Origin of the sequence: Gelatiniphilus marinus, assembly GCF_042684345.1 — a bacterium.
Taxonomy (GTDB): Bacteria; Bacteroidota; Bacteroidia; order Flavobacteriales; family Flavobacteriaceae; genus Gelatiniphilus; species Gelatiniphilus marinus.
Genome location: NZ_JBHULK010000007.1, coordinates 115,343 through 199,083 on the forward strand (window position 1 = coordinate 115,343; position 83,741 = coordinate 199,083).

The window sequence follows — 83,741 nt, forward strand, 5'->3', positions numbered from 1 at the left end:
ACAAACAATAAAACCGAAATGCTTGTAACCATACCCAATATTAATGGTACAGACAACAAGGCCAGAAGCATGGCAATTGGTAATAATAAAGAAATTTACATAAGCACCTCAAAAGGCAAAATATATGTTTATTCTAAAACCACGAAAATACTTAGCGAGCTTGTTGGCCCCTACACAGATTACCCTGGACTTATCGCTTTGCAAATAGACCAAAACAACAAACTTTGGATTGGCACCGAAGCCTTTGGCCTGCTTATATACGATATAGAGGAGGCTGCATTTGTTCAAGACCGCTTTTTTAAAGAACGAATAAACCTAGTTAACAAAGAGTTTTTTATAATGCTTTTTATTGACAGCAACAACAACATCTGGGGCGGTACAGATGGAGACGGCCTTTATAAAATAAACAATAAAACAGGAGACATAAGCATATATAAAAAAGATAACGCCAACAAGTTCTCTTTAAATAGCAATACCATACTGCACATTAACGAAGATAACCACCAAAACATATGGATTGTAACTAACCATGGCACCGTAGATGTTGCTCCTAAACCCAATACCATTATAAAACACCACAATGGCTCTAACAGCAACATTCCTTTGCGTACCCTTAGCGTATTTAAAAGTAATACAGGAATCTTATGGATAGGTACAGATGGCACGGGCTTAACTAAAGTTGAAAAAGGAACCAACAAAACAACAAGTTATTTTAACGACAATAAAAATGGTTTCTATGTACAATCTATAACAGAAGATGATAAAAACAACATTTGGTTTGGCACCTATAAAAATGGTTTGTGGTTTCACGATACTAAACTAAATAGCTTTAAAAAAATACCCGTAATTAATTCCAAAAACCAGAAAGCTACAGATATTCGTACTGTTTTTAAAGATTCTAAAGGCCGTATATGGGTTGGCTCGAACATAGCCCTTAACTTATATAACGACAAACTAAACCTTATTGCAAGTTTTAGCATTAAGGACAAAAAGGGCTTAAACGGGATTATTTTAGAAAGCATTTTAGAAGATGCCAAAAACAACATTTGGTTAGGTATGCAAGGCGGCGGCCTGTTTAAGTTTAACGAAAACAGCAATACCATTAAAAACTCTACGTTTACAAACTATAACGGAGATTATGACCAAGTTGCCAATGGTGTAAAATCTATGTGCATTGGAAAAGAAAACAACCTATGGCTAGTTACCTATACCGGTAAATTATTTACTTTTAACACTAGCACAAAAACCTATACCGATTTAAGCCACATTAAGTCTTTAAACCCCAATTTAAATGCCATAATTTCAGAAGACCCAAACAATATCTGGATAAGCTCATCAAAAGGGATACAGCATTTCAACACCAAAACAAATAGCATAACCACGTTTTATACTTCAGATGGTTTTCAAAACAATTATTACATGCCCAGAAGCGCCTTTAAAGAAAAAAATGGCATTCTGTATTTTGGATCTAAGGAAGGTGTTAACTTCTTCGACCCAAAAAAATTAACCAAAGAAAAGCCCAAGCCCAAATTATTTATAAACAACATTCAGGTTTTAAACAAGCCCGCCGAAGTTCTGTTAGAAAACCAAATAACATCAGATGTTTACAAACTTAACAGCCTGTATCTAGAAAGCAACCAATCTTCGTTTACCGTAAAGTTCGCTGCCATAGACAATATTTTAAACCCCAACTTTAGTTACTCATACAAACTTGATGGTTTCGACAAAGATTGGAAAACAACCCATACAGAAGGGCTAGCAACATATACCAATATTCCGCCCGGGCAATATGTTCTGGATATCAAGGCCTCTGAAATGAATCAAACCAATGTTATTTCTAGAAAAAAACTAGCCATAACCATAAAACCCTCGTTTTGGAACACGCCCCTTGCCTACGCACTCTACTTGGTTTTATTCATCTTATTGATGTATGGCATCTCAAAATGGTATTATTTAAGAAAAAAATTACTTATCAATAAGATTAGCAGGCGAAAAGAAAACCAGTTACATGATGATAAAATGAATTTTTTTACAAAAATGTCGCACGAAATACAAACCCCAATTACCTTAATACTAGGCCCTATAGACGATATGTATAAACGCGCAGAAACAGAAGGCAACATGCTTTTAAAAGAACGCCTGAGCATAATTAAAACCAACGCCATCAGACTTTCAAGAATTGCAAGGGAATTAACTTTAATAAAAAACAAAGAACTCGACAGGCTAAAACTATCGGTTACCAAAAACAACCTTTACACAGACCTCATACACATTTGCTCTTCTTTTAAAGAATTGGCCAGAAACAAAAACATAGATTTCTCATTAAATTGCCCAAAAAACATAGAAAACACCTGGTACGATAAAGATAAACTAGAACACATTTTATACAACCTACTATCAAACGCCTTTAAGTTTACCCCTAAAGAAGGCAATATACAACTATCTGTAGCGCCCTTAAACAAAAAAAGCTATGTTAAAATAACGGTTTCAGATTCTGGCCCGGGCATAAACAAAGACGAGCTAAATAAAATTTTCGAGATTTTCTACAGATCTGAAAGCAATAACGAAGCTAACGGCACAGGTGTGGGTCTGGCCTTAACCAAAGAGCTTGTTAATTTACACAAAGGCAAGATTAAAGCAGAAAGCAACATAGGCCACGGCTGTACATTTACAGTTAAGCTACCAATTTCAGAAAAACACTATAGCGATACCGAAAGAATTACCCACAGCAACAGCAACGAACCTTTATTAAACACTACAGAAAATATAGATTTAAAACCATCTGAAGTTTTAGATAAAACTAAAAAAACCATACTTATTGTTGAAGATAATTTTGAACTGCAAAATTTTTTAAAAGACCTATTTAATAAGCAATTCAATATTCTTTTGGCTGAAAATGGTCAAGAAGGCTTTTATTATGCCAAAAACAACATTCCAGACCTAATAATCAGCGACGTAATGATGCCCATAATGGATGGCATAGAAATGTGCAAAAACATTAAAAAAAACAACTTAACCAAGCACATTCCCATAATATTGCTTACGGCCAAAAACTCTACCAAAGCCAAAATAGAAGGCTTAAAAACCGGAGCTATAGAGTACATAAACAAACCGTTTAATACCAACGAACTGTTGCTAAAAGTTAATAATATATTCGCTTCAAAAGAAGACATTATCTCTAAATTCCGAAAAGAACTAATAAACAAACCAGAAATAAAAATTAACAAATCGCAAGACGAAATCTTCTTGGAAAAACTGGTTGCCGTTGTAAACGAAAGGTTAAAAGACCCTAGCTTTAAAGTTGAAGAACTTACAACAGCCCTTAACATGAGCTACTCGAGCCTGTACAGAAAATGCCTAACCTTAACCGGGTTAAAACTTATCGATTTTGTAAAAACCCTGCGCCTAAAAAAAGCCGCAATTTTACTACTTAAATATGGCTATACCATTTCAGAGGTTGCTTATATGGTGGGCTATAACAACCCAAAATATTTTTCTAAAAATTTTAAAAGCCAATTTAGCATAACGCCCAAAGAGTTTTTAAACAAGGCTGTTTCCTCTCAAAACATGGCCCAATACCTTAAGTCCTTCGATATCGATATGGACTCCGTTGATTTAAAAAACTTGGCAAGCCCGCAATAAGCAGAACACACAGCATTGCTCGGGGCATCAAAGAAAACTTTAAGCTGGCCAACCAACCTGCTACAGGTTTTTCCATTCGGTTGCAAGTCGATTAAAATTCCTATTTTTAAATCCTGAAAAAAACAGCAAACCAATTAACAAAGTAAAAACAAATAAATGCCCCAAAACACCAACAATACTTTTGACGCCATAGTAATAGGCACGGGAATTTCTGGAGGTTGGGCAGCAAAAGAGCTTTGCGAAGGCGGATTAAAAACCCTTGTTTTAGAAAAAGGCCGCCACGTTGAGCACATTACAGATTACCCTACCGCCAACAAAGAAACATGGGAATTAGACTTTAGAGGAACCCCCAGTTTAGAAGACCAAAAAAATCAAGCCAAACAAGCCAGAGCAGGATATGTTACAAATCAAGCCACTAAGCATTGGTTTGTTAACGACTTAAAGCACCCGTATAACGAAACCAAAAGATTCGATTGGATTAGAGGTTATCATGTGGGTGGCCGCTCCTTAACTTGGGGGCGACAAGCCCTAAGATTGAGCGATCTCGATTTTAATGCCAATAAATTAGACGGTTTTGGTGTCGATTGGCCCATCCGTTATAAAGACATTGAGTCTTGGTACACTTACGTTGAAAAGTACATTGGCGTTTGCGGCGAAAAATTAGGTTTACCGCAATTACCAGACGGTTACTTTTCCCCACCCATGGCACTTAATGTAGTTGAAAAAGAATTCAAATCGCAAATTCACAAACATTATACCAATAGGACTTTAACGATAGGGCGGTTTGCAAATATTACAGGAGATGAAACCTACGAAGGCAGATACAAGTGTGCGTATAGAAACCGATGCATGAGAGGCTGCCCTTTAGGGGGCTATTTTAGCAGCAACGCTTCAACCTTACCGGCAGCGGAAAGAACCGGAAACATGACTTTGAGACCATATTCCAATGCCTATGAAATTATATACGATGAGCGCTCTAAAAAAGCCATTGGAGTTAAAATTATAGATACCCAAACCAAAGAAAAATTAACGTTTTATGCGAAGGTTGTTTTTTGTTGTGCCTCTACGGTGGCGTCAACGAGTATTCTGCTTCAATCGAAATCCAAAAGATTTCCAAATGGGTTAGGCAACGATAGCGGCGAACTGGGGCACAATTTAATGGATCATCATTTTAGAGTGGGCGCTACCGCAGATTACGATGGTTTTAAAGATGTAACTTTTGTTGATAATAGACCGGCAAGTTTCCATATTCCTCGATTTCAAAATCTGGGAGATAAAGCGACTAAAAAGGATTATTTGCGAGGTTATTTTTTTCAAGGAACAGCAACTAGAGGCGATTGGCGTCGCGCTATAATGGAACTCAGTTATGGGCTTGATTTAAAAGAAACGCTTAAAAAACAAGGCCCATGGCAAGTTGGTATGACGGGGTTTGGCGAATGTTTGCCGTATCATGAGAACAAATTAACGCTCGACTATAACAAAACAGACGCATGGGGATTGCCCACTGTAACCTTTGACTGCGAGTTTAAGGAAAACGAAAAATTAATGCGGGCACACATGCAGTCCGAAGCCGTAGAAATGCTAACCAAAGCTGGGTTTAAAAATGTAAAAGGATACGATGGAGCTTTTGCGCCCGGGCATGCCATTCACGAAATGGGAACCGCCAGAATGGGTAAAGATGCAAAAACATCGGTATTAAATAAATACAATCAAATTCATGCCGTACCTAATGTTTATGTAACCGATGGTTCTTGCATGACCTCTTCCGCAAGTCAAAACCCGTCATTAACCTATATGGCATTAACCGCTAGGGCAGCGCATCACGCCATAGCCGAATTTAAAAGCGGTAAATTTTAAGGATATGGATAGAAGAAAAGCAATAAAAAATATAGCACTGGCTTTTGGCTGTACCGTGGCAACGCCAACTTTACTGAATGTTGTAACTGCCTGTACCGATAACTCGGTCACCACAAATTATTTGTTTTTATCTAAAAGTGAAGCGGAATTGGTTAAGCGTTTAACGGAAACCATTATGCCTAAAATGCATTTTCCATTAGTTGAAACAATGAATCTCACGGTATTTTTAGACCAGATGTTTTACCACACCGAAAACGATAAGAGCAAAGAAAACTTCCGAAAAGGCAGTAAAGCATTCGAAAATGAACTATCGCTTAATCACAACAAAAAAGTAAATAAAATGAGTGACGAAGACTTTATAGCATCGTTTAAAACATATTTTAATCCTGAAAAAGAAGATGCTGTTTTCAATTTATTAAACGATGATATTAATGAGCTAAGTCCCGGTAAAAAAACAGAATATACTATGTACACCTTTCTAACAAAAGTGCGTAATTATTGCCTGTTTGGATATGCTACTTCTGAAGCTTTTTCAAGTGAAACTAATTTTTACACCACATAGATCATTTAAAATGAAAAAACCTATTATTCTATTAATAATCCTTGCTACATTAACGTTTTATGGATGTCCAAAAAACATCCAAAACGCAAAGGATACCACTTCAGGAGTCAATTTAAAAAACACTACAAGAACGGATAACGAATGGAGGAATCAAGCCAACAAATTAAATGTTATTTATTGGGTACCAAAAGGCGTAGATACCGTTCCTGGGTATTCTAAAAGAATAAGCGACATTCTACTTGATTTCCAAGAATATTGCGCCAATTATATGGAAAAGGAAGGCTTTGGGAGGAAGTCTTTTGGATTGGATTTAAAAGAGAATAACCAAGTTAATATCATAACCATATATTCTAAAAATGGTAAAGAAACCTATCCATATAGAGGCGGAGGTTCTGTTATAAACAAAGAGCTACAGGCGTATTTTATAGAAAACCCAGATAAAAAACACAGCGATCACTCTTTAGTCATTTTACCTTCAATATCCGGAGACCCATTAAACCCCGGCGGCGTTCCTTTTTATGGATTGGGCACCTTTTGCTATGCGCTTGATTATCCAGAAATGAAATTGGAGCACTTGGGAACATCCGGTAAATATGGCGCATTGGCAACCAAATGGATTGGTGGCTTGTACCACGAATTGGGCCATGGTTTAAATGCGCCGCATAATAGTGAAAAAAAGAGTGAAAGAGACTCTAAAGGTACGGCATTAATGGGTGCCGGTAATTACACTTATGGTAAATCGCCCACATTTATTACAGGAGCTACTGCGGCAACATTTTCTAATAGTCAAGCGTTTAGTAACCAAGTTCGATCAGACTGGTATGGCCCTACCAAAAATAAACTCACGCAGTTAAAAGGTAAAGTTGAAGGTGAAAAAATTATTGTTTCCGGTAATTTTGAAAGTGATGTGTCCGTTACAGACATTGTGGTTTGGCACGACCCTTACCCAGCAGGAGGCAATAAAGATTATGATGCAATTGCGTGGAACACAAAACCCATTGGTACCGATAGTTTGTATATAGAAAATTCACTATCAGAATTTTTTAAATTGGAAGACGAATACCAGCTCAGAATCCGTTTTTACCACGAAAACGGAACGCAGAACACCTACAGTTATGAGTATGAATTTAAAAATGGTGTTCCTAATATAGAAGTCATCGATAGCAAAAAAACAATCCATCCAACAAACTGGAAAATTATTGAAGTCAACAGTCAAGAAGAAGATGAGCCAGCAAGTAATATATTAGATGGTTACCAAGATACCTTTTGGCATACCGAATATAGAAATAGCCTACCTAATTATCCGCATTATTTTGTTTTAGACAGAAATGAAACCACTGCCATAAATGGTTTTGCTTTTGGCAATCGGGACAATTTAAACGGCGTTATAAAAGACTTCGAAATTTGGGGTAGCAACACCAACAACAATTGGGAGAAAATAGGCGATTATAGCTTGAAAAGACAACAAAACCACCAATTTATTGATTTACCGGATAACACTACTTATAGGTATTTTAAAATAAAAATTATAAACGGCCATGGCGATTTTAAATACACGCATTTGGCAGTTTTAGCTACTTATTAATCAAGTCATGTAATACTTAAACACATTTAATAAGCTGATTGAAAAAACTATTGAATTTAATTTGTCAGGTTGAGCCTGTCGAAACCGATCTCGATTACCAATACGTTAAAATATTTCGACAAAGCCTGTGTTGAGTTTAGTTAAAGTACTCAATACGATATAGAATTAGACTTTTCAGACAGCTTCTTTTATATGCCTATTAACATTAAGAATCTATGCAACTTACCACACTTGTTTTGCAGTTTGCCCGAAACTGGTTTTTTAAACCCAATCGTTACCGTTCTTTTGTGGTGTAAACAAGTGAATTTATCATTATGAAAAGAATAATAGCATTAGTACTTCTAATAATTATCCCGATTGGATTAGTCATTTCAGAAACCAATAAAAAGTCAATACTCCATAGAGTTGAAAAAGAAGGATATAGTAAACAAGCAAAAGATTCTTTATGGGAATATGTGAAGTTGGAAGTAGCAGAAAAAAGGATTGATTTGAATGCTAATTATAATAAAAAATACCAAGACCCTATTTTATTGAATTTAAAAAATGCAACGGCTAAAGATAGCATGGCGATTGAGGGTGTGATAAAGGAATTACAAGCTATATTTCCATTAAAAGAAGTTGCTATTTTCGATAATTTTATTGGTGAGGATTACGAAACATACTGTAAGGATAAAGAAAAGCCATTTAGTCACAATAACGAAACACAAACACTTTTTGATAAAAATTATGATGATATAATATCCTACACGACCCATATAAAATTTCCTAAGACGCCTTATTCTGAATTAGTTAGTATTTATGAAAAAGATATGCACGTTTTAAAAATCCCGAGAGGCAACTTGAATAAATCTTTTAATAAAACAGATATGTTTGTTGGTTTTAAAGAAGATGCAACAGTTGAAGAAAGAAAAAAAGTCTTAACAAATCTGTTTTTAGATAAAATGTATTGGAATACGCATAACAGAACCTATGATATTATGGCTGATGTTATGTGTAAGAAGTTTATACTCAAAAAAATATTTTCACCTGATTTTAAAACCCAATTTGAAAATTACATGAACAACACCTACCCTTGGCGTTATACAAATATTTTTATGAATAAAGAGGAAGCAAAGCAAAATGCAAATGTTTTAGTGGCTTTTCTGGGTTTGCTAATTCTAATTTTAAGTTGTAGCCTTTTTTGGAATAAAAAAAAAGAATACACTTTCTCGAATTATTTTTTCCCTGTTTTAATTTATACAACTGGTATTTCAAGTTTAAACAAACTTTACGCCTATCTAATTTATATAGATCAATCTACTAATAGCATTGGTGGTATTTTATACTCCTTTTTGTTTGATGTTCTAATTGCCTTAATCGCATCATTTCTTTTATGGCAAATTGAAAAAAGAATTTCTAGAAATAATGCGGAATTCGGTTATCAACTTATTATAAAGCTTGGTTTAACATTTCTCTTTTTATATCTTCCATACCTTGTGTTTTACATGATTGGCGATAATTTGAACAATGGAGAAATCCATCGAACTATGAATAACTTACAATTCTTATTTTTAGCAATTAGCTTAACACTTGCCAGAGGTTTCTTAATTTACCTCAACCATTTTTCAGAAAACCTTATCAAACAAAAAGACGTCGAATTAAGCCGATTAAAAGAAGCAAACACCCAATCGGAATTAAAGTTATTACACTCACACATCAATCCGCATTTTTTGTATAATGCTTTAAATTCCATTGCAGGTTTGGCGTATAAAAGTCCGGAGAAAACAGAAAAAATGGCCTTGTCTTTATCTAATTTATTTCGCTATTCCATCAATAAAAAAGGGCAACAAATGAGCACCGTGAAAGAAGAAGTACTCATGGTGCAAAACTATTTAGAGATTGAAAAAATCCGTTTTGGCGAGCGATTAACATTTATTTTAGAGGTTGATAAAACGCTGGAAAATGAAGCAATACCCATGTATATTTTACAACCTTTGGTTGAAAATGCTATAAAACACGGTGTGTCTCAAATTAGAGACGAAGGCCTTATTGTATTGGAGATTAAACAGGAAGACGGCAATTTATTAATTCGAGTTATCGATAATGGTCCTGATTTTGAAAATGGATTGGTAAGTGGCCACGGCTTGCAAACGGTTTACGATTTATTGCGTTTAAGTTATGGCGACAAAGCATCTTTACATTGGGAAAACGCTCCTGTAAAACATATTTCAATTTCATTACCAAAATAGTATCAAAATGCAAAAAATTTACAAAACCATTATTATTGATGATGAGCCACCAGCAAGAGAACGTTTACTAAAATTACTGAAAAATTTCCCAGACACCTTTCAAGTCATCGCCCTTGCGGAAGATGCCATAGACGCCCAAGAAAAAATTGAAGCACTAAAACCAGACCTTATTTTCTTGGATATTGAAATGCCGGAAGTATCGGGGTTTGATTTATTGAAGCGTTTAAAAACCATTCCAATAGTGATTTTTTGTACGGCTTACGACCAGTATTCCTTAAAAGCATTCGACACCAATAGCATCGATTATTTATTAAAACCCGTAAGTTTGGAGCGATTGCAACAATCGGTCAACAAATTAAAACTGTTTAGCGACCATACAACCTCGCAAAATGTTTTGGCTTTATTAGAAGAATTAACGTCTAAAAAAGAAGTTAAAAAAATGACTTCCATTACCGTAAAAAAGGCGATACGCTCATTATTATAAAACTGGAACATATCAGCTATTTTAAAGCCGATGACCGTTATGTGGCTTTACATACTAAAGACGAGAAATATTTAATAGAGGAACCCTTATCGCAACTAGAGCAAAAATTACCCGACTATTTTTTAAGAGTGCATAAAGGCGTTATTATAAATACGGAGTTTGTAAAAAACGTTCAAAAATATTTTAATAGCAGATTCATCATTACCTTAAATGATTCAACAGCCATAACCACGGGCAGAAGTTATAATGATGCTGTAAAACGTTGGATGAATTTATAATATGAGATAAACAAACCCTTGTTATGACGAAACTTTACACCACAAAGCAAGATTATTATCTTATTTTTATGTAGAATTATCGTAATAACTAAGAAAAATTTATACGCTTATAATAATCGCTTAACATATTAAAGGTATTTGGTAAAAATGCAGTTTGCACACCATATATGCAGTTCGCCCGAAAAGGCTTTTTATTTTGCTTCTAAAGATTTTATTTTAAGCATTCAATTTTTTCGATTAAATAAAACGTCACCTTCTAATTAAATAACATTCAAATCAGCATGAACAAATCAATTAAAACCCCAACACGTATCGGCATTTACCTTTTTATGTTTTTTATGGGCATCAGTTACGCCCAAGAATCAAAAAGCAACAATATAGCACTTCCGGAAAGTGTATTTGGCGAATGGTACAACGACTCCGGAAACAACGAATATAATGGCTTATTGATACATCGCGGTTTTATAGAATATAATTACAGGGCGCTAATGTACCAAGATATTCGTAAAGATAATAATGGCATTATTAATTTTGATGCCAAAGATATGCAAGGCCATACCGTAAGCCATCAGTTGGAGGTTTTAACGAAAGATTCCATAAAACTAAAGGCCGGCGATTATCCTTTTATAACCTATGTTAAGCATAAAGACCCATTACAGGCTAAACGCGTTACAATTTCAGACGTACCCAACGCCATCAAAAAAAGGTGGTTTACAACAGATGGAAAAAACAATCTGGAATTTACCGTAGAAAACGAAAACATAACCTTTAGAAATAAAACCTATGGCATTGAAGAAATCGTTCATTTTAGGCCCAACCAAACTGGCGAATACCGTTTTATTGTAAAAAATGAAAACGACTATTGGATGTTCTATTTTAAAAACTGGGACAAACATTATTTGCAAGTGGGCTTTAATGGTAAGTTTGGCGATTTGTACAAAGCCGATAAAGACTACCCAGACTATAGAATAGATAATATGTCGGCGTATTTAAATTCTAAAATGCCAAAAGCGTTAAGAGGGAATTGGCTAAAAGCAGATGGCAGTAACGCTTGGGCATTTAGCTTTTATTACGATAACGCCATATTGGATAAAGCCATTTGGAACTACAAATCTGTTACCAAAAAAGGAAAATTATATACCATTACTTTACAGCAAAACGGTACAGAAAAAACAATGTATGCCAAACTAAATAAAGATAAAACAGCAAGTTTTGGCACTCATAAAAAAGCGCTTGTTACCTACTCAACCAGTTTATTAAACAACCCAAACCTTAAACTGGCCAACGACGAAATCTATAAAGAAGAAACGCTTTTTAAAGCAGATTCGGCTACCTATTCTGGAATTATTCGGGGTTTTACTGCGCAAAGCAAAGAAAAAACGGGCATGGTGCATGTGGGCAATGTGTTTACAGGAAAACAAGAATCGCATCTTGTAAAAATACAGGATGATGGTCGTTTTTCGGTAACATTTCCCATGTATTATCCACAGCAAGTTTATGTGAGGTTTCCCAATTATAACGCTTCCGTATTTGTTGAACCCGGAAAAGAAACATGGCAATTCCTAAATCCCAATACCCCTTCGCAAGGCTTGTTTGCTGGCGATAATGCGCAGTTAAATACCGATTTTTATAGTTTGTTATTTATTGTAAGAGACCGTTCTTTTTATACCGATGTGGCAAGACATGTGGATGAATTATCATTGGAAACCTATAAAGAGAAATGCTTCGCTTTCTACAACCGCCAGATAAAAAAGCGGGACAGCGTTATTAACACACGTTTTTTAAGTAATAAAACACGTCAAGTATTTGATCTAGAGTTGGGTTACAATCTTTATCAGAATATTTTAAGTTACGACATCTATTCAAAAGATAGAAATTCTTCTAAAATAGATCGCGATTACATCAGCTTTATCACCCCAGAAATATACAACAATAAGTTGGCTGTGGTTTCTAGCGGGTATTCCAGTTTTATAAACCGGTTGAAGTTTTTAGACTTTACAAGAAAAGGCATAAGCGTAACCCACCCCAATACAATAGAGTTGGCAGAGCTACTTAAATCGGAAAACATAGCACTAACCGATGAAGAAAAAGAATGGGTTGCTTTTTACAAAAAATATAATGAAGAGAATGCAACAGCGTTGAAAAAGCTAAAGGACTTTAGTGAAAAAAATCAAGACGTTTTAAATGGCATTGGAAGAAAAATAGGAAGTGTTTATCAAAAGATGACGGAAGCCGAAAGAAAAGAGGTTTTTGTTGGAAGCAATTTTAAATTTGAAAATTTAAATACTTTTATAAAATCCAAAAATTTAGATATTACATTTTCAGATGAAGAAATAGCGGTACAAAACGCTAATAAAAATGTATTAACTCAAGAAGAAAAAGACCGTGTTGCGATAATACATTCCCCAGAAAATAACAAAAGAAATAGGGCATTTTTAAAAAAGTATAAAACTCAAGTGGATGCTTATGTTAGTAATGAATTTATTAGAATACAAAAAGAACAAATAAAGGAAATTTTTGGAACCAACTTTAGTTCAGAGCTTATGATTGCCCAAGACATATTAGGCAGTATATCACGGAATTTTATTCCATTAACAGATGCAGAGCTTAAAGCCTCACAAAAACAAGTTGAGCATCCATTTATTGCAAATGTAATCAAAATTGAAAATGACGCGATGAAAGCCAAAATTGAAGCCAACAAATCTAAAACCGATTTTGTATTAAACGAAACCCCAAAAACAGAAGCCGATAATATATTTGATGTCATCGTTTCAAAATACAAAGGCAAAGTGGTGTTTATAGATTTTTGGGCAACCTGGTGCGGGCCTTGTCGCTCTGGAATAAAAAAAATGAAACCTTTAAAAGAAGAGTTGAAAGATAAAGATCTTGTGTTTGTGTACATCACAAACCCATCATCACCCGAAAAAACTTACAAAAATATGATTCCGGATATAAAAGGAGAGCATTACAGAGTGTCTCAAGACGAATGGAATTATTTAGCAAGTAAATTCAAAATCACAGGCATACCGCACTACACCCTTGTAAATAAAAAAGGCGAAGTGGTTAAGGATAAAATATATTTTGCTTCAGCTATGGATAGTTTTAAAAAACTGTTTGAAGAAGAGCTGGAAAAATAAATTGAGTTTGCTACCAACACAAAAATTAAAACAAAATACTTTTCAGTTCCTGAAAAACTAAAATCGACACCAAATATTCAATTTCATTTCTACAAATATTAAAATTTATAAATGCATAAAGTATCAAAAAGAAATACAGACTAATAGATATATCATTGTAATTCATCGTACAATTTAAACACTACATCTGCTCGAGCATAAACACATGCAATAATTAACCCCGTAAATGACAAAAGTTTACCCCTTAAAAATAAGGATATAATAGTAAATTTGAATTCTACATTATGCATTAAATACTTCCAATTAATACACAATGATTAAAAATTTAACTAAAACAATGAGAAATGATGAAAAACTACTTTAAAACACTTTGTGCAATGGTTACTTTACTTTTTGCAAGTGTATCCTATGCACAGTATTGTACCCCTACGGTACCGCAAACCGCTTCAAGCTTTATCAACAATTTCCAACTTGATAGCGGAACCGTATTAGATCGTGCTTCTACAAACATAGGCTACGAAAACATTACGGATTCTAATGTTACATTAATCTCCAATACGGCTTACAGGTTTGACATAGGAGTAGGCGACCCAGGCTTAACTACTCACAAAAGTATTCATGTATGGATCGATATAAATAGAGATGGCGATTTTGATGATACCAACGAACTCATATTTAGCTGGACTGGAGCTAACACTGGAGCTAATCTAGGATTTTCCAATAAAAACATAGGCTCTGTACTGTCTGAAGGAGAGACAAGAATGCGCGTAGCCATGCGTGCTGCAAATGGTGCTATCGATATTAGTAGTATAAATGCTTGTGATGATTTTACAGGTGGCGAAGTTCAAGATTATAAGATAGATATTTTCTTATCGCCACCACCAACCTATTGTGAGCCTACAGTACCAATGACGGCATCTAGCTATTTAAACAACCTTACACTCGATAATGGCGCTTTATTAAATCGTAACTCTACAAATATGGGCTATGAAAACATTACAGATACTAATTTCACTTTAATGTCTGATACGGCCTACAGATTTGATTTTGGCGTAGGAGACCCAGGTTTAACTACGCATAAAAGCATCCACGTATGGATTGACCTGAATAAAGATGGAGATTTTGATGATGCCCAAGAACTAACTTTTAGCTGGACAGGAGCTAATACTGGAGCTAATCTTGGGTTTTCAAATAAAAACATTGGTACTGTAATAGCAGGTGGACTAACCAGAATGCGTGTAGCCATGCGTGCTGCAAATGGTGCTATAGATATAAGCGGTATAACAGCTTGCGATAATTTTACAGGCGGCGAAGTAGAAGACTATAGAGTAAACCTTGAGCTACCTCCAGCATCAGCGTATTGCGAACCCGTAGTACCAATGACGGCATCTAGCTATTTAAACAATCTTACTCTTGATAGTGGAGCTTTATTAGATCGCAACTCTACAAACATGGGGTATGAAAACATAACAGATACAAATATTAATTTAATCTCGAATACGGCTTACAGATTCGATTTTGGCGTAGGCGACCCTGGTTTAACTACACACAAAAGCATTCATGTATGGATTGACATGAATGGTGATTTAGATTTTGATGATGCTGGCGAACTCACTTTTAGCTGGACAGGAGCTAATACTGGTGCTAGTCTCGGATTTTCTAATAAAAACATTGGCCCTGTAATAGTAGAAGGAGAAACAAGAATGCGTGTAGCTATGCGTGCTGCTAACGGCCCTATAACCATGACCGGCATAACACCTTGCGATGACTTTACAGGTGGAGAAGTAGAAGATTATAAAGTAATTTTAAGCAATACTGCATTGAGTGTTGAAGACAATAAACTTAAAAATAACTTTAAAGCTTATCCTAACCCTGCTGCCGACGGTCTTTTCAATTTAAGCATTGAGAGCAAATGGGATGTGTATTCATTATTAGGAACTAAAGTTCTTGAAGGTAAAGGCAAAAAAGTTGATTTATCGGCATTTGCTAAAGGCACATACATCTTAAGAACTCCGTTTACCAGCAAATTGTTAATTTCTAAATAACAAAGTATAAATACTTACAGTAAGTATCATTTTTCAAACAAAAGACCATTTAATCAAAGTTAAATGGTCTTTTGTTTTTTGCTAGAATTTAAAATTACAAATCACCACAAACCATTATTACCAGCCTAAACTATAAGTAAATACCCTTGTAAATCAAAACTTACTATCTTTATAAAAAGCTTATGGTAGAATATTTACATTCATCAAACTATTTACAGCCGAATTGCAAATAAAAAAATAGCCATTCATCGTATAATTTAAACACTACATCCGCCCAAGCATAAACACATGCAATAATTAACCCCGTAATTGACAAAAGTTTACCCCCTAAAAATAAGGATATAATATTAAATTTGAATTCTGCATTATGTATTACATATTCTTAATGAATACGCAATGATTAAAAATTTAACTAAAACACTAAACAAATGATGAAAAACTACATTAAAACATTTTGTGTAATAGCCACTTTACTTTTTGCAAGTGTATCCTATGCACAATATTGTACCCCTACGGTACCGCAAACCGCTTCAAGCTTTATTAATAATTTGCAGCTTAATAGCGGTGCTGTACTAAATCGGGCCTCTACAAACATAGGCTACGAATATATTACCGATACCGAGATTAATTTAATTTCTGATACTTCGTATCGATTTGATATTGGTGTTGGCAACCCAGGCTTAACCACCCACAAAAGAGTTCATGTATGGATTGACATGAATAGAGATGGTGATTTTGACGATGCCGGCGAACTAACCTTTAGTTGGAGCGGACCTAATACAGGTTCTAATCTCGGATTTTCAAACAAAAACATAGGTCCGGTTATTGCAGAAGGAGAAACCAGAATGCGAGTGGCTATGGTTGCCGCAAATGGAACAATAGACCCTATAGAACCTTGTGATAGTTTTACCGGTGGCGAAGTGCAAGATTATAAAATAAGCATTTTTTTAACGCCACCACCTGCGTATTGTGAACCTACAATACCCGTATCTGCAACAAGTTATATCAATAATTTCAAAATCTCTACTGCAGGCACAGGTGATGGTGCTTTTATAAATCATGCCTCTACAAATGTAGGTTATCAAAATATTACGAGTACTGATGCAACATTAATGACCGATACCTCATTTGCCTTTAATATAGGTATAGGAAACCCAACTGCCACTACGCATAAAAGACTACATGTATGGATTGATATGAATAGAGATGGTGATTTTGACGACACAGGCGAATTAACTTTTAGCTGGTCGGGGGCAAATACAGGCACAGACCTTGGCTTTTCGAGTAAAAATATAGGGACAGTAATAGATGCAGGACTCACTAGAATGCGGGTAGCATTGGTTGCTGCTGACGGCAATATAGATCCTATAGCACCGTGCGATAATTTTACAGGAGGTGAAGTTAAAGACTATAGGGTAATTCTAGAACTTCCTCCTGCCGGTCCTTGTTATCCAACTTCAATGACAGCATCAACCACAAGTTTTTTAGATTATTTTAAAATTACCAAAGTAGCTGATGGAGACTTATTAAATCACGTTTCTACAAATATAGGTTATGAAAACGTTACAGGTAGCAACGTAGCTTTAAATGCTGAATCTGTATATCGATTTAATTTTGGTGTTGGAACCCCAAGTGCAGGAGCCAACAAGCGTGTACATATATGGATTGATAAAAATCAAGATGGCGATTTTTCTGATGCAGGAGAAGGTATCTTTAGCTGGACAGGCGCTAACACTACCGAGGACCTTCAGTTTTCAGGCAGATCAATTGGTGAATTTACGCTATTAGGGAATACTACCATGCGAATTGCTATGCGGTCTTCAAATAGCACTATACCTGCAATAGATCCTTGTGATACGTTTACCGATGGAGAAATTATAGATTTTTCAATAGTAGTGAGTGCTGCAATACCACCATTAACGGCATTAACCCCTGAGGTTGATATTGATTTGTTTGTAGGCGATGGCGTGCCAGCCTCATCAAATGGAACACCACACACGTATAGGATTCCCTCATTGGTAACCTCGACTGCTGGTACATTATTAGCCATTTCAGATGCGCGTTATGAAAACGCCTCAGATGTTCCCGGTGATATTGATATGGTGGTTAGAAGAAGTACCGATAATGGTACAACATGGGGCAGCCCAATAACCATTTCTACCGACCATGGTGGGGATGCCTGTACAGTTGTTGATAGAGATACAGGTAGGATCTTTGTTTTTTATGCCTATTCTACAAATAGTACTATATGGAATTCAGATGGAGACCATACTAGCCCAAATTGTTTAAGATCTCGATACGTGTATAGTGATGATGACGGTTTAACGTGGTCTGCACCTGTAGATTTAACAGAAGCGCTTTATCAAGCAGGCGACAGGTCATACTGGGCATCGGCAGGTACAGGTATTCAGTTAAGAAATGGCACTTTGGTAATCCCAATAGGCGTTGTAAGAGGCAGTAATGCGAATTTTATATATGGCGCATTACTTTACAGTACAGACCATGGTGCAACATGGAATAGATCGGCGACCAATAGTTTTGATAAATTTGATGAAAACACTTTGGTGGAGTTAAATGATGGACGCATCATGGTAAATTCAAGAAACCACTATGGAACAGGTACCCGTCTTGTTACTTACACCTCCGATTTAGGAACTACATGGGAACCATATACGTTTGATTCTACATTAATAGACCCTACCTGCCAAGGAAATATTTTACGATATACCTCTACTTTAGATGGGTATGATAAAAACCGTATATTATTTAGTAATCCTGCAAGTGCATCAGGAAGACAAGATGGTGTGCTAAGAATAAGTTATGATGAAGGGCAAACATGGGCATATTCAAAATTATACCAAACAGGATTTTCAGCCTATTCATCTCTTGCAATTACTGCTGATGGAAAAATAGGTGTCTTATATGAATCAGATGGTTACACTAAAATTAAATTTAAAAGATTTAGTTTAGACGATTTAACAGATAACAGCGATTCTTTTGTTGCTTTGGATGTAGAGGAAATATCAGCATCAAATAATGGAACTAAGTTATTCCCTAACCCTGTAGAATCGATATTAAACATATCTGCTTCGCGAAAATCAGAAGTTAAAATTTACAATGTAGTTGGCAAACTCGTTTTTGATGCTGAGGTAAGTGTAGAACGTAAAGAAATAGATGTATCTAATTTAAGAAATGGTCTTTATTTTGTAAAAATCAAAAATGAATTGGGCACTAGTAATTTTAAAATCGTTAAAAAGTAAAATCAGTTTTTTTATTAGAAATTCTAAATAGAATATAATAATTCAAACTGAAATCAATAATGATAAAATGCCCTTAATACAAAAGTATTGAGGGCGTTTTTTTTAAAAAAACATCTCTTTTTAATCAGTTTTCAGGTTTAACCCTTCAATGCAAAATGCCGAATTAAAAAGGAATTTCAATTATGTATATCATCCATTTAAGAAGCGCTAATTCATCCAATTAAAATTAAAAACTAAATAAAACATGAAAAACTACATTAAAACATTTTGTGTAATAGCCACTTTACTTTTTGCAAGTGTATCCTATGCACAATATTGTACCCCTACGGTACCGCAAACCGCTTCAAGCTTTATTAATAATTTGCAGCTTAATAGCGGTGCTGTACTAAATCGGGCCTCTACAAACATAGGCTACGAATATATTACCGATACCGAGATTAATTTAATTTCTGATACTTCGTATCGATTTGATATTGGTGTTGGCAACCCAGGCTTAACCACCCACAAAAGAGTTCATGTATGGATTGACATGAATAGAGATGGTGATTTTGACGATGCCGGCGAACTAACCTTTAGTTGGAGCGGACCTAATACAGGTTCTAATCTCGGATTTTCAAACAAAAACATAGGTCCGGTTATTGCAGAAGGAGAAACCAGAATGCGAGTGGCTATGGTTGCCGCAAATGGAACAATAGACCCTATAGAACCTTGTGATAGTTTTACCGGTGGCGAAGTGCAAGATTATAAAATAAGCATTTTTTTAATGCCACCACCTGCGTATTGTGAACCTACAATACCCGTATCTGCAACAAGCTTTATAAATTATTTCAAGGTCTCTAACGAACTTACAACAGATGGCGCTTTTATTAATCACACCTCTACAAATACTGGCTATCAAAACATTACAAGTACAGATGCTAGTTTAATGTCTGACACGTTTTATGGTTTTAATATAGGCGTTGGCAACCCAGGTTTAACAACACATAAAAGCGTTCATGTATGGATTGATTTGAACAAAGATGGAGATTTTGACGACGCAGGCGAATTAACAGTTAACTGGACAGGACCTAATACTACTGCCGACCTTGGCTTTGCAAGACAATCTATTAATAGTGTAATAGTAGGAGGACTAACTAGAATGCGGGTAGCCATGCGAGCAGCAAATGGTGCTATAGATATTAGTAGTATAAATGCTTGTGACGATTTTACGGGTGGCGAAGTTAAAGATTACAGAGTAAACCTTCAAGTTCCTCCTGCCGGTCCTTGTTATCCAACAACAATGACAGCATCTACAACCAGTTTTTTAGATTATTTTAAAATTACCAATATAACTGATGGCGATGTACTAAATCACACCTCTGGGAATATAGGTTATGAAAACATTACGGATAGCAATGTGCCTTTAAACGCTGAAAAAAGTTATAGATTTAATTTTGGAATTGGCAACCCAAGTGCTGGTTCTTTTAAACGTGTACATATTTGGATTGACAAAAACCAAGATGGAGACTTTACCGATCCTGAAGAAAATGTATATACCTGGACTGGTGCAAATACAACCGATGACCTTCAATTTTCAAACGTATCAATTGGTGAATTCACCCTATTAGGGAACACGACCATGCGAATTGCTATGCGTTCTTCCAATAGCACTATTCCAGCGATTGGACCATGCGATACATTTACAGATGGAGAATTTGAAGATTATTCTGTGGTTATAGGAGAAGCCATCCCTCCATTAGAGGAGTTGACTGCTGAGGTAGATATAAATTTATATGAAGGCGATAAAATACCTTTTTCAACCAACGGCACCCCATATACTTATAGAATTCCGTCATTGGTAACTTCAAAAGCTGGAACATTATTGGCCATTACAGATGCTCGCATGGAAAGCATCGCGGATGTTCCTGCCAGGATTGACATGTATGTTAGAAGAAGTACTGATAATGGCACTACTTGGGGCAATCCAATAGTTATCAATACACAATATGGAGGTGATGCATGTACTGTTGTTGACAAAACTACTGGGCGGATTTTTATTTTTTATGCCTATTCAACAAACCAAGGTATATTTGGTTCAAATGGAGACCCAAACAGTCCAGATACTTTAAGATCTCGCTATGTGTATAGTGATGATGACGGTTTAACGTGGTCTGCGCCTGTAGATTTAACGGCAGCGCTTTATAAAGCGGGCGACAAATCATATTGGGCATCGGCAGGTACAGGCATACAATTAAGAAACGGTACTTTGGTAATCCCAATAGGCGTAGTAAGAGCAGGTAATCAAATCTATGGCGCATTACTTTACAGTACAGACCATGGTGCAACATGGAATAGATCTGCAACGAATAGTTTCAGTGGTTTTGATGAAAACACTTTGGTAGAGCTAAATGATGGACGCATCATGGTAAATTCAAGAAACCACTATGGTACAGGTACGCGTTTGGTTACTTACACCTCCGATTTAGGAACTACATGGGAACCATATACGTTTGATTCTACATTAATAGACCCTATTTGCCAAGGAAATATTTTACGATACACATCAACCTTAGATGGGTATAATCAAAACAGAATATTATTTAGTAATCCTGCAAGCGCATCTGGAAGAAAGGATGGTGCCCTTAGAATAAGTTATGATGAAGGGCAAACATGGGCATATTCAAAATTATACCAACCAGGATCTTCAGCCTATTCATCTTTGGCTATTTTACCTAATGGGAAAATAGGTATCTTATATGAAACTGATGATTACGCAACAATTAAATTTAAAAGATTTAGTTTAGACGATTTAACAGACAACAACGATTCTTTTGTGGCTTTAAGCATAGATGAAAAATCTGCCACAAACAATAAAACAAAATTATTCCCTAACCCTGTAGAATCTATATTAAACATAAAGACTACAACCCTATCTGAAGTTAAAATTTACAATGTAGTTGGTAAACTTGTATTTCATACAGAGATAGGTGCTAAACATAAAGAAATAGACGTCTCTAACCTAAAAAACGGCCTTTATTTTGTAAAAGTTAAGAACGAATTGGGAACTAATAATTTTAAAATTGTAAAAAAATAAAAATTAAGGTTTTATTTTTTTAAAAAGAATTAAAGTTAAACTATTAATAGCAATAACAAAAAGCCCTCAACACAAAGGTGTTGAGGGCTTTTTTACTAAAGAGGGAAAATTGCAAACACACATCAATCCAGTAATTTTTCAAAAAAACCATCTTTAAAATAAAACATTCAAACTATAAAAGAATTAATTTTTCAATAATACTTTTGTGCACAACCTTAATTTATTCATAAGAAATAGGGAATACAATTTAGAAAAAAGCGCTTTTGAAGATTAAGATATAAAATATGAGATTGACCATAAAATTCAGCCCTGGTTTAAAGGTATAAAAGATGGTTCCGATTATTTTGAAATCCAACGACTATGGCACCACATGGACCAATTTAACCAAAGCAAACCAACCAGCTCGCAAATTATAAAAATTCTTTTCCAGAAGAAGACATAACGGCGTAGTGCAGACAGGCAACAAAAGAGATGTGTACTAAAGGAACAATACCATGCCAAACTAGGAACTCCTGGACAATGGCAGAAATGCGCTTTATGTTATAATTAACTTTGCAGAAAGCCTAAAAACTCAATACACGTACTATGCCCAAGTTGACATGGGATGGAGTTTGGCAACAAAAATATCATGATCCATTTTATAATAATAACCTGTAAATCTAAACTTAGAATGAGATCTTTTCTTAAAACAAGACAATATAAAATCGACAACTAATTTTTAATAACGAACAAAATGTTGTACCTGAATAAAAAAAGCCTTTACAGGAAATCTTGTAAAGGCTTAGTACTGAAGACGGGACTTGAACCCGTACGTCCTAATGGACATTGGATTTTAAGTCCAATCATATTTAGCTCAAATAACACTAAATTAACTCATATTCAATTGATTAACAGTTATTTAATTTTTTATGATATCATTTAAAATCAAGTAAAATCAATATTTGTTGTACCTATGTTGTACCTAAAATGATTATCTTTAAAGTCTAAAGTATCAAAAAAATGTCTTCAAATGCAAAAATTGTTCTTCGAAAGAAGCCAAATAAAAACGGCTTATATCCATTAGCGATTAGAATTTCGAAAAACAGACGTTCCAACTATCATTACATCGGTCATTATATAGAATTAGAATATTGGGATGAGAAAAATATTCGTGTTAGAAAATCACATCCAAATGCAGCGAATCTTAATAATCTGTTGGTAAAAAAATTATCTGAAGCGAATAAGATGCTTATGGACTTACAAGCTGAAAAACAAGATTTATCAGCAAACCGAATTAAAGACAAATTGTACAAAGACTCAAAGGGGTCTAGCTTTTCTGAAATTGCAAAAGCTTTTTTAGATGAACTTGAAGCCAATAAAAAATTGGCTCGATATTACACAGATAAAGTAAGAGTAAATCATGTGTTGAATTTTTCAAAATCGAATCAGCTTTCTTTTCAAGAAATTGATGAACAGTTTTTAAGGAATTTTAAAACTCATTTAAAAACCAAACTTGGCTTATCTGAAAGGTCTATAGTCAACAATCTTATTGTCATAAGAACTATATATAACAGAGCAATCAAATTAGGAATTGTAGATAGAAAATTATACCCTTTCGGGTCGGGTGGAATTCAAATTAAATTTCCTGAAAGTCAAAAAACTGGATTAAATAAAGAAGAGCTTATTGCTTTAGAGAGTGTCAATGGTTTAACTGAAAACGAAATACATGCAAGAAATATTTGGCTTTTCAGTTTCTATTTTGCTGGCATACGAGTTGCTGATGTACTTAAAATTAGGTGGTCTGATATTTCGGACAATAGACTTAACTATCGTATGGATAAAAATTCAAAATTATTGTCATTGAAGATTCCTGAGAAAGCTTTTGCAATTTTAGAACAGTACTCGAGTAATAAACAGGATGATAACGATTTTATTTTCCCAGAGATGAAAATGGTTAACGTGAAAGCGTCAAAGGATGTCTTTAGAAAGATAAACGCTGCTACATCAATGTTAAATAAGTATTTAGCAAGGGTTGCAAAAAAGGCTAAAATAAATAAGAAAGTTACCATGCACATCGCTCGTCATAGTTTCGGTACCATATCTGAGGATAAAATCCCAATAAAGATGCTTCAAAAGTTATATCGTCATTCCTCAATTACCACCACTATTAACTATCAAACTAACTTTATGCATAAAGATGCTGATGATGCTTTAGACAGCGTAATAAACTTTTGATATCTAATTATAATGAAATATCATAATCTTAAATGTTATTATTCTTCAAGTTATCCACATAGCCAGAAATTGGACTTGTAGTTTTAGGTTCTTTCAACTTAAAATCATTTTTTGCAAAAATCTTCGCTATTGTTTGCCAATTATCTGTTTTCCATTTTTTTGATTTAATGTACGCATGAAATTTTAACGCTTCTATCTCTGGCCAATTATTTTTCTTAAAAAATAAAGCGACTTCACTTTCATTAAAAATAACATTAGGCTGTTTATTTAAGTTTTCTTTTGTTTTATGTTTTATAGAAGTTACCAATTTTTGGCTAGGTTTTGGAACGCAGTTAGCCAATTTTTGACTATCTGAATTAAAAAAAATGGTCATCTGGACCTTTGACCCTCTTGCAGGATGGTACGATGGAAAATATTTTAAATAGCCCCAATTATTAAGATCTTTCAGATAATTATGATAGGTCGTTTTTGACCTGAATTTTGCTTTTTCCATAATCAACTCCCTATTTACGGTAATTGTTTTTTTGAAAAATTCTCGATTCCATTTTTGAAAAAACGCCAGATACAGAGTTATATGCCCCTGCTTAATTCGAGCGTCCTTATTGAAGCATTCAAAAATTGCGTTCAGCTGAATAATATAGTTTACTCTTTCCATTAGTCATACTTATCAATGAATTTCTTTGCTCTATATTTAACTTCTTTCTTTTCCTTAAAATACTTTTTTTCTAAAATCAATTTTTCTTTGGGTGGCTCTGCCGCTTTAAAAAGCGCTTGCATCATTGCAACGGTCGGTTTGGTCTGTGACTTTTCAATATCCTTCATTATAGCAATCATTCCGTTCATTCGTTTTTTGATTAACATCGATATTCTGTTTTCCAAAATTTCCATTCGAGGTCCTAAATTCTCGATTGGGGAAATTCCGTTTTCATTGAAAAAGTCCATCATTACCAGCAATGTCATTGATTGCGATTTCGAGAGCATTTTACTAAATTTTCTAAATTCGATAGCCACAGATCTCTTGATCTTTAGCGTCTCAAATTCTTCTTTTTCAAATCCTCTATCCATAGTTTTTAGTAAAAAAATTACCTGTTTACGGTGGTTACAAAGTGTTTTTAGTAAAAAGTAGCGTTTATAACAAAATCTCAAAAAGCCTAAAAACTATGCTAAACCCTATAAACGCCATGTTTATAGCAAAAATCGTATAATCGTAACATCGCGAAGCGTGTTACCCTCTTGCTATACGATTCCTTCATTTCATTTTCAGGATCTTAATACTTTTCAATCAATATTGAAAAGCTATTTAAGGTACTTTAAACATCATTATTTTTTTAGTAATAAAGTGAAGTTAATTATTTACAAACAACTGACAATCATTTAAATAAACTAATTTTCATATTCATTTTAGATGGTTTTATTTGATGTGTTTTGATATACTTTCCCTTTTAAAATCATATACTTATTATATCTTGAGCGTTTTCCTTTTCATTTCGTATGAAATGCTATATTGCCTTATAATTACCATTTTCATTTGTAGCAAAATGATACAGATTAAGCTTCAATTCAATTTCATATACTTACTTCCCATAGCGCCATCGCCGTTACCTTTTCGGTAACCGACGCTAAAATTGTGAACGAGTAAGAACTTATAAAAGTGAAGCCTGCCCTGAGCGCAGTCGAATGGTTGAGCGAACGGTTATGCAGTTCGTCTCGGGCAAAATTTTAAACTTTGTGAATGAAGAGGTTGTGGTAATCTTTTTGAAAGGCGAACGCTGTCGCTTTTTTTGCGACTGGGTTCAAGATTCTGTAGTGAACCTCTTTTCTCGGAATGAAGCTTTTCGCAAAATGCAGAGGAATGGGGTGGAACGGGTTATAATAACCAAATAAATTGTGCTTATTAGCTAATTAGAGATGTTATTCTAATAATGATTTAAAACATTTCAGGCGGATATGTCCATTTGATGTTTCACATTTTATTTTATAAATTTTTAAATATCTACCTTTCGTCTCTAATCTATTATTCCTTTAATAATTTTTCAAGTATATTTTCTACCCCCTCATCATCATTACTTTTTGTTTCAAACCGAGCAATTTTTTTTACATCAGGGTGAGCATTTTCCATAGCAAAACTAAAATAACACAATTCTAGCATTTCCAAATCATTATTATAATCACCAAATACCATAGTTTCATTTTTCGATATGTTTAATTCCTTTTGAATTAATCTCAACGCATATCCTTTATTAGATTTATTATGAGTAATATCCAACCAATTTTTACCAGGAACAGTTACTTTCAATTTATCTTTTAAATCGTTCACACGAGGAAGTAAATTAGTCTCTGAAGAATTAAAATGATAAACAGATATTTTTAAAAATTGATCGTTTTGAACCATTGTAAGATCTTCAACTATTTCATAAGAAGTATAATATATTTTTAGTTTTGAAATAAACTTAGAATCATTAGTTTCAATATAGGCTGATTTCATACCACATAAAACTATGTAAGAACCTTCGATTTCTCTTAGAAGTTTTACCGATTTCAGAATATCCTGATTTGATAATTTTAAAAGAACTTGGGTTTGATTATTATGTTGTAAAACACCTCCATTTTCAGCTATTATTGAAATCTCACTTTTAATAGAATTCAACTTATATAAAATACTATGGTATTGACGACCACTAGCCGCTACAAAATGAATATTTCTTTTTTTAAGTTCTATAAACTGATTTAAAAACCTTTTGCTAACTTCATTCTTATTATTTAGTAGAGTGCCATCCATATCTGATACCACAAGTTTTACTCCTGAAAAATCCATAATACATTTTTTAAACAAAAAAAAAGTCCTTATTGTTATTACACGTTAATAAAATAAAAATTTACAATTTTTGACATATTAATTAATCTATAAGGAATTAGTTTCTTTACTTTCTTTTTGAGTACCTTATATGGATAGATCTTAAAACCTAAGAGCATAATTTTTTTTCAAATTATTAATTACTCAGGATTGACAAATGTATTAATTTCAGAAAGTGTTATCAATGGATTTGCACCTTCACTTTGAGCAACTAAAGCCCCAACGGCACAAGCGAAATCAATGGCTTTCTGGGGCTGGGTTTTAATTAGCAATTTACTTATGAGTGAACCCAGAAAAGAATCTCCAGCTCCTACCGTATCAATTACTTTTATAAGGAAGCCACTATTATAATAAAGCTTGTCATCATGCAATAAAACAGCTCCATGCGGACCTTTGGTAACGCAAATATCTTTTGTTTTTGTCTTTTTGGCTATGAATTCTAAATTTTGCTCTAAAGAATTAAATTTTGAGCCTAAATACTTACTTACCTCATAAAGCTCATCGTCATTAAACTTAATGAAATCTGCTTTTTCCATAAGGTGAAATAATACTTCTTTAGTGTAATAAGGTGGTCTTAAATTAAGGTCGAAAATTTTATACTTAGCAAGTTCTATTAATTGGTATAGTGTTTTTCTAGAAGCTTCATCTCTAGCAACTAAACTTCCAAAAACGAAGGCATCTGCATTTTTAACTGCCTTCTTTGTGGCTTCTGTTAAACTAATTTTGTCCCATGCCCTTGGATATTTAATATCATATGATGCAGAACCTTTATCATTTAACATAACCTTTACCTTGCCTGTTTTATATTCCTGAAGTATCTGAACACAATCTGTATTTATTTTATTTTCCTTTAAGTATTCCATTAAATTTTCACCATCTTTATCTTGCCCAATAGCACTAATCATCGTAACATCGTTATCAAATGAACTCAATCTACTAGCCACATTTAAAGGAGCTCCACCAATTTTTTTATGAGTAGGAAATACATCCCATAATACTTCTCCAAAACAAACTACATTTTTCATATTTTAAATTTAAAATAAATCCAGAAGAAATTATATGATTTCTTCTGGATTTTAAAAACTAACTCAAAAAAACTAAACAAATATTTTTAAATTCTAATATCCAGGATTTTGTTCATATAAACCACCAGTAAAGTCAATTTCTCTTTGTGGGATAGGATAATATTCATCTCTACCTGCTGTAAATTCAGCATTTGCAAGAAAATCTTTTCTAGTTCTCTCAACAGCTAAATAGTCATTAAGAACAGGTTCTGCAATTCCCCAACGAACTAAGTCAAAAAACCTAGGTCCTTCCATACCAAACTCTAAACGTCTTTCAAACATTAAAGCTTTAAGGGCATCTGGTTGAGACAATCCCATAGGATATAAACCTACGTTATAAACATCTGTAGCCCCTGCATCCATTTGTCTTTGCGTACTTGCTGCAGCACGCGTTCTTATTTGATTAATAATGGTTACCCCTTCATCAACCTGACCCATTTGAATTAAAGCTTCTGCTTTAAATAGAAGTACATCAGCATATCTAATAAATTCTATGTTCTTAGATGTCCCAACAAACGGTCCTTCTTTTACATAACATGAACAATCTGGAGCTTGTTGCTCTTTCATGTTTCCGAAATAGCCATAAACTCCTGGATCTCTTGCCCAACTAAAATTATAAATCATATCGCCAGCTGTATTAACTGTGTTACGATATTTAAATGGACGTCCAGGAATTCCAACAGTGTGGTCAATTCTTGGGTCGAGAGTTATTCCTGGCTCTAATGGTGTTTCTCCATTACCGTCAACTGTTGCAAAAATATTACTGTCATTGAAGGTGTCAAGTAATGGTAATCCTGCTGCATCAGTTTTAAATGCATTTACCATATTATGACTGGCTAAATGAAAACCACAGCATCCATACAAACCTGTACCATGAGGTGAATTCAATCCTGTTACAAAACTTACTCTACCAACAGTTGTCCCATCATTTATAGAAAATTGTGCTGCCCAAATAGATTCTGGACCATTATCAAACCCATCAAGGAAATTATTTCCATAATCTGATTCTAATGCGCCTGTTACATCGTCCGCAAAATCAACAACTTCCTGTAAACGTGACATATTGATATTCGTTACTTGGTGTGTATCGTTTTGCTCATATGCCTGATACAAGCGTAGTTTAGCTAAATAAGCAGCAGCTGCATTTTTATCTGCCCGACCTACTTGATCTTGTGATTGAGGTAAACTATTGTATGCAAAAAGGAAATCGTCTGCTATTTTATTCCATAGCTCATCATTATCAATAACATTTGAAATCTGTAAAATTTCTTCCTGAGTTAAACCTTCGGTTATATAAGGAATCTTTTTGAATAATAATTTTAAAACAAAATGAGAATGCGCTCTTAAAAATCTAAGCTCTGCTTGTCTTATTGTTTTATCTGCATACTCTGCATCTGGAATTTGGTTAATTACATCCAAAGCAAAATTTGCTCTTGAAATTGCCGCATAATAGTTTGTCCAAGTTCTTGGCGCCATCCAATCTAATGGATCATCAGCAATGGTTAAATTGTATTGCTCATATCTATCTACTACATCAACATCACCACGTCCACCGCCGCCTTTATAGGCGTCATCAGAACGCACACTACCATACACCCACATGCTTGTTAAAGGTCCTACCATATCATCATTAGCAATTCCAGCATAAGCTGCAACTACTAGGGCTTCAGCATTTTCGGCTGTTGCCACATTTTCGTTTGATAACACGCCTTCTGGTTCGTATTCTAAAAAATCTTCGGAACAAGCAAACACTACAAATGCCGCCATAATTCCTGTTACTATTGTTCTTATATTTTTCATGTTTGACATTTTTAAAAGTTAATGTTAAGTCCTAAAGACAATGTTGTAGGGACTGGAATTCTATTCACATCTGTACGCTCTGGGTCTGCACCTATGTAATCGCTTGGAGTAAACCAGAATAAATTTTCTCCTTGGAAATAAATTCTACAGCTAGACATTCCAGCTAATTTATTAGTAAGTTCTTCCGGAAGCGAATATCCAAATTGAAGGTTTCTTAATTTGAAATAAGAGTTGTTTCTGAATAAATAATCAGAAGTTCTTGTATCATTAAATGCAAGTGATGCCGATGGAATATTAGAGCTAGTATTACTTGGTGTCCATGCATTTAACACACCTAAACCGGCATTTTCTCTACCTTGTACAAAATTATTCCAGAAAATATAAGGATCTTGTCCTATTCTTCCAGCTACACCCGAACCAAATAATGATAAGTCAAAGTTTTTATAAGCTAAATCAATTCTAATACCGTACTCTAGATCTGGCAAAGTTGTTCCAATAAAATCTCTGTCCTCAGCACCTATACTTCCATTACCACTCAAATCTTGAAACTTCAATCCTCCTGGTCTTGCTCCTACTTGTGTAGGGCTAGAGTCTATGTCTGCCTGACTTTGAAATAAGCCAGCAGTTTTATATCCAAAAATTGAAAACTGTGAATGACCAATGATAGAATTATCAACAGTTCCAGGAAAAGCAGAAACTACTTCAGCTGGTAATTCAGTTATCTCATCTTTAAAAGCACCAAAGTTTGTGGCTACTGTAAATGATAAACCGTTATCAAATGTTTTGGAATAACCTAAAGATAATTCCCAACCTTTCACCTCTGTAGTTGCTCCATTTAATGTTCTTAATTGACCTTCACCAATTACCGAAGCAATTGGAGGTATTGTTAAGATATCTGAAGTTTCTCTTGTAAAATAATCAAACGATCCAACCAAAGAATTGTTAAACATCGTAAAATCTATACCAAGGTTAATTTCTTTTGTTGTTTCCCATTTTAATCCAGAATTTGCAGCTTGAATAGATACAAAACCTGAAGGTAAATTACCTGTATTATTTCCATTTAAATCGTAAGCAGTACCAACATTATAAAAAGTATTAAAGAAGAATGTATCTCCAGTTGCCTGCAACTGATTAGCTCCATATCTAGATTCAAACAACCCAAAACGTGCTACATCACCAATAGTTTGATTACCTACTTCTCCATAACCAGCTCTAAATTTTAATGAATTTACAATATCATTTTCCTTCCAAAATTTTTCATTGTTAATTCTCCAACCTACAGTTGCAGCAGGAAAAACACCATATCTGTTATCTGGACCAAACCTTGAAGACCCATCACGACGTAACGTAAAGGACGCTAAGTATCTGTCGTCAAAACTATAATTGATTTTACCAAACTGAGATAATAAACGGCTTCCTGTTGAAGAACCTGTATTAGTTCTAGCTCCAGTTGCAGCATCTAGCTGAAAGAAAGATTCTGTTTCAACTGCGAACCCATCTGCCTGCGCAGTAACACTTTGAAAATCATCTTTAATAGATTCTGTTCCTAGTAAGACACCAATTTTATGCTTTTCGTTAAGCTCTAATTGATAGTTTAATGTATTTGAAAAAACCAAACTGGTAAACTTACTAGTGCCATGTATAAGTCTATTATTACTTCTTGTAATAAATCCATTATTAACGGTAGTCTCAATATCTCTTCTATGAAAGTCGCTATAATCTAAACCTAAACTTGTTCTAAAAGTTAGGTTCTCAATAATATCAAATTCACCCCAAACATTACCAAATATTGTTGTTCTATCAGTATTATCCCAACGGTTTATGTACTGCATTAAAACAGGGTTGTTTCTATCAGAATAACCCGCACCTAAAGGGCCTGCAAAATCTCCATTTGCATCAAAAACAGGTAAGGTTGGCGCTAAAGAAATTGCTAAACCAGGCGTAGGCGCGCTACCAACATCTGGTGAAGCCAATGTTTCATCAGATGTGAACATTTGTGTATTAACTCCTACCCTTAATCTATTGTTAAATAAATTAAAATTAGAATTTAATTTTGCAGAAATTCTTTCGTAACCTGTGTGTTTTAGAATACCTGTATTTCTTAAATGCCCAATATTGAACAAATGAAAAGAATTATCAGTACCCCCAGAAACAGATACTTCATTGTTATATACATAACCTGTTTCATAAGATTCTTCCTGCCAATCGGTATCACCCGCTGGAACATTAGTATCACCTCCAACAAATGGTTGCACTGTAACACTATTTAAAATAGGGTTATTGAAATCTCCATTCCAATCAAAGTTATATATCTCTCCATACCCTCCATTTGGATCTGCACCATCATTGACCGATGCTTGCCATAATGCTTCACCTCTTTGCTGCGCATTAAGCATATCATAACGTTGTTGCTTCTCAGAAAGCACAGATATATTTGAATTTATACTAACTTTAAATTTTTCACCACCAGCAGCTTTTGCACTATTTTTAGTAGTAACAATAATAACTCCATTACCTGCACGAGCTCCATAAAGTGAAGATGCTGATGCATCTTTAAGTACCTGTACAGACTCTACAGTACTTGGGTTTATACTAGCAAAAACCTCTTGTCTTACTGTTGGAACACCATCAATAACAAACAACGGATCGTTGTTCCCTAATGTGGTAGCACCACGTATTAAGATATTATTAGCAGACCCAGTTGGATCTCCAGATTTCTCAATAAAAACTCCAGGAACTCTACCTTGCAATCCTTGAATAGCACTACCAGAACTCATACTTACACCTTCAGTTGGACCTAACTCAACGACGGTAATTGCTCCTGTAACATCTACTTTTCTTTGTCTAGAATATCCAGTAACCACAATTTCATCAAGTGCAGCTGCATCTGCTGCAAGAGCAACATCAATTACAGAGCGATTATTTACTTGTACTTCTTGGGTTTTATAACCAATGTAGCTAAAAACCAAGGTAGCATCTCCACTAACGTTTTCTAATGTGTAATTACCATCAAAATCTGTAGCGGTTCCTTGTGTAGTACCTGTCACGACTATTGAAACACCTGGAAGCGGCATCCCATCTGCTTGATCAGTAACAGTACCTGTTATTTGTCCTTGAGCTAATATGCTAAAAAGGGCAAATATTGGTAAAAATAACAGTTGTTTACATTTCATAATTAATTGTTTTAGTTAAAATTTAGTTTATGTACTTCGATATTATCAAGAATAAATTCTTGATTTTTAGATTCAATACTTAGTTTACTATATGGTGCATTAGGGAAAAATATTTCAGTCATTACTGTTTCACCATTATCATAAAATAATTCTATAGAAGTTTTATCTAGTAATATGGTTGCCGACAAATTATCATTAGTTGACGTCCTAGAGGCGGTAGTTACTTTGTTAGCAAATTTTTCAGAAAAGTTTGTTTTTCCAGAATTTTTTCGATCTATAAAAAACTCTTTCTTTATATTATTATAGCCAAACAATAATTTGTCTCCTAACTTGTTTGATAATTTAAAGGTGTAAGTGGTTTCTTTTAAGTTTGAAATATTAAATTGAATTTCCGCACTAGCCAGATCAACTGCTTCTGAGCCTATAATTTTTGTTTCACCTTTTATGGTAATATTTTCTTTTTTATGTTTTTTGCTTCTGTAGTTATTAAGTTCTTCTACAGGGTTAAATAATAATCGATAACCATTATCATTCTTTTGAAGCTGTACTTTTCGCGCAACAGTCATAGCACTTCTCCAAGTTTCAGTTGGTACTTTTTGTGCATAATCCCAATTAGACATCCAACCTAACATGAGTTTACTACCGTCCTTTCTAGTAGCATTAGACCATGATACACCCGCATAATTATCTCTTCCAAAATCTATCCAATAATTATGTTCTTTACTCAGACTTTTTTCAAATTCTTTATCCATGGTAAACGTAGTTCCATCAAAATCTCCTATGAAATATTGCGTAGCACTACCTCCATTTGGTCCGCCAGGGTTAATGCTTACAAAAAGCACCCATTTAGATTCATCTGTTCCAAGAACTGGTAGTTTAAATAAATCTGGACATTCCCAAACACCGCCATGACCGCCAATTCCTTGTCCGAAATCCGAAAGGAAATTCCATTCTTTCAAATTTGTCGATTCATAAAATGAAATTTTATCACCAACAGCCAATGACATAACCCATTTATTTCTATCGTCATCCCAAGTTACTTTAGGGTCTCTAAAATCTTTTATTTTATTGTTATCTATTACTGGATTATTTTCATATTTAGTAAACGTTTTACCTTCATCATTACTGTAAGCAATGCTTTGTGTTTGCCTCCAGTTATCATTCCCTTCTAATTTTTTAGAGTTGGTATATATTGCAACAATAGGTATTGACTTACTTACTTCACCAAATCCAGAGCTGTTACTAATATCAACTACAGCGCTTCCAGAAAAAATTGTTCCTAATTCATCTGGATAGATAGCTATAGGTTGCTCAGTCCAGGTAATCATATCTGTACTAGTAGCATGCCCCCAATGCATAGGACCCCAAACATTACCTTCTGGGTGATACTGAAAGTATAGATGATAATAGCCATTATAATAGAACATTCCATTAGGGTCGTTCATCCAATTAGCTTTAGGTGTAAAATGAAAATTAGGACGATATAACTCTTCTTCTGAATAAGATACATTTACTCCTGCATCTAAACTCTGGTCTCTTTGGGTTTTATCCTTACATCCTACAAGGCATGATAACACCAAAAGCATTGAAATTAGATTTGTTTTTCTAAAGCTTTTCATTTTGTATAATTTATTTAGTTAGTTTTTTGCTTAACTCTTCTAGAGGCACACCTTTAGTTTCTGGCATCATAAAGGCAACAAACAGTAACTGAAATACCATCATTACTGCAAAAATGAGAAATACCATACCCGCCCCAATTGATGAAAATAACACAGGTACTAGCGAAGGGACTATAGCGGCTAACACCCAATGCACCGAACTACCAAATGATTGTCCAGAACCTCTTAAGTGATTTGGGAATATTTCTGAAATAAATACCCAGATTACAGTCCCTTGTCCAATAGCATGTGCAGCTATAAACAGAAATAAAAAGAATGGCATAAAACTACCTTCCCAATTCAAAAAGAATGCCGCTGAAACCAAAGACAATGATATAATATATCCGAAAGAGCATATGTACATGAGTTGTTTTCTACCCAACCTATCAATTAGAAAAATACCTAAAAGTGTAAAAATCAAGTTTGTAACTCCCACTCCAATACTACTCAACAGTGCAGAACTTTCCTCAAGCCCTGCCTCAGCTAAAATTCTAGGAGCGTAATAAAGCAATGCATTGATACCAGATAATTGGTTAAAAAATGCAATAAGAAATGCTAGTATTAATGGATATCTATACTTTTTTAAAAATATATTTTCATTAGGAACTGTATTTTCCATTTCGGATTTAATCTCCTTCATCAATTTCTCTGGATCTTGATCTGGATTAATGGTTTTTAGGACACTTACCGCTTCACTATTTCTAAACTTTGTTAATAACCACCTTGGACTTTTTGGGACTGTTAGCACAAAAAGAGTATATATAGCTGCTGGAATTGCTTCAATACCCACCATCCATCTCCAGGCATTTTCTCCTATATTGTTAAGTAAGTAGTTAGATAAAAAAGCGACAAGAATACCAAATACAATATTGAATTGATAAAGACCTACTAATTTTCCTCTATCTTTTGCTGGAGCTATTTCAGAAATGTATGCTGGTGCCGCAATAGTTGAGGCCCCAACTCCCAAGCCTCCAATTAATCTAAAAACAGCAAAAGTAATAGGGTCATTAGCAAGGGCAGAACCAACAGCTGAAACCGTATATAAGATACCAATCCAAACTAAAGTTGTTTTACGTCCTAATTTATTAGTTGGAATACCACCAAAAAACGCACCTATAACAGTCCCCCACAATGCCATTCCTATAACTACTGTGCCATGGAACATATCTGACGAGCCCCACAACAATTGTAGCTTCTTTTCTGCGCCCGAAATAACTACTGTGTCAAAGCCAAAAAGGAAACCAGCCAAAGCTGCTGTAATAGACCAAATTAATATCTTCTTATTCATGTGGTGTGTTTAGTTGGTAATTAATTGAGTGCAAATTATACAGAAAGGCTCTTTGACCTTTTTATATTTGTATCAATAGGTTATGAAATTGTTCATCCATTCTTTAAAAAATTATAATATACTGATTATCAATTTATTACAATAATTATTTATTTTGAATTAAATTCAGAGTTCTAAAAATGTTACGTCTTTATTTCAAAAATGTTACATGCTTTTGTAATTTAAAATGTCAATTTGATAAAAAAAATGTGTAATTTTTATTATTTTCATTTATTTGAAGCTGATAATTATTGAGAAACCAAAAAACAGACCTGTTTTTTTAAGAAAATCATAATTAAATAACATAGTGGTAAGTAAGATTAAGAACCTCTATACTCCTTAGGTGAATTGCCAAATTTATTTTTAAAGCTAGTTGAGAAATAATTTGGAGAAGAAAAACCTGTTGCATATGCAATCTCCGAAATCGTTAATTGTGTTTCTTGCAGAAGTGTTTTTGCTTTATCTAAGCGTATATTTTGAATATAATCACTTATAGAAACGCCTAAAATGGCTTTGGTTTTTCGGTATAGCTGTACTCTAGATATGTTTAGAGCACTAGCCAAGTTTTCAACTGAAAATTTAGAATTATCTAAATTATCGCTTATTATTTGATTTATTTTAGACAAAAAGTCCTGTTCAATAGAACCAAAACTTTGATCCGTATTTATTTTGTGAATGTTATTTATAAAATAATATCGAAGTTTTTCTCGATTATAAATTAATGTCTTGACAGACTGATTAAGAACGGCAAAGCTAAATGGTTTAGTAAGGTATAAATCCGCACCAGATTCTAAACCCTTTATGTAAGACTCTTTATTGTTTAATGCCGTAAGCATTATTACAGGAATATGTGATGCTCTTAAATCTTTCTTTAAAATTTCACATATTTCAAAACCTGTTTTGTCAGATAAATTAATATCACAAATAATAATATCTGGTACTATTTCAAAAGCTTTTTCAATACCGTCAGATCCATCTGATAAATGAACATCATATTCACCGATTAATTTATTTCTTAAATATTTTATTAAATCTGAGTTGTCTTCGATTATAAGAATTGAATAACGCTCCTTATCGTCTTCAACGCCCACCTCAACAAACTCATTTTCTTCAAAATCTGAATTAAAGTTTAATACTGAATTATCCACCAAATCGGGTTCATAAATAATCTCATCCAAACTTAAATGCGCATTCCCTTTGTAAAGCGTTAAAATAAATTCTGTACCATGCTTACTTGAGACATCAATAGTTCCTTTATGCATCTCTACAAATTCCTTTGATAAATGTAAACCAATACCTGAACTTGCCTTATTATTATTTGAAGCCTGAAAAAATGCCTGAAAAATATTTTGTAAATCTTTTTTAGGAATACCTATTCCGCTGTCTTTAAAATGAATTTTCACAAAGTTACTATTAGCCTCATTTACAATATTAATATGTATACTTCCATTATCAGGTGTAAATTTAAAAGCGTTGGATAATAAATTAAAATAGACCTTATCCATTAAATTTCTGTCAATAAAAATTTTTAAATTTTCGTCGTTAGTTTTAATTGAGAAATCTAAATTTCGCTTTTGTGCTTCACGTTTAAAATCTTCAAAAATTCTAGTTGAAAACTCATATAGATTAGTTTCTGAAGCTTTTAAAACAAATTTTCGGTCTTCAATTTTTCTAAAATCTAAAAGCTGATTTATCAGTCTTAACAAGCGTTTAGAGTTATTATAAATCAAACCAACTTCTCTTATAAGCTTATTATCTTTAATACTATTATTCTCACTTAACGATTCAATTGATGATAAGATGAGTGTTATTGGTGTTTTAAATTCATGTGAAAGCCCAGTAAAGAAATTCACTTTGGCATCGTTACTTATTTTAACTTCCTCTGCAAATTTCTCGATTTGGTTACGCTGAATAGTTATTTTATTATTACGTATTTCTAACTCACGTTTTTTCTTTCTTATGCTATTTGCAGAGTATATACTATAAGCGGCTAACAACAAACTTGTAATTAACAATCCTAATAGGATTTTTAATCTGTTGTTTTGGGTGAAATATATTTTTTCTTGTAATTGAATTTTATCTTGTTGTTTCTCAATATCGTTTTGTTGTTGGGTGATTTTATCGAATTGGTTCTTTAATATATCTGCATTTCTAGAATCTATTACAGTAGTTTCTAAAATATTTCTTTTAGCCACTTTTTCACCATTTAGTATTTTTACAGCTAGTTTAATGGCTTCCTCACCTCCAGTAGGGTATAAAATAGTAGCCATAAACACTTGGTCTTGAACATGTTTAATACCACCGTTTGGACCATTTAAACCATCTACACCAACTATTTTTATAGATTTTTCAAGCCCTTTTTCTTTTAAAACTTCCCATGCGCCTAATGCCATTCTATCATTATGGGCAAAGATGTAATCAATATTCTTATTGGTATCTAAAACTCTAGATAAGCTATCTTTTATTGAGTAGCTTTCCCAATTCCCTTGAATTCTTTTTACTATATTTAAGTTTGGTGTATTTGTAATAATATTATTAAACCCAGAGCTACGTTCTGATGCGGGGGAGGAGCCAAGTAGCCCTTTAATTTCTATAATTCTTTTAGATTCTGTCGATAAGGATGCCAAATAGTTTGCAGCATTTGTACCAACCTGATAATTATCTGCACCTAAATAAGCCGTATAGTTTTCACCATTAATTTTTCTATCAACTATTAAAACCTGAATCCCTTTTTTAAAAGCTCTTTCAACAATAGGAGTTATTGGAGCTGCTTGTACAGGTGAAACAATTAAAATATCTACATTCTCTGCTATTAACGCTTCAATATCTTTAATTTGATCATCAATATCATCTTGTCCCTCTAAAATCTTTAATTCAATCTCTGGGTAAAAAGCTGCTTGAATTTTCATGGCTTGATTCATGGACTTTCGCCATTCATCATTAATACCTGTTTGAGAAAAACCTATTTTATATGTCTTCTCCTGCTTGTTAGAACACGAAAAAAAGAATACAAAAACGATACAAAACAAATATCTTTTAACGTTGATCATGAAATTTTCACCCAATTAGATTAAAAACTTTATTATAGTATTAAAAAAATAAATTTAATATGTAAGATTATATAATAGAGGAAATATAATCAAATTTTTGTTGATTCTTAAATATGCTCTCTAATACTCATTGTATTTAGAACCACACAACTAAATATAAAATTCAACACTCACAAAATGTTTGCTATAATGCTTTGTTACAAAACATCAAATTGAATGAGATAAACTTGAAACACAAAACAAAATTCAAACTACATAATTAAAAATTTAGATAAGGAGAAAAAAAGTATGAAAGGTCTTCATCAAATCTCGAAAACACCTTTAAAATTTTATAAAACAAAAGTTTAGGTTATTTACTTTTTCTCGAAATCCATATAAATTAAAACAAATAATGTCATTTTAAACTAAAATATTGAAAATGATAAAAATGTTGTACCTATGTTGTACCTAAATAAAAAAAGCCTTTACAAGAAATCTTGTAAAGGCTTTGTACTGAAGACGGGACTTGAACCCGTACGTCCTAATGGACATTGGATTTTAAGTCCAACGTGTCTACCAATTCCACCACTTCAGCATGCTTCGACTGTGCTCAGCACGTCGACATTGGTATTTTAAATAAAGTTTTCAGAGCGAAAGACGGGATTTGAACCCGCGACCCCCACCTTGGCAAGGTGATGCTCTACCCCTGAGCTACTTTCGCAGTAATTATATGAACCTACAATATTACTATTGCGGTTGCAAATTTAAAATATTTCTAGGAATTCCAAAGCCTTTTTAGAGAAATTATAAAATTATTTTTACGCACGTTTTTTCTTAACCAACATTCGTTTAATTTCATTTAATTTCATAAGAGCTTCAACAGGTGTAAGGGTATTAATATCAATGTGTAAAATCTCGTCTTTTATGTTTTCAAGCAACGGGTCGTCTAGATTAAAAAAGCTTAACTGCATCTCGTCTTTTATAGATTTTACTTTATCAGTTAGTTCTTCACTAGAGTGTGATTGCTCTAATTTCTTTAGCATTTTGTTCGCTCGATGCAAAACTTGCTGTGGCATACCCGCCATTTTAGCTACGTGAATACCAAAACTATGTGCACTTCCACCTTCAACCAATTTTCTTAAAAAAAGTACATTATCTTTTAATTCTTTTACCGAAACATTAAAGTTTTTTATGCGCTTAAACGTTTCGCTCATTTCATTCAACTCGTGGTAATGCGTTGCAAATAGCGTCTTTGGCTTTGCAGGATGTTCGTGCAAATACTCGCTAATGGCCCAAGCAATCGAAATACCATCGTACGTGCTTGTACCTCTTCCTATCTCATCTAAAAGCACTAAACTTCTATTTGAAATATTATTTAAAATAGAAGCCGTTTCATTCATTTCTACCATAAAGGTAGATTCGCCCATCGAGATATTATCGCTAGCGCCAACTCGTGTAAAAATCTTGTCCACTAAACCAATTTTAGCCGTTTTTGCTGGTACAAAACTGCCTATTTGAGCCAACAAAACAATGAGTGCGGTTTGACGTAAAATTGCCGATTTACCAGACATATTTGGCCCCGTAATCATAATAATTTGCTGTGTTTCTGTATCTAAAAACACATTGTTAGCAATATAGTTTTCACCTATGGGCAATTGCTTTTCGATTACAGGATGCCTGCCATCTTTTATATCTAAATCTAATGAATCATCAATTGTGGGATAAACATAGTTATTATCTTTGGCAAGTTGTGCAAACCCACATAAACAATCTAATTTGCCAATTAAATACGCGTTTTGTTGCACGGGTTTTATATACTGATTTAACCAAAGAATCAACTCAGAAAACAACTGCTGCTCAATAGCTAAAATGCGCTCTTCTGCGCCTAAAATTTTCGCTTCGTATTCCTTTAATTCTTCGGTAATATAGCGTTCGGCACTAACTAAAGTTTGCTTTCTTACCCAATCTTCGGGTACTTTATCTTTGTGTGTATTGCGAACTTCAATATAATACCCAAACACGTTATTCGACGCGATTTTAAGCGATGTGATGCCTGTGCGTTCGCTTTCACGCTTCAGCATATTATCCAAATAATCTTTTCCAGATTTTGATAGATTTCTGAGGTTGTCCAATTCTGAAGAAAACCCAGCGGCAATACTGTTTCCTTTCAGCACATTTACCGGGGCATCTTCGTTTATAGTGTCTTTAATTTTATTACGAAGCACATCGCAATTCTGCAGTTTATCGCCAATAATTTTAAGCGATTCGTTATTGCAATTTGAAGCCAAAGACTTAATGGGCACAATTGCTTCCAATGAATTTTTAAGCTGAATTACCTCGCGCGGGTTTACCTTTCCGGTGGCAACTTTAGAAATTAAGCGCTCTAAATCGCCAATATGCTTAATATGATTTTGAATTTTTTGAAGCGTTGTTTTATGCTTTGTCAAAAAATCAACCACTTCATGGCGTTGTTTTATTTTTTCGACATGTTTTAAAGGCAATGCTAACCAACGTTTTAACAACCTGCCGCCCATGGGCGAAATGGTTTTGTCAATTACATTTAAAAGCGTTACCGCATTGTTATTTGTAGAATTGTAAAGTTCTAAATTCCTGATGGTGAATTTATCCATCCATACATAATCATCTTCGGCAATTCTAGAAATCGAAGTAATATGCTGCAATTTATCATGCTGTGTTTCAGCTAAATAATGCAAAATGGAACCCGATGCAATAATGCCTTCGTACAAATCTTCAATACCAAAGCCTTTAAGTGTTTTAGTTTTGAAATGTTTAATTAATGTTTCGTAAGCATAATCGGTTTGATAGACCCAATCTTCTAAATAAAAGGTATGAAAATCGTCGCCAAAGGTATTGTTAAAAAGTGTTCGTTTATGTTTAGAGATCAAGACTTCACTCGGACTAAAATTTTGCAACAATTTATCGATATATTCAGCATTACCTTGCGAGGTTAAAAACTCGCCCGTTGAAATATCTAAAAACGAAATACCAATATATTTTTTATCAAAATAAACCGAACACAAAAAGTTGTTGGATTTAGAGGTTAAAACCTCATCATTTAAAGCCACCCCTGGAGTAACCAACTCCGTAACGCCACGCTTTACAATGGTTTTGGTTTGTTTAGGGTCTTCTAATTGGTCGCAAATAGCAACACGTTCGCCAGCTTTAACCAACTTTGGCAAATACGTATTTAACGAATGGTGCGGAAACCCTGCCAACGCGGTTTCGCTCTCGCTTCCGGCACCGCGCTTGGTTAAAACAATACCCAAAATACCTGCTGTTTTTATAGCATCGCTACCAAAGGTTTCGTAAAAATCGCCCACGCGAAACAACAACAAAGCATCAGGGTACTTTGCTTTAATGGCGTTGTACTGCTTCATCAACGGGGTTTCTTTTTTTGCTTTTTTCATTCAACCTTTTTTATTTTCGTGAAGACGGAAATCTTTTAAATATAAGTAAATTATAAATCTTATTTTTACCAAAAATTGTAGCATGCAATGTACTATTAATTTAATGTTTTTTGGAGTTGATTTTCTAGAAGTTATCTACAATCAGATTGAGATTTTAACAATATTGCTTTGTGATGTTGAGCGCAACCTAAGCAGCTATTAAACAGAATGCCACGTCCTTCGTCCTCGAAATGACACAAACCAATTAGATTTCCGCCTTGGCGGAAATGAAAAAAAAAGACAATTCCAATGCGTAAACTAAAAAACAGCGAATTAGACCGATTGAGTGTTGATGCCTTTAAAACATCAAAGAAAACACCTTTAATCGTTATACTGGATAACATTAGAAGCCTAAACAATATCGGGTCGGTATTTAGAACCAGTGATGCCTTTTTAATTGAAAAAATTTATTTGTGTGGCATAACGGCAAAACCACCGCACAAAGACATCAATAAAACCGCTTTGGGAAGTACCGATACGGTAGATTGGACTTATGCAGAAAACACTTTGGATGTGGTTGAAAAGCTAAAAGCCGAAAACGTAAAAATATGCTCGATTGAACAAACTGAAAACGCTACTATGCTAAACGATTTCAAGGCTAAACCCAACACCAAATACGCACTGGTTTTTGGCAACGAGGTAAAAGGCGTCGCTCAAGATGTGGTTAATGCAAGCGATGTGGTTATTGAAATACCGCAATACGGCACCAAACACTCTTTAAACATATCGGTAAGTTGCGGCGTTGTGGTTTGGGATGTGTTTAATAAACTTAATACCGAAAACACAAGCAAAACAACATAAAAAAACCAAAACAGCTAGTAATAAAAACGCGATAAATTGCTTGCAATCAACATGGATGTGGTTTAACAACTCTATCAAACAAAAAAGCACTTAATTTTAATAAGTGCTTTTTAATAAAATTTTGTACTAGGTTTGTTTGCCTTAAACCTAATGCAATTTACTTTAGTTTCTTTTTAACCTCAACTTCGTGGAAGGCTTCAATAACGTCTCCTTCTTTAATATCGTTGTAATTTTTAATTTGCATACCACAATCGTAGCCTTTCGACACTTCTTTTGCGTCGTCTTTAAATCGTTTTAAGGAAGCCAATTCGCCTGTATATACAACAACACCATCGCGTATTAATCGAATGCTGGAGCTTCTAAGTATTTTACCGTTGGTAACCATACATCCTGCAATGGTTCCTATTTTAGATACTTTAAATATTTCTCTAATTTCTGCTGTACCTGTAATCTCTTCTTTTAGCTCTGGAGACAACATGCCTTCCATGGCATCTTTAAGATCGTTTATGGCATCGTAAATAATAGAGTATGTTCTTATATCTATTTCTTCTTTATCGGCAATCATTCTTGCATTTCCAACTGGGCGCACATTAAAACCGATGATAATGGCATCGGAGGCGGTTGCCAAGAGCACATCGCTTTCGGTTATGGCACCAACACCTTTATGGATAATGTTTACATGTATCTCTTCGGTTGATAGTTTTTGGAATGAATCTGTGAGAGCTTCCACTGATCCATCTACATCACCTTTAAGAATGATGTTCAATTCTTGGAAATCGCCAAGTGCTATACGGCGACCTATTTCATCCAATGTAATGTGGCGTTGGGTTCTAACAGATTGCTCGCGTTGTAACTGAGCGCGTTTGGATGCTATTTGTTTGGCTTCACGTTCGTCTTCAAACACATTAAATTTATCTCCTGCTTGCGGCGCACCATCTAATCCTAAAATAGATACCGGTGTTGATGGGCCTGCTTGGGCGACATCGTTTCCGCGTTCGTCTTGCATCGCTTTAACCTTACCGCTATGTTGCCCCGCTAGTACGTAATCTCCAATTTTTAGAGTTCCAGCTTGTACCAAAATGGTAGATACATAGCCCCGGCCTTTATCTAAAAAGGCTTCTACTACGGTGCCTTGTGCCGGTTTTTTGGGGTTTGCCTTGAGCTCTAATAATTCGGCTTCAAGCAATACTTTTTCCAATAGTTCCTTTACGCCCGTACCTTTTTTTGCTGAAATATCGTGAGACTGTACTTTGCCTCCCCAATCTTCAACCAATAAATTCATATTGGCAAGACCTTCTTTGATTTTTTCTGGATTGGCAGCTGGCAAATCAATTTTATTTATAGCAAAAACAATTGGCACTCCTGCTGCTTGCGCATGCGAAATGGCTTCTTTGGTTTGCGGCATAATTTCATCATCGGCAGCGGCAACAATAATGGCAATGTCTGTAACTTGGGCACCACGAGCACGCATGGCCGTAAAGGCTTCGTGACCCGGTGTATCTAAAAAGGCGATTTTCTGTCCGTTTTCAAGTTGTACGCCATAAGCCCCGATATGTTGGGTGATACCACCGGACTCTCCTGCGATTACGTTTTCTTGACGAATGTAGTCCAGTAAAGATGTTTTACCGTGATCGACATGTCCCATAACCGTTACAATTGGTGCACGCGGTTGTAAATCTTCGGGTTTGTCTTCAACCTCTTCAATAGATTCCTCGATATCTGCGGTTACAAATTCTACTTTATACCCAAATTCTTCGGCAACGATTGATAGGGTTTCGGCATCTAACCTTTGATTCATGGTAACCATCATGCCTAAGGACATACAGGCTGATATAATTTGAGTTACGCCTACGTCCATCATGGTTGCCACCTCGTTTGCTGTTACAAACTCGGTAACTTTAAGTATTTTGCTTTCTGCTGCTTCTATCTGCTCGTCAATCTCAGATTGTTCTCTGTGCTGGTCTCTTTTGTCTCTTCTGTATTTTGCCCCTTTACCTTTGTTGGATTTGCCTTGAAGTTTTTCGAGTGTTTCTCGCACTTGTTTTTTTACATCTTCTTCGCTTGGCTCTTCTTTAACTATGTTACGTCTGCCTTTTCCAGCAGCACCTGGTTTTCCTTTAAACCTATCGTTTCCTGCTCTTGTCGTGCTTTCGTTTCCAGATCCTGGCGCACCGGCTTTACTAATGCGGCGGCGTTTTCTTTTGTTTGCCGTTGGATCGCTTTTTTTGGCGTCGGGTTTCTTTTCTTCTTTCTTTTTCTTTGGTTTGTTAAACTGGGATAAATCTATTTTATCTCCGGCTATTTTTGGACCTGAGAGTTTTTTGTATTGGGTTTCTACTTTTTCTTCTGTTATAACTTGCTCATTGCTGGAAACAATTTCTTTTTTTGGTTTTTCTGGTTTGTCCTGTTTTTTTGAGGTTTGGACAACTGGTGTTTCTGCTTGTTTTGGAGCCGTTTTCTTGGTTTGGGTACTGGCTTGGGCTTTTTCTTTGGGAGTCTCTTTTACCGACTCTTCTTTTTCAGGAAGTGCTGCTTCTTTCTTTTTGGGCTCTAAATCTATTTTACCAACTGTTTTTGGGCCTGTAAGTGTTTTAGATGCCTTAACAACTACTTCTTTTTGGGCTGCTACCTTTTGTTTTTCTTCAAGTTCACGCTCGCGCTGTTCGCGCAACAAATCTTTTTCTTTTTGTTTTGCTTCGCTAACTTCTTGAGAGGCTACTTTTTTACTAGCGTCTGTTTCAAATTCGTCTGAAAGGATCTTGTAGGTTTCTTCAGAAATTTTTGTGGTGGGGCGTTTCTCTATTTCGATGCCTTTGGAATCTAAAAATTCAACCGCACGATCTAAAGAGATGTTAAGCTCGCGTAATACTTTATTTAATCTAATTGTTTCAGCCATAATTGCCTTTAAAATACTCAAATATATTTATACCTATTCAATCATAAAATTAAATTGGCATTTATTCTTCGAATTCTTCTCTTAAAATCCTTAGAACATCGTTGATTGTTTCTTCTTCTAAATCTGTTCTTTTAACTAAATCTAACACGTCTTGCTCTAAAATGCTTTTGGCGGTATCTAGTCCTGCTTTGCTAAATTCGTCTATAATCCAGCTTTCTATCTCATCAGAGAATTCTCTTAATTCTACATCTTCTTCGGCGCCTTCTCTAAACACATCGATTTCGTAACCGGTTAGTTGGCCTGCTAGACGTATGTTGTGCCCGCCGCGTCCTATGGCTTTGCTTACTTCTTCTGGTTTTAAAATAACCTCGGCACGTTTTGTGTCTTCGTTTAATTTAATTGAGGTTACTCTTGCCGGACTTAACGCTCTGGTTATGTAGAGCTGTAGGTTGTTTGTATAGTTTATTACGTCGATGTTTTCGTTGCCCAATTCGCGCACTATCCCGTGTATTCTTGAGCCTTTCATGCCTACGCAAGCGCCAACGGGATCTATTCTGTCATCATAAGAATCTACGGCTACCTTTGCTTTTTCGCCTGGGATTCTAACTACGTTTTTAATGGTAATTAGACCATCGAAAACTTCTGGGATTTCTTGTTCGAACAGTTTCTCTAAAAACTTTGGCGAGCTTCTGGACATGATAATGGTTGGTTTGGCGCCTTTAAGCTCTACGCTGTCGATTACACCGCGAACGTTATCTCCTTTTCTAAAGAAATCAGAGGGTATTTGCTTGTCTTTTGGCAGTACTATTTCGTTGCCTTCATCGTCTAACAAAATAACGGCTCTGTGGCGAATGTGGTGTACCTCGGCCGTGTAAATTTCGCCTATTAAATCTTTAAATTGTTTGTAGATAATGGTGTTATCGTGCTCATGGATTTTAGAAATTAGGTTTTGGCGCAATGCTAAAATGGCGCGTCTTCCTAGGTCTATAAGTTTTACTTCTTCAGATACATCTTCTCCAACTTCAAAATCTGGTTCTATTTTACGGGCTTCGGTTAAGGATATTTCTTGGTTTGGTTCTTCAACTTCGCCATCTGCAACCACTATTCTATTTCTCCAAATTTCTAAATCGCCTTTATCTGGATTTACAATGATATCGAAATTATCGTCATCGCCATATTTCTTTTTTAGAGCACTTCTAAAAACATCTTCTAAAATAGCCATTAACGTTACTCTGTCAATTAACTTATCGTCTTTGAATTCTGAAAATGATTCAATTAACGCTACATTTTCCATAAATCTGAATTAAAATTTAATCATCACTTTTGCTTCTACAATATCTTTGTAAGCAATATTTGCTTCTTTCTTTACCGTTACCTTGCCTTTTCCTACTGGTTTTGGTTCTCTTACTTTCCAGTGTAATGTAATGGTGCTTTCTGTCGCTTCAGCAAGAATGCCTTCAATTTTTTCTTGATTCGTTCTTACTTCCAGCGTTCTTTTTAAGTTCTTTTTGTATTGCCTGTTATGCACCAAGGGCGCCGTGGCTCCTGCCGACATGACTTCTAAAGAGAAATCTTCTTCTTCTCTATCTAAATTATGCTCGATGGCTCTACTTATAAACATACAGTCTTCTACCAAAACCCCGTTATCGCCGTCTATTACAATCTTGATGTGGTTGCTGCTATCTATAGAGCAATCAATTAGGAATAAATCTGGCCGTTCGCCCAAGGCTTTTTCCAGTAAATCTGTAACCGTTTTTTTAAACATTTTTAGTATAAAAAGAGGGGACTATCCGTCCCCTCATTATCTTAATTTCGCCTTTCAACGCTGCAAATATATAATATTTTAATTGATTTATAAAGTATTAATTTATAAATTTATATGCATCTGCAAATATTAAGAACCATGAAAAAAATACTTGTTCCTACCGATTTTTCTAAACAAGCAGAAAACGCCCTTAAAGTTGCCGCCCAATTAGCAAAGCAACATGGTGGCGAAATTTACCTACTCCACATTGTTGAAATACCCATGCACAAAGTAGATCCTTTAAGTAGTTATAACAATTTACCCGAAGCTATTTATTTTATGAAATTGGCCCACAAGCAATTTGAGGCCCTAAAGGCAAAACCGTATTTAAATGGCCTAACTATACACGAACATGTAGATTTGCACGAAATATTCAAGGGTATTTTCCAGAGCTGCAAAAAGCATGAAATAGATTTGGTTGTAATGGGCTCTAATGGTGTAAGCGGTTTACGCGAAATGCTAATTGGCAGCAATACCGAAAAAGTGGTGCGCACCTCGGAAACCCCAGTGCTTGTTATTAAAAACGAACATGAAAAATTTAGGGTAAAGAATTTTGTATTTGCATCTGATTTTAAAGACGAATGCAAAACGCCTTTTAAAAAAGCTATTGGTTTTGCCGAAGTTTTAGGTGCTAAAATACATTTGCTTATGGTAAATACGCCTAATAAATTTTTAACATCGGCTAAGGCCAATAAAAGAATGGATGCCTTTGTTAAAACTTTTAAATATGCTAATTACTCCACAAACATCTACAACGATTTAAATATTGAAAAAGGGGTAATGAATTTTTCGAAATCCATACATGCCGATTTAATAGGGATGAGCACCCATGGCAGACAAGGAATTTCGCATTTTTTTAATGGCAGCATTAGCGAAGATTTGGTAAACCATGCGAAACGGCCAGTAATTACTTTTAAGATTTAGATTTTTTGCAAAAAACTACCTGCCGGCAGGAGCGCCAATACGCAAAGCATTTGATTGTTTTGGCTTAAACTTGACTTTCTTTAAAAAAAAACCACACCTTCGTTTACTTGTGCTTAACTTGTTTGAGTAACGGAAAACAGAAGCTTTTAAAACGATTTCTTACCTGCAAAGCATTGGCGATAATTTAAACAAAAATTTTCGATGAAATTAATATTGTTTTTTATGGGGATGATTGCTGTTTCGTTACAATCTGTTGGACAGGAATCTAAATCACATAATGACAGTGGAAAGTTATATTTTGAACTCATTAAAGAAAAAATAATTATTCCAGTTCAAATAGATGGAAAATCATATAAGTTTCTTGTTGATACTGGCGGCATATTTGAAATTTCCGAAAACCTTCAAAATGAGTTCAATTTTAAACAAACAGAATCAACCACAATAGCTGGAATTAACAGAAAAGAGATTGAGATAAAAGCTGTAAACATACCAGAAATTAAAATTGGCAATTGGGCATTTAGAGACAGGAAAGCAATCGTTAGCAATTTGCACAGCAAATATCCTTATAGTTGTTGTGAACTTGATGGAATGATTGGAAGAGACTTTTTTGACAATGTAATAATACAATTCGACCTCGCTTCAAAATTCATTTCGCTTAACTGAAAATATTGATGATGTTAAATTAAAGAAAAATTATAAAACTAAACCCAAAATAAGCAAAAGAGGATTGCCTAATGTGAAATTGAGAATAAATGACAAAAATGAATATATAGAATTTGATTCTGGTCCAGGCGATTTTTATAGCCCGAAAACAAGTGATGTTGAAAAGAAGATTAGAATAAATGGTATCCTTTCATTTTATGGCGTATTCTCATTTGGTGTTACCATGGAAAATATAAAACGCACCAATCGCTACAGGGAAAAAACAAAGCGTTTTGATATAGCAAATACTACATTTACGAATTTCTATTCTCAATTCTCGAAAGTGAGCGCAGCAAGAATTGGCGCAGGGATTTTAAAATATGGAAAACTAACGCTTGATTATAAAAATGGCTGGTTTTATTACGAACCATATTCTGTAATTAATAATTTTGAGCCTTTTAAGACTTTAGGATTTGACATTACAATAGAAAATGGAACTTAGTTAGTAAAATATATTTTGAAAGATTCTAAAGCTGAAAAGCTTGGGTTACAAGCTGGAAATAAAATTTTAATGATTGATAATTTCTTAACCATAAATATTTCAGAAGATTGTGTTGGCTACTTAAATGGATATGAGTTTAAGCAAAAAGAAAAAATTAAAATCAAGTATTTAAACACTCAAGAAAACGAAAAGAAGTAATAATAACATTTGTGGCACCAAACTTTGTTTCTACAATTTTCTCAGTATATTCAACATTCAGTTCATTTAACTTCTGATTGTAAAGGGTTATGATTTTTTCTTTTCCTTCTTTTGATTTGAAAAACATAGATTGTTCGTTTTTTGATTGATGTTTTATAAATTGAAATAGTATATATCACTGTTAAATAGTGATGACCACATTTCCTCTTTTATGCCCTTTTTCAACATATTCGTGAGCTTTTTCAATGTCATCAAGATTAAATGACTTGTCTATAAAAGGCTTCAACTTCCCTTCTTCAGCCATATTTTTTATTAATTTAAGATGTTCGATCTTCTCTTTTGTCAACATTTTAACTGAGACAAAATTCCCTCCAGTTTTAAGAACCTTTTTTGCTTTTGCTTTAGTCGTTTTTCCAACAGCATCAAAAACGATGTCGAACTTTTTATTTCTTTTGGAAAAATCTTCTTTTTTATAATCGATTAAATTTTCAGCACCTAACGATTTTACCATTTCAAAATTGGCAGTACTGCAAACGCCAGTTACTTTTGCTCTCTGTTGAGATGCTAATTGTACTGCATAACTACCAACACTTCCAGAGGCACCATAAATTAAAACGATTTGTCCATTAGTTAAATTGGCTTTTTCTAAAAGGTACATTGCAGTCATTGCTCCAACTGGTAATGCAGCAGATTCTTGGTAAGTTAAATTTTTTGGTTTTAAACCTACCACTCCATTTTTCCATTTTTGAGGTAGGCATATATATTCGGCATAAGAACCTGTATTTAGCATTGTTGTGGTTCCAAATACGCTGTCGCCAACCTTAAATTCAGTTACATTTTTTCCAACGTCTTCCACTACTCCTGCTAATTCGTGCCCTAGAATTTTTTTTTTGGGTTTAAAAAGTCCAAATATCAATCTTGCAGGAAGCCAAAATAAAGGAGGAAAATCAGAACTTCGTAATCTAACATCTCCCGAAGTTACTGTAGCTGAATAAATTTTTACTAATATTTCATCTTCCGTAGGTTTAGGTTTCTCTATGTCCTTTATTTTGAGAACCTTTGGTGAACCGTATTTTTCATAAACTACTGCTTTCATATTAATTTTAGGTTTTTGAAATAATTGATAAACTCCTGTTTATCAAATATGTTATTACAACTCTTTTACTGGTTCGAATTTTCGACTTCTAATAATAGATTATTTAATTTTTCTCGGTCTAACCATTCTCCTTTAATTACCACACCAACTATTGTCTTTGTATTTTTAATATTTTCTAATGGATTTTTATCTAATAAAACCAAATCGGCTAATTTTCCTTCACTAACAGTTCCGCTTTGCGATATGGTATTTAAATATCGAGCAGGCACTACTGTTGCAGTTTTAAGTGTTTCGTAGTTTGAAAGCCCTGAACTGCGTATTAACTCTAATTCACGATGCAAGGAAAAACCCGGTAGAAACAAACCATAGGTATCACTTCCGGCCATTAATGGTACGCCTTGTTTATGCAGTAGTAAAGTGAATTCTTTTTGCCACTCTAATTCTTTTTCTAGTCGAATTAGCGATTCCTCATCAGTAAACCAAGAATTTTTTCTGTAATTGATTTTCTCTGACATCCAATAGTCCGAATAATGTTTTGGAAGGTATTTATTGTTTTTGTCGTTATTCAATAGCTCTGATTTTTCCTTATCCGCATATTTACTTATCATTTCAAATATTCCAAGTGTAGGCGATACATAAACACCACTGGTCTTTATTTCTTTTGCTGCTTCATTAAGATAACTAATAGATGAACGCTCTTCTTTTGAGAAAATATTCATAAACTCTTCTATATGAGCAATAGATTTAATTCGTAAAGAAAATTCTAGAGGCAGTTCTCTTTGTCCGTGACCAACAATTTCAACATTTTCATTATGTGCTGTTTCTAAGAGTTTTAAATAAATATCTTTTGGCAAATTATCGGCAATTTTCAGGTAGTCATAACCTCTTTTTTTATGATAATTAACAATTACATCAACAGAATCAACATGACTAAAATCATGTCGCTTTAGATAAGGTCCAGTTGTGTAATAGTGAGGGGATAAAATAGCATTACTTTGAGCAAGTTCTCTTATTTTTATTTGATCCTGACCATTATACTCTGCCATATTTCTTGCAGAAGTGATTCCGTTAGCAATTAAAAGTTTGAACTCATTTTCAATATCATTTTGTAGATGATAATGCGTTTCTACTAAACCAGGAATTAGATATTTACCTGAAGCTTCTATTGTAACATCTACATGATTGGTTGCTATTTTAGTAGCTGATTCAATTTTCAATATTTTGCCATCTGCAATAATTACTCTTTGGTTGGTAATTAAAGTGTCAATATTCATAGGTATAACATTCACATTCTCAAACGACATTATTTTGGTTTGAGCTATGATAGTATAACACAAGAATAACATACATGGTAGCAGATATTTTTTAAGTGTTTTCATTTTAATTGAATTTATAACTGTTCGTTTTTTGATTGTTTCCGATTAATTCACTCTTTAATAGGTCTTATTCCAAAGATTAGCAAATAACCAATCATCCAAAATTCACCAATGGTTGCTGGCAGCATAAGAAATCTATTGAAGCTAAAATCAATTCCAGCATAACGTATAAAAGTAGAAATTATATAACCTATACCACCTAAAACAATAACTCTTCCTAACCAGACAGGCAACCTTTTAGATTTGATAACTATGTACCCCATTGGAAATAGCCATAACCCGAAAAATAGACCACCAATACCCCAAGCATTTGAAATTATATGTTGAAAGCCTTGAATTAGTAAAATTTTGTCTTCCGTAGCACTTATATTCGAATTTGCAATACCTATTGCTGAGGCGATTGAAATTGCACTTATCATAATGGCTAAAGCATTTACCATTCCCCATATACCTAAAGTCCAAGCTTCCCATTCATAATTATCTTTAAATAATTTAAAAAACCAGACTGCGGTAAGTGCTTGTGATATTACTATAGCAAACTCTAATAGCAGCCTAATTCTTGCTGTAGATTCTAATTCTACTAAATTGGTTAGCGTTTGTTCAGGATTACCAGATACAAATATTTGAGAATGAAAGACCATAAACCCTAGAATTCCTGTAATAGCCATCATTAAATACCATAAGCCAGTTATTCTGGCGGTATTAATTATTTTTTTCTGTTCTGTATTTACTATCATAGATTATTTAATTTTATTATTTTATATAAGTTCTGACTATGTAACAGTGTAATTGTTACAATTTTCGGTTTGACACGAACTTTAGCAATTCCAAGTGGATTCGGATGTAGTCGAATCCGTCGTAATTGCGGTTACACATTATTAGCACTTGTTTTATTCCTTTTCATAAATTTAATTCCAAGTATAATTAGCATTACTATCAAGACTATAAAAAAAACACTTGTCGAAATACTTTTTATTAGAGAAAAGAAACTAGTTGTTTTTACAGCAACCGCTGTTAATTCAGGATAGTTTTTTAACATTGCTATAATGCCGATATTTTCCAAATAATCTGCAATACCTGCAATTATCGGTATTAGGCATAGATAAATATATTGGGAGTTTAATTTATTCATTTTTTTCAAGAGATATCCCAAAAGCAAACAGTAAGAAAGTCCGAATAGTAGTGGGTAAATCATATCCACAGGTATTTGGTTGGTTAGATATGTCAAACGTCCATTTTCTCCAAGAAAACTAAATAATTCACTTACATAATCCAAATCATATCCTGTAGGCATCATATCCAGTAATTTCATTCCGTTAGAGAATTCCATTGTTTTGGGAATTGTAACAGTGAGCATAAAGGTGTAAACAGCATTTGTCAAGATAAAAAGACCTAAAACTTTTTTTCCTGAACTATTCTTTTCTATAAATTTGGTTAATCGTTTCATTTTTTTTTAAATAAGTGCTAAGAATAGAATATATGAAATGTTTTGACCCCTATTTGAATGTTCATTAATTGCTAATGCAATGAGGATTCCAACAACAACCAGAATAATTTATCCAGCGGCATAAGCTAAATAGGCTCCAAATTTATTTTTGGTAATCATTCTTAATCTATTTTTTCTAAATAATTTTATCATGATTTAATGATTTATCAAATTGAAATACAACGTGTTGAATTGGGCTCTAAATACGCTTTAATTTTTTCTGTGTTACGCCTTTAAATTTCCATTTCAATCCAAACAATGGTCTTAAAATATTAATGCGTCTGAGGATAAATTCATAAATAAGAAAACAGACTATAAACGTAAATAGAGTGATTCCTATAAATTCTAGCATAGGATGAAGATCTAAAGGCAGAATGAGTAATGCACCTGCATATAATACAAACATGTGAATAATATAAACAGGATAAACAGCTGCACTTAAATAGCTTAGTAATGCACTTGGTTTATTAAAGTAGCTATATCCTATTCCGAATAAACCCAATATCCAAACATTAGATTCTATGGTGGTTACATACATATTTGATAATGACTCAAATCCAGTGAAACGAATTAGGAAGAGGATTGTGGCCAAGCCGATATATAACCATTTCCATTTTGAAACGGTTTGCCAGAATGCTTTACCGCTATACACAAAAAGAAAACCAAAGAAGAAAGCCAAAAACCCGATAAAAAATCCATGCCAAGTTTTAGCGTACAGCTCAAATAGCTGTGGTTTAACAAAACCTACTTCTAACATAAAAAATACTGATATAGATAATGGTCCTATGGCATAGGTCATCACTTTTGAAATGGCTTTCCTAAATTTTCCATTTTCGTTATTCTTCAAATAGAATAAAACAGGTGACAACACTACAACATAGACAACAATGTTTCCTAAAAACCATAAGTGTCCCATGTGCGGAAAATAACTCAGTGGCATATTGTAGTAGTTCTGAAAAATTAAAAAATGTAATGGTGTGATAACCAAAATTCCGAACACAAAGGGCAAGAAAATTCGTTTAGCTCGCTCTAAGAACAATTGCTTCCAGTTTCTTTTTTTCATTGCAAAATACAAGCCCATTCCAGAGACAAAGAACAACAGAGGAATACGCCAAACGTTCAGAATTGTCATAGGTATCCATATACTTTCTAATGATTTTTCACTTTTTATAAAACCAATGAACAAGGCCCATGGTTGGAAAACTATAGCTATATGATATATAAGTAATAAACCAATAGCAATTACCCTCAACCAATCAATATCGTATCTTCTTTCTGTTGTCATTTTAAGTTTAGTTTATTGTTAAATTACTGTAACATCATTGCAACAACAGGTCGTGCTTTTTGCAATTCATTTAAATCAAGTTCAAAACCCATTGGTTTTAGTTGCTGTGTTAACATTTCATAAATAGGTTTCATTTGATCGAAATCTCCCATAACAATTCCCCTAGGTGTAGCACCAAAATTATTACGAATGGTTTTATCTGCTTTTGCATCAATAAGTAACTGTACAATTTCTATACGTCCAAAGAATGCTGCCGTATGTAAAACCGTTCCGCCATCATTATTTTTTACAGACATATCTGCATTTGCATTGATAAGTACTTTAGCGATTTCAGGTTTATTAAAAGTGGCTGCAGACATTAAAGGTGTAGATCCACTCATAGGTTCTTTTTGATTAATATCAGTACCTGCTTCAATATGTTGCTTAACGGCATCCAAATTTCCTGTAAGTACAGCTCCATGAATATCTATATTGGGCTTGTTTACTGTTATTTTTGTTTTAACATTACTATCTGAGCTTGTTTTCTTGTCAGATTGTGCGCATGAACTTGTTAATAAAAGGCTAAAGAATAACATCTGAACGGTCTTTCTAATTGATGTAATTTTAAGTGTTTTCATGATTTAAATTTTTAATGATTACTACCTTGATTTTTGTTTCTACAAAGATGCGACACTAAGCTAGCTGCCTGATAATCGGCATGAAGCCAATTGTATCAAGTTTAATGAGAGGTTGAAAATTATGACGCAGAAGTATAAATTATGACGCAAGCAACCATTTTTTAACAAGGCACTTTAAACTTATAGCGGCACGTTGATTAAATAAAAATTTCTACATTTGAAACAACATGGCTAACATCTCACATCAAGGAAAATTTATTGAGCAAGCTGAGGCACTTATTTTAGCGAATATCTCTAATGAGCAATTTGGGGTGTCAGAATTAGCTGGCCTCATGAATATGAGTAGATCAAACTTGTTGAGAAAGATTAAGAAACAAACTCAACTTAGTGCTAGTCAATTTATTCGTGAAGTTCGGCTTAAAAAAGGGATGACGCTGTTAGAAGAAACGGAACTTACTGTTTCTGAAATATCGTATCAGGTTGGATTTAGTAATAACTCTTATTTCATTAAGTGCTTTAGAGACTATTATGGGTATTCGCCAGGCGAAGCTAGAAAAAAAATAGGTGAACAAACAGAATTAATACAAGAAGATAACCAAACCGCAGAAGCTATTGAAGTTACTAAAAAAGGTTTTTTTCTACAGTACAGAGCTCAAATAATATTAGTATTTGCTTCGGTTTTAACCCTAGTAACATTCTTGTTTTTCCAAAAAGAAACGCCCAATTCCGGTATAGAAGATGTTTACTTTAGAAAATCTATAGCCGTATTGCCGTTTAAGAATATGAGTAGCGATTCGAATAATCTGTATTTTGTGAACGGACTTATGGAGTCGACACTAAACAATTTGCAAAAGATAGGAGATCTCCGAGTAATAAGTAGGACCTCTGTAGAAAAATATAGAAATACCGATAAGACCATCTCAGAAATAGCGGAAGAACTTAATGTCAATTACTTGATTGAAGGAAGCGGGCAACGCGTTGATAATCAGGTTTTATTGAATATTCAATTGATTGACGCATCAAATGATACACCAATATGGGCTGAACAGTACAATCATAAAACGGAAGACATTTTCTCCTTACAAAATGTCGTCGCCAAAAAGATTACAGAAGCGATAAAGGCAACAGTTACACCAGCAGAATTACAACAAATTGATAAAAAACCAACAGAAAACTTACTAGCCTATGATTATTACTTAAAAGGGCTTGATCGATTGCAAGAAGAAACTAAGGAGGGCTTGGAAGCTGCTATTATTTTATTTGAAAAAGCGATAGACCAAGACCCTGAATTTGCGCTCGCATATTCTGATATTGCGATTGCATACTATTATTTGGACTTAAACCAAGCCGAAAAAAAACACAATGATATTATCAACAATAATGCAGATAAGGCATTGCTTTATGATGCCAAATCTGCCAAAAGTTTAATTGCAAAAGCTCTTTACTACATTAATGTTAATGAATATCGATTGGCTGTACCACATTTAGAAAAAGCTTTAGAATATAATCCCAATTCGTCTTCTGTGGTTCAAATACTTGCCGATTTGTATTCGCGAGCAATTCCGGATACAGGTAAATATTTGCAGTACGCCTTAAAAGGTTTACAGCTTGATATTGAAACAAACGATTCAATAAGCAAAAGCTATATGTATTTGGCTTTAAGCAATGCCTTTGTTCAAAATGGTTTTACAAATGAAGCAAAGAAGTACATAGATTTATCTTTAGATAATAATCCAGAGAATAATTATGCACCATATTTAAAAGTATTTATACAATACGCTCAGCATCAAAATATAGAAAGGGCTACAAATGCATTAGAGAACGAATGGAAAAAAGATACAACACGTTTAGATATAATGCAGGAAGTGGCAAAGTTTTATTATTTCCAAGAAAAGTATGATCGTGCGTTTTATTACTATGATAAATTTGTAAAAATCAAGGAAAGTAATGGGTTAAGCATGTACCCACAAGAAAATCTAAAAATTGGATTGGTATACGATAAAATGGGCTTACATGAAAGTGCTGAAGATTTTTACAAAGCATATGCCGAATATTGTAAAAATGACCAATCTATATACCAGCCAGCTAGTTTGGCCATGAAATACTTACACGAAGAAAACCCAAATCTTGCTATTGAGCAATTAAAGCTATTTGCTACTAAAAATAATTATCAATATTGGGTTTTGTTGTTTATTGAAGAAGATCCCTTAATGAAAACTTTAAAAAGTCATCCAGAATATCATGAAGTTATTCAAAAAATTAGAGATAGATTCTGGGAAAATCATAATGAGCTGAAAAAATCATTAAAAGATAAAAACCTACTTTAATTCAATTGATTTAAAATAAATTTTTAGGTGCTTTTTGATAGGAAAAGCCTACAACAATGCAAAACCTGAACTAAAAATCAAAACCGAATTATTTTCGGAATTTATCAAGTGGCGGAATTTCTGACTCAATCGGAACTGAAAAAGTTAGCTGAATAAATAACTCGCTGAGTTCAATCAAACGCTGGAAAAACAGAATATGAAATTAATTCGAAAAATTTAAAATCTGAATAAAATCAACGAAATGGGAACAAAGGGCATAATAACCCGTCCTTAATTAAGGCTACATAATTTTTAAACGTCATTAAAAAAAACAACAATTTACATACAGTTTTAGTCTAACAATTCAGTTGATTAACTAAGCTAAAAAATAGCACAAGATGTAAAACTAAACAAGTAAAGGTTTAATGCAGGCTGTCTTTTTACTTTACAATCATTTTTTTACTGATTTGCCCAAACCAGCTAAAATCAAACCGTTAGCAGAAAGTGTGATACACTAGCGCCAAATTCATCGTATAATGCTTCGCTGGGATCAATTCTAAACTTCTAGCCCAACAAACCTACTTATTCAAACAAAAAACCCTAACTATTTTCATAATTAGGGTTAATTTACGTTGGCCTACTAGGGCTCGAACCTAGACTCTTCTGGACCAAAACCAGACGTGTTGCCAGTTACACCATAGGCCATTGTGCAATTGAGGATGCAAATTTAGCACAAAGTTTTATTTGCACAAGTATTTTTTTAAAATATTTATTTACGAGCATCGTTTTATTATAAAAAAATGCAATTTTTCGCACTAACTTAACGGTATTGCTGTTTTATGTTAAGACAAACCAAATAGTTATGCCTTGTTTCATATTTATTATTAAATTCGCCCAAGCAAATAAACATAGATTTTATGGCACATGTACACTTTAAAAAATGGAACACCATTTTAGCATGGTTCTCTTTTTTTATTGCATTGATAACCTACGGCTTAACGGTTGAACCCACAGTAAGCTACTGGGACGCAGGAGAATACATTTTAACCTCGGCAAAATTACAGGTTGGGCATCCACCTGGAGCGCCGTTGTTTCAAATGCTTGGTGCTTTCTTTTCTACATTTACTTTTGGCAACAACGAACTTATTGGCTGGATGATGAATATGATGAGTGCCGTTGCTAGCGCATTCACCATTTTATTTATGTTTTGGACCATTACATTGCTGTTAAAAAAACTTGTAAGTAAGGGCAAAGATTTAAGCCAACAACAAACCATGGCTATTTTAGGTAGCGGTTTAGTGGGCAGTTTAGCCTTTACGTTTACCGATTCGTTTTGGTTTAATGCCGTTGAAACCGAGGTTTACGCCATGGCAACTTTAATTATGTCGGTTTTATTTTGGTTAGGCTTACGCTGGGAACAAGACATGGATAAACCCCGCGGAAACCGTTGGCTAATTTTAATTGCTTTTATTATTGGGCTGTCGTTTGGGGTGCATTTTATGGGGCTGTTAACCATTCCAGCCATTGGTCTTATTTATTATTTTAAAAACTATAAAACGGTTACCATTCAAAATTTTATTATTGCTAATGTGGTTTCGGTTGGTATTTTACTGTTCGTTTTTAAACTTTTAGCACCTAATATCCTTAAGATTTTTAGTGTTTTCGAAATCTTTTTTGTGAATAGTGTCGGGCTCCCATTTAACTCAGGTTCTATTATTGCTGGCCTATTGCTAGTCGCTGTAATTTTTTACGCTTTAAAGTACACGCGACAAAAACAATACATCCATTTAAATACAGCTATTCTTTGCTTAACCTTTGTTATTATTGGCTTTTCAACCTGGTTAATGCTACCTATTCGAGCCAATGCCAATGTGGTAATTAACGAAAACAACCCATCGAGTGCCAGAGAATTATTGGCCTATTACAACTTAGAGCAATACCCAGAAACCCACTTGTTTTACGGCCCATTGTTTACCGATCAATACGCGTATTTAGACGAAAACAACCCCTACAAAGACGACAAGCCTAAATACGAAAAAGATAAAGAAAAAGGCAAATACATTATTGCTAACGATTATAAAAACGCCAAACAAAACTACAACTCAAAACACGCCGCTGTGCTTCCTAGAATGTGGAGCCCAGAACATGCCGAAAATTATATGATGTTTTCCGGGTATTTGGATTTTAAGCTGAAACCCGATTACCAAATGCAAAACGAGCTCCGCAAAGCGGTATCCGATTTTAAAAACGATGTCGCTCGTGGCAATGTCGATTACGAAGATTACAACAACTTTTTAAAACGATTTAAAAATTATATCGATATTGAAAAACCCTCATTGGCATCGAACATTCTTTATATGTTGGAATACCAACTTGGGTATATGTATTGGCGTTATTTTATGTGGAATTTTACAGGGCGACAAGACGATATTCAAGGGCGATACGATAACCATGGAAATTGGATAAGCGGTATAAAACCCATAGACGAATGGCATTTAGGCTACTCGCAAAATAACTTGCCCAGCGATGTAAAAAACAACAAAGCACGAAATACGTACTATTTCCTGCCTTTAATTTTAGGGCTTATTGGTATGTTCTTCCTGTTTAACAGAGACAAAAAAACGTTTTGGATAATGCTGGTGTTTTTCCTCTTTACAGGATTAGCCATTCAGTTTTACACCAATGTACGCCCGTTTGAGCCTCGCGAACGCGATTACTCCGTTGTGGGCTCGTTTTATGTATTTGCCATTTGGATTGGTTTTGGGGTTTACGCCCTTTACAATATGCTTAAAAAATATTTGCCATCAAAACTTGCAGTACCAGCAATTACCATAGCTTGCTTAATTTTAGTTCCTGGGATTTTAGCGGCGAATAATTGGGACGACCACGACAGATCTGGCAAATACACCGCAAGATCTATGGCTAAAAAATATTTAGATTCCTGCGCAGAAAACGCCATACTGTTTACCATTGGAGATAACGATACCTTCCCACTTTGGTATGCCCAAGAAATTGAAGGCTACCGAACCGATGTGCGCGTAGTAAATACCAGCTTATTTCAAACCGATTGGTACATCGATCAAATGAAACGTAAAGCTTACGAGAGCGACCCTATTCCGTCGCAATTAACACACGAGCATTATAAACATGGCACTAATGACTATGTTATTGTTGAAGATGCAATTAAAGATACTCTTAAAATAAAAGAAGCTCTAAACTTTATAACCAGTAACAATCCACGATCTAAATACAAATATATCCTGCAAAAACAAGGTGTTGATGTGTCGCAAATACGAAGTCAAGATTTAAACGCCAACTATTTGCCAACACCACATTTAAGACTTCCCGTTAATAAAGAAAACGCACTTAAAAATGGTATTGTAAAACCAAAAGATGCCGATAAAATAGTACCGCACATAGACATTAACATCACCGGTGGTGCCGTTTACAAAAACCGTCTTTTAATGTTAGATATTGTAGCCAATAACGAATGGAAACGCCCCATCTATTTTACCGGTGGTGCCTTTGGAGACGACGATTATATCTGGATGAAAGACTACCTGCAACTTAACGGTATGTGCTATAAATTAGTGCCTATTAAAACCCCTGTTGACAGAGCAAATCCTTTTGATATGGGTCGCGTTGACAGCGATTTTATGTACAATAAAGTTGTAAATTGGAGTTGGGGCAATAGCGGTAGCCCAGACATTTACCACGATGTTGAAACCCGCAAAAACTCGATTACCTACCGCGGGAATTTAGCTCGTTTAATAGAGCAGCTCATCAATGAAGATAAACTGGACAAAGCCGAGGAAATTGCAGACATAGCCATGACCAATATGCCTGTTGAACATTTTGGTTTTTACACCCTTTTAGAGCCTTACATTAGTGCCTATTACGAAGTTGGCAATAAAGAAAAAGCACAACAACTATTTAAAGAGGTAGCTAATAAATATCAAGAAAACCTAACCTATTACAGCGGTTTAAAAGTTGAAAACCAAGAGCGTTTGTTTGAAGATATTTATACCGATATTCAACGTTATAAAAGCCTAATTGATGTTTTAGTGGAATACGATATAGATTTTGCCGAAACCGAAGGCGATATTTTCAATAATTATCTAAAGCTATTTAAGCATTTTTATGGCGATGATGAACTTGAAGAACAACAACAACGTACGGATTTAGACATTCAAACAGATAGTAATAGCTTACAGATAGATACAGCTAATTAATTCCAGATTAAGGCCATGACCTTAACCCCTGTAAAAACACCCATGTTTGTTAAGCGGATGTTTCCAAATTATATTTGGAACATCCAAACAACCAGCAAAACCATTTATCTTACTTTTGATGATGGACCTACGCCAGAAATTACAAATTGGACGTTAGATGTTTTAAAACAATACAACGCCAAAGCATCTTTTTTTTGTATTGGCAATAACATTGAAAAGCATCCTGAAATTTTTAATAACATCATAAATGATGGTCATACTACTGGAAATCACACACATAATCACATAAAAGGTTGGAAAACAAAAACCAAAGATTATTTAGCGAATATTTCTGAAGCTCAAAATGTTATAAAATCTCAAATTCTAAAAAATAAATTCCAAGATCTGGACACACATCATTCAAAAATAAAAAATCAAAAATCGTTAATCGTTAATCTCTTCCGTCCGCCATACGGACAAATAAAACCAAAACAAGGCAAACAACTCATTGGCTTAGGCTACAAAATAATCATGTGGGATGTGTTGTCTTTTGATTGGGATACTACAGTATCATCTAAAGATTGCTTAAACAATGTAATCTCTAAAACAAAAAATGGGAGTATTATTGTTTTTCACGATAGTGTTAAAGCTTCAAAGAATATGCAGTATGCTTTACCAAAAGTTTTGGAATATTTTAGTGAAAAAGGATATAGTTTTGAATCTATATAAACACTTTCAGAATTCATGCCATTATAAATATTGTGTAGTCCTAAATAACCGATACAGATTATTAAAGGATTTAATTTATTTTAAAGTCTTGGCTTTTCTTTTTTTTAAGATGATAGTTTTTTTCTTTTCCAAAACTACATTGTAGCCCCTAACCCCGATTTGGCAATTAATGCTTTTTTTGTTACTGATGATTTTTTGTGCGCTTGCCTTAGCGCTCAAAGTTGGTTTTGATATTGATGGCACAAATAGTATTGGCTCCTACTATTATAAAATTCGTAATCCTTGAAAACCCTAAATGGATATCACAAAAAAATTGGTAAGCAGTATTAGTAGTGTAATGCTTTAAAAACATAAGTACGACTCTTACCTTGGGGCTAAAGATAATTTTTTTAACAAATGCTTCTTCTTTAACCTAAACAGCCTCGGCTAAATAATCCCAGGGAATAGCTGAGCAAATCTGACCTGGGGCACTTTTAAAAAACGGGTATAAAACGCATCAAAACTATCAGTAGCAGATTAAAACAAATAAAACGTGCTAAAATCCTCTGATTCTCTGCGTTTTCATGTTTGTAGATAAAAGAAAAAAAACGTTTTGCCTCTCAATAGCCTTTTTCGGGGTTTTTACTTAATTCCATTTACTAAAAAACTTCGGTTTTAATGTTTTCTGAATGTGCTCCGCTATTAATCGAGTTAGTCGCCAATTAATATTTATCTTTATTTAACACTTGCACTACGAGATTTTATTTCTGGTAAACCCGGTCTTTATAAAGCCACATTTTAAATTTGGTTACTAAATAAAATAAAATTGGCACTACAATTAAGGTTAAAAATGTAGCTATTAACAATCCGTAAATAACGGTTTTGGCCAATGGCCCCCAAAAAATTACATTATCGCCACCTATATATATATCGGCATCAAAGTCGCTTAGCAGTGTAAAAAAGTTTATGTTAAAACCAGTTGCTAACGGAATTAAACCTAAAATGGTTGTAATGGCCGTAAGTAAAACAGGGCGCAAACGCGCTTTACCACCTTGAATAATTACTTCAATAAGATCGTTTTTAGGCAAATATTGATGGTCTTCAAGATTGTCTTTAATTTTTTTTCTGTCTATTAAAAGTTGGGTATAATCTAACAGTACAACACCATTGTTTACTACAATACCAGCAAGCGATATAATACCCATCATGGTCATCATTATTACAAATGAAGCGCCCGTAATAACAATGCCACCAAACACACCAATAAGGCTTAAAAATATGGCGAGCATAATAATTCCTGGTTTTGAAACCGAATTAAATTGAAATATTAATAGAAAAAATATAAGCCCCAAACCAGTAAGAAACGCACCATTTAAAAAGTTCTGTTGTTTTTCTTGCTCTTCGATTTGGCCAGTATAATCAATTTTAACGCCATTGGGTTTTTCTGTAAAGCTTTTCATCTCGTTTTGTATTTGAGATACAATGGCGCCTGCATCAATAAAACCAGGTGCTAAAGCAGAATAAAGCGTTACCACACGGTTAACATCCCGGTGTTTTATGGCGCTATAGCCCGAATTGTTACTGTGTTTTGCTACGGCAGAAACAGGAATTTCCTTTATTTGGCCAGACGCCATATCCCTAAAGGTTATTTTTTGGTTGAAAATGGCGCTGGTATTATACCTGTTTTCTTCGTTAAAACGAACGTAAATATCATAATCTTCACCATCTTTTTTATAAATGCCCGCTTTGGCACCAAAAATGGAGTTACGTAATTGTTGCCCCACTTGTCCGGCATTAACGCCTAATTCGCCTGCTTTTTTTCTATCTACAAGAACTTGCATTGTGGGTTTTGATTTGTTAACGTCAATTTTTAATTCATCAATACCTTGAATGTTTTTAGAGTTGATAAAATCGCGCATTTTTTCGGCCGTGGCGATAAGCTCAGAATAATCATCGCCTTTAAGTTCTAAATTAATAGGGTATCCAGCAGGGGGTCCAGCAACATCTTTTTCTACCGAAATGGCCACACCCGGATAAATGCCTTTTAAATCTTCTTGCACTTTTTTAAGAAGCTCGTTACTATCAGCGCCTCTTCTAAATTTATATTCGCGCATTGTGGCTGTAATTTTACCGCGATGGGGCATTTCTGCAGCAGACCCACCATCGGTCATTGGGTTACCGGCACCTTCACCAACTTGGGATACGGCACTTTCTGTTAAGAAATTGTAACCGTTATCTATATAGGCTTCGTTATTTATAATTTTATAAACGCGCTCTTCAATATCTTTGGTTATAGCATTTGTTTTTTTAATATCGGTACCTTCAGGATATTCAATGTAAACAATAATTTGGTTTGGTGTATTATCTGGAAAGAATTCCACTTTAGTACGCTGGCTTCCAACCGAAGCGCCAAAGCCCATAAACGCTATAAAGAGCAGTACAACCGTTGCAACGGTTATTAAAACGGGTTTTTTTCCGCTTAATGCAAACCGCAGTGATTTTTCGTAAATACGCTCGTATCTTGGTAAAATGCTGTTTTGAAACTCGTTGGCCCATCTTCTAAGGAACAATCTGTAAATCCAAAGTAATAAAACGGTAATTAGCATTAGAGAGCCTAGGCCTCTATAATTATCGCTCATTATAACAATTAATAGGCCAATTACAGTGAAGATTACCGAGATTTTAATAATTTGTTTTAAGGGCATATTCTTGTCTTCGGTAGTCATAAATTGCGACACCATTACCGAGTTAAAGAAAATAGCCACAACCAAAGATGAGCCCAATACTACAGAAAGGGTAACGGGGAAGTATATCATAAACTCGCCCATAACACCGGGCCACAAGCCTAAAGGAATAAATGCAGCAACTGTTGTAGCGGTTGATATAATTATAGGATAAGCTATTTCGCCAATGCCTTTTTTAGCGGCCTCTATTCTTGGCATGCCTTCAGACATGAGGCGGTACACGTTTTCTACCACTACAATGCCGTTATCAACCAACATACCTAGCCCCATGATAAGCCCAAAAAGAATCATAGTATTCATGGTGTAGCCTAAAGCATTTAAAATCATGAGCGACATAAACATAGACATAGGAATGGCAAAGCCAACAAACAGGGCGTTTCTAAAACCTAAAAAGAACAGTAGCACGGTTACAACTAAAATGATTCCGAAGATGATATTGTTTACTAAATCATCAACTTGACCAATGGTTTTTGATGACTGATCGTTGGAAATTGATACTCTTAAATCTGGCGGAAACACATTTTCTATGGCCTGATTTACAATTACTTTTATTTGTTCTGCAGCGGCCACCATGTTTTTTCCGGCACGTTTTTTTACATCCAGCATAACAACGGGCTTTCCAAACTCTCGGGCATAGGTGGTTTTATCTTCGTCTTTAAAAGTAACGGTTGCCACGTCTTTTAAATATATGGGGTTGTTGTTCTCAGACTTAACAACAAAATCCTCCAATTGGCTTGGGTTGCTTATTTCGCCAATAATTCTAATAGTACGGCGTTGCCCGCTGGTTATTAAATTTCCGGCAGACATGGTCATGTTTTCTCTACTGATGGTATTGATAATATCGTCAAAACTTACTTGGGCGGCCATCATTTTATAAATATCTACGGCCACTTCAACCTCTTTGTCTTGGGCGCCACGAATATCGACTTGCTTTATTTCTTGCAGGCTTTCAATCTCATCTTCAAGGTATTCGCCGTATTCTTTTAGTTTATCAACAGGGTAGTCTCCCGAGATGTTGATGTTTAAAATTGGTATTTCTTCAGACATACTCAAATCGAACACATTGGGTTCTACTTTGGCGTTATTAAATGTTGGCCAGTCTTCGCCAGATTTTTCAGAGTCCACTTCGTCTTTTACTTTTTGTTTTGCAGATTCAACTGAAATATTTTCATCAAACTCAACAATAACTATCGAGTAATCTTCTTGCGATGTCGAGGTTATTTCAACTACATTGCTTACCGTTTTTAAACGATCTTCAATGGGATCTGTAATAAGTTTTTCTACGTCTTCGGCAGTATTTCCGGGGTAAACAGAACTGATGTATATTTTGGTTTCTTTAATTTCAGGAAAACTTTCTCTGGGCATTTTAAAATAGGCACCAGTACCCAATATTAAAATAAGCAGAATTAAAACATACATGGTGGTTTTGTTGTTTATTGCCCAGGATGACAAGCCAAACTCCTTATCTATTTTATTGTTTTTAGTCATTAGTTTTTAGTCTTTAGTCGTTAGTGTTTTGGTCATTAGACTTTAAGTATTTTTGAAGCGATGAGGTTATTTTTGATAGTTCTTCTAATTGAAGTCTGTTGTTGTAATCTTCTTCTGTGTTAAGATACCCGAGTCTTTTAGCTATGGTTGAGCAAACAACACATTCTTTTATTGAGCCATTTGAAATATTTAGAAATCTATTGAACTGAGCATTTGTGCCCCCGGCGCCTTCTGCAATGTTTAGAGCAATTGAAATTGAAGCCATTCTAAACTGTGAAGTTAATGCGTAATCTTCCTTTATGGGAAAATTATTGGTAGAATTATAAGTGGCATCAATAAAATCTAATGCCTTTTGATATAGTTTTAAATCTTCGAATTTGAATTTAATTACTTTCATAAGTTTTAGTGTTTAATTCTATAGACTGACGACTAAAAACTAATGACTATCTAAGATTTTAACTTCCTGCCCGTCTTTAACGCTGCGTGCGCCTTCGTTAACAATTTCGTTGCCATCTTTTATGCCCGATAGAATCTCAATAACATCACCTTGGGTTTTTCCGGTTTTAATAATAACACGTTTGGCAATGCCTTCGTTTTTTTCGTTTTTATTGTTTACTACATAAACGTATTGTTCGCCATTAGCGTTTTCTGAGATAATACTAAGCGGAATTAACAAAGCGTTCTGGTTGGTGTAATCGTTAATTTTTAGTTTTGCCGTTAAATTGGGTTTTATGCTTTTATCTTTATTAGGAACAGCAACCTCTACTTTAAATGTGCGGTTTGCAGGGTTTATAAAGTTTCCTGCTTGTCTTATTTTGGCATCAATTACTTTTCCTAAAACGGGGAATTCTACTTGTACGCTTTTGTTAAGGGTAACATCGCTTATGTAACGTTCTGGCACGTTGGTTTCTATATACATATCGTTAAGGTTTACAATGCGCATTAGCGGTGTTTGTCCGGCGCCAACAACACTACCTTGTTCTGTAATTACATCATCGATGGTACCAGAAAAAGGCGCTCTCACAACCGTTTTGGCCATTTGTTGTTTTATTTGATTTACGGCTTCGGCCTGTGCCTCGTAATTGGATTTTGCTTGTAGATACTGGATTTCGCTACCAATTTTTTGGTTCCATAAACGCGCTTGACGCTCGAAAGTGGTTTTAGATAATGCAGTTTGGATTTTGGCTTGGGCCAATTGTTGGCTTAATCCGCCATCGTCGATTTTAGCTAATATCTGCCCTTTTTTTACGGGCTGTCCTTCTTTTACATATACTTTGGTAAGTACGCCGTTATATTCTGGATATAATACCAAAAGGTTTTTGGTGTTTACATTGCCTTGCAGTTCTACATAATGTGCAAAGACTTCCTTTTTAGCTTTAAATGTGGTAATTAAAGGTACTTTTTTTGTGGTGTCCAAAACGGCAATTTTGTCGTCTAATTGTTTTAATTGCAAAGCCATTTCTTGTTGTTGAGCAACAATTTGGGCGCGTTTTAAACGCATAGTCTCCAAGTTTCCGGATTCGATTGCTTTTTCAACAGATAGCTTTTTGCCTTCTCCGCAAGATGTTATTAGAAGTGTTAGGATGAGTAATGAATGGATATATTTCATGATTAGTGTTTTTTTTGATTGATTGTTATAGTCGATTTAATGCCGTTTCCAATGCTGCTTTTTTATTAATTACATCAAGCATGGCTTGTAAAAATTCTTGTTGTGCTGTGTATAATTGGGTTTGCGCCTGCCTTAGCTCGAAACTGGTAGCAATGCCTTCATAAAACTTGGTTTGATTTTTTTGTTCGATACGTTCGGCGAGGTTTAAATTTTGTTTTTTGTTGCTGTAATCTTCAATAGCAAATTGGTAATCGCTTTTTGCCGATGCTATTTGCAGTTTTATTTTCTGCTCGGTTTCGGTTAAGGTTTCTTTAGCTTTTTCAAGATTTATTTTAGCGCGTTGTGTAGCGGCGCTTCTTCCGCCAGAGCTAAAAACAGGAATATTCATGCTTAGGCCCAACAGCGATGAGCCAAACCATTTTTGATCGCTCTTTAAAAAATCGAAATCCTTATTGTTGCCAGAATATCCGGCATTAACAAACCCTCTTAAAGTGGGCAAGGCTTTACTTTGTTCTAGTTTAACTAGTAGTGCTTTGGCTTTTTCATCGTTTTTAGAAATCTTATAATCTATTGTGTTTTCAATGTCTTCTTCAGCGTTAATAAGTTCTATAACAATATTTTTTGCAGTTAAGCCTTCTAAATTATCGGTTAATACGGTGTTTGTGTTTATATCGGTTCCCAAAGTAATGTTCAACATTTGATACGCCAATGTTTTTAAACGCGACGTGTTGTTTAAAGTGCTCTCTAAGCCAGAAAGCGTAATTTGCAATTGCTCCACACTTTCTTCGTCGCCCAATCCGTTTTGGTAAATTTTAGTGGTTTCGTTAAGGTTTTTCTTTAAAACTTCAATATTGCGTTTTAGTATCTTTATGCTTTCTTCGGCAAGAAGCACATTTCCGTAGGCATTAATTACGGCTTTTCTAACCTCTAAATTTGTTTTTTCTTTGGCATTTTTCGAAATTTCTAAAAATACCTTGGCCGATTGTAAACCCACAAGGTACGAGCCATCAAAAATTAATTGTTCTAACTTTACAGTGCCATTCATGGTTTGTTTTGTGCCAAAAGCCACCTCGGCAAATTCGCCTACATTCCCGCCAAAAAATTCTGCGGGAATTAAAGAGACTTGCTGTTTTAGCCAATTGTTATAATCTATACTAGCACTAATTTGTGGCAAACCTATAGTTGTGGTTTCCCATTTTTGTTTTTTTGCCGCTTCAATATCCAAAGCTGCCATTTTAGAGCTGCGGTTGTTTTCTATGGCATAATCTATGGCTTCTTGTAAAGATAAACTAGGTGTTTGACCTTGCGAAAATATGGCAAACGAACAGCTTAGTATAAAAATTAAAATGAGTTTGGTTTTCATTATTTATGATTGATTTGATGTCGTGAATTGTTTTAAAATATCGAGTCCCTTTGGCGTACAGATACCCCGTAAGTGGTATTCCAGAAAATTACTCATTAGCATATCCATCGAGAATTTTTTAAGCGGAAATAGATCCTTGTTTTTAATAGCCACCATGTTGTTAAAATATATTCTTGCTATAAAATCTACATTAATCGTGTTTCTGTATAAATCTTGATTGATGCCTTTGTTTAAATTATTGATAACACAGGTTTGCATAATTTCAAACTGTTTGTGTTTTATAGTGTTGAATATTTTCGGGTAATATTTTTGAAGCTGATCCTGTGGCGAAGATTTTTCGTCTTTTAAATGCTCCATTACAAATTTTTTGATGCTGTAAATTTCCTCTATCGGATTTTTATCCAAAGCGCAAATATGGTCAATACCACAAGATATAGAGTTGAATAAGTTAAGCGTAGTGGCCTCAACCAGTTTCGTTTTATTATCAAAATGTTGGTAAATGGTTTTTTTAGATACGCCCAAAGTATTGGCAATATCGTCCATGGTAACGCTTTTAAACCCATAGTTTAAAAACAAATCTGCTGCACCTAAAAGTATTTTTTCTCTCATAACAAGTGGCAAAACTACAACAGGAAACTTTAAAAACCAAAATAGTTTCCAAAGTTTTAATCTTTTTTTAACATATCCTTTTTTGTGTTCTGGTTTTTAATTATGCTTAATTACGCTATTTTTGTTCGATGCTTTCCATAGAAAAATACCAAGAAGAGTTTGTTGGGTTTTTAGGTAAATACCCAACGCCAAAAGATCCGGAAACCTTATACGCCCCTATTCAATACATCTTAAATTTAGGTGGCAAAAGGCTGCGGCCCGTGTTAACCTTAATGGCTGCCCATATTTTTAGCAACGATTACAAAAAAGCACTAAATGCTGCATTAAGCGTAGAAGTGTTCCATAATTTTTCTTTGGTACACGACGATATCATGGACGATGCCCCACTACGCCGTGGCCAACAAACGGTACACGAAAAGTGGGATGTAAACACCGGTATTCTCTCTGGCGATGCGATGCTGATTATGGCATACCAGTTGTTCGAGAATTATAACGCCCAAACGTTTCAAGCATTGGCTAAACTGTTTAGCAAAACAGCATTACAAGTTTGCGAAGGCCAGCAATACGACGTGGATTTTGAAAACAGAAACGATGTAACCATTGCCGAATATTTAAAAATGATTGAATACAAAACCGCGGTTTTGGTTGGTGCCGCCTTAAAAATGGGTGCCATAGTTGCAAACACCTCGGAAGAAGACCAAAACAATATTTACGAATTTGGAAAAAACCTAGGGATAGCCTTCCAACTTCAAGACGATTATTTAGATGCTTTTGGCAATCCCGAAACCTTTGGCAAACAAGTTGGTGGCGATATTATTGAAAACAAAAAAACCTATTTATACCTAAAAGCGCTTGAGTTTTCAAATGAAAATGATAGACTAAAATTAAAAAATTTGTTCAGTAATTCTGATGCATCAGAAAATAAAGTAGAGTCTGTAAAACAAATTTTTAAAGCCTCAGGATCTGCGGAAGCTACAAAAAAAGCGATTGAAGATTATACCAAAAAAGCGTTTTTAGTTTTAGAAACTTTACATATTTCTGATGATAAAAAAGCACTTTTAAAAAACTTTGGAAACAACTTAATGAATAGAACCGTATAATGCAATTGCCAACCACCTTTGAGGCCTTATTTGAAGAAGCAAATCAATACGATCTCTATCATAAATTAGTAAAACAGCTCAATAAAGATTTCTTATTGGCCAATATAGATTTGGGGTTTCACGAAGCCATTTTACCAACAAGTTTAAAACTGTTGCTGCACGACACCGTTTACAAACTTATTGAAGACAAATTTACCGACTACTTAAATTTGCTTTACATTGTTGATGTGCCCGAAAAACAAGTAAAAGCCTTAGACGGAAGCGATACACTAAAACTAGCCGAAGCCGTATCGTTTTTAATCTTAAAACGCGAGTGGCAAAAAGTATGGTACAAAAACAATTTTAATTAATATCATTTCTGTAATTAATCGCGACATATAATTCGTTTCTTTTTTTACCATTTCTGCATTATAAGAATAAAACGCAGCTATGGCTATGCTTGATTTTTCTGCTTCGAACTCATAAAAAACAATTCAAATTATTTATATCGCTTTTCATAATAGAATTTATATAAGATAAATTTGTCCTAATTAAAATAATATTATACATTTGCATTACATTAAAACTGTAGTATGTTTTCTAAAGCTTGCGAATATGGCATAAAAGCATCTATTTTTATAGCAACAAATTCTTTTAAGGGTAAGCGTGTAAGCCCTAAGGAAATTGCCATGCAAATAGATTCTCCGCAAGCTTTTACAGCTAAAATTTTGCAGGCCTTGGTAAAGCACGACATAGTAAATTCAATAAAAGGTGCCCACGGTGGTTTTGAAATTAGCAGAGGCAAAATAGCAACAATTAAACTAAACCACATAGTAAATGCCATTGACGGCGATTCTATTTATAACGGCTGTGGTTTAGGATTGCATAAATGCGACGAAGCACACCCGTGTCCCGTACACGATAAGTTTAAAACCATTAGAGAAGGTTTAAAAAACATGCTGGAAAACACAAGTTTAGAAGAGTTGGCACTCGATATTAAATCTGGTGTTTCATTTTTAAAGATTTAAAATAAATATAATTGAAAAAACCTCAATATATAATTGGGATGAGTTCAACTTACGGTTTTCTATCTGAAAATTGAGTTTCACTCAAAAAAAAATTTGAACATAAATAGGATAAAACTATCCGAAATAAATAATTGCTTATGGTAACATTACAAAACGACACAGAAAAACAAATCGGGCAATTTGTGGCCGAAGATTATAGAACAGCAGCGGTTTTTTCGAAATATAAAATAGATTTTTGCTGTAATGGCGGAAGAACGATTAGCGAAGCCTGCAAAAAAAAAGACATAGACAGTAGCGTTTTATTAGACGAGCTTAATAGCGTTTTAAGCAGTAAGGGCGGAGAATCTATAGATTACAAATCGTGGCCATTGGATTTGCTGATTGATTACATTGAGAAAAAACACCACCGTTACGTAGAGGAAAAAATCCCTGTTTTGCGCCAGTTTTTAGATAAACTGTGTCGCGTACATGGCGGGCGCTATCCTGAATTGTTAAAAATAAACGAGCTGTTTACCGCATCGGCAGGCGAGTTGGCAGCACATTTAAAAAAGGAAGAACTTATACTGTTTCCTTTTGTGAAAAAAATGGTAAATGCCAAATTAGAACAAGGCGCAGTACAATCGCCACAGTTTGGCACCGTTGAAAACCCTATTGCTACCATGATGCAAGAACACGATAACGAAGGCGAACGTTTCAGGGAAATTGCAGCCTTAACAAACGATTACAACCCACCAGCAGATGCCTGTAATACTTTTAGAGTTACCTATGCAATGCTACAGGAGTTTGAGCAAGATTTACATTTGCACATCCATTTAGAAAACAATATTCTGTTCCCTAAAGCTGTAAAGTTAGAACAGCAATTTAATTAATAGCAACCTTTAAAACGACTTTGGTCAATTATTAAAACCTAGTATGTTTTCCCTAAAACATACTGGGTTTTTTTTGTTTCTAATTAATTTTAACATCGCTAAAAAATATTATTTCGTATTTTTGTAAGCCATAATATGCGTTTGCAAAAAACATCCAAGATACCTAAAAAACTTACTGTTATATGCTTAATTAATTTTTTAATTGCAGCTGTTATGGGTTTGGTATTGCGCTATGCATTTGTTGGCGAAATTGGCTTAAACTATCGTTATTTAACACACGCACATTCTCATGTTGCTATGTTGGGCTGGGTCTATTTAATGCTGTTTACTTTAATGGTACATTACTTTACCTCTAGTAAGCTTCCAGTTTTTAAAACCCTGTTCTGGGTTACCCAATTTTCTGTTGTGGGCATGATGCTTAGTTTTCCCTTTCAAGGTTATGCGGCGGTTTCCATTATATTTTCAACCTTGCACATTTTGTGTAGTTATTACTTTGTATATTTAATATGGAGACACCATAAAGTTAAATCTTTAGTACCGCGGTATTTACTAAAAACATCACTTACTTTTATGGTAATTTCTACTTTTGGTGTTTGGTGTTTGGGGCCAGCGGTATCTATGCTTGGCCAAGCTTCAGCTTTTTATCAAATTGCGATTCAGTTTTTTTTGCACTTTCAATTTAACGGTTGGTTTTTAATAGCTGTTATCGCTGTGTTTTTTTATTTGTTTCAGGTTGAATACTCAAAACTGTTCAGGCTTTTTTTTAAATTGCTAATTGCTTCAACCGTACTTACTTTTGCCTTACCAATTCAATGGTTTGCCCCTCATAACATGTTGCTTTATATTAATGCTTTGGGTACGGTGCTTCATCTTATTATGGCTTTCTTCTTTTTAAAATTAATACAACCTAAACTCTTATTGGCATTACAATCGCAACCCAAACTTGTTATTCGCTTATATCAATTTTCAATATTCTGTTTTGTGTTAAAAATAAGCGTGCAAACATTGGCGCTTTTTCCAGAGTTTTCTCAAATGGTTAATACACACAGAAACTTGGTTATTGGTTTTATTCACCTTTTAATGCTTGGCGTTATTACGGGGTTTTTATTTTCGTTTATTATCCAAAGCCAACGGGTAAAACATAATAAAACGCTTTTTATTGGTGTTTATACTTTTATCGCTGGATTTATCTTAACAGAATTAACTCTGGCCATTCAAGGTGCAGCTTATTATTTTGGCAAAGGGTTATTGCCTAATTATTTTCTTTTGCTTTTTCTATTTAGCATACCATTGGTTTTAGGAATTGCTCTTATAATATTAAACATAATAACATATAATACAAATACATTATGCACACGCAACTTAAACCGTTAAAACGGCACACAGCACTACAACCGTTAAGTAGGGAACACCATTTTGGGTTGTTGCTTTGTTGGAAAATACAAATGGGATTTCGAAAAAATATTGATCCAAAGCGCATTAGGGTTTATGCCGATTGGTTTTATAAAAATCATTTAATACCTCATTTTGAAATTGAAGAAACACATGTTTTTACCATTTTGGAAAAAGACGACAAACTGATAAAAAAAGCACTGGCAGACCATAGACGCATAAAACGATTATTTGCTGAAACTAACGATGATGCTATAACCTTAAATAAAATTGAAGAAACGCTAGAACAGCATATCCGGTTTGAAGAGCGCGTGCTTTTTCCTGAAATTCAAAAAATAGCCACCGAAGCCCAAATGCTTCAAATAGAAAAAACGCACCAAGCAGAAAATTTTAAAGACAATCTGGATGATGCGTTTTGGAAGTGATAATGTGTATTTAAATGGTAAAACCAACCGAAACAAAAGCGTTTCGCCCAGGAGCAAAAATTGGCATATTATTTCCTCTTACAGAGCGGCTTAAATGCTCGTAATAGTTTTGGTTAAAAATATTGTTGAGTCCTGCTGTTAAATTGCCTGATTTTGAAAACTGATAAGCACATTTAACATCCAACAACGAAAATGCCGGCGTCTGGGTTTCGCCATACTCGACAGAAATGCGGGATTGCTCTAAAACATGTCTAAAAATTATCTGAGGCGTTAATTTACTTTTAATAAAGCTGCCAGATAACGTGTACCTAAAATCTAAAGGTGCTATTTCGGGCAATGGCTCACCACGATCCAAATCTTGTGCATAGGTATAGGCTACTCCTGCTTGATGTTCAATGTTAGTTAATATTTTCTGGCTCCAATTAATTTCAAAACCTGTTTTAAAGGCGTCTTCAATATTGGTAAAACGCCTAACTCCCGGACTCATAGGCAACTTTGGCCTTACATCGGGATCTATAAAAGAAGAAATAAAATCTTGTAAATAAGCTGCAAAAACATCAACATTTACACTCGTGTTTTTTTTCTGCCATGTAAACGTAATATCCAATTGATTGTTTATTTCTGGTTTTAACTGCGGATTGCCCACCAACTCATAAGGATCTTGCCCAACCGGAAAGTAGTTAATGTACCGTTCCGTAAGTCCGCCGCTACGTTGGGCGCGCGCCACCCAAAGCCCTAAACTTAGGTTACTGCCAAATTTTCTGTTGGCACCAAAACTAAAGCTTGGGTTAAACTGTGTAACTTGAGGGTCACCGTTTGCTGCTAGAAACTCTGTTGTTGGGTCGTTAATATCTGCCTTGTTCAATTCTAATCTTGAAGACAACACAAACTTGGTTTCCTTTATTTTAAAATGATACTCTGCAAATAGGCTGGTTTTAGAAATATAGCTGTCTTGCCAAGCATTGTCTTTAGCAGTATTGCCAGCGTTTGGCCCCATTAAAAATGCGCGTTCCCTAATACCTTCGGCACCTTCTTTTCTAAAATCTGCACCTGTATAAAGATGCGATTTGTTATATACCCATTTAGCTTCTGTTCTGCCTCCAAAATTATAAGTAGTGGCATTGGTTTGGGCATTTAGCATTCGCGGATCAAGGGGTTTTAGCAGGTTGTCCATAAGGTGATCTACAAAAGAGGCGAAAGCTGTGGTATTCCAATATTTTAGGTGTTTTTTATTAAATGTGGCATCGTATCTTGCATTAAACAACCAAGTATCGTCATTCCTTAAATCCATGGGTAAAGCGGGGAAATCTGCATCTCTAGCCACGTTATACACTGCCGAAATATTAAGTTGGTCTTTTTCTGAAATTTTAAAACCCAAATTTGTGCCAAAGCTACCTCTGTTAAAACCAGAGGCTATGCTTGTGCCGTTTCCAGAAGTATAATCGCTGCCCTGAGACCAAGCTCCAAATACATTAATATCGTATATTTTACCGCTGAAGCCCAATTTTCCTTCACTTCTAAAAATATTGCCGTTACCATCGTAACCATTAGAGATTCTACCGTAAATATCTTTATCTTCTGTAAACCCCAGTTTTTCTGGAACAAAATTTATGGTGGCCCCAAACCCAGTACCAAATCTTAGGGCATGTGGGCCTTTAAGCACCTCAATACGGTTTAGCATATTTGGTGCCATTTGGCTTGTTGGCGGATCCATGCGGTTAGGGCACGCCGCTGTAGCACTTTGCGCACCATTAAGCACAATATTAAGTTGGTCGTATTTAAAGCCCCTAAACACAGGATCGAAACCGTAATTCCCACCTTTTCTAATGCTGTTAAGTGCGGGTTTTTGGTTTAATATTGAAGTGGCATCATGTGCCAGCTGGTCTCTATATTCAAGCTTTAGCTCTTCTTGCGGCGTTTTCTTTGGCCTAAGCGATATAATGGTTACAGGATAGAGATCTACGGTTAGAGGCTCTCTGTAAAGTGTTTTTGTGCCGATGAGGTTTTTTACTTGGGCATCAAGCAGTGTCCATTGGCCGTAATTAAGGTGCGAAAAATACATGGAATCTCCTTTTTTGTAAATAAAGCTAAAATGGCCATTAGCATTGGTAGTTCCTTTTTGATCTCCATAAACAAACGTTGCGTCTTTTATGGGTTGCTTGCTTGTTTTATCAAGCAATGTTACATTAATATTTTGTTGGGCTGTTGCTGTTAATGTAAAAACAGCGCATACTAGGGCAATAAAAGCCTTGGCATGCCATATTTTATTGAAATACATAATTCTTTTTTTAGGTTATAACTATATGGGTTACCAACCAACTAGATACCCATGGTATAATTGGTCTTGAATTAAAAAAATAGATGCAGGTTTTTTTAACTTGAAATTACCAGAACAAAATATTTAAAAGCTTTTAGAGCTGTTAAGTTCTGCGTTAAAATAAAAACCTATTAAAGATATTATGCAAGTTGTTTTGGAGGTTGTTTTATTTTGAAAACAAATAGGAGTGGTTTAAAATTTTGAGAAAAAAAGAAAATAGTTTTATTGCTGACAATAAGCACATTTTCTGTATTTGTTTTTAATCGGTTTGAAGTTAATATATAATGTGATAATTCTGTTCTTTGCTCTTTTTGAATAGGGGCATTTTTATCCTCGGCAGAGGTTTTTAATTGCTGGGTTAAGTAGCACTTGCCATTGCAACCTTTTTGCTCTTCTTTTTGAATGCAAAGCGTTTTGGCTATAAAATCTTGATTAATAACAAAATCGATTACAATTACGACATTGTTAATGTTGTTTGCCAACAACACAAACGTTAAAAACAAAGCTGTAAGTTTATATGTCGCCTTTATTATCATGGGTCTAATTTCGGATTATTTTATCCTAAATAATATGACTTTTGTTAGACAAACTTAAATTTTAAAATACTTAAAATAGGTGGCGGTTAAGCGTTGTAAATACGCTACTTTTTTATTTAATTCGGCAGGGTTATCTAGGTCTTTTATTTCAGTTATTTCTTCTAAAATGGGTACAAGCACTACATGTAGTTGGTCGTGTGCTTCGCCTGTCATATTACAGCTTTTTATAATATAGCTGGTTTCTTTAGATAGGGCATTACCAAGTGTTATTCCATCAGCAGACCTGTTGTTTTTTAAAATAGAATCTATACGTTGCATCCCAACATGAGTCTCTTTATTGGCAAGCCATTTTTCGCTATTGTTCAGTTTTAACTCTAAATTATCTACTACAGATATGGCTTCAGTTTTAGTTTTGTTATTACAACTTGATAAAGTGATTAAAATGAATATTAGTGTTATTGTTTTCATATTTATAATTTTTTAATACCAATTATTGGTTTAAAAGTCTTTCTTTTTTGATTTGAATACGATTCGCGTTACGGGTAAAATTACCCAAACGGTTAGCACGATAAAGGATATAACCAGTCCGAAATTAGTACCAAAAAACTGTTTAAATACAGCACCCGTGTAACCCAATAATGCTGAAATATCCAGCTTTAAAAGAATAAGCGTTCGCGATAAATCGATGGGGTTTAACATAGTGCCAACTAACGATACTTTGTCTAACGGATAATCTTCAAACATAATTAAAGTCATTAAAAACAACCCGTCGTAAATTACCGCCAAAAACAACCATAATAAAATGGCATAGCCAAAACCTTTTATTTTATTTTCGTTTGATAAAGCGATGTTAAAGGCCAAAGCGGTAAAAATCAAGGTTAAAAACGTGCCTGTAAACAGCAGTAATGAAAAATCCCAAATGGCACTACTTTCAAATAAACCATAAAATACAAACGGAATGCCCAGGCCTAAAATCAAGCTCATAGAAAGCGATAGCGCAACACCTAAATATTGCCCTAAAAATATGGACGACCGTTTTAAGGGTTGCGCCAATAAAAGTTCTGTAAATTCTTTGGAATTGTAGTAGTACATTACGCCAAAAATAGTGCCTATTAATGGTACTAAAACAATGATTACATTCATTAGGGTAATAACTGCTTTTGAGAGGTCGTTGTTTAAAAACAAGAGCACAATTCCCAATAATAAATAGAATGCAAAATACACGTAGCTCCAACGGCTGCGCATGAGGTCGTAAAAACTGTATTTTAATATTTTAAGCATGGTTTTCTGAAAGTATTGATGCTATGGCATGTTCGAAATCGGGTTGGTTGGTTTTATTTTTTAGTTCTGAAATGGTGCCTTTAAAGTAAATTTTGCCTTCTAATAAAAACACAATTTCGTCTGATACCTCTTCAACAAAACTCATAATGTGCGAAGTAATCAAAATGGTTTTTCCCTTGGCTTTTTCTACTTGGATCAAATCTTTTAATCGAATTAACGAAATAGGGTCTAAACCGGTTGTGGGTTCGTCTAGTATTATTAAGGGGCTATCAAACATAAAAGTTAAAACGAGATTTACTTTTTGTTTTGTGCCCCCTGAAAGATTACCTAATTTTTTATCTAAAAAAGGTTCTAATTTGAATAGTTTAATAAGGCGTTCGTCTTCATCGGTGTTTTTGCGTAAATCCTTAATCATTTTAATTAATTCTTTTACTTTTAAATTACTGGGGAAATTGGCAATTTGCGGCAAATAATTAATTTTATGTCTGTAATCTGAGTTTTGCTTTATGTTTTCTCCAAGCACAGAAATATGGCCTTTATTGGGGATAACCATACCCAAAATAGATTTTATCAATGTGGTTTTACCGGAGCCATTTGGCCCGAGCACTGCAAAAATGCCGCCTTCACTTATGGTTAAATCCAAACCGCTTAGCACTTGGTTTTTACCAAATTTTTTATGTAGATTTTCAATACTTACCATGTTAGTTGTTTTATTTGAGGGTTGTTGTCCAATAAATTATCTGGAGTAAAAACGGGCGATACTTTTTCAGAAAAATCTATAATGTCTATAAACATGCTTCGCAATAAAATTATGGTTTCGGGTGTGCGGTTTACAATGTACGAAAACAGTTTTACGGGTCTGTAAGGCACATCGCCAATGCCGTTTTTATCTAGATCGTAGCCGGTATAGTTGCTCCAATAGTTTCTATCAAAAACATTGTCGTTAACTTTACTGTTGTATGCAATATCAAAAGAATTGTACAAAAAATTGTTCTCTGTAAAATGGTTGGTATAACAGGCACCACGTACTTTAATGGCCCAACCGTTGTTTTTAAAATTGTTGTTTTTATAGTTAATACGGTTTGAGCCCTCAATGTTAATGCCAATGGTGTTTTGCTCGAAGGTATTGCCAATAATTTCGGCATCGTTAATTTCTTTTAAAAGCATGCCGTAGGAGGCTGTTCCCCAGTTTTCTTTAAAAATATTATTGTACATTTTTATGCGTTTAGAAAACATAACGGCCACTCCGGCGCCATTGTTTTCAAATATGTTGTCTTGATAAACGTCATCATTTGAAAACATAAAATGCAATCCGTAACGTACATTTAAAGCGCTTACGTTGTTTTTAATAGTACAAAAATCTGAAAACTCTAAATAAATGCCATCTCTAACATGTTGCACAAAATTGTGTTCAATATCTACATTTTTGCTGTACCATAATTGTATGCCATTGCCCGAGTTGTATTCTTCAACAGCATCGCCAATTATTTTGTTGTGGAATATTTTTCCGTATCTCGATTTTTCGATATAAATACCAAAGAAAAGTTTTTCTAAAACTAAATTTTGAATGGTAAAATATTTGCTTTTTTTTACTCGAACCGCAGCGTAATCTTCGGTGTAGCTGTTGCCAACATTTATAATGAAAAGCCCATCAATTGTAACATTATCTGCAATTACTGTGATTATTTCGCCTTTTAATTCGCCATCAATTACCGGATAGTTTTCTCCAACAATGGTTAGCGGTTTATCAACTAAAACATTATGCTCTTTATACGTGCCTTTTTTAACAATAATAGTATCAAAATCTTTGGCTTGTGCAATAGCATTTTTTAATGTTGAAATCTCGCATGTGCTGCAAACCTCTATAGTTTGGGCACTAGTTATGTTTGCCACTAACATGGCGGATAGAAAAAGCAGTATTTTTTTCATGTTACTAGTCTTTAAATTTTGCTAGTAATTCTGTCCAGGTATATAAATCGCCGCCTTTTTCGGCTTGAAATTTTTCAGCGTCGGCTTTATTTTTAAAAGCCGATAAAAAAGCACCCATTGGGCTAGGGATGTTTTTGCTAATTAAAAAAGTGGCTTTTGTGGCATCTATTAAAGCTTCGGGTTCTGTATAATTGTTAGATAGGTAAAGCTCAATTTGTGAAGTGTCGAATTCGTCCATAAAGTTAATCATACATTCTGTGGCGTCGAACATATAGACCTTGCCTTTTTTGGTAACAATTTCTGCGGCGTGGACCTTATCTACAATAGTCATTTTACAGAAGTGGCAACCATCGCTTCCGTAATTTATTTTTTTTGGCGATATATTACAACTGAAAAGGAAAAGGAAAACACCTATCCATAGCCCTTTCCAAAGGAAAGAGAACCCAAGCGCTTTTGGTGTACCCTTTTTGGTTGAGTTTTTTTTATGAAGATAATTAATGTGTTTCATGTTTAGTGTTTGCATGATTTTAGTGTTTTAAAAATGTGGTGTTAATGGGTTGTTATCTTTAAGCTTGCTTTTCTGCCCAACCAAAAAGCAGCAAGTGTTAAAAACATACCAACAAACATAAGGTAGCCTCCTGTGTGCGGTAACGATGTTACATCAAAATTTAATAGTTTTTGAAAACCAAACAACGGTGGTTTGTAAGACATGGGCGTACCATCTGGATTAGTTACTTTTATAATGGCGTTAGGATCTAGATTGCTACCATAATCGATTAGCCAGTTGTTAAAATCGTACATGCCTAAAACACCCAATACAGACATAAGTAAAAACCAGCCTAGAAAAAACTTATAGTTTAACTTGTTAAAATATCCTAAGAAACCAATTATTACGCCTAATATAACCATGCCTAAAATAACCTTTGGAAACACTGAAAACTCCCACATTTCTTCTGGTTTAGGAATGGTTTTCATGCCTATATAGTGGTTTAGTCCATCAATATTCTGAAGGTCGAATTCTGAGACACCTTTGATGCCATTAATATAAATATTCATTCCTAATGGCTCTGGATATTGTGGTGCACCAAGCATGATGTTCCATAACGGAAATTTAAAAAGCCCTAATAACAGTAAAGAGCCTATAATCATTATAAAGCTAGCCTTTTTCATGGTGTTAAATATTGATTGTTGAAGTTTTTGAATGAAGTTTCTGCTTAAGCAAATTTTAGTGTTTTAAAAAAAAGGCGAGAGCGAAATATCAACTCTCGCCTAATGTAGAGAAATAAACACTAAAACAAAATTTCTCTAATTCTGTACCAATTTAAACTTGTAATGTGGCATATAATTAAAATTAATTTGCATGTCCGTAAACTGCCCTAAAGTCAAATATATTTCGTATATTTAATTGATATTAAAAGAGTTATCTATGAATATATTTAGTTTTGGAGTTCATTTTACAGATGAAGCGAGCTGTCGATTGCAT

At 34.4% G+C, this 83,741-nt stretch carries 58 protein-coding genes and 3 tRNA genes (1 of these 61 cut by a window edge); 26 read left to right on the plus strand and 35 right to left on the minus strand.

All coding sequences use genetic code 11. The annotated features are described in order from the left end of the window. The 12 genes from ACFSQS_RS14280 to ACFSQS_RS14335 form a co-directional block, all read left to right on the plus strand. Nucleotides 1-3,642, plus strand: the 3' portion of a protein-coding gene (locus tag ACFSQS_RS14280) for an ATP-binding protein (protein WP_388020420.1). It extends 456 nt beyond the left edge of the window; the window shows 3,642 of its 4,098 coding nt (coding positions 457-4,098); its start codon lies off the left edge, out of view; it ends in the stop codon at nt 3,640-3,642. Between the two features lie 156 nt (nt 3,643-3,798). Continuing rightward, on the plus strand, nt 3,799-5,499 hold the full coding sequence (locus ACFSQS_RS14285; RefSeq protein ID WP_388020422.1) for a GMC oxidoreductase: 1,701 nt from the start codon (nt 3,799-3,801) through the stop codon (nt 5,497-5,499). A gap of 4 nt (nt 5,500-5,503) precedes the next feature. Continuing rightward, nucleotides 5,504-6,061 carry a gluconate 2-dehydrogenase subunit 3 family protein gene (locus ACFSQS_RS14290; protein ID WP_388020425.1) on the plus strand — a complete coding sequence of 186 codons (558 nt, stop codon included), beginning with the start codon at nt 5,504-5,506 and terminating at the stop codon, nt 6,059-6,061. Nucleotides 6,062-6,071: 10 nt separating this feature from the next. Further along, nucleotides 6,072-7,646 carry a discoidin domain-containing protein gene (locus ACFSQS_RS14295; RefSeq protein WP_388020428.1) on the plus strand — a complete coding sequence of 525 codons (1,575 nt, stop codon included), beginning with the start codon at nt 6,072-6,074 and terminating at the stop codon, nt 7,644-7,646. A gap of 314 nt (nt 7,647-7,960) precedes the next feature. Next, nucleotides 7,961-9,874: a sensor histidine kinase gene (locus ACFSQS_RS14300; protein WP_388020431.1), complete on the plus strand. Its 1,914-nt coding sequence runs from the start codon at nt 7,961-7,963 to the stop codon at nt 9,872-9,874. 7 nt (nt 9,875-9,881) lie between these two features. Continuing rightward, on the plus strand, nt 9,882-10,358 hold the full coding sequence (locus ACFSQS_RS14305) for a LytR/AlgR family response regulator transcription factor (RefSeq protein ID WP_388020434.1): 477 nt from the start codon (nt 9,882-9,884) through the stop codon (nt 10,356-10,358). Nucleotides 10,359-10,399: 41 nt separating this feature from the next. Next, nucleotides 10,400-10,636 carry a LytTR family DNA-binding domain-containing protein gene (locus ACFSQS_RS14310; protein WP_388020437.1) on the plus strand — a complete coding sequence of 79 codons (237 nt, stop codon included), beginning with the start codon at nt 10,400-10,402 and terminating at the stop codon, nt 10,634-10,636. A gap of 281 nt (nt 10,637-10,917) precedes the next feature. Continuing rightward, entirely contained in the window at nt 10,918-13,773 is a 2,856-nt protein-coding gene (locus ACFSQS_RS14315) for a TlpA family protein disulfide reductase (RefSeq protein ID WP_388020440.1), read from the plus strand. Nucleotides 13,774-14,117: 344 nt separating this feature from the next. Continuing rightward, nucleotides 14,118-15,818 carry a GEVED domain-containing protein gene (locus tag ACFSQS_RS14320; RefSeq protein WP_388020443.1) on the plus strand — a complete coding sequence of 567 codons (1,701 nt, stop codon included), beginning with the start codon at nt 14,118-14,120 and terminating at the stop codon, nt 15,816-15,818. 428 nt (nt 15,819-16,246) lie between these two features. Next, a complete protein-coding gene (locus ACFSQS_RS14325; protein ID WP_388020446.1) occupies nt 16,247-19,078 on the plus strand; it encodes a GEVED domain-containing protein in 2,832 nt (943 codons plus the stop codon). A 244-nt stretch (nt 19,079-19,322) separates the two neighbouring features. Next, nucleotides 19,323-22,151, plus strand: coding sequence for a GEVED domain-containing protein (locus ACFSQS_RS14330; protein ID WP_388020449.1), 2,829 nt, complete (start codon nt 19,323-19,325; stop codon nt 22,149-22,151). 999 nt (nt 22,152-23,150) lie between these two features. After that, a complete protein-coding gene (locus ACFSQS_RS14335) occupies nt 23,151-24,365 on the plus strand; it encodes a tyrosine-type recombinase/integrase (RefSeq protein ID WP_388020452.1) in 1,215 nt (404 codons plus the stop codon). 28 nt (nt 24,366-24,393) lie between these two features. Here ACFSQS_RS14335 and ACFSQS_RS14340 read toward each other — a convergent pair whose 3' ends face one another. The 12 genes from ACFSQS_RS14340 to mutS all read right to left on the minus strand — a co-directional run bounded on the left by ACFSQS_RS14340 (nt 24,394) and on the right by mutS (nt 42,698). Beyond that, nucleotides 24,394-25,020 carry a hypothetical protein gene (locus tag ACFSQS_RS14340; protein ID WP_388020455.1) on the minus strand — a complete coding sequence of 209 codons (627 nt, stop codon included), beginning with the start codon at nt 25,018-25,020 and terminating at the stop codon, nt 24,394-24,396. Continuing rightward, nucleotides 25,020-25,430 (minus strand): BfmA/BtgA family mobilization protein, encoded by a 411-nt coding sequence (locus ACFSQS_RS14345; RefSeq protein WP_388020458.1) that lies wholly within the window; start codon nt 25,428-25,430, stop codon nt 25,020-25,022. Before ACFSQS_RS14345 ends, ACFSQS_RS14340 begins: the two co-directional genes overlap by 1 nt. 949 nt (nt 25,431-26,379) lie before the next feature. Continuing rightward, a complete protein-coding gene (locus ACFSQS_RS14350; protein ID WP_388020461.1) occupies nt 26,380-27,180 on the minus strand; it encodes an HAD family hydrolase in 801 nt (266 codons plus the stop codon). Nucleotides 27,181-27,359: 179 nt separating this feature from the next. Next, nucleotides 27,360-28,244: a carbohydrate kinase family protein gene (locus tag ACFSQS_RS14355; RefSeq protein ID WP_388020464.1), complete on the minus strand. Its 885-nt coding sequence runs from the start codon at nt 28,242-28,244 to the stop codon at nt 27,360-27,362. Between the two features lie 93 nt (nt 28,245-28,337). Continuing rightward, nucleotides 28,338-30,083 carry a RagB/SusD family nutrient uptake outer membrane protein gene (locus tag ACFSQS_RS14360; protein WP_388020467.1) on the minus strand — a complete coding sequence of 582 codons (1,746 nt, stop codon included), beginning with the start codon at nt 30,081-30,083 and terminating at the stop codon, nt 28,338-28,340. 11 nt (nt 30,084-30,094) lie between these two features. Beyond that, nucleotides 30,095-33,256, minus strand: coding sequence for a SusC/RagA family TonB-linked outer membrane protein (locus tag ACFSQS_RS14365; RefSeq protein WP_388020470.1), 3,162 nt, complete (start codon nt 33,254-33,256; stop codon nt 30,095-30,097). Between the two features lie 11 nt (nt 33,257-33,267). Next, on the minus strand, nt 33,268-34,875 hold the full coding sequence (locus tag ACFSQS_RS14370; RefSeq protein WP_388020473.1) for a glycoside hydrolase family 32 protein: 1,608 nt from the start codon (nt 34,873-34,875) through the stop codon (nt 33,268-33,270). 10 nt (nt 34,876-34,885) lie between these two features. Then, the gene (locus ACFSQS_RS14375) at nt 34,886-36,202 is read right to left on the minus strand and encodes a sugar porter family MFS transporter (protein ID WP_388020476.1); all 1,317 of its coding nucleotides are present in this window, start codon (nt 36,200-36,202) and stop codon (nt 34,886-34,888) included. A gap of 359 nt (nt 36,203-36,561) precedes the next feature. After that, the gene (locus ACFSQS_RS14380) at nt 36,562-39,291 is read right to left on the minus strand and encodes a substrate-binding domain-containing protein (RefSeq protein ID WP_388020593.1); all 2,730 of its coding nucleotides are present in this window, start codon (nt 39,289-39,291) and stop codon (nt 36,562-36,564) included. 490 nt (nt 39,292-39,781) lie between these two features. Beyond that, a tRNA-Leu gene (locus ACFSQS_RS14385) sits at nt 39,782-39,865 on the minus strand. Nucleotides 39,866-39,919: 54 nt separating this feature from the next. After that, nucleotides 39,920-39,991 (minus strand) — tRNA-Gly (locus tag ACFSQS_RS14390). A gap of 97 nt (nt 39,992-40,088) precedes the next feature. After that, nucleotides 40,089-42,698 (minus strand): DNA mismatch repair protein MutS, encoded by a 2,610-nt coding sequence (mutS, locus tag ACFSQS_RS14395; protein WP_388020479.1) that lies wholly within the window; start codon nt 42,696-42,698, stop codon nt 40,089-40,091. Between the two features lie 288 nt (nt 42,699-42,986). On the opposite strand from mutS, the gene ACFSQS_RS14400 reads away from it, so the two are divergent. After that, complete coding sequence (locus tag ACFSQS_RS14400; RefSeq protein ID WP_388020482.1) at nt 42,987-43,538, plus strand: RNA methyltransferase; 552 nt, start codon at nt 42,987-42,989, stop codon at nt 43,536-43,538. Nucleotides 43,539-43,695: 157 nt separating this feature from the next. On the opposite strand, the gene infB is transcribed toward ACFSQS_RS14400, so the two are convergent. The 3 genes from infB to rimP form a co-directional block, all read right to left on the minus strand. Beyond that, entirely contained in the window at nt 43,696-46,434 is a 2,739-nt protein-coding gene (infB, locus tag ACFSQS_RS14405) for a translation initiation factor IF-2 (protein ID WP_388020485.1), read from the minus strand. A 61-nt stretch (nt 46,435-46,495) separates the two neighbouring features. Next, entirely contained in the window at nt 46,496-47,728 is a 1,233-nt protein-coding gene (gene nusA, locus ACFSQS_RS14410) for a transcription termination factor NusA (RefSeq protein WP_388020488.1), read from the minus strand. 9 nt (nt 47,729-47,737) lie between these two features. Further along, nucleotides 47,738-48,199 carry a ribosome assembly cofactor RimP gene (rimP, locus tag ACFSQS_RS14415; protein WP_388020491.1) on the minus strand — a complete coding sequence of 154 codons (462 nt, stop codon included), beginning with the start codon at nt 48,197-48,199 and terminating at the stop codon, nt 47,738-47,740. Between the two features lie 138 nt (nt 48,200-48,337). On the opposite strand from rimP, the gene ACFSQS_RS14420 reads away from it, so the two are divergent. The 4 genes from ACFSQS_RS14420 to ACFSQS_RS14435 all read left to right on the plus strand — a co-directional run bounded on the left by ACFSQS_RS14420 (nt 48,338) and on the right by ACFSQS_RS14435 (nt 50,504). After that, a complete protein-coding gene (locus ACFSQS_RS14420) occupies nt 48,338-49,162 on the plus strand; it encodes a universal stress protein (RefSeq protein WP_388020494.1) in 825 nt (274 codons plus the stop codon). A 201-nt stretch (nt 49,163-49,363) separates the two neighbouring features. After that, nucleotides 49,364-49,825 (plus strand): retropepsin-like aspartic protease, encoded by a 462-nt coding sequence (locus tag ACFSQS_RS14425; RefSeq protein WP_388020497.1) that lies wholly within the window; start codon nt 49,364-49,366, stop codon nt 49,823-49,825. 73 nt (nt 49,826-49,898) lie between these two features. Then, complete coding sequence (locus tag ACFSQS_RS14430) at nt 49,899-50,306, plus strand: hypothetical protein (RefSeq protein ID WP_388020500.1); 408 nt, start codon at nt 49,899-49,901, stop codon at nt 50,304-50,306. Between the two features lie 15 nt (nt 50,307-50,321). Further along, nucleotides 50,322-50,504 carry a hypothetical protein gene (locus tag ACFSQS_RS14435; RefSeq protein WP_388020503.1) on the plus strand — a complete coding sequence of 61 codons (183 nt, stop codon included), beginning with the start codon at nt 50,322-50,324 and terminating at the stop codon, nt 50,502-50,504. 181 nt (nt 50,505-50,685) lie between these two features. Here ACFSQS_RS14435 and ACFSQS_RS14440 read toward each other — a convergent pair whose 3' ends face one another. The 6 genes from ACFSQS_RS14440 to ACFSQS_RS14465 form a co-directional block, all read right to left on the minus strand. Further along, complete coding sequence (locus ACFSQS_RS14440; RefSeq protein ID WP_388020506.1) at nt 50,686-51,600, minus strand: NAD(P)-dependent alcohol dehydrogenase; 915 nt, start codon at nt 51,598-51,600, stop codon at nt 50,686-50,688. Between the two features lie 65 nt (nt 51,601-51,665). Then, nucleotides 51,666-52,979: an amidohydrolase family protein gene (locus ACFSQS_RS14445; RefSeq protein WP_388020509.1), complete on the minus strand. Its 1,314-nt coding sequence runs from the start codon at nt 52,977-52,979 to the stop codon at nt 51,666-51,668. A 47-nt stretch (nt 52,980-53,026) separates the two neighbouring features. Next, the gene (locus ACFSQS_RS14450; protein WP_388020512.1) at nt 53,027-53,713 is read right to left on the minus strand and encodes a DUF4386 domain-containing protein; all 687 of its coding nucleotides are present in this window, start codon (nt 53,711-53,713) and stop codon (nt 53,027-53,029) included. A gap of 131 nt (nt 53,714-53,844) precedes the next feature. Further along, a complete protein-coding gene (locus ACFSQS_RS14455) occupies nt 53,845-54,423 on the minus strand; it encodes a hypothetical protein (RefSeq protein WP_388020515.1) in 579 nt (192 codons plus the stop codon). A gap of 238 nt (nt 54,424-54,661) precedes the next feature. Beyond that, a complete protein-coding gene (locus ACFSQS_RS14460; RefSeq protein ID WP_388020518.1) occupies nt 54,662-55,747 on the minus strand; it encodes an acyltransferase family protein in 1,086 nt (361 codons plus the stop codon). A 23-nt stretch (nt 55,748-55,770) separates the two neighbouring features. Next, a complete protein-coding gene (locus tag ACFSQS_RS14465) occupies nt 55,771-56,364 on the minus strand; it encodes an ankyrin repeat domain-containing protein (protein ID WP_388020521.1) in 594 nt (197 codons plus the stop codon). A 227-nt stretch (nt 56,365-56,591) separates the two neighbouring features. Between ACFSQS_RS14465 and ACFSQS_RS14470 the strand changes: the two genes are divergently transcribed. After that, nucleotides 56,592-58,691, plus strand: coding sequence for a helix-turn-helix domain-containing protein (locus tag ACFSQS_RS14470; RefSeq protein WP_388020524.1), 2,100 nt, complete (start codon nt 56,592-56,594; stop codon nt 58,689-58,691). A 611-nt stretch (nt 58,692-59,302) separates the two neighbouring features. Here the strand turns inward: ACFSQS_RS14470 and ACFSQS_RS14475 are convergent. Further along, nucleotides 59,303-59,375: transfer RNA gene (locus ACFSQS_RS14475), tRNA-Gln, on the minus strand. 212 nt (nt 59,376-59,587) lie between these two features. On the opposite strand from ACFSQS_RS14475, the gene ACFSQS_RS14480 reads away from it, so the two are divergent. Continuing rightward, nucleotides 59,588-62,902: a protein O-mannosyl-transferase family gene (locus tag ACFSQS_RS14480; RefSeq protein WP_388020527.1), complete on the plus strand. Its 3,315-nt coding sequence runs from the start codon at nt 59,588-59,590 to the stop codon at nt 62,900-62,902. Between the two features lie 15 nt (nt 62,903-62,917). Next, on the plus strand, nt 62,918-63,610 hold the full coding sequence (locus ACFSQS_RS14485) for a polysaccharide deacetylase family protein (RefSeq protein WP_388020530.1): 693 nt from the start codon (nt 62,918-62,920) through the stop codon (nt 63,608-63,610). A gap of 740 nt (nt 63,611-64,350) precedes the next feature. Here ACFSQS_RS14485 and ACFSQS_RS14490 read toward each other — a convergent pair. The 5 genes from ACFSQS_RS14490 to ACFSQS_RS14510 are packed head-to-tail and all read right to left on the minus strand — an operon-like array spanning nt 64,351 to nt 71,402. Continuing rightward, the gene (locus tag ACFSQS_RS14490; protein ID WP_388020533.1) at nt 64,351-67,821 is read right to left on the minus strand and encodes an efflux RND transporter permease subunit; all 3,471 of its coding nucleotides are present in this window, start codon (nt 67,819-67,821) and stop codon (nt 64,351-64,353) included. Nucleotides 67,822-67,834: 13 nt separating this feature from the next. After that, nucleotides 67,835-68,218 carry a four helix bundle protein gene (locus ACFSQS_RS14495; RefSeq protein ID WP_388020536.1) on the minus strand — a complete coding sequence of 128 codons (384 nt, stop codon included), beginning with the start codon at nt 68,216-68,218 and terminating at the stop codon, nt 67,835-67,837. A 39-nt stretch (nt 68,219-68,257) separates the two neighbouring features. Beyond that, the gene (locus ACFSQS_RS14500) at nt 68,258-69,430 is read right to left on the minus strand and encodes an efflux RND transporter periplasmic adaptor subunit (protein WP_388020539.1); all 1,173 of its coding nucleotides are present in this window, start codon (nt 69,428-69,430) and stop codon (nt 68,258-68,260) included. Between the two features lie 25 nt (nt 69,431-69,455). Then, a complete protein-coding gene (locus tag ACFSQS_RS14505; protein ID WP_388020542.1) occupies nt 69,456-70,793 on the minus strand; it encodes a TolC family protein in 1,338 nt (445 codons plus the stop codon). A gap of 3 nt (nt 70,794-70,796) precedes the next feature. After that, entirely contained in the window at nt 70,797-71,402 is a 606-nt protein-coding gene (locus ACFSQS_RS14510; RefSeq protein WP_388020545.1) for a TetR/AcrR family transcriptional regulator, read from the minus strand. A gap of 128 nt (nt 71,403-71,530) precedes the next feature. Here ACFSQS_RS14510 and ACFSQS_RS14515 point away from each other — a divergent pair, with 128 nt between their 5' ends. The 6 genes from ACFSQS_RS14515 (at nt 71,531) to ACFSQS_RS14540 (ending at nt 76,195) form a co-directional block, all read left to right on the plus strand. After that, a complete protein-coding gene (locus ACFSQS_RS14515; RefSeq protein WP_388020548.1) occupies nt 71,531-72,502 on the plus strand; it encodes a polyprenyl synthetase family protein in 972 nt (323 codons plus the stop codon). Then, nucleotides 72,502-72,852: a hypothetical protein gene (locus ACFSQS_RS14520; protein ID WP_388020551.1), complete on the plus strand. Its 351-nt coding sequence runs from the start codon at nt 72,502-72,504 to the stop codon at nt 72,850-72,852. The genes ACFSQS_RS14515 and ACFSQS_RS14520 overlap by 1 nt, the downstream gene beginning before the upstream one ends. A 222-nt stretch (nt 72,853-73,074) precedes the next feature. Next, on the plus strand, nt 73,075-73,509 hold the full coding sequence (locus ACFSQS_RS14525) for an RrF2 family transcriptional regulator (protein ID WP_388020554.1): 435 nt from the start codon (nt 73,075-73,077) through the stop codon (nt 73,507-73,509). Between the two features lie 137 nt (nt 73,510-73,646). Then, entirely contained in the window at nt 73,647-74,378 is a 732-nt protein-coding gene (ric, locus tag ACFSQS_RS14530; protein WP_388020557.1) for an iron-sulfur cluster repair di-iron protein, read from the plus strand. A 213-nt stretch (nt 74,379-74,591) separates the two neighbouring features. Beyond that, a complete protein-coding gene (locus tag ACFSQS_RS14535) occupies nt 74,592-75,752 on the plus strand; it encodes a hypothetical protein (protein WP_388020560.1) in 1,161 nt (386 codons plus the stop codon). Then, a complete protein-coding gene (locus ACFSQS_RS14540) occupies nt 75,728-76,195 on the plus strand; it encodes a hemerythrin domain-containing protein (protein ID WP_388020563.1) in 468 nt (155 codons plus the stop codon). The genes ACFSQS_RS14535 and ACFSQS_RS14540 overlap by 25 nt, the downstream gene beginning before the upstream one ends. 10 nt (nt 76,196-76,205) lie before the next feature. On the opposite strand, the gene ACFSQS_RS14545 is transcribed toward ACFSQS_RS14540, so the two are convergent. The 8 genes from ACFSQS_RS14545 to ACFSQS_RS14580 all read right to left on the minus strand — a co-directional run bounded on the left by ACFSQS_RS14545 (nt 76,206) and on the right by ACFSQS_RS14580 (nt 83,428). After that, complete coding sequence (locus ACFSQS_RS14545; protein WP_388020566.1) at nt 76,206-78,473, minus strand: TonB-dependent receptor domain-containing protein; 2,268 nt, start codon at nt 78,471-78,473, stop codon at nt 76,206-76,208. 179 nt (nt 78,474-78,652) lie between these two features. Further along, nucleotides 78,653-79,048 (minus strand): hypothetical protein, encoded by a 396-nt coding sequence (locus ACFSQS_RS14550; protein ID WP_388020569.1) that lies wholly within the window; start codon nt 79,046-79,048, stop codon nt 78,653-78,655. A gap of 54 nt (nt 79,049-79,102) precedes the next feature. Then, on the minus strand, nt 79,103-79,516 hold the full coding sequence (locus tag ACFSQS_RS14555) for a hypothetical protein (RefSeq protein WP_388020572.1): 414 nt from the start codon (nt 79,514-79,516) through the stop codon (nt 79,103-79,105). Nucleotides 79,517-79,546: 30 nt separating this feature from the next. Beyond that, nucleotides 79,547-80,329, minus strand: coding sequence for an ABC transporter permease (locus ACFSQS_RS14560; RefSeq protein ID WP_388020575.1), 783 nt, complete (start codon nt 80,327-80,329; stop codon nt 79,547-79,549). Then, on the minus strand, nt 80,322-81,029 hold the full coding sequence (locus ACFSQS_RS14565) for an ABC transporter ATP-binding protein (protein ID WP_388020578.1): 708 nt from the start codon (nt 81,027-81,029) through the stop codon (nt 80,322-80,324). Before ACFSQS_RS14565 ends, ACFSQS_RS14560 begins: the two co-directional genes overlap by 8 nt. After that, nucleotides 81,023-82,258: a nitrous oxide reductase family maturation protein NosD gene (locus ACFSQS_RS14570; protein ID WP_388020581.1), complete on the minus strand. Its 1,236-nt coding sequence runs from the start codon at nt 82,256-82,258 to the stop codon at nt 81,023-81,025. The genes ACFSQS_RS14565 and ACFSQS_RS14570 overlap by 7 nt, the downstream gene beginning before the upstream one ends. A gap of 4 nt (nt 82,259-82,262) precedes the next feature. Further along, the gene (locus ACFSQS_RS14575; RefSeq protein WP_388020584.1) at nt 82,263-82,781 is read right to left on the minus strand and encodes a nitrous oxide reductase accessory protein NosL; all 519 of its coding nucleotides are present in this window, start codon (nt 82,779-82,781) and stop codon (nt 82,263-82,265) included. Between the two features lie 26 nt (nt 82,782-82,807). Next, a complete protein-coding gene (locus ACFSQS_RS14580) occupies nt 82,808-83,428 on the minus strand; it encodes a hypothetical protein (protein WP_388020587.1) in 621 nt (206 codons plus the stop codon). Nucleotides 83,429-83,741 lie beyond the last annotated feature (313 nt).

What these genes read in the sequence shown, in the direction of transcription:
- ACFSQS_RS14285 (WP_388020422.1), top strand. Translation starts at nt 3,799, where the DNA reads ATGCCCCAAAACACCAACAATACTTTTGACGCCATAGTAATAGGCACG.
- ACFSQS_RS14290 (WP_388020425.1), top strand. Translation starts at nt 5,504, where the DNA reads ATGGATAGAAGAAAAGCAATAAAAAATATAGCACTGGCTTTTGGCTGT.
- ACFSQS_RS14295 (WP_388020428.1), top strand. Translation starts at nt 6,072, where the DNA reads ATGAAAAAACCTATTATTCTATTAATAATCCTTGCTACATTAACGTTT.
- ACFSQS_RS14300 (WP_388020431.1), top strand. Translation starts at nt 7,961, where the DNA reads ATGAAAAGAATAATAGCATTAGTACTTCTAATAATTATCCCGATTGGA.
- ACFSQS_RS14305 (WP_388020434.1), top strand. Translation starts at nt 9,882, where the DNA reads ATGCAAAAAATTTACAAAACCATTATTATTGATGATGAGCCACCAGCA.
- ACFSQS_RS14315 (WP_388020440.1), top strand. Translation starts at nt 10,918, where the DNA reads ATGAACAAATCAATTAAAACCCCAACACGTATCGGCATTTACCTTTTT.
- ACFSQS_RS14320 (WP_388020443.1), top strand. Translation starts at nt 14,118, where the DNA reads ATGATGAAAAACTACTTTAAAACACTTTGTGCAATGGTTACTTTACTT.
- ACFSQS_RS14325 (WP_388020446.1), top strand. Translation starts at nt 16,247, where the DNA reads ATGATGAAAAACTACATTAAAACATTTTGTGTAATAGCCACTTTACTT.
- ACFSQS_RS14330 (WP_388020449.1), top strand. Translation starts at nt 19,323, where the DNA reads ATGAAAAACTACATTAAAACATTTTGTGTAATAGCCACTTTACTTTTT.
- ACFSQS_RS14335 (WP_388020452.1), top strand. Translation starts at nt 23,151, where the DNA reads ATGTCTTCAAATGCAAAAATTGTTCTTCGAAAGAAGCCAAATAAAAAC.
- ACFSQS_RS14340 (WP_388020455.1), bottom strand. Translation starts at nt 25,020, where the DNA reads ATGGAAAGAGTAAACTATATTATTCAGCTGAACGCAATTTTTGAATGC.
- ACFSQS_RS14345 (WP_388020458.1), bottom strand. Translation starts at nt 25,430, where the DNA reads ATGGATAGAGGATTTGAAAAAGAAGAATTTGAGACGCTAAAGATCAAG.
- ACFSQS_RS14350 (WP_388020461.1), bottom strand. Translation starts at nt 27,180, where the DNA reads ATGGATTTTTCAGGAGTAAAACTTGTGGTATCAGATATGGATGGCACT.
- ACFSQS_RS14355 (WP_388020464.1), bottom strand. Translation starts at nt 28,244, where the DNA reads ATGAAAAATGTAGTTTGTTTTGGAGAAGTATTATGGGATGTATTTCCT.
- ACFSQS_RS14360 (WP_388020467.1), bottom strand. Translation starts at nt 30,083, where the DNA reads ATGAAAAATATAAGAACAATAGTAACAGGAATTATGGCGGCATTTGTA.
- ACFSQS_RS14365 (WP_388020470.1), bottom strand. Translation starts at nt 33,256, where the DNA reads ATGAAATGTAAACAACTGTTATTTTTACCAATATTTGCCCTTTTTAGC.
- ACFSQS_RS14370 (WP_388020473.1), bottom strand. Translation starts at nt 34,875, where the DNA reads ATGAAAAGCTTTAGAAAAACAAATCTAATTTCAATGCTTTTGGTGTTA.
- ACFSQS_RS14375 (WP_388020476.1), bottom strand. Translation starts at nt 36,202, where the DNA reads ATGAATAAGAAGATATTAATTTGGTCTATTACAGCAGCTTTGGCTGGT.
- ACFSQS_RS14380 (WP_388020593.1), bottom strand. Translation starts at nt 39,291, where the DNA reads ATGATCAACGTTAAAAGATATTTGTTTTGTATCGTTTTTGTATTCTTT.
- mutS (WP_388020479.1), bottom strand. Translation starts at nt 42,698, where the DNA reads ATGAAAAAAGCAAAAAAAGAAACCCCGTTGATGAAGCAGTACAACGCC.
- ACFSQS_RS14400 (WP_388020482.1), top strand. Translation starts at nt 42,987, where the DNA reads ATGCGTAAACTAAAAAACAGCGAATTAGACCGATTGAGTGTTGATGCC.
- infB (WP_388020485.1), bottom strand. Translation starts at nt 46,434, where the DNA reads ATGGCTGAAACAATTAGATTAAATAAAGTATTACGCGAGCTTAACATC.
- nusA (WP_388020488.1), bottom strand. Translation starts at nt 47,728, where the DNA reads ATGGAAAATGTAGCGTTAATTGAATCATTTTCAGAATTCAAAGACGAT.
- rimP (WP_388020491.1), bottom strand. Translation starts at nt 48,199, where the DNA reads ATGTTTAAAAAAACGGTTACAGATTTACTGGAAAAAGCCTTGGGCGAA.
- ACFSQS_RS14420 (WP_388020494.1), top strand. Translation starts at nt 48,338, where the DNA reads ATGAAAAAAATACTTGTTCCTACCGATTTTTCTAAACAAGCAGAAAAC.
- ACFSQS_RS14425 (WP_388020497.1), top strand. Translation starts at nt 49,364, where the DNA reads ATGAAATTAATATTGTTTTTTATGGGGATGATTGCTGTTTCGTTACAA.
- ACFSQS_RS14440 (WP_388020506.1), bottom strand. Translation starts at nt 51,600, where the DNA reads ATGAAAGCAGTAGTTTATGAAAAATACGGTTCACCAAAGGTTCTCAAA.
- ACFSQS_RS14445 (WP_388020509.1), bottom strand. Translation starts at nt 52,979, where the DNA reads ATGAAAACACTTAAAAAATATCTGCTACCATGTATGTTATTCTTGTGT.
- ACFSQS_RS14450 (WP_388020512.1), bottom strand. Translation starts at nt 53,713, where the DNA reads ATGATAGTAAATACAGAACAGAAAAAAATAATTAATACCGCCAGAATA.
- ACFSQS_RS14455 (WP_388020515.1), bottom strand. Translation starts at nt 54,423, where the DNA reads ATGAAACGATTAACCAAATTTATAGAAAAGAATAGTTCAGGAAAAAAA.
- ACFSQS_RS14460 (WP_388020518.1), bottom strand. Translation starts at nt 55,747, where the DNA reads ATGACAACAGAAAGAAGATACGATATTGATTGGTTGAGGGTAATTGCT.
- ACFSQS_RS14465 (WP_388020521.1), bottom strand. Translation starts at nt 56,364, where the DNA reads ATGAAAACACTTAAAATTACATCAATTAGAAAGACCGTTCAGATGTTA.
- ACFSQS_RS14470 (WP_388020524.1), top strand. Translation starts at nt 56,592, where the DNA reads ATGGCTAACATCTCACATCAAGGAAAATTTATTGAGCAAGCTGAGGCA.
- ACFSQS_RS14480 (WP_388020527.1), top strand. Translation starts at nt 59,588, where the DNA reads ATGGCACATGTACACTTTAAAAAATGGAACACCATTTTAGCATGGTTC.
- ACFSQS_RS14485 (WP_388020530.1), top strand. Translation starts at nt 62,918, where the DNA reads ATGACCTTAACCCCTGTAAAAACACCCATGTTTGTTAAGCGGATGTTT.
- ACFSQS_RS14490 (WP_388020533.1), bottom strand. Translation starts at nt 67,821, where the DNA reads ATGACTAAAAACAATAAAATAGATAAGGAGTTTGGCTTGTCATCCTGG.
- ACFSQS_RS14495 (WP_388020536.1), bottom strand. Translation starts at nt 68,218, where the DNA reads ATGAAAGTAATTAAATTCAAATTCGAAGATTTAAAACTATATCAAAAG.
- ACFSQS_RS14500 (WP_388020539.1), bottom strand. Translation starts at nt 69,430, where the DNA reads ATGAAATATATCCATTCATTACTCATCCTAACACTTCTAATAACATCT.
- ACFSQS_RS14505 (WP_388020542.1), bottom strand. Translation starts at nt 70,793, where the DNA reads ATGAAAACCAAACTCATTTTAATTTTTATACTAAGCTGTTCGTTTGCC.
- ACFSQS_RS14510 (WP_388020545.1), bottom strand. Translation starts at nt 71,402, where the DNA reads ATGAGAGAAAAAATACTTTTAGGTGCAGCAGATTTGTTTTTAAACTAT.
- ACFSQS_RS14515 (WP_388020548.1), top strand. Translation starts at nt 71,531, where the DNA reads ATGCTTTCCATAGAAAAATACCAAGAAGAGTTTGTTGGGTTTTTAGGT.
- ACFSQS_RS14520 (WP_388020551.1), top strand. Translation starts at nt 72,502, where the DNA reads ATGCAATTGCCAACCACCTTTGAGGCCTTATTTGAAGAAGCAAATCAA.
- ACFSQS_RS14525 (WP_388020554.1), top strand. Translation starts at nt 73,075, where the DNA reads ATGTTTTCTAAAGCTTGCGAATATGGCATAAAAGCATCTATTTTTATA.
- ric (WP_388020557.1), top strand. Translation starts at nt 73,647, where the DNA reads ATGGTAACATTACAAAACGACACAGAAAAACAAATCGGGCAATTTGTG.
- ACFSQS_RS14535 (WP_388020560.1), top strand. Translation starts at nt 74,592, where the DNA reads ATGGGTTTGGTATTGCGCTATGCATTTGTTGGCGAAATTGGCTTAAAC.
- ACFSQS_RS14540 (WP_388020563.1), top strand. Translation starts at nt 75,728, where the DNA reads ATGCACACGCAACTTAAACCGTTAAAACGGCACACAGCACTACAACCG.
- ACFSQS_RS14545 (WP_388020566.1), bottom strand. Translation starts at nt 78,473, where the DNA reads ATGTATTTCAATAAAATATGGCATGCCAAGGCTTTTATTGCCCTAGTA.
- ACFSQS_RS14550 (WP_388020569.1), bottom strand. Translation starts at nt 79,048, where the DNA reads ATGATAATAAAGGCGACATATAAACTTACAGCTTTGTTTTTAACGTTT.
- ACFSQS_RS14555 (WP_388020572.1), bottom strand. Translation starts at nt 79,516, where the DNA reads ATGAAAACAATAACACTAATATTCATTTTAATCACTTTATCAAGTTGT.
- ACFSQS_RS14560 (WP_388020575.1), bottom strand. Translation starts at nt 80,329, where the DNA reads ATGCTTAAAATATTAAAATACAGTTTTTACGACCTCATGCGCAGCCGT.
- ACFSQS_RS14565 (WP_388020578.1), bottom strand. Translation starts at nt 81,029, where the DNA reads ATGGTAAGTATTGAAAATCTACATAAAAAATTTGGTAAAAACCAAGTG.
- ACFSQS_RS14570 (WP_388020581.1), bottom strand. Translation starts at nt 82,258, where the DNA reads ATGAAAAAAATACTGCTTTTTCTATCCGCCATGTTAGTGGCAAACATA.
- ACFSQS_RS14575 (WP_388020584.1), bottom strand. Translation starts at nt 82,781, where the DNA reads ATGCAAACACTAAACATGAAACACATTAATTATCTTCATAAAAAAAAC.
- ACFSQS_RS14580 (WP_388020587.1), bottom strand. Translation starts at nt 83,428, where the DNA reads ATGAAAAAGGCTAGCTTTATAATGATTATAGGCTCTTTACTGTTATTA.